The organism is Bremerella cremea (genome assembly GCF_003335505.1).
In the GTDB taxonomy this organism is placed as follows: domain Bacteria; phylum Planctomycetota; class Planctomycetia; order Pirellulales; family Pirellulaceae; genus Bremerella; species Bremerella cremea_A.
The window spans coordinates 1,038,088-1,153,430 of record NZ_QPEX01000010.1 but is presented as its reverse complement, the minus strand read 5'-3'; the positions used below and the strand labels follow the sequence as shown (position 1 = coordinate 1,153,430).

The window sequence follows — 115,343 nt, the reverse complement described above, 5'->3', positions numbered from 1 at the left end:
TACCATTTCATCTGGATATCGACAGGTATTTCGTTCACGCCGTTGAAGAACGCGACTTCGTTGGGGGTTCCTAAAGGACCTCCCTCGGCACTGGTACCGTTATCGCCGTTGATGTAGAAGATCAGCGTGTTCTCGATCTCGCCAATGTCTTCAACGGCCTGGATAACGCGGCCAATTTCATAATCATTGTAGGCGCCATAGGCGGCGAAAATTTCGACTTGGCGAATGAACAGCTTCTTTTCTTCCGCAGTACAATCGTCCCAGTTCTTGATGACATCGGTTGGCCAAGGTTCTAACTGGGTATCGGCTGGAATGACTCCCAGGCGTTTCTGGTTTTCAAAAATCTGTTCGCGCAGCTTGTTCCAGCCGTCGTCGAACAAGTGCATGTCGTGGATCTTCTTAACCCATTCTTTGGTCGGATGATGCGGGGCATGCGTTGCACCGGGGGCATATTTGATGAAGAACGGTTTGTCAGGGCTGATCTGATGGATTCGGTTAACGTAATCGATGGCATCGTCTGCCATGCCAGTAATCAAGTTCCAATCCGTTTTGCCTTCAAAAGGATAGATTTGCGTGGTGTTGCGAAACAAGTTCGGCTGCCATTGGTTGGCATCGCCGCCGACGAATCCGTAGAAATATTCGAAGCCCATCCCGGTTGGCCATTGGTCAAACGGCCCAATCTGGCTGGCATCGAAAGCGGGTGTGTTGTGGTCTTTGCCAAACCATGCTGTGCTGTAGCCGTTGTCTTTTAAGATCCGACCGATGGTCGCTTTGTCTTCGGCGATGATACTGTTATAGCCCGGAAAACCGGTGGACTGTTCGGCAATAACACCAAAACCAACCGAATGGTGATTGCGACCTGTTATCAGCGCTGCCCTCGTCGGCGAACAAAGAGCCGTGGAGTGGATGTTGTTGTAGCGTAAGCCTTTCTTGGCAAGCCGATCCATCGTCGGTGTCGGGATCACGCCACCAAAGGTGCTGGGCACGCCAAAACCGGCGTCGTCGGTGATAATCAGCAGCACGTTGGGAGCCTTCTTCGGCGGTACGATCCGCGGTGCCCACCACGGCTTCGACTCCAAAGCATCATTCTTGATGACGCCCCCAAAGGCCGGATTTGGGGCTGGCAACTGGTTTCCGGGAATCGGTGCGGAGGCAGCGGGAGAGCCGATTGGAGGCGCCGATGTGTCAGCAGCCAACGCTAGACTACCCATCGTTAGGGCGAGAAGTATCGCAGGAATTTGGCGACCGAGAGACCGAATCATCCGGCACATAAGCTAATCCTTCGTGTTGCTAAAACAGAACATGCCTAAGGGGTGATCTTGCGAGATATCAAGGCAGGCAAAAAAAAAACGATATCAGATAGGAAAGTGGGAACGCAGGTCCGCAAGATTCCCCTGATTCTGGTGAAGTTTGATTGAAATAGCAAGTTAATTACATGAATCTTTTTTTAAGATTGTCGTCCGGGTCGTGAGCCGTTTAGCCATTTCCAAAATCGAACTTAGCCTATCGATGAATTATAGGGCTTTCGTATCATGCCAGCGTCAGATCGACGAGGCCATCCCCTACGCGGAATTGAAGTTCTTGGTAGGGGGCTAATCAGCCAGCGCGGGATAGTCGATGTAGCCATGGCTGCCAGGCGAATAGTAGGTGGCCACTTCCGGCGTATTAAGGGGAGCGTTTAGGTGAAAACGTTTCGGTAGGTCTGGATTGGCAATGAACGATTGGCCAAAAGCAATTGCGTCCGCTGCCCCTGATTCAATGGCCTCAGTGGCGGTTTGCTTGTCGTAACCACCATTGGTAATCAAAACGCCATCGTAGTGTTGGCGAATCGTGGGAGTAATGCGTTCGGCATCGGGGTTGTAGATTCGGCCAGGTCGAATCGATTCGGCCGTATGCAGATAGGCCAAGCCAAGTGGGGACAAAGCTTCCGCCACTTGGCGGTACAGGCCGACGGGGTTTTCATCTTCCATGCCGTAGCCGTTCATCGTGGGGCTCAACCGCAGACCGGTTCTTTGGGGAGACCAGTCATCGGTAACCGCCGCGACGACTTCCAGCAGAAACCGCATCCGGTTAGGAATCGAACCTCCATAGGCGTCCGTGCGTTGGTTCGATGCGGTTCGTAGAAATTGGTCGATCAAGTAACCGTTTGCTCCATGAATCTCGACTCCATCGAAGCCAGCATCACGTGCCCGCCGGGTGGCCTCGGCATAATCGCCGACGATTTGGGCAATTTCGGGAATGGTGAGTTCATGCGGGATGGTGAAGGGCTTCTTGCCGGTTGGCACATGCGCTTCGCCCGGGGCGGCAATTGGACTTGGGGCAACTGGTGGACGACCGCCGTGATAATCGGGATGCGAAATTCGTCCCATGTGCCACAATTGCAGGAATATACGACCTCCTGCCTCATGAACACGATCCGTAGTCTTTTGCCAGCCGGCAACATGCTCGTCGGTATAAATGCCAGGGGCATCGTGCCAGCCGTAGCCTTGTGCGCTAATTGCGGTGGCTTCAGAAATGATCAGCCCGGCGGAAGCACGCTGAGCGTAGTACTCGGCCATCATCTCGTTAGGAACGCGACCTGGTGCCCGCGCACGGGTGAGCGGAGCCATCACAATACGATTTCGCAAGGTCAGATCACCGACCTGCAGTGGGCGGAAGAGGACATCGTCGTCAGCAGTGGTCATCGGAATTTCTCCAGGGAGCGGACTGGTCGTTTCACGTTGGCAAGCCTAACACGGACTTGCTATAAGGACGGGACGAGCCCACGTTAGCTCCGATGCCTAGAGTGATGCCGACGTTACGCAGCTTGGTCGCCGCCGGACAGAAGAATCGTCCTCGGCGGCGAACGTGCGACACCTGTCCCTTGAAGCAAGCTTTCCGGTAATCGGTTTACCCACGGATGGGTGCGATTGGCAAAGCAACCAATCGCTAGTCCCATCAAAAACGCCAGCTACGGCAGTTCTTTCACCCGAATTCGGCGATATTCCATCTGCCCGCGATCCCCTTCCAGGCCGATCGAACCGGTCTCGGGAAGCTGAAACGCTTCTTCCAACACTTCGCCGTTACAGGTGCAATGGGCGACGTTGTCTTTCACGGTGACGACCATCTCGTTCCAGTCTTGCGGCTTGTAGTTCTTCAGATCCTTGTAGGGACCGGCCAACGAATAGTCGCGACATTGAAGCTGCGGTTGGCGAATGAAGACACCGCTGTCGGCGTTCGGGGTTGCGCGGAATTCTAGCTTCAAGACGAAGTCGTTCGGAAACTCGCGCGTCGTCCACAACTGCTGAATGCGGCGACCTTCGGTGGGCGTGGTGACGACCAGTCGTCCGTTGATTGCCTGGTAACGACCATCGCTGCTCTCGGTCTCGCCATCGAACGCGATATCTTCTTTGAAGACTGGCCAAGCGATCGAGGTCTTTTTGCCTTCTCGCTCGGGGTTGGCCTTGAACATCCAGCCGGTCAGGTCTTTGCCGTTGAACAGACTTTCGTAGCCTGGTTCCACCTCGAAGTCGTCTGCTTCTGTTTCCAAATAACCGAGCGTCGCAAAAATGGGCCGTAAAGCAGCCGCCCACTTGGCGTAGCCTACTTGGTTCGGGTGCAGCAAATCAGGGAATTCTTCCTTCTTGGCATCTCCTTGGGCGTCAGCGAAAAGCGTCCAGGTATCAAGCAAGGTGACCTGCGGATCACCCTTCACCGCTTGGGAGTACAACTGGTTGATCTGCTTGATCTTATCGGCAGGCCGTTTTTTCGAGGCGGAACTAGGGAAGACTTCACACAGCACAATCGGCATGTCAGGGTTGTGTTTCTTCAGTTCGGCCACGATCAATTCCAAATTGCTGGCGATCGTTTCCGGGGAAGCACCTTCCTCTAGGTCGTTGGTCCCCAGCAGCATGACCACCGCTTTGGGGTTCAGCGACAAGACGTCCTCTTTCAAACGAATCAGCATGCCGCGGGTTGTATCGCCGCTGATTCCCCGATTGGCGACCTTCATGTCACCGAAGCTACCACCAAGGTTGTCTCCCCATCCTTGCGTGATCGAATCGCCCAGGAAAACGACCGCGTTCTGGTCCTGCTCGACCTGCTTGGCCCAGCCTGAACGTTTGCTTTGCCACAAGTTTTTAAACCAATCGTAGCGGCGAATCGGCCCTGTGCCGGGCAGCCCTTCGTCGGTTGCCGGAATGGCAAAGTGATCGGCCGAGGTCGCTGGCTCTTGAGCCAAAAAGGAATTGTTAGTCAGGCAAACCAACGACAACGCCAGCAGCGTGAATAGGCGGAAGCGGACCAGCATGGTGGTGACTTTCTGATAGGAAGGACGAGGGCAAAAGAGGCTGCGCGACACTATTATAGTCAGGCAACAAAGGGGGCACACCTTGAGGATTTTCATCGTGAAAATCATCATGCTCTGCAGGCCCCGATCTTCAGAACAAGATTGGCCTGAGCATCTGAAAAGTGATCTTAAACCCGGCTTTGGTCCATGTAGCGACTTCTCAATAACGAATGCTTGGATGCGGAGTAAGTTAGTTATTTTGACATCTGGCTGAAGGCCTCCAAGATAAGTTGCACGTTAATGTCCTTACTAGGATTGGAAACACCCTTGGTCCAGAAAATCCACCCCTCTTGTCTTTGTTCGTAAACCGTGCGACCAAATAAAAATTGCGAATCGTGGCGAACACCGTAGCGAAAACGTTCGTCATGGCGAATATTTGCTTCTTCTTCAATCAATTCAATGGCTAGGCGGGTGACTTCGTTATGGTCGCCTGCACGGTCTGCAAGGATTAACGCTGCCAGTGTTAGAAAGGGATACTCAACTTCGTCCTGCGAGTTATTGAGGTAGTCTCGCAGGGATGGCAAAAGATCTCGCACAAGAGAGAAGTATTGGTGATTTGTCGGCAAGCAATCGGTAACCAGATCGTAGGCAAGATAATTCATGGGCCGAATGTATTCGGCTGTTTGGCCGTGAGAGATTAGGCCCCATGCCACACAAGTGGTGAATCGGCGGTAGGCTCGAAATGCCTCCGGATCATCGTAGTCTACTGGATTACCCCAGCCAGTTAAGTTGATAACTTCGGTCAGTTCAAAATCTGTTTGCTGAGGAATTTGGCCAGACTGCAATAGCTTGGTCCAGACTCGAACGTAGTCATGGTACCCGGGATCTGATGGTGAATAGTCCTGGATGTGTTGTTCGGTGATCTGGTTACGTACGTATTCAAAAAGTGCTTTGATTTGAAGTTTCATAGGGAAAATCGATTGCAGTGAGTCATTCCTGTTGAGCAAAGACGATAGGTAGAGCTTTCTTTTTATCAATATTACCGATGAGTCTCCTATCTGTGCTTGTCCCGACGGGAAAGAAGCGGCACCGAAACAGGGATTAGTGCGGTCGATAGTTGCCTTGAGCCTGTTTGCGGCGTAAGATAACGGTTTTCTTCTCTTTTTCTCGGGATTTCCCCTCGCATTGCACCCCCCTCGAAGGATCGTTCCCTTGAATCGTTTTTCCCGCATAGCATTGTTGTTATTGGTGGCTACGTGCCTGGTAAGTTGTCGTGCGAAAACCGAGAACACGGCGGCTGGTAGTGGCGGCTACGAATTTCCGATTGAAGCAGGCAAGTACCGCATTCTCGGCATTCGGACGGACAATACGGACCATGCCCGCGCCAAGCAAAACGCTGAGTCGGCGATTGCCAACAATCCGAACTTGAAAGCCATGGTCGGCTTGTGGGCTTACAATCCACCGATGATTTTGAGCGCGGTGGAAGGGGCCGACAAGGTTGGTGAGATTCAGGTCATTGGCTTCGACGAAGACGAGGTCACGTTGAAGGGAATTGAAGACGGCAAGGTCTACGGCACCGTCGTGCAGCAGCCGTTCGTGTTTGGTTACAAAGCGGTCGAGTTGCTTTCGGCGATGGTACGAGGGCAGGAGCTTGACATTCCTGAAAGCAATCTGGTCTTCGTCCCTTACAAAACGATCCGGAAAGACAACGTCGGCGAATTTCAAGCAGAACTCGAGCGAATCAACGCAGGCAAGGGAACCGCTCCTCCTAAGAATCAGCCGGAGTACGATACCAGCGAGAAGGTCAAGATCGCCTTCCTGACCAACACCGTCGACCCTTTCTGGAACTATGCAGCCGAAGGGGTGCATGTGGCTGAAAAGGAATTTAACGCCGAGTGCAAAGTATACGATCCGCCGAACGGTACCCAGGAAGAACAGAAACGTTTCGTCGAACGCAAAATGGGTGACGGCTGCCAAGGGCTGGCTATGAGCCCCAGTTCACCAGAAAGCCAGACGGATCTAATCAACAAGGCGGTCGAAGCGTTCAACGGCAACATGATTTGTCACGATTCCGACGCCCCCAACAGCAAGCGAAAGATGTACATCGGCACGCATAATTACCTGGCCGGTCGCGAGGTTGGCAAGTTAGTGAAGGAAGCGGTTCCAGAAGGAGGCGACGTGATGATCTTCGTTGGCCTCATGGAACAGCTTAATGCCCAGGAGCGAAGTGCCGGGGTGATCGATGAGCTGATGGACAAGCCGATTCCACCTGAAATTGCCCAGTACTTGCCCAAAGACCAGCGGCCGACGGAAACGAAACCTGCGGAAGAAAAGTAACCCCGGCTTCTCATGGGCGAAAGCGATTCGCCTGGCAAGGCTGGAAAGTGATAGGCACCATGACAAACGACTCTCCGCCGTTTCTTGAGGTCGAGCGGATCTCGAAACGTTTCCCAGGCGTGAAAGCCTTGTCGGAAGTTTCCCTGCGCATCGGGGCAGGGGAATCGGTGGCGGTGATTGGTGAAAACGGCGCCGGCAAAAGCACGCTGATGAAGATTCTGGCCGGAATTCAACCGCCGGACGAAGGAACCATTCGCGTCAACGGTCAGGCGGTGGAAATTCGTGGTGTGACCGATGCCCTAGAAGCTGGCATTGCTCTGATCCACCAAGAACTGAATCTTTGCGACAACCTTTCCATTGGCGAGAATATCTACCTTGGCCGCGAGCCACGCACGTTTGGCTGGATCGATCAGGCCCAGATAAACTCCCTCTCACGCACGTATCTGCAACAAGTCGGGCTCAACGTCGATCCCCGCAAACCCCTGGTCGAACTTTCAATCGGTCAGCAGCAACTGGTTGAAATCGCTAAGGCCCTTTCCTGTAATGCGAAGCTACTGATCATGGACGAGCCGACCTCGAGCCTTTCGGCACGTGAGGTGGACTGCCTTTTCGAGGTGATCCGATCGCTACGTGCTGCCGGCGTGAGCATCGTTTATATTTCGCACCGCCTCAGCGAGGTGCATCAGGTTTGCGATCGGGTCGTGGCTCTGCGTGACGGTAAGAACAGCGGCGAGCTTTCGCGGGAAGAGATCTCGCACGAAAATATGGTGCGTCTGATGGTCGGACGCGATCTCGATCAGTTCTACTCTCACCAACCACAAACGCCTGGCGACGTGGTGTTAGAAGCCAAAGCGATCAAAACGTCGACCCATCCGGCGCACTCGATTAGCTTTCAACTTCGAGCAGGAGAAATCGTGGGCCTGGCCGGTTTGGTGGGGGCAGGGCGAACCGAATTGTTCGAGACGTTGTTCGGCGTTACCCCGCCGCTGGAAGGCACCCTAGAGATTGCTGGGCAGCAGGTCACTGTTCGTTCCCCTCGCGATGCGATTGCGCACGAAGTGTTCTTGGTGCCAGAAGATCGCAAACAGCAAGGGTTGGTCTTACCGATGGATGTCGGACAGAATACGACCCTGCCAGGACTCCACCGACTGTCGTACTTTTCGTGGATCGATGCGTCGCGCGAACAGCAGGTGGCCGACGAAATGGTCAAGCGAATGCGAGTCAAGACTCCCAGTACGCGGCAGATCATTCAATATCTTTCGGGTGGCAACCAACAGAAAGTGGTAATTGCCAAGTGGTTGGCGATGCAGCCCAAGGTACTGTTGCTGGACGAACCGACCCGCGGCATCGACGTGGGGGCGAAGCACGAGATTTACGAACTGATGGAAGAGCTGGCCCGCAAAGGGGTGGCGATCTTGTTCGTTTCGAGCGAGATGGAAGAAATCCTCGGCATGTCGGACCGCGTATTGGTCATGCACGAAGGAACCCTCGCAGGTGAACTTGCCCGCGACCAGCTAAGCGAGGAGGCCATCATGACCTTGGCAACCGGCCAAAGCTTGGCTGGTGCCCTTGGTGGTTAACAAGCTTCCCCGAATGATTTGCACTTATGCGAGAAGAGAGAAGCACTGAATGCTTAAGAATGCCGTCCTGTTTTTGTTGATCTTCGCGATCTTCGGGATTACCGCCGTCAACGTTCCCACGTTTGCCAACGCCCAGAACCTGGGGATCATGGCCCGCTGGACGGGGCTGTATGGGATCATGGCGATTGGGGCCGCGTTTGTCATCATCGCTGGCGGGATCGATCTATCGATGGGATCGATGGTGGCATTGGTCGGCGTGCAATTTGGCATTCTCATTAACGACCAGCAGATGAACCCTTACCTGGCGATGATCGTGGTGCTGATTGGCGCCATGCTGATCGGGCTGGGATACGGTCTGCTGATTACCAAGCTGAAGTTACAGCCGTTTGTCGTCACGCTGTGTGGACTGTTGGTACTGCGCAGTATTGCGAGGTTTCTGACGCACGACAACAAGATCTCGAACTTCGTGCATCCGGACGGGGGAACGAATATTGGGTACCTGACCAGTGCTGAGTTTTTGCACATACCCTATCCGTTGTGGATGTTAGCTTGCATCGCGATTATCTCTGCGTTGGTGCTCAACAAAACGACTTTCGGGCGTTACTTGAAGGCGCTTGGCAACAACGAGCAAGCGGCCCGTTATAGCGGTATCAATACCGATTGGATCACGATCAGCGCGTACATGATTTGTTCGTTGCTGTCTGGTGTCGCGGCGATCTTGTTTGCCATCGATTTGAACAGCGTCGGCCCGAACGAAGCAGGCACGTTCTACGAGCTGTACGCGATCGCAGCGGCGGTGCTTGGCGGTTGTAGCCTGCGAGGTGGAACGGGCTCGATCGTCGGCGTGGTACTGGGAACGGCCATCTTGCGAGAACTCTACCAAGCGATCGAGACGCTGCAATTCTCGGAACTGGAAGGAACCGTGATTGGAGTCGTGATTCTGGTGGGCGTAATCGCCGACGAGATCATCCGCCGCGTTGTCGATGCAAGAAGACGTCAGCAAGAAGTATCTGCAGCCAAAGAGCGGTCTGGTAGCGGCTAATGAGTGCTTCTCATTGTTGGCGCCTGCGTGCTGATTAATTAATCAGACGCCTGCCGCTGAGGTGGAGCAATTTCTTTTTCCTCTCTGCGGCAAGCGAGATTCATCTTACGCGAAGAACTCGACCGCGTTCTCGAACAGTTTCAAACCGTCGCCGGGGCTGTTGCCTTCGCCGCGTGTCCAGCGGGGGTGATGGGTAGGGTCGATGTAGCGTTCCGGGTGTGGCATCAGGCCGAAGATCCGGCCGGTGGTGTCGCATACGCCAGCGACGTGACGCTGGGCACCGTTGGGGTTGTCGGGGAAGCTAACACAATCTTCCCCTTCGCGATTGGCCGAATACGTAAGGCACAACTGGCCAGCCGCTTCCAGGCGATCAAGCGTGGCTTCGTCGCGGGCTACGAAGCGACCTTCTGCGTGAGCGACCGGTAGGTACATCTGGTCGATGTCTTTTAGGAAGACACACTTTTCGCCGGTCGTTTTTAGGTTCACCCAGCGATCTTGAAACATTTGGCAATCGTTCCAAGCCAGCGTACTGGATGGCAAGCCACGCTCGTCATCGTCGAGCAAGAGACCCGTTTTGATCAGAATCTGAAAACCATTACAGATCCCCAAGATCAACTTGCCGTCTTCGTGAAAACGTTTTACCGCGTCCATCAAGTGATGACGCATCAAGCTACCCACAATGCGGCCGGCGGAAATGTCGTCACCGTAGCTGAACCCGCCAGAGAGGGCCAAGATTTGGTAGTCGTGCAGCAGCTCTGGCTTTTCGAGGACGCGATTCAAGTGAACGCGATCGGCCATGGCGCCCGATTGCTCGAACGCGTAGGCTGTTTCCAGGTCGCAGTTGGTTCCAGGGGAACGAAGTAACAAGGCTTTAGGCTGAGCCATGGCGAGAAATCTTTCCGTATACCTACCAGTTGAGGGGAGCTTGCCAAGCCTGTTTCAGCAGTTCGATTGGCTCGTCGAGTAACGCTTGGCCCTCTGTTTTGACGACCAGTTCTTTGTGCTGAGCAACATAACCGATTGCTGCGAAGGGGGCATCTGCCAGGGCTGCTTCAAACTTCTCGGCGTGTTCTTCCGGCACTTCGCAAACGAAACGTGTATTCGATTCGCTGAAAAGAAGGGCAACGGCAGATGGTGAGGTTAGCTCGTGCGGAATTTTATCGAGCTGAACGTCGACACCCAAGCCACCGGCAAAAGCCATTTCTGCTAAGGCCACTGCCAAACCACCTTCCGACAAGTCGTGACAGGCCGTCACGCTGCCAGCTTGAATGGCAGCATGAATACCAGCGAACACCTTTTGGGAAAGTGCGGTATCGACTTGAGGCACCTGACCGCCGAGCTTTTCGTGGATGAGCGACCAGTGCGAACCACCCATTTCCTCTTTGGTGAGGCCAACCAAATACAGCAAATTTCCGGCGGACTTAAGGTCCATCGTGACGCAAGTCGAAACATCTTCGACTTGCCCCATTGCACTAATGAGCAAGGTTGGCGGAATCGCAATGGTTTGCTTTTCACCATGCTCGTCAAAGTAGCTGAACTCGTTGTTTAAGCTGTCCTTACCGCTGATGAACGGTGTACCGAGGGCCAAGGCCATGTCGCGGCAAGCCAACGCGGCACGAACCAGCGTTCCGAGCGTTTCTGGCCGGTCGGTATAACCCCAGCAGAAGTTGTCGAGGATCGCGATCTTGGTCGGATCGGCACCAACGGCTACACAGTTGCGGATCGCTTCGTCGATGGCACTAGCCGCCATGTCGTAAGGATCGAAGTCGCCAAAACGCGGGTTCATGCCACAGGAAAGAACAATCCCTTTGCGGCTGTTAAGTACCGGCCGAACGACGGCGGCATCGCTGGGGCCGTCGTTCTTAACACCGACCAACGGCTTGATCACGCTGCCTCCTTGGACCTCGTGATCGTATTGGCGAATGATCCACTCTTTGCTGGCCACGTTCAACGAGCTGAGAATCTTGCGGAGATCGTTCCCCAGTTCGCCAGCATCTTCGCTGCTAACTTCCAGCGGCTGTGTCTGGGGCGGGGTGAAGACGGCGTCGCGGACGATGGGAGGACGCCCGTCGTGTAGGAACCGCATATCAAGTTCGCCCACCGTTTCGCCGTTGTAGGTTAGCTTTAAGTTGCCGGTCGGGACGAACTTACCCAGCACGACCGCTTCGCTGCCTTCTGAAGCAAACAAGGCTTCTAGTTCGGGCCATTTCTCTTCCGGAACCGCCAGGACCATGCGTTCTTGCGCTTCGCTGATCCAGATTTCGGTGTAGGAAAGGCCTTCGTATTTGAGTGGCGCTTTGTCGAGCCAAACTTCGGCGCCTAGTTCTTCGCCCATTTCGCCAACAGCACTCGAAAAACCACCAGCTCCGCAGTCGGTAACTGCGTTGTAGAGGTTTCGATCTCTGGCTTCCAGCAAGACGTCGAGCACCATTTTCTCGGTAATCGCGTTGCCGATTTGAACCGCACCACCAGAAAGCGATTCGCTTTCGCTGGTCAATTCTGCCGAGCTGAAGGTTGCCCCGTGAATACCGTCGCGTCCGGTCCGGCCACCAACAGCTACGATCAGGTCGTTTGGCTTGACTTCTTTGAAGGACATCTCCACAGGAATCAAACCGACGTTACCGCAGTAAACCAGGGGATTACCGAGGTAACGTTCGTCGAAATAAACGGCGCCATTGACCGTGGGAATCCCCATGCGGTTGCCGTAATCGCGAACACCACTAACGACTCCCTTCATCACGCGACGCGGATGGAGCACTCCTGGCGGGAGGCTGGCCGGGTCGGTTTCTGGCGGCGCGAAACAGAAGACATCGGTATTGCAGATCGGCTTGGCACCCATGCCGGTACCCATCGGATCGCGAATGACACCACCGATACCGGTGTTGGCACCACCGTAAGGTTCTAAGGCACTCGGATGATTGTGCGTTTCAACCTTGAAACAGACATTGTATTCGTCGTTGAAAGTGACGATGCCGGCGTTGTCTTTAAACACGCTCACGCACCAATCGTTTTCACCCAGGGTTTTCCGGATCTGCTGGGTGGCAGCGAAGATGGTTTCCTTCAACATATTGTCGAAGCGAAGCTCTTGCTGGTCGTCTTTGTAAGCGATTTTGCCGGCCAAGGTTTTGTGGCTGCAATGCTCGCTCCAAGTTTGGGCGACGGTTTCCAGCTCGATGTCGGTTGGATCGCGGCCCAGCTCTTGGAAGTAGTTTTGAATCGTTTGCATTTCAACGAGCGTGAGGTACAACTGCCCCTCTTTGCTCAGTTTCTGCAGCCCTTCGTCGTCTAGGGCGCGAATGCCTACCGTTTTCAGCTCGAACGGTTGCGATTTGCCGAACGAAAGCCGTTCGAGATCGATCGGGCCGTGGATGACTTGTTCGACCGAATCGTTGGCCAGCAGCTTGGTGGTCAGCCGCTCGGTTTGTTGATCGTCGAGACCGCCTATCCAGTATTTGCGGAAGGTGCGGACCGCTTCGGCTGGTTTGCCGAAATCGGCGATCGCTCCCTGGGTGCTTTGAGCAACCGGATCCATCACGCCCGGTTTGGGCATCACGTGGATCAAACGGTCGTAAAGATTTGACGGGGCTTCTGCTAGGATTGCTTCCCCTGCCTGAGCGACGATGGCCTTTTCGACCACGTTGTCGACCAGCAACTGATCGGCCAGCAATTGGATATGTTCGGCTCCAAAGTCTGCTTGGACCAGAAATCCGTGTGCCGTGGCGATTTCGAGGTGGGTGGCAATTTGCAGGTCTTCGGCGTCGGCAACGATGGCAGCGGCCAAGCGATCGACGTGTCCCGAAGCGGGATAGATATCAACTTCCCACAATGTCACGGTGGTGCTTTCCCTGTTCTAAGAGCTTAATCCAGTGCTCGTCCTGACCCGCTTCCAGCGACGCCCGGAAGGCAGTTAGCAATTTCTCAAAGTTCGCTAGCGTCTGCAAGACGTGGCCCCGGTTGGTAGAGAGGATCTGACGCCACAATTCGACGTCTCCACTGGCTACCCTGGTTGTATCGGCCCAACCCGTACTGGTCAGCTCTAACAGCGTTTCCGGGGTGGATGCCGCCAAAAGACTAGCAATAACGTGGGGTAAGTGGCTGGTAAGGGCTACGCCAGCGTCGTGCTGAGCGGGGCTCATTTCCAGAACCTGGCTTCCCAAAGATTCCCAGAATTTGCGCACACTTGCCTGGGCAGTTCGATCCGTTTCGGCGACCGGGGTAACGATTGTGACCCGTTTATCGAATAGATCGGCCTGGGCATAGTCGGAACCGCTCTTGTCGCTGCCGGCCATGGGGTGGCTGCCAACGAAATAGACATCCTTGCGACCACGGACCGACTCGCTCGAATGGAGGGTGTCGACAATGCTCTGTTTGGTGCTGCCGGCGTCGGTAATGATCGTGCCAGGCTGGCAAAAGGGGACTAGCTGTTCGACAAGCGGCGCAATCGATTCGACAGGCGAGCAAACCACAATCAAATCGGCCCCGCGAATCCCGGCCTGCCAGTCGGTGGTTCCCTCGGTGATGCACCCTTGGCGTTGGGCTCTGGCCAGACGCTCTTCGTTGCGACCAATTCCGACAACCTTGTCGGTGACGTGACGCTTCTGCGCAGCAAGCCCAATCGAGCCTCCAATTAGGCCTACGCCAAGGATTGCGATTTGCTGGAAATCAGGCATAAGGACGTTACGCGTTGGTCTAATAGTCGTTTAAGGTGCGAAAACGAAGATTATAACAAGATCAACACCAATGAGACGACCATGCGAAGGGATTTCTGGGATACCTTCCGTAAACACGTTGATTGCCCCAGAAACCAAGAAAGGAAGAAGCCTGGTTGCACATGGCAGCCAGGCTTCTCCGCGACCAAGTTTCTGAGGAGTGATTGAGAGTTACGAATTATCGGGCAGGCGGACTAACGTCATTTGATGTGCGGTGCCGTCATCGTAGCGAACGACGACAGGCGTTTCCTGTTGGGTCAGACTGTTCAAATCGGTTTGGAAAACCGCTTTTTGGTTCCCGGCAACGGTCCAAGCTACTTGCTGGGTTTTCTTGTCGAGTGAACCGGAAAGAGGTTGGCTGTTATCAGACAGGACGTTGTAGTACGAGCCACTGATCTGGCCGCTTTTGCTGATCGAGATTTGCATAAGCATCTGCGATTGGGTTTCGTCCCCTTGAACCAACGCATAGACGCCGACCGGAAGCCACTGCTCGTCGGAATTGGCAGGCGTTGCCGTTTGCGACAACTGCTGAGCTTCTTGGGCTTGTTGCTCTGAAGTGGCTGCTGACGTTTCGTCTCCGGCAACATAGACGTTCGACTCGTTGTACGAATAGCTAACCGGGGTCGAGGCGACGCCAGCGACCCAACCGGTTAACGCCCCGAAGCTGGCGGCTGCCCACGCATCGGCATGTGGGTGCGAGTATCGCCAGGCGTTGGGATGCTGCGAATACCACGACGTGGTGAACGGTTCTGGTTTGTTAGCCCACTGCTGAGAAACGTTGTGGTAGATGTCGCTGGATCGCTGCGAAACGTTTTGCTTCGTTTGGTCGAATTCGGAACGCCGGTCGTTCTGGCGATCGTCTCGATTTTGTTGCTTGTTGTCGAATTGCTGCTGACGGTTCTCGCCTGGTTGCCGATCTTTGAGCTGGGTACGATCTTTGTCACCGCCTGAGAGGCCCAGGAAATCGTTCAGTTTATCTTGCGAAAGGGAAGAACGGCTGCCTAGTTCGCCGCGATTGAACGTTTTGCCTTCCAAGGTATTCGAGAGTTTATCGTGGCCGGAAAGGTTGCGGTCGCCGAGGTTGCGATTGCTGAGGTCACGACTTCCTAAATCACGGCCACTGAGATCTCGGTTGCCTGCGCGGGAAGAGGGTTCACGCGAGCCAGGGGTGAGGTTGGAGCTATGGGGCCGACTCACATGGCTGGGCGAGGTACGGTTTACGCCACCACCTGTAGAACGCGTTGGTTGCTGACGTCCACCACCACGAGGACCAGCGTCGCACTCGGAGATGATGAAAGCGAAGGTCGAAAACGCGATAATACCCAACCAAAGTGGACTTTTCATCATTCTTCCCTATTTCCCAGTGTCGGCAAGTTCATGCGATCAACCGCAGGCCGATCGTGCTGCTGAAAGAAACCATAGAGCCAACTCCTTCTTCTGGCAGAGAGTTTCCGGCTGCTTTAGCCAAACTTCTTTAATTAGTTGATTGGCAATAGCGCACAATCGTGTAACTCGCATGGTCAGGACGGTTGGTACATTCGCTGCAACTGGAACCAGGCAAACGCCGTAGTTGCGTTCGATGGGCCCCTTTCGCATGATGGAAAGAGTCATTTCCACTTTTGGGACACCCAAATGTTATTCTCCCCGCGTATTAGTAAGTCGAACCTGATCCAACTTTGCCGCCGCGTAGGCAATCAATTGCATGCCGGAGTCGATATTCGTCGTGTCTGGCAGCGCGAAGCCGAACGTGCCTCGGGCTCGATGAAGCATGTGATGGAGTCGATTTGCGAGAGTATTGACGAAGGGCACCAGATGCACGAGGCGATCAACTTCACCGGGGATTACTTCCCGAAGCTGTTTCGCCAGATGATCAAGCTGGGGGAGGATACCGGCCACTTGGATAGGATCTTTCTAGAACTGGCCGATCAGTACGAGCATCAACTGAAATTACGCAACTCTTTTCTGGCTTCTATCACGTGGCCTTTGATTCAGCTTGGATTGGCGATTTTGATAATTGGCATCCTGATTTTCGTAATGGGGTTCATCTCGGAAATGAACGAGAGGACCGTCGACCCGCTAGGGCTCGGGTTGTTAGGCGTGCAAGGGCTTATCGACTATTGCTTGATTATCGGAACGTTTTTCCTGGGCCTGTGGGTCGTTTATCTTTTGTGGTCACGCGGGAGACTGGGGTTTCTCCAGCTCGATCGATTGACCATGAGCATTCCTGGCATAGGTCCACCCATCCGCACGCTCTGTTTGGCTCGCATGGCCTGGGCTTTGGGGCTGACCATCGGCGGGGGGATGGATATTCGGAATTCAATGCGACTTTCGTTGGAAGCAACCCACACCTATTACTACATGCAATATGCCGATCAGATCGATCGTGAACTACTTTCCGGAGATGAAGTCAGCGAGATCTTGCGTCGGACAAACTGCTTTCCACACGATTTTTTAGACGTGGTCGAAACCGGCGAGATTTCCGGTACGTTGTCGGAGTCGATGTTGAAACTCTCGGAACTCTATTTCGAGAAAGCCCGGGCGGCCATGAATACGTTAGCGATCATCGGGGGCGTGGCGGTCTCGATGCTAGTCATGGGGGTAATCGCCATCGCTATTTTTAAGCTGGCCTTTTTTTACCTGGGTACCATCAACGACGCTTTGGATGGACTAAACATGTAACGACGCGTCGCTGGGCTTGCTGCAACGTGGTAAACCGAGGCAAAACGCGAGCAGGGCCGACAAGAAGCAATAACGGACCACGCAATCAAGCGTGGCCCGTTTTCTGTTTTTGACTGATACTGCCGCTTAGTTGGCGGAAGGTTCCGCTTCGGATGGCTTGTTTTTGCCGTTGGCCAGCGACTCGGGGTCTTCGGCGTAACGGATCAAGGCCTCTGGCAGTTCGACTCCGCCGATGTCTTTCATGACCTGCATCATTGGGGGCAAAGTCTTGGCCATCCCACTGAGCCAATCGGCTGTGTTCGAGCGTCCATTCTGGTTGCCTCCTTCCCAGACAACCACCTTGTCGAACTTGATGTTCGAGATTGCCTTGGCGGACGATTCCGCCAGGTTGTCGAGATGCTCTAAGAGCAACAGTTGGAAGGCTTCCTTGCTGCTACCACAGGCCTCGACAATCGCTTTCAAACCAGCACCCTTCTTGGCCAGCTTTTCATATTCACCGCGAGCTTCGGCTTCCAGTTTGGCGTAGATCGCGTCGGCTTCGGCTTGGGCAATGATACGACGTCGGGCAGCTTCAGCAGACGAATCGACTTCGATCTTGGCTTTTTCGGCTTTGGCAGGGGCTTCTAGTAATGCTCGCTTTTCTGCTTCCACACGTTCTGCTTCGGCAATAGCCGCTTTGGCGAGGGCGCGGTTTTCGGCTTCTTTCACCGCACCATCTGCTTCGCGTTTGCGAATTTCACCCAACTCGTACGCTTCGGCTCGCTTGACGGCGAGTTCGGCTTTTGACTTGGCGACTTTCGCTTCCGAGAGGTTTTCCCCTTCGATTGCAGCAGCATCGGCTTCGGCGATCTTGATACGCTTTTCTCGTTCGGCGTCTTTAACGGCAGCTTCCTGATCGAACTGGGCGCTGCGTTCACCCACGGTGGCGGCAGCGTCGGCGTCAGCAATGCGGATACGCTTTTCACGCTCGGCATCTTTCACCTTCGCTTCACGTTCGTACTCGGCAGCCCGTTCGCCGACCGTTTGTTCTTTGTCGAGTTCGGCAATGCGAATTGCTTGTTCGCGTTCGGCTTCACGCGTACCAATCATCCGAGCCTTGGTGGCGTTGGCGACTTCCACTTCCCGGTCGCGTTGGGCCGAGGTGACGCGGATTTCGCCCATCTTTTCGTTGTCGGCCACGTCGCCACGGGCTTGCTGAATCGCGAGCGAAGCCGCCTTTTGACCGATGGCATCGATGTAGCCAGACTCGTCGGTGATGTCGGTGATGTTCACGTTGATCAAGCAAAGCCCGATCTTATTGAGTTCCGGTTCCAAGCTGCGCTGGATGTGCTCTAGAAACGTATCGCGATCGCGGTTGATTTCTTCAATCCGCATCGAGGCAATCACCTGACGCAGTTGACCGAAGATAAGTTCTTCTGCCTGCTTACGGATTTCGTTGGTGGTCAAACCAAGCAAACGGACAGCAGCGTTGTCCATCACGCCGGGCGTGGTGCCGATGGCCACGGTGAAGCAGCTCGGCACGTTCACGCGGATGTTTTCCGAGGAAAGAGCACCACGCAGCGGAATTTCGATTTGGATTGGTTCCAGGCTAAGGTAGGCGTAGTCCTGAACCAAAGGAATCACAAACTTTGCCCCACCATGCACCGTTTGCGACGACTTACCGTTTCGCGACAAACCGTACACCACCAGCACGCGGTTGCTGGGACATCGCCGGTACTGTTTGACAATGGCAATAAAGACGGAGAACAGGAACATCAAAAACAGAACGACGCCACCGGCTAGCCATACGTAAGGATTGTCGGACCAATCCTCAAGGCCTTGTGCAAATAGAATAGGCATGGTTGTTGAGCTCGCTTTCTTGTGATGGGGGCTCGATGCTGGCGCAATCCGCGCGCAGGAATATCTAGGTTTATTTAGGTTACGCTGAGCGAAAACTGAGGGAATCGAAGACAGACGGACGAAGTCTGCTAGTGCGAATTTGCCGCTTCTTCCGGTTCTGCTGGGTAGGAAGCGGATGACCTAGTCGCGATTGGTTCTACCAGGACAATCGTGGGACTAATCACTTCAATGACTTCCACCGGAGTTCCGGTAGTCAGTTTTTCGTGAGAAGACGTTTGTGCGGCGTATTCGACGATCTGATCTTGAACGCGAAGTTGAATCTTGCCGACGCCTGACTTCATGGGAGGAATCGGAATGTAAACGTTTCCGGTGCAACCCACCGAGTTGTAAATTTGCACGGTGCCGTCACTGTTCAAGCGATACAGCAGTTGCATGATCCAGTGGACGGTATACATCGCAGCCAATCCAACTGCCACGGCGATCACAAACGAAAGCGGTTCGCCCAGATCAGCCGCGAGACTGCCCAAGCCTGCGATACCGAAAAAGGTAAACGCAGTTACCACCGTCTTAAAAGAGATGACTCCAAACAGCCATGTCGAGCCATGGGCATCGCTGGTGAAATCATGCGGGACATCGTCCGGAATATCATCGGGAATGTCATCTGGAAAATCGAACTCGTCGAGTCCTACGCCCAACAAGGCCAAGAGAAACTGGACCACGAACACCGATCCGGCCATTACGGCACAAACCAGAAATACCCAGTACATCGAAATGACCTTTCAGAACGACAAGCAAATGTGAAGTAGTATCTTCACTGAGGTATTCGCTGCGATTACGGCAATCTTGGGCCTAAAATCGGGAATCCGCTTCAGGGCAAAGCTACTGCCCGTATCTTGGGTTACGACGACGCAGGCGTCAAATAGAATTCCCCGGAAAGTGGGGGAAGCGGCGGCATTGGAGCAAGGGGGGCGTTGGTTAACCGCAGAGAATTCTCGATATGCTTCAGGGAGTTGTGTCTTTCGAGGGGGCAAGTTCTAGGGCAATAAACTTAGTCTTGCTGTCGGGAATAGGTAGGTTCTTCGGCAGATCGGGAAAGTGATACCTGACAATGTCTTTGGCATTGACCCAACCAGCGCTGAAATCGGCGTATTTCCAATGTTGGTCCTCACGCCCTCGCCTCGCCAGGATGAAGCCGACTTGCTCCGTTTTACTGTCTCGAAACACAAGAATTGATTTCGTTTGTAGTATCGCGAAGTCATCGTATTTCGAGCGAAAGAACTTAGGCTCGCTCGTTATCGAGATCTCCTCAAACGTAACGTTTTCTGGCTGAATATGATCGATATAGTCTTGGTAGCTAGGCTGGAATGTCTGCGGCACTTCTGCGGAAAGGAGCAGCTTAGGGTCCATCAATTCGAACGAGGACGTAAAGTCTTTCTCTCGGATTCCGTCGAGGATACGTTTCGCATCGGAGATGACTTGAGGACTTTCTTTCGCAATCCAATCCGTGTCTTTGATCTGCCATGAAGGATTGATCGTTCCCCAACTGGAAACAATCAAAACTGCAAGGACAACGAATAATCCGATGTAAACGTATTTTATGTTCATCAGTTGGTGATTGGTGCACGTTGGCAGCTCTTGTGAAGACTATTGATGTCTGCGCAAGTAATCTAACATAGCAACGGACCGATTTGCCACGAATCCGGGGCTTCCGTTGGTCGCCCCTATTGGATTGATGGCGCAGACCTCAATAATTACCGAAGTACACCGAAAATGCTGGGACGATGGGAGCCCAACTGGAAACCTCAAGGGGAGCTGGACTAGTTTCCTGAGTCAAAACTTGACGCCATGGCTCGCTCCATTCACTCTTCCAAACGAATAGATGGCTGTCCGAGCATGTCGGCAGCCATCCGAGTTGAATGGAAGGTGTGCGCTACGAGCCAAACGCGTTGACTACGAAACGGCCGAGAAGCCAGATGGCCGGTTGTACAGCTTCTCTTTCGTAGACCACAAACCTGCGGAAGGAGTGGCGATGAAGAAGATTTCTTCGCCATCGGGCATCGTGTTGAAACCTTCTTTCAACTGATCGACCGGGTAGCGTTTGATCGTCTCTTCGTAGTCGGCGTAAGCGAAGTGGACCTGTTCAACTTCTTCCTTGGTCAGGTGGCCCGGGGCATAGCGAATCGTGAAGCGACCTTCCGAGGTACCGTGCATCAAGTGCGCCGTACCGTGGGCCAGGTCTTGCATGTCTTCGTTTTGCTTGTACAGCTCTAAGATCTTTTCGGTTGGCTGATACCCATACTTACGAATCAACGCATCCACGTCAGGCTGCTCACCGAAACGCTTCAGGCCGGGGGCGATCACCAGCAGTTCGCCACCATCGGCCAAGGCCATGCGGGTGCGGTAAACGCTTTTGTTGGCGACCCAAGTGCTGAAGAACTCGTCTCCTTGCATCACGCAGACGATCTTCTTGATCGGCTTGTCGAACACGGTGATGTTCTCGTCTCGCGACTGCCGGGCGGCGGCCAGGTAGGTTTCCAGGTCGTCACCGATATGGACTCCGGTATGCACCAGTTCGCCAGCTTCGTTGCGAGCCAGCACCACTTGCACGTAGAAGTCGGGCAGGTTGCTCAGCATTTCGTCTTCCGCTTTGTTGAAGACGGCGCGAACTGGCGTGATCAAATTGCCAAGATTGTTCTCGATGCCACAACTGGCGGCCATCATGTGCGAAGTGCAGATCAGGTCTTTGCCTGCCAGGCCGATGAAGTAATTCTTATTGTGATTGGCAAAGCCTAGCACTTCGTGCGGAACGACGTGCCCGATGTTGATGATCAGGTCCCACTGTTCTTCCATCAGCATTTTGTTGAGCCAGATCGGAATGGCCCAATCGGCGGCGCCGTTGCTGATCTCTTTGACGAAGTCGGCGGAGATCTCACCCACCTTCACGCAGCCGTCGCGCCAGTCGTGTGGGTGAATGATCTCGTTGGGGATGTTGCCGAACATCTGCTTGTTCTGTTCAGGCGTGTGCGGCTCGTGCTGCCCCAAGGTTGGGATGACGTGGATCTCTGCTTCGTCCTTCAGCTTCTCCCAGAAGTATTCCGTAATCCAACCGGCGCCCGAGTGCATCCGCGTGATGTCTGGTGGCAACAACAAAACTCGCTTAGGCGTACCACAAATACGTTGTCGAGCTTCTTCAATAGCCCGATCAAGAATGGCAAGCAACTCTGGCTTTTTGATTTCTTTTGCGGTCTCGGAAATCCAAGGCATGGCTAGGGCAATCCAAACTAGGGTGAAACAAAGAAGAAGCGAGAAGCGAATGACCTCCTCTCAGGCTTGAACAGAGAGGAGGTAGGAAGGTTAAAGTCGTTGTCCTGGCCCTGGCTTTTCATTCAAAAGCGCTAAGCCCTGAGGACTATTTGGGTTATTGCTTAGGCGGTCTGGCGGCGAACCAGTTCCAATAGCGTTCGAACCGCAAAACCGGTGGCACCACCACTGCAATAAGGTTTCGGCTTTTCGGCAAAAGCGGGACCAGCGATATCGATATGGGTCCACGGAGTTCCATCGACGAATTCTTCCAGGAACTTGGCAGCGGTAATCGCACCACCCCAGCGTCCATCGCCGACATTTTTAATGTCCGCAATTTGGCTTTTAACCTGTTCGCCAAATTCGGGATACATGGGCAGTTCCCACATCTTTTCGCCGGTGGCGAGCGAGGCTTGTTGGACTTCGCTGCACCAATCAGGCTCGTTGGTCATCAGTCCGGCGGTGTCGGTCCCCAGGGCAACGACACAAGCGCCAGTTAGGGTGGCCAAGTCGACGATTGCACTTGGCTTTTCGTCTAAGGCCACATTCAATACGTCGGCCAAGACCAAGCGGCCCTCGGCATCGGTGTTGAGGACTTCAATGGTTTTGCCACTGCGGGAAGTGAGGATGTCCCCCAGCTTGTAGCTGTCGCCAGAGACCATGTTTTCGACCAGGCCGCACAAAGCAACCACGTTGACTGGTAGCTTCCAGGAAGCGATCGCCTTGATGGCGCCCAGCACCGTAGCAGCACCGGCCATGTCGCATTTCATGGTGATCATGCTGTCGGAAGGTTTCAGCGAAAGGCCGCCCGAGTCGAACGTCACCCCTTTGCCAACCAAAGCAATCGGTGGCTCCCCTTCTTTACCGCCGTTGTATCGCAGAATCACCAATCGTGGTTCGCGAACCGAGGCACGAGACACAGCCAAGAGACTGCCGCAATTTTCTTCGGTCAGCTTGGCTTTGTCCCAAACTTCGATATTCAAGTCGTGGTTTTCCGCGACCACGGCGGCTTCTTCGGCGAAGGTGGCCGGATAGATATCGTTCGGGCAGCGATTGACCAAGCTGCGGGTTAAGTTGATCGCGTTGGCCAGGGCACTTCCTTTTTCCAGGTTGGCCTCGGTGGCCGAACTCCAGACGATTTCGCCGGGAGGATTTTGTTTTTTCTCTTTGCGATAGATGTCTTGTCCATGGCAACCAACCACCGAGCCAGCGATCGCTTGCTCGATAACTTCAGAAGGCCAGAAGTCGTCGAGGAAGAAGCCTACCTTCTCGACCTTTTTGGCAGACACAGCCACCGAGGCTGAAGCGGCCGCTTCGTAGGCCCGGCGAATGCTGAGGTCTTCTTTTTTACCCAGACCAATCACATAGACCCGCAGCGTTGCGAAACCGCTGGGAGCAAGAATCGAGGTGATTTCATTCGGTTTGCCTGTGATATCACCTGCTTCGACCAGCCGCGTAATCGAGCCACCGATAAGGGTATCGAGTTGATCGGCAGGGGGCGAGAGCCCGTCTTCGTAGGCCCCGACAACAAGGACATCGCCTGAAAAGTCGGCGATCTTCAGTTCAGTACCCGTAACCTTCATCAGTCTTATCTCGTTTCTTTTCGCAAGGTTTGACTAGCGCGCTGCTTATCGCAAGCCGCTATTGTACTGCTGCGAGACGTTTCGATACAGTGCCGTTAGGGTGCGCCGTTGTATAGAGAAAATCGGCTGATTCGGGCCCTGTTTTGGCCGACAAGCATTGGATTGGGCTTTCTCGATCAGGAGAACGACCATGTGCAGAATGGCAATTGGGATTGCCGTCACGCTATTGCTGGTGGTATCTGCCCAAGCGGGATCCCCTCGGATGGTTATGGAGGTCGCTTGTATCTCTCAGGCTCGAAGCGAGCCTGGCGAAACTTCCTTAAAAGAAGAACTCTCGGCAGCGCTAAAGCAATCGAAGGTTGCTACCGAGGGGTTAACGCCCTTTTTCGAGCAGTGGTTCGCCGAGCAAGATCGGTCGCAATTTAATATCGACTTGCTCACGCTTAAGTTGCCGCTAGGAGAAGAGATCGAGGTGACGACACAGCGAGCACTCGGCTGGCAACCAGACGGAGAAGTTGCCGATGGCAGCGTCGAGTTTCCTCGTCCACTGGGAGTGACGATGATTCTGCGCGGGGAAGAAAACTAACAGGGGCAAGTCGATATACAAGGGCGATTTGAAAAACGAGGCCAAGACGATCGCTTAGACACCTCGAAAACTGACGCGGAAAGTGGCAAGCTCGTGCCAGTCGCGGGCATGAAGACCTTTTGGGTAGATACCCAGATTACTTTGGATTGGAAGGTCCCAGCCGTGCTCGGGGGACTGGTTCACCAGAAAAAACAGAACGGCAAGACCAAGATCGTAGAGACCGTTGTGGTGCTGCGAGCTTCCCGTGGTAACACGGTTTTAAGATCAGGCTCGTAGCGACACCCGCTTCAGGTAGCAATCTGCGGTTCCCAAATTTCTAGCGGAGGCATCACGATGAATTGGTTTACTAAGCTGGTAATTGCCCTTGCTCTGTTGCCGCTGCAGGTTGCGACCTCGGTGGCAGATACGCCCAAAATTACGGTGGAAGTTGCCGTGGTGGTACGTACGCCGGAGAAACCGTTTGGTGTGTCGCTAGAGGACGAATTGAAAGAGGCCGTGAAAAGCACTGCCGCTGCTCGCCTAGGAGTCGAGGCTCTCTTTAAGCATTGGCTCCCGGGCAAGAGCGAAAGCATCTGTTCATCAACCTGATGAACGCGACGACGCTGAGGTGACCTTTCAAGCTCGGCAGACGATCGGAAGCGATCAGGACGACGTAGCACCTGAAGGTACCTTCTCAAGCAATCCATTGGGCAATGGCATTGCTATTAAAGTGAAAGGGACAGAAAACAAAGATGGAAGGCTTCAGGTCGGTTTTACTTTTAAGAAGAGTACTTTGCGCAAAGAAGATCCCGAGACGAAAAAGATACACCGTGCTCCTATGACGGATTCGATTGGGATGTCGAGTGTTGTTACTCTGGAGCCGAACGTTGCCCTGGGGGGCGGCAGTTCATACATACAAGATGGCAACGTGAAAACTTTTGAGCGAGTTCTGGTGGTTCGAGCTTTCTTAACCGACACAGTCCGCGAGGATAAACTTGTCGAAGGGAATCAATAAAAGTGGTAAAGAAAGGAATTGCTTAGGCCGCTAACTGGGGGGTAAGATGAGCTTCGCGCGATGATCCATCCTTTGAGGAGAAGCCCCTGTGAATGCTCGATTCTATTCTTGGCTCGTGCTGAGCCTCCTGCTGGTAGGTATTGGGAGTAGTGGTCTCGTCTTGGCTGAAGATGCCAACGATAGTCCGGAACTTACGGAGGTCGTGGAAGTAACCGAAGCCCAAGAGGCAGTCCCCCAGCCTGAAAGTAGTCATGCTGAATATTTCCGGCACTTCGATGCCGACGGCAACGGGCTGCTGGAAGGGGATGAGCTTATCGTGCTTCCACGGATGCTAAGTCAAGATTTAGACTTAGACCGTGGTCATCCTGATAATCTACTTAAAGGTAAGGTCACGTCAGAGAAATTTGACGAAGCTTTAGAATCATTACGCAAGCAAATGCTTCAGGCCAAAAAGCTTGGAGAGGAAGAGCGGAGATTCAAAGCGTACCGAAGCCAGCTTGTTCGTGAAGCTACGCAAGAGACTTCTGAGCAAATTGCAATGAACGCGAATGAGCAGCCTGTTGCGGAAGCGGTGGAAGAAGTCACTGAAGAGAAACCTGCTGAAGTTGGATCTGGCAGAGTCGAGGTTCTGCTGTTGCGGCGAAAGTCGGAGAAGTTGCCACATCAGGCTTTCTCGGAAGAGGTCTTGCATGTCGCCGGCAAAGCGGGTCCCGCGCTCGCGACGCGTCTGCTCCCCTGGCTGGCAGACGAAAAAAATAGCAACGTGCAACTGATGGATTACTTTTTAATTACGACCTCGGACGATGCCCCGGTGATGGTACAGTTCAGCGGTCGCGAACCATCTGCCCAAGTGGGCTCGCGTGGAGGTAGCGAGTACATCAACGTGGGAACGATTGTTAAACTTTCGTCCAAGACCATGGAGGACGGTAGAACCACGGTGGCTATTCATTTTGAAAAGTCGATTGCCGAGCCTGTGACTGGGAACGAAGAGAAGGCAAAGGAGAGCAGCCAGGACACGGCAGCGACTGACAAACCCTCGGCTCGCCCGAATGCAGCAGCGAATACCGAGAACGATCGAGAGCGAGAAAGAGCAGCCATGCTGGAAGCAATACAGCGTGCAAGAGGTGGATTTGGTGGTCGATCCGATCCGCGAGCAGCGCAGGGGAGTCTACCAGAGATCTCTTCCATGACGATCTCAGGGACGTTGACCCTTCGGCCTGGCGAGCCAGCACTGCTGAGCGAATCTGGGCAGCTAGAGCGGGGAATCTACGAAGAGACCATCATCCTCGTAGAAGTTAAGCCGTAACAAGGCAAAGCGATTCCTGGTTGAGGTTCCTCAATGGGGTTGGCCTCAGCGAGTGGGCGAGAAAATTACTTTTGCCAAGCGGTGCTGTGTCCCTTACCTTTGGGGGGGGCAGGGTTGTTGCCCTCCTCATCCCCTTCATGCACCACCGTCCAGCGAAAGGAATCGTCGAATGATTCGTTTCTGTTCTTGCTTTCTCTTCTTATCGATTTTAAGCCTCAGCATTTCTCCAGCTAAGGCCCAGACAGCTAAGCCAGATAATCCCCAAAAGCTTAATTTAGAACTGCTGATCGTGACCTACCGCGCCGAAGGGACCACCAACAAAGACGACGCCAAGTTGGTGGCCGCCGTGGAAGAAGTGGTCAAGAAGCACGAGTCTGCGGCGCTAAGTACATTGCAAGATGCCGTAAACGAAACCTTACCGAAATCGAGCGAGAAAGCGGCTGCGGAGGTCGATGCCTTTTCGCTAAAGACCTATCACGATCTTGAGCAATGGGTCAAATTTGGCAGCGGCAACCCGCGTTTGCTCTCTCCCTATTATCGCGGCGATGCTGCCACGCGGTTGTTGCTGGGTGAAACCGAAGTGAAAGCGACACCCTGGGTTTTGGACGAAGAGCGGTTTGGAATTGGGGTGACGGTTCAGCGACATCAGCCAGGCAGTGTGCTGCCGCAACGAAATAGTTCGTCGGCTGAAATGGTCATGGAGACGGTCTCGTTTACCTCGAATACGTTGCTCGATGAGAATGAGGCGGGCGTGATCAACTCGTATCGGCACCAAGACAACAAGCTGACTTTGGTGATGATCGTAGTTGCGCGTGTTTCGCGCTAGGCTTGGCCGCTTGGGCCAAATATTTGTCTATTGCTGCTGTGACATATTGTCGCAAGGGCATCCATTCGCGTAGGCTGCTACACTGGTACGAAACCCCTTACGAGCGGCGCCGCAGATGAGGACCTTCAGCAGATGGAAGTATTTCCGGTCAACCAATACGATCCTTTAATGCCTGGGATCGTGATGGCAATGGTTGCCATCGTGCATGTCTTTATGGCGCAGTTTGCCGTCGGTGGTGGCATGCTGCTTTGTTATTTTCAGTGGCTGGCCATGACCGGGCGATGCGAAAATGCACGCTTGTTTGTGCATGGTTACTTCAAGTGGCTGGTGTTGATTAGCTTCGTCGCCGGGGCTGCTACTGGTGTGGGAATTTGGTTCACCGCCATTCAGGTCAGTGCCCCCACCATCGGGCAAATGATTCAGAACTTCCACTGGATTTGGGCCACCGAGTACCTTTTCTTTCTGTTGGAAATCATCGCTGGCTACCTGTTTTATCGCTATCACGAACGGATCAGCGATACGGCTTGTTTGCGTTTGCTGGGCATGTATGCGTTTGCGGCTTGGATGAGCTTGTTTCTGATTAACGGCATCATCAGTTGGCAACTGACGCCAGGGGGCTGGATCGAAGATCAATCACTCTTCGCCGGTTTCTTTAACCCAACCTTCTGGCCGAGTACGTTGTTTCGCACGATCGTTGCCCTGACCTTGGCCGGTCTGGTGGCATGCGTTGTGGTGAACACGATGAAGGAGCTTGATCAGGAAGCGAAACGGAAGCTGATAAACTACGCGGCGCACTTGCTGGTACCGATGGTGGCGATGCCGTTTCTGGGCGTTTGGTTTTACTTCATGATGCCCACCGACAGCCAAGGCTGGGTCGCCGGGGGCAGCCCAGCGATGACCCTGTTTCTGAACATCGCCGTAGGGGCATCGCTAGCGATTGGCGGTTACGCGTTTGTCGGCTTGTACTTGCAAAAGTTGTACATCAATGGCGCGACGGCCACGCTTTTGCTGTTATTGGCATTTGGGGCGACCGCCGGGGGAGAGTTTGTCCGAGAAGGTTCGCGAAAACCGTATTCGATTCGATATTGGATGTACTCTAACGGAATCTTCCCCCATGAAGTTGCCAAGATGCGCGAGGAAGGTTGCTTAGCAGACGATCCCTACCCGCTGCGAGATGGGACACCGGTCGCTGGCGAAATCACCACACGCGGGGCCAAGGTTTTTCGGCGGCAATGTGCCGTCTGCCATACGGTATCTGGCATCAATGGTGTTTCAGAGTTAACCGTAACCTGGGATGCCGATCAAATGCGGATGAATATCGCGAAACTACAACATACCAAACCGTTCATGCCTCCGTTTGCTGGCAACGCCGAAGATTTGGAATCGTTGGTTCGCTATCTCAAATGGTTTGATGAACGGAACGACGAAGAAGCGGAAAAACCGTTCGAGGAAGCCACATTGAAGACCAATCAAAAATGGCTGGACGAAGCGGGCACCATGCCGCTGTCGTTGCCGGGTGAGACTTCGCTGCAAGCAGAAGAAGGAGAAAAGTAATGGAGTTGCCTTTCCCTTTTTCGTTGCCGCTGACCTCTTTCACTTACGAATTTTTGTACTTGGTAACATTTGTCACGCATCATTTTGCGATGCACTACGTCGTTGCCGGTTGTTTGCTGATTGTGGGGGCCAGTTTGTGGTACCGCACAGATGAAGCAGGGCTGTTAGCCAACCCGGTGATTGGGGCCTTGCGCGATTGGATGCCCTTCGGGCTCAGCGCGGCTATCACGTTTGGTGTAGCCCCGCTCTTGTTTATTCAACTGCTGCTACCAGAGCATTTTTACACGGCAAACTTGCTGCTAGGTTTGCGCTGGATGGTAGTGATCCCTGCTCTGATTGCCGCGTTTTACTTGTTGTATGTACTGAAGAGCCACTGGTTCGAGCGGCTGCACTGGTGGCAACGGGCGTTGGTTGCTGGGGTGAACGCTGGCCTGTTTGTGTTCATTGGTTTCTGTTGGACTGCCAATTACTTGGTGGCCACTCAACCGGAAGCCTGGCCGGAAACGTTTGCCTCTGGCATTTTGCCGATTGCGACGCTCAAGGTGGTTTCACGCGGGGCCGTTTGGATGAGCATCGCCTTCGTGACGATGGCCTCGCTGGTGGTTGCTCAGTTGGCTTACTTGCGCGAAGGAACGGCGACCGACGCTGATCTGCCGACGGTTAGTTGGCTGCGTTGGCTCTCGTTGGCTGGGCTAGGTGTTTTTGCGGTGGCCTCGCTGGGGGCGGTCGGGCTTTCGGCTCCTGGCTTCACGGCAGTTGCCAACGGCTCAGGCGTTTTATGGCTGGGGCTGGGAATCGCGATGTGGGGCGGGCTAATTTATTCGTGGATCTCGGACGAGGCCACCATTAGTAAAGGTTGGACGTTGCCTCGCTTAGGATTGGTGATCGTGCTGTTGTTTTGTGCGACGGTGGTGCGCGAGTTGATTCGTGTGGCGACGATCGATTATCCAGCCCTATTCGCCAAGCACGAGGCCGTCGGCAAAGTACAAGGGTTTTACTTGTTTCTAGTGACGGCCGTGATTGTGATCGGCTTGATCGCGATCAGTGTACGCTGGGTGTACCAGTCGTTTCAGCCCGAGGAAGTAGAAGCGAAAGAGTAAGTGATCTGCGCAAAAAAATCCCGGTCGCATGATTCGACCGGGATTTTTTGTTTCTTGTCTGGCTGCCGGACGCTTAAACGTTGAAACCGTACTTGGCGTTGGCAGGGTCGAAGTCGGAATCGGTGAAACCGTTGTTCAGCTTCATGTTCATATAGGTGTACTCTTCCAGCATCGGCGGTTCCCCACCTTGCTTGGAAGGCCAGTCCCACGAAGCGTAACGAATCGGAATTTGCAATTCGTCGTCGATGAAGATGTGGGCTTTGTGGAAGCGGAAGTTCTTACGCGGTACTGGGTGCAGCACTTCGATGGCCGTACAAACGCGACCGTTGATCTTCGCCCCGTTGAAGAACTTGACTTCGCATTCGCCGTACTGCATGTCTTCCTTGGCGACTTCAATCAGGCGAACGATCAAGTTTTTGATGCCCACTTCCGTAATGGGATAACGATTGCCACGCATGGCAAGTGCCCCGTTCGGATCGAGCGAAACGGTCACGTGCTTCAGCAACGCGCCCCCTTCGTGGGCCATCAAGTTACCGTTGTTGTGCCCCTTCACGTACAACACCTCACGACCCTTCACGCTGGAAGGTTTGAGGAAGTACATGTACACGCCAAACGGGTTCAACTGATTGCCAGATTGGTCGTTTTGTTCGTGACGAACTTTGGTGTAGATGAACTCTTGATCGGTCAGCTTGCCGCTGATCTGTTCACGCTTGACCAAGGTGCATTCGTAGTCGCGAACGTTCTTGGTGATGTTTTCTAAACCGTTTTCTGCAATTCGCAATGCAGGCGCCAAGGGGTGCTCGGTCGCTACGTTCTGAGCTTGAGTGGCACCGTTGGTACGGTTGGAAACGCGAAAGACGGGCTCGCGTAGCCCCTGACGTTGATCCTCACCGTAAGTCGCCCGGGTCAGCCCGCAGGCTAGTGCCGTACCGCCCATAAGGAGCGCTCGGCGAGAAAGGAGGGACTTGGTCATGATCAATCTCCGTTAATGTTCCGGTCCAAAAGGTCTCGCCATCCCTGCGAGATCGAAATCGAAAAGTAAGCTGCGCCGGATTCGTCTTCTTTGAGTAAGACGGCGCGTGCTAGCGACTTGTTCGCCACCACAGCGAAAGGATGCCCATAGCGTCTTATCGCATTCCACGAGGCGACAAGATGAATACCTTCCTATCAAGCCGCAAAGTTTTACAGATTACCAAGATCTCGGTAAATCGTTTATCATGCGCAATCACTGTATCCAATTTTGTCCATCAAGTGGAGTGCGATCTTTCCGGAATGGCCGAGATCAACTTTCTACGTATTGTCAGTATGCCTTTCGATGAGAACACGTATGTCCTTTACAAAGAAGGGCTTACGTCTTGCGTGGTTGTCGATCCAGGATTAGAGCCAGAAAAAATTGTGGAAGTCCTGCAAGAGAAGAAACTTGAGGTGGCTGCCATCCTAAACACGCATGGCCATAGCGACCATATTGCGGGAAACGCGACCATAAAAGAGCTCGCCCCTTCCGCTCCACTGGTGATTGGCTGGGGAGATGCCGAGAAGCTGACCGACCCCGATAAAAATTTAAGTGCCCCATTTGGGTTGCCTTTTGTCAGCCCCCAGGAGGATATCACGGTCAAAGAGGCCGATGTCTATCATGCAGCGGAGATCGACTTCGAGGTCCGTGAGACGCCTGGGCATAGCAAAGGGCACGTCGTGTTCATTGTTCGCGACGGCGACCGGACGATTGTGCTGGGGGGAGATGTGTTGTTCAAAGGAAGCGTTGGTCGCTCCGATTTCCCCGATGGTAGTTTCGCTGATTTGAAACGGTCGATCGAAGAAAAGCTTTTCACTTTGCCGACGGACAGCGTTGTCTTACCGGGGCACGGCCCAGCGACCACGGTAGGGGAAGAAATCGAATCGAACCCGTTCGTCGGTCGCGCCGCAGGCTATCGCGGTTAACGGTCGCCTAATACTGCGTATCTTGCGTCGGGATACCAATCCAAGGTAAGTAAAGGGTGAACTTGGTCCCTCGGCCTAGTTCGCTCTCGACGATAACGTCTCCGCCGTGCTCTTGCAGCACCTTCTGCGAAACGGGCAATCCGAGGCCGGTCCCACGGTTGCCTTTGGTGGACTCGAACGCCGAAAAGATGCGTTCGATATTTTCGGGCGAAATTCCGGTGCCGTTGTCTTCGACGGTCGCGATCAGCATTTGGTCGGCCAGGCGGAATTCCGTGGAAACAATCACCCGGGGGCTTTCTGCTTCTTGAACCGCATCGATGGCGTTAGTTAAAACGTTCAAAGCCGCACGATGGATCCCTTCTTCGTCGAAGAGCCCCATCGGCAGATCGATATCAGGGCGGAACTCGAGGGTGACACCGTTTTCTTTAGCACGAGCACGCATTAAATTGACGACATCTTCGACCACGTCGTTTAGCGAAGCATTCGAGCGATCGGGCTCTCGTTCTTTGCTGAACGAAAGCATGTCCATCACCAGGTGGGCGATGCGATCTTGGTTGCGGGAAACGATGCCCCAGCCATGTTTGACGACATCGATTCGCTCGGACTTGATGCCTTCTTCAATGATGTAACTTCCGCCTTGGATGCCTTGCAGAATGTTCTTTACGTGATGCGAAATGGCAGCCACTGCTTGCCCCATCGCAGCCAGGCGTTCGCTGCGTACCACGGCGGAATAGTAGTGGGTGTCTTCGACTGCCAGGGCGGCCTGGTGGGCGATGGCGATCATCAGCTTAAGATGGTCTTCGGTAAAGCGAGATCGAGTTGCCGACGATGTCATGTCAGGCGGAATGTAGGTGTCGATGTAGATCGCCCCAACCACGCCGTAGCGACCTTGCATCGGAACGCAAATGGCTTCATTCACGCCGGCATTGATAATGCTCCCTTCTGGCGACCAACGTTGGTCGTCCTGGGCATCGGAAGTGAGCACGCCTTCCGAGTTGGTCAGGACATAATCGAGAATCGTACGGCTGATGGTGATCGATTCATCGACGCCAGGGCGACTTACACGCACCCGCTGCGCTTTGGCCTCAGGACGTTTGGTGTGTGTGTCGATCAGTACGATGCAAGCGCGGTCGGCATCAACCCAATCGAAGATAAGTCCTAGCAAATAGTCCAGCAGTTGATCGATGTCCAACGTCCGACTTACGGCCAGCGCGGTATCGTAAATCAATTGCAAGTTATCTTGCAGGTTTTGCGATTCCCCGGGCTCGCGTAGTTCCGTGGGGAAGAAAATCTGGCTACCTTCTTCGTGCCGGATCGAGTGGATGATCCGCGAACCTTCCCGGTGGCTTTCCTGGAGGCTAACGCTAATGGGGCGTGTCGCCGGGGCACTGGCCGTATGAGTGAAGATCATCAGCGTGTGCCCTAGCTGCAAACGATCGCCATGGTGTAGTTCGCAATCCGTTTGGCGAGTTTGGTTGACGAAGCAACCGTTTGAGCTTTGCAGGTCGAAGAGCATGAAGCCTTGCTCGGTTCGGCGAATCTCGGCATGACGACGTGAGATTTCGGTGTCGTGCAAGACAATCTCGTTGCCACGGTCTCGTCCAATCGAGGTCGTATCGCGGGCAAGTTCGAATCGGCGTCCTTGGTCGTCGCCTTGAATGACAAATAGTGAAGCCAAGGTGATAGATCTCGGGGAATGGCGATTGTGGCGGGCAAAAGCAGAAAAATCTAATTGGCTATGATTTTATGACGTTTGGCAGCCCTCTGGCAATGAGGAGGTCTGCTGGTTGACGTACGAGGTCGGACAGAAAAGAATCGAAGGTTGCCTAATTCTCCCTAACTTAAAAATTTCCCCCCGCAGCTGGAACTGTTGCCCATGCTTCCCTTCAATCGGTTTCTGCGAAACGTCTCGTTAATTCTAGCGATTGTTGGGGGGGGGATGTGCCTTCCGCCGGTCTTGGCGGAAGAGGGAACTGCCACCGAAGCTACGCTGAGCGAGCTTCAGCAGACGTTGGGATATCTTGCATCGGACGAACTTGAAGGACGTGGCCTGGGGACGGAAGGGCTGCAAAAAGCGTCTGAGTTTCTCGCGAAGCAATATCAAGAGATGGGGTTGAAGACCGATCTGGTAAATGGCACCCCGTTTCAGCCCTTTGAAGTGATTATCGCTTCGGAAATGGGCCCAGCGGAAAAGAACACCTTGCAGCTCGTTTCGGGCAAAACGGTGAAGAAGTTGACGCTTGGTACCGATTTCACACCGCTGGCTGTCGGTGGCAGCAGCAATTTTGATGCTCCGCTGGTTTTTGTTGGCTACGGGATCTCGGCTGAAAAGCTGGGCTACGACGAGTATGAAGGGCTCGACGTCGAAGGGAAGATCGTGGTAATCGTGCGGAAAGAGCCGCAGCAGAACAACCCCCACAGCGTGTTCGACGGCACCGGTGCGTCTCAGCATGCGTTGTTTAGCCGCAAGATCTCGAATGCCTATCAGGAAGGGGCGGCTGGGGTCATTCTCATCAACGATTCTTACGGTTTAGCGGAAGAACGCGAGCAGGTTCAAGCTGCGTTTGATACGGCCGTCAGCGACTTGATGAATCGGAATGCCGAATATGCCAAAAAAGAAATTCACACCAACGAAGAAATCATCAAATATGCCAAAGAGGTCGCCTCGTTAAGCAATAAGATTGCGGAATACGGGGAGCAACTGGAAGCCGAGACTGACAAGCTGATTCCGATGACTGGGGCTGGCAGCGAATCGAGCCGCCCTAACTTTCCGGTTATTTTCGCCAAGCGAAGCGATTTCGAGCCGTTGATTGAAAAGCAATTTGGCAAAACGCTCGCAGAAATCGAAACCGAAATTGATAAGACGCTCAAGCCGATTGGGGGAGAGTTGAAAGGTTGGAAGGCCGTTGGACAAACCGATATCGTCCGAACCAAAGCAACCGTGCGAAATGTGATTGGTTTGCTTGAAGCCCCCAATGCGGTTTCGGACGACGTGATTATCATCGGTGCCCATTACGATCATCTTGGTATGGGTGGTTCTGGCAGCTTAGCCCCGCTCACGCACGAAATTCACAACGGAGCCGACGACAATGCTTCTGGTACAACGGCTTTGTTGGCGGTGACTCAGCGGTTGGTCGACCTGAAAGATCAGTTGCGTCACCGCGTGCTGGTGATTGCCTTTACCGGAGAAGAGGAGGGCTTGCTAGGGAGTGCCCACTACGTGAAAGAGCCCGTCATTCCGTTAGATAAAACAATCATGATGTTCAACATGGACATGGTGGGACGTTTGAATGAAAAAAAGTTGATCTGCATGGGGAGCGGCACCGCCGAGATGTTTGAACCGTTGCTGGCCAAGATCAACGAAAAGTACGACTTTTCCCTTACGATGGATCCAGGCGGTTTTGGCCCCAGCGATCATGCCTCGTTTTATGCCAAACAGTTGCCGGTGCTGGCGTTGTTTACCGGAACTCACAACGATTATCACCGCCCCAGCGATGACGCAGACAAAATCAACTACGAAGGTATGGCCCGCATCATTGACTATGCGGTCGACTTCTTATTGGCTGTCGATCAAGCCGAGAATCGCCCGTTGTACGTCCAGGTGCAAGAGAAGCAGCCAGAGATGCGGAGTGGGGCCCGTCCCTATTTTGGCAGCATTCCCGACTTCACCCAGATTGGCAAGGGTTACGGTATTCAAGGTGTTAGTCCAGGCAGCCCAGCAGCGGATGCAGGGATGCAGGGGGGCGACATCCTGATTGATTTGGGAGGAAATCGCATAGGTGGTCTCGAAGACTTTGACGCAGCATTGCGAAAGTTCAAGGGAGGCGACAAAGTAGAAGTCACGGTTCTGCGCGACGGCAAAGAAGTAAAACTAACCGTCACGCTGGCACCACCTCGTTAAGACAGCTTTACCGGGTAGTTTGGGTAAGTGTCGATAGGCGCTCCTATCGTGAAATAAAGCATGAATCGCCTGAAAGGGTGTTTTTGCACGGGGCGAGAGAACACTATTTGCCGATAGGGCGTAGTACGCCATCGTGGGGATCTGTCGAATAAAAAGTGCCATCATAAAAATTTATGCAAATTGCACTTTACGAGAATACGACAACCCGGCAGAATGTCGCGACTTTCCCGAACACTCGGTGAAAATCGTATTCGGTATTTGTTCCGTGGCAGCCACCCGCCATGGGCTGTTCGCGTGAAGGTCAGGAAGACCCATATTTGTCCAGCAAGGAGTGCTGAAAGTGAAGCGATTTTTCTCTTGTTTCTGTGTCGCGGTCGCGTTGGCCGCTTTCTGTCAAGCCACGCCTGCCTGGGCCCAGAACGCAGGTAGTGGAAACATCGCCGTGATCGACATTCCGGTCATCTTCAAGAACCATGCGTTGTTCAAAAAGCAAATGGACGACTTGAAGGCTTCTGTGGACGCGGCTGAAGCGGCTTTGACCAAAGAACGCGATAGCATGAAGACCATGGTTGATGAGTTGCAAGGCTATAAAGCCGGGACTCCTGAATTCAAGGCCCTGGAAGAAAAGCTGGCCCAGCTTCAAGCTGGCCTGCAAGTGAAAGTGGGCATGCAGAAGAAGGACTTCATGGAAAAAGAAGCCCGCGTTTACTACAACACCTACAATCAGGTAACCCAGACCGTTGCGACCTTTGCTCAGCGTCACAACATCACGCTGGTCTTGCGTTACAACAGCAACGACATTGACCCGACCAACCGTCAATCGGTTTTGGAAGGCGTCAATCGTCCGGTTATCTATCAGAACCAGATCGATATCACCTACGATATCCTGCGAATCCTGAACAACGGCGTGCCGCAAAACGCAATGGGCCCTGCCAGCCATGTGCCTGTGGGCCGTTAATCGGAACTCGCAAGCGTCATTTCAGCTATGAAGCAAAGGCGAGGCCGTTCGGTTGGTCTCGCCTTTTGCCGTTCGAGAGAATCACTACGATCAATATTGGCTTAGATACTCCCTCTATGAATTCAGCATCCATCGCCCAGACCGGCGAACCGATCGCACGACTTCAACAAACTCTCAAATCTACCGCAACGGTTTCAGGTCGCGGTTATTGGAGCGGGAAAGAAGTGACCGTTCGCTTCTTGCCAGCGCCAGAAGATACCGGGGTAATCTTCGTTCGCGAAGATATGGACGGAGCTCCTCAGATCCCGGCTTTGGTTGACTATCGCATTGAAGTTCCGCGACGTACGAATCTCGTGCATCAAGGGGCAACTGTCGAGATGGTCGAGCATATACTTGCCGCTTTGGCTGGATTGCAGGTCGATAATTGCTATGTCCATGTCAACTCGGCAGAAATGCCCGGCTTGGACGGGTCGGCCAAGGATTACGTCGAACAAATTCTTGCTGCCGGAATCGAGCCGCAATCGATCACGCGGCCAGTGCTGACTATTTCCGAAGTCGTTCGCGTCGGAGATGACGAGTGCTGGGTTGAAGCACGTCCTAATGGATCGAAACGATTGAAGTTTAAGTATCGCCTCGACTTCGGTACCGAGGGGATGATCGGACGCGAGACTCTGGAAGCTAAGTTGAATCCAGAATACTTCACCGCCGAATTGGCCCCTGCTCGTACTTTCTTGTTGCTGCAAGAGGCCGAGTGGTTGCGTTCGCAAGGCTTAGGAACGCATGTCGACTATAGCGAGCTTCTGGTCTTCGGGCCGGAAGGTCCGATCGACAACGAGCTGCGATTCGAGGACGAATGCGTGCGGCATAAGGTGCTCGATTTAGTAGGAGATCTGGCGTTGGCCGGATGTGATATACAAGGTACCGTGATCGCCAACCGCAGCGGTCATCGTTTGAACGCTGAGTTGGTTAAACAGCTTCTTAAAGAGAATCAGGTAGCCTATTTGTCACGGCGGACCGCTTGATTCTCCCAATCCATACGCTTCGTTGCGCCGTGCGACCCATTTCAGAGGAAGTAGGCAATGCGTCAGGTACGACTCGCGGTCATCGGGACGGGCCATCTAGGAAAGATTCATGCCCGCCTGGCCAAGGCAATTTCGGCCTTCAAGCTTGTGGGGGTCGTTGATCCCGCGAAGCAGGCCCGTGATGCGTTCTGTAAAGAGCATAAAATCAAGGGGTACGACGACGTCGGTCAGATCGCTTCCAAGATCGATGCGGCGATCATTGCCACCCCAACCCTTTATCACAAAGATGTCGCTGCCCCTCTGTTAGGGCAGGGCAAGCATGTTCTAATCGAGAAGCCGATCACGCTGACGACCGAGGACGCGGACGAGTTGATCGATTTGGCTGAGCACCATCGCTGTGTGCTTCAGGTTGGCCATGTCGAACGCTTTAATCCTGCGTTCCGCGAAGCGACGAAGAAGATTGTCGCCCCGCGATTCATTCAAGCTGCTCGTACGAGTGGCTACACATTTCGCTCGATCGACGTGGGTGTAACGCTCGACTTGATGATTCACGATATCGACCTGGTGCTGAGTATGGTTCGCAGCCCGGTGGTGGATGTGAAAGCGACCGGGCTAACGGTTTTCGGGCCGCATGAAGATATTGTTGAAACGCGTTTGACGTTCGCCAACGGATGTGTCGCGAACTTGACTGCTTCCCGAGCCAGCTTCAGTCCCTCGCGGCACATGGAAGTCTTTAGCGACGCCGGTTTCGTGGGAGTTGACTTTACTACGCGGATGGTCAAGTCGATCGTTGCTGACGAGATCGTTAAGGCTGGGGTTTCCGAGGTGCATGGACTTTCGGCAGAAGGAAAGTCGCACGTACGGGATCACTTGTTTTCGACGGTGTTGCCATGTCAGGAAACAGAAGTTGCCCCAGGTAACGCCATTGAAGCCGAACTGTGCGAGTTTGCAGATTGCATCCAGCGTGGGCTAACTCCTACGGTGACCGGGCAAGCTGCCCGCGAGGCATTGGCGGTTGCTTTAAAGGTGAGTGACGCTGTGCATGCCCACTGCTGGGATGGTGGCAAGTTCAACTTGGTTGGTCCGACCATGCGACCCGAAATCAAGAAGCCTGAACCGAAGCGTTCGGCTCGACCGAAGAAAGCCGCTTAGCAAATCTTGGCTGGCGATTCAGACAATAAAAAAGGCTACCAACGTTTCGTCGGTAGCCTTTTTTCATGCGCGATGGTTCGCAGGATTGCTAAATAAAGCAACTTACCCGGATTAGGTTAAGTCGCGATCCTCGAACAGGATCAGTGCCAGGAACATCGTGAGGGCTCCGTACAGCACCGTGTAAAGTGCCGTCACCCCTAAGTAGACCAAAGGGATCTCACGACCGGCAGAAATCGCTCCGTAGATCTCGAAGTTTTTCAACACCGGTAAGATCGTCGCGACAAAACTCGCCACAAACTGGACCGGTTCGAAGCCCTCGACGGAGGCCTGCATAATCGAGGGCGTTAAGTGCCCTAATGCCCAAATTCCGAACGTGAGCATGAAGTTGGCTACCATCGGCAAGCGGGTCGAAATTGCGACAGAAACGCCCGCCAAGACCAAGGTTTCCATGTAAACCAACAGCAAACCAGGAGCAACGCTCATCGCTTCGTGATGCAAAACCTGCCAGGTGATCCCTTTTTCACCTTCATACTCGATAACCGCACCTTCACGTTTGTCAAAGATCGGCTTCTGGGCCACAGCCACAACAAAAACAGAGCTGATGATGACGAACAGCACGCTTACCAGCCAGGCGATTCCGGCAAACTTACCAAGCACAAATTGACGACGGCTAACCGGCTTCGACAAAAGCGTAAGGGCCGTACGTCCTTCGATTTCTTCCGCGATACTGCGCGAGGCGGCCCAAATGGCGACCACAATCCCGAGTACCATCATGGCCTGCAAACAGGTGTGCTTGAGGACTTTGATGTCTTCACCAAAGGTTTGGTAAGGAATGTAAATCGAGGCGATCATGAACAAGCAGCCCGTGACCGCACAAAGTAAAAACAAAATCTGGTACAGCTCGCTTCGTACCGTCGCTTCGGCAATGGCCGACATCTTTGGCAGGGCACACGCCATCAGGAAGTAGAGGCTGTAGAGGCCAATCACCAGGCCAGCGACCAGGAAGATCGATTCGGCTTCGATATGTTCAGGTTCGGTGGTCAATGCCACGGTGACTTGAATATCGGAATTGGTGATGTTGCGGGCCAGGAACTCGACGGTTTCCCCGCTAGGGATTTTTCGCAAGAGGGTGCCACGGTCACCGCGTCGCCACTCGAAGGGTTCACCACCTGCGATGTCGAAGCTGACGACGTCTTCGTCCGTTCCTTCGATCCGGGCAATCAGGTCAATCTTGCCAGAGCTGGTGACCTCCATGTGTCGCATCTGGTCGGTCGCGACGACAATATCAAGCGGAAAAGCAGGCACTTGGCCGGTTTGGTCGACTTCGCCCGCAGCAATAGGAACGACCAATTCGTACTCGTTTGTCCCGGTAGAAGGTATTTGTTTGAGCGAGTTAAGGATCTGCATCGAATCGGGCACCATCGGCCAGAGAGCCAAGGCCATGATGGTCCAGATGCCAAGCACAATCGAAATCGGCATCAAAACCGGCCCTTGCAGAGCTGCCGTACAGCGCCCGCCCATAGTGCGGGATGCGGCTAGCATGATCGCCCAAATCAGGCCCACGACCAAAAGGCCTAAAACCACCCCCACTGCAAACAGCCACACGGCTGTCGCCAAGTGCTGGCGGTTGATTTCATCGATGTAGAAAAAGAAGCCAAGAAGGGAGAAGGTGTTCGGGATCATAGAGCAATAAAAAGATTTGCCGGTAACGGAGACAGGGGAACTGCCTTCGTCGGGGGGGAAGATTAGTAATGGATCTCGAAATGCTCGAACTCGTTCGAAGCGGTCTGCCAGCTGCAATCGATATCGTTGACGTACTCAAACATCCGTTCTCGAATTGCGGCTAAAAAATCACTACACGCTGTCTTTGTTCCTTCTGCAATCAACTCGACATTGCCGCTGGGTAAGTTCTTCACCCACCCCGTCACAGGATAGGATCTGGCAATCTGGACCGTCGTTTGTCGAAACCCGACACCTTGCACCTGGCCGCTGAAAACGACGTGCAATTGGGTGGACTCATCCGTCATGTCACCATCCCAGGGGGGAAATGCGAGGGCAAAAGCAAGCACTCATCATAGTTCACCAGCCAAGCGTCAGCTAGATGTTGAAACTCTATACGTAGCAAGATGTTGGATGGATCGGAAGATGGAGCTTTCTTTATGCAAGTTGTGCTAAATCTGTCGACTGATAGCACTTCGGGCGAGAAAAAGTTTCTGAGATTGACGCCATACGCCCCACCTTGGTAGCGTTCGGCCACTATGAAACGCATTATCCAGCTACTTTTTGTCGTGACCGTTTTGCTCTTTGTTGGTAAGCCAGCGTGGGGACAAGTGCCTCTCGCGGCACCCTACGAGGGGGTTCTCGTTTTAAAGAACGGGAACGCGATGAAGGGAAAGATTACCCACGAGGGAGAGTTTTACGTCCTGGCGATCAACGAAAACTCGGTCATCCGGATGCCGGCTGAGCGGGTCTCGTTTGCTAGTAAGACCATGGAAGAAGCCTACTTACGGCAAAAAGCGACCATCGGCACAACCACTTTGCGAGATCATGTCGAGCTGGCCAATTGGTGCTTGAGCCTCGATATGTGGGATGAAGCGACCTATCACCATGTAATTGCCATGCGATCGGGCCCTAACGACCCGGATGTCATTCGCCTAGATCGTCGATACCAGGCGAAGCTGGAAGAGCGGAATCATCCTGCCGGAGTCAAGCCAGTCCAGTTCACACAGCCGCTCCCTTTGCCCGAGCATAGGGACACCGACATGCCACTAGTCGGCGAAGAGGAGCACGATCTGGCCCTCTCGCCCAGAGTGGTGCAATATTACGCAAGTACCGTTCAGCCTATCATGCTCAATAGCTGTAGCGCCAGCGCTTGCCATAGTGTCAAAGCTGACAACGGATTCCAGATCGTCGAGTTTGAGAACATCCGGGCGATGCCACGACGATTGACGATGAAGAACATGAAAGCGGCAATCGACTACGTTGATTATGCCAATCCAAACCAAAGTAAACTGCTGACCAAAAGTGTCGAAAGACATGGCGAGGGGGGACGCCCCAATCTTTCGCCTGAGCAGATCTCGGCCATTCAGGCCTGGGTGGTGGGCGTTTCTCGCAGTGTCCAGCCTTCGCGAAAGGTCGCCGATTCTGGCGTAATGCCAGTCTCGTTCAATGCTCCTATCGAGCCTGCGGCAAGCAAAGAAATGCCAGCCGCGTTACAGGGAATCTCGGCAACCACGCCTCCCGCAGCGAATTCCTTTTTTGAGGCCAATGCCAACGATGGGGCATCGGCCATTCCACGTCCATTTCGCTCGCGACCCCAAAAGGGGGTGGAGTTACCGGAAATGCCGAAAGTACGGGACGAGTTCGACCCACAGTTGTTTAATCGGCAATATCATCCCAAGTATCAGCCACCGCTATTCCCGGAATAGTAAACTTCGATTTTCCCCAAGATTCCAAGAAGTCTCGATTGCTGGAGAGTAAATCGGGATGCCGCAATAAAGTGCTAGGGGACATCCAGAACCACTGGGCGACTTCTTCTTCATTGATTTGGATCTGGGCATCTTCTTCAAGGTGGGTTAGCCACCACGCGACCGAGGTGCCCCAGCCAGTTACATTCTGGTATAGCCGGCTGCTCACGGTCGCCGAAACGCCGAGTTCCTCCTGGATTTCTCGGGCCAAGGCGATTTCTTCCGATTCGCCAGTTTGGATCCCTCCGCCAGGAAAACAAATTTTCCCTGGGGCGGCGACCGTTTGACTACGACGTATCGTTAAAAACTGATCTTGTCGCAGAATGACTCCGACAACGGCTCGTTTGCCAATGGTAGGCTGTGGGGAACTGGCCATGGTTGGTAGTAACACTATTTTTTCTTAAGTTGTTTACTGACAATAATTACTGCCGGTATCATGCGTGGCGAACGATTATTCGCCCTGCCGACGCCAAGGCACCCTATTAACTGCTACAATGTAGCGGCGTATAAATCGTTAAAGAACCGTGAACTTGTCCGACTGCTGAGGATGATTGCATGGCGGAAAATCCGCGTAACGAAGAGCAACCAAACGAACGTCCCCCCAATGGAAGCGGCATGCGGTCCAATTTTACCGTAATTGCCCTCGGTATCTTCGTGGTGGCCGTGTTGTTCATGCTGATCTCGACCGCCGATCCACCCTATACCGAGCTAAAGACCTCTGAGTTTTATACTCAGCTGCAAGATGGCAACGTCAGCAAGGTCACGCTCGACGATCGTGAGGCCCGGGGGGAACTGAAGGTCCCGATAAACCGCACGGAAACAAACAAAGAAGGGAAAGAAGTCGACGAACGCGATAGCAAAGGAACGCCAATCAAGCTTCCTAAAGCGTTCCGCGTACGGATTGCTTCGCAAGACTCGCCTGAGTTTGCCCAACTGACCGAGATGCTGCAAAAGCAAAAAGAAAAGCAGCCTGACCTGGAATGGGATATGGACAACACGTCCCAGGCCATGCAGTCGATCATGTGGATCGTGTTCATGCTGCTTCCCTTGGTGATTTTGTTTGTCATCTGGAACAGTGTTCGCCGTAGCCGCGACCAGATCATGGGAGGTGGTTTCCTCTCTGGCTTTTCCAAGAGTCCCGCAAAACGGTACGAAGCCAGCCGCAAAGCGATCACGTTTAACGATGTCGCTGGCCTGGAAGGAGTGAAGAGCGATCTGATGGAGATCGTAGATTTCCTCCGGACGCCAGAAAAATTCGAACGCCTTGGCGGACAAATCCCCAAGGGGGTTTTGCTGGTGGGCCCTCCTGGCACAGGCAAGACATTGCTGGCCCGTGCGATTGCCGGGGAAGCTGGTGTGCCGTTTTATGCCATCAACGGTTCCGAGTTCATACAGATGTTCGTCGGTGTTGGTGCCAGTCGTGTTCGCGACTTATTTAAGACCGCAAAAGATAACAGCCCAGCGATTATCTTCATCGACGAAATCGATGCCGTCGGACGCCAGCGCGGGGCAGGGCTCGGTGGTGGTCACGACGAACGAGAGCAAACGCTCAACCAAATCCTCAGCGAAATGGATGGTTTCGTCCAAGGCGAAACGGTAATTGTGGTTGCCGCAACCAACCGTCCCGACGTCCTTGATCCCGCTTTGCTGCGACCAGGCCGTTTCGATCGCCACATTACCGTCGATCGCCCAACGTTTAAGGGGCGTGTCGAGATCTTCAAGGTCCACGTCCGCGATGTTCCCCTGGCCGACGACGTGAAAATCGAACGTCTTGCTGCAGGGGCCGTGGGGCTGACCGGGGCGGATATTCGTAACCTGATCAACGAAGCAGCCTTGTGGGCCACCCGGCAAGACCGGGACGCGGTGACGATGGAAGACTTCGAGTATGCCCGCGATAAGATCTTGATGGGGGCTCGCCGTGAAGAAGCGTTGGTCGCTCGCGAAAAAGAAAAGACTGCCTACCACGAAGCTGGCCACGCGTTGCTTTCGTGGTTGCTGCCTGGGGTCGATCGCCTGCACAAGGTTACGGTGATTCCTCGTGGTCGTGCTTTAGGAGTAACGCAAACGTTGCCTGAAGAAGACCGGATGAACATCAGCGAAAGCGAACTGTACGATCAGTTGGCATTCATCCTGGGGGGAAGGGCCGCAGAGAAAATTGCTTACAACGAGCTAAGTGCCGGTGCTGAGAACGACCTAGAGCGGGCCACGAAAATGGCTCGCCGAATGGTGACCCAGTGGGGTATGAGCGAGCGCCTGGGGCCGGTGAATTATAAGATCACCGACGAAGATCCCTTCCTCGGTCGCGAGATTCACGAGAACCGACACTTCAGCGAGCACACCATGCAGATTATCGACGACGAAGTCGCCCGGATTTTGCATGAAGCAAACGACAAGGCAATCGAAGTGTTGACCACCAATCGGGATAAGTTGGTCAAGTTGACCAATTCCCTGTGCGAGCATGAAGAGCTTTCTGACCACGAAGTCGAGCAGTTGATTGGCCCTTCGGTGCATCGCTCGAAAGCAAGCAAACTGAACTCCGAAATGGAGATTGCCTCCAACGGACAAACCTCCCCTCCGCCTAACTTTAAGACGGAAGAGGCGAACTAGTCAGCATTCGGTTGACGAAACGATCGCATGGCGAAAAAAGGTAAAGGACAACAAAAACGCCGAGTCGAATTCCGCAAAAACCGCACGCAAAAAGTGCGGCAAGGGGATATCACCAAGCGGTTTAATCGCGATGAATTTGATGCGGATAAAGCGGTCGCGAGGGAACGGATTTCCGGCAAGGGAGAGTTGACCCGCAAGCGGACCATCATCAGCCATGAGGATGCGCTGCAAGACGACTCAGAGAATCATTCGATTCATGTCGACAAAGACACTTGCTTTCCCGGCCGAGTGCTGCAAGTGCAAGGTCTGGTAAGCGAGGTCGAGGCCCGCGATAAGAAAATTTACCAGTGCGCAACACGGCGGCTTCTAAAGACAATGTCGTCCGATGTGCGGCATGTGGTTGCAGCGGGGGATCATGTTTGGTTTCGCCCTAGTGGCGAGAACGAAGGAATTATCGAAAGCGTTGATCCACGCTACGGTGTCCTCAGCCGCACCAGCAAAGGGCGGCAGCATATTATTGTGGCGAACGTCGATCAGTTGATCATCGTGAGCAGTGCTGGCGAACCAGGATTGAAGCCGAATCTGATCGATCGATACCTGATCACGGCAGAATATGCCCGCATCCGCCCAATTTTGTGTATTAACAAGATCGATTTGCTCGATCCGGCTCAACTGCAGGCCATTGTTGGCGTCTATGGCGGCCTTGGTTACGAGGTCCACTTGATTTCGGTCAAAGAGGGAATCGGCATCGACCGGCTCCGCGAAGCTTTGCAGGGAAAAGATACTGTTTTGTCTGGTCAAAGCGGTGTGGGGAAGTCTTCTCTTTTGAATGCCATTGAGCCTGGCCTGAATCTACGGGTGAGTGCTGTTAGCCGCGACAATGATAAAGGGAAGCACACCACCACAACCGCTACGTTAATTCCTTTGGCCACCGAAGGGCATGTGATCGATACCCCTGGGATTCGCCAGTTTCAATTATGGGACATCATTCCGGAAGAGATTGCCGGGCTTTTCCGCGATATCCGTCCCTTCATCAATCACTGTCGTTTCCCCAATTGTACACACACGCACGAGACCGATTGTGCCGTCAAAAACGCGGTGGCAGACGGGCTGCTCGATACTCGACGTTATGAGAGTTATTGCCAAATTCACGCTGGCGATGCGGACTCGCTACCTAAGTGACCGCTTGTACGGTGGTTTCTGCCAGTAAACAATTAGGAGGGTTGGGGCGATAATACAAGCCGTTTTCAGCCGGGGTGTCGTTGGAATTAGGGGTTCTGGCAAACTTGTGCTGATGATTGCGGGCGGCTTGGTTACAATTGTTAAGGAACGCATGGCCAATCGAACAAGGGGTACCGAGGGAAGCCCCGGAATCGGTTAAGAGAACGCCGGATTCCTTTAGATTGCCTGCGTAGAGATCCATTACCATAGATTACTCGCGATTTCTCATCACCCTGGTCGCCGACGCCTCAGTCCTTTTCCGAGGAGGCGTAAAGACCGAACCTTTTCGCAATTCGTATTGATGGCTGATTCATTCAAAGACTCCGACAGCCTGCCGCCTGTCCGCGACGACCGTGTCGCGCCGACTGCGGACCGTCTGCCGGAACGTCTGGGCAGTGAATCAGAAACACACCTTCCTCAACCATCAGATCGAAACTTTCTCGAAGAGCCTCCCACCGTTATTTCTTCCCGCAAGGGAAGTGCCCACGATTCGCATGGACGGCCCTATTCCGCAGTAGAGCTAACTCTGGGGCGAGAACTCGTCGGCCAAACGCTAGGACACTTTCAGCTCGATGCTTTCGTCGGGGCTGGCGGGATGGGGGCCGTTTTTCGAGGGCACGATACACAACTCAACCGCCGCGTTGCGATCAAAGTTCTATCAGGCGAGCACAACGCCAAAGAAGAAACGGTCCGGCGGTTTAAGAACGAGGCCCAAAGCGCTGCGAGATTAGATCACCCCAACATTGCCCGCGTTTATGCGGTCGGCGAGGACAAGGGGTGGAACTACATTGTTTTTGAATACATCGACGGCACCAATATCCGTGACGAAGTCGAACGTAACGGTCCGTTAGAGCTTGAGCTGGCGATTAGTTACCTGGTGCAGATTGCCGAAGCCCTAGACCATGCGATCATGCGCGATGTGGTTCATCGCGACATCAAGCCGTCGAATATCTTAATCGACGCCAAGCATCACGCTAAGCTTGTTGATATGGGGCTGGCTCGCTTGCATCAAGTGAACTCGCAAGATAGCGACCTGACTGCGTCTGGCATGACGCTGGGAACGTTCGACTACATCTCGCCAGAGCAAGCACGTGATCCCCGTAGTGCCGACGTGCGGAGCGACTTGTATTCGCTGGGCTGTACACTCTTTTTCATGTTAACTGGTCGTCCGCCGTTTCCTGAGGGAACGGTATTGCAAAAGCTGTTGAGTCATAGTGGCGAAGAGCCGCCAGATCCACGCGAGTTCCGGCCAGAGTTGCCGGAAGAAGTGGTTCATATTCTCAGCCGGTTGATGGCCAAGAATCCTAATGATCGTTATCAAATGCCGGGCGAGCTAATCGCAGCCGCGTTGGTGGTGATCGACGACCTGGGGTTGGCCGCTCCGCATGTTACCTCTGCTGTGTATCTGCCGACCAGCGAACAGCGGAACACCTTGCTAGAACGTCATTTGCCTTGGGCGATGCCGGTTGTCATTTTGCTGGCGATCTGTTTGGTCTCTGACGCGATTTGGTCTGCCCAAGACGATAGTTTTATTTGGCCTCCTTCCTACGTCAACGTTGCTGATTTACAGTCGATTGACGGTGAAGAGCAAGAACAAGGGAAGGGCAGATCATCCAAGCCGAATAGGGAAAGTGGGCCTGGAAATGTGATCCCAGTTGAATTGGAAGACGTCAAGCCGAAGCCAGAAAAAACGGCTTCTGTCGTCGATAGTACCTCGGTTAACAGCGCCGCCGGAAGTTCGAAGGCTTCCCTGCCGGCTCGCTCTCCGGAAGTAGTGTCGCCAGAAAAAACGAAGACGGCAACGATACCTTCTCCTGAGGCCAAGCCAGAAGAAACCAGGCCACCGCAGGCAGCTGTGGCAGCGAATGTGGTGGTCGTGCCGACCAACGTCGAGAGCTTATACGAAGCGATTACGATGGTTCAAGCCGATCCTTTGCTCGACACCATCGAACTTCGTTACAACGGCGAACGGCCAGCGCGACCGCTGCTTGTCGAAGATACCTCACTGACCATCCGAGCCGGAGTAGGCTACTCGCCGACGATCGTTTTCACGCCGCAAGACTACGAGCCAGAACTTTTAAACTGGATGATGCTGATCACCCGCGGCAGCGTCACGCTACAAAATATCAGCATCAAAATGTCGGTGCCGCCAGCTTCGACCCGTTCCTGGACTTTGTTCGAGATGGAGAATGCCAAGCAAGTGGTCTTGGCTGGCTGTCAGGTTACGATCGAACGTAATGATGAAAAGATGTTTCGAGAGGAAATGCGACGCGGGATCGCGGTGGTCTCGATCCGTTCTATGGCAATCGAGCCAGGCGTTTCTTCCACATTGGCAACCTCGCGATACAGCACGATTTCTATCCAAGATTCCCTGATCCGCGGCGAAGCGAGCATGATTCGTTCGAACGGTCAGCAGCCGCTGAATATCTTCTGCGACAATTGTTTGTTGGCCCTTTCAGGCAACCTACTCAATTCGACATCCACCACCATCGATAACGCGATGAGCGGGATGGTCAAGCTGACCTTCGACGGCTGCACGATCGACACCGGTGGAAGCATTATTCGGCGTGACGGGGCGAGTTGCATTCCGCTACGAATGACGATGAAGGATTCGATTGTCGCTTGGGGGCAAGCGAGTCCTTTGCTGAGTCAGCGTAGCAGCACCCAGACGACCGAAAAGATATTGAATTCGCTTGATTTTGGCGATGGTAATCTGAAATACAATGTTTACGAGATGAGCATGCCGACTCGCACGATGATGCAATTGACGTCGACGGCTCAAATGGGGGAATCGCAGACAATTGACTACGGGGAATGGAAATTGTTGTGGGACGACAACTTTTCCGAGCCGAGTAACTCGATATGGGCAACCCCAATATCGCCGCTGAAGCTCTATTCGTCGCGAACGCCACAAGACTATGTCTTGTTGAATGACTTGGCTAGGAATATTGCTTTGCGTCCTAGCCGGAGAAACGCGGGGACCAATTTCGAGGAACTCCCTTTCTGGCCGTTGCCCCTCCCTGGGGTCGGTCAAGCAAAGTCAGCGACCACAAATTGATCGAACATCGCTGATTATGCAGGTTGCCGCGTCGCACGAACGAACGTTAGAATCTTAACTTTCCTCGCCTACGCCGCTGACAGCGTGATTTGCCGCATGGAATTTCCGAACGCTTTTCGCATTTGCCTTCTTCTCAGTGCAGTTATGCCTTTGCTGGGTTGTAGTGGAGGCGCCTCGCTGCCTACCGACACATTGATCTACAGCCGTGGCGGGGATGCTAACGCGCTGGATCCGATCCACACCGATATTGGTGAAGCGGTCAAGGTGATGGTCAACATCTACGATACCTTGGTCGAATACGATGAGGATACACTCGATCTTGTTCCGTGCTTAGCAACCGAGTGGGAAGTGAGCGATGACGGCCGCGAGTGGACGTTCAAGCTACGGCCCGATGTGAAATTTCATGACGGTACGCCCCTGAACGCTGACGCGGTGGTGTACTCGTTCCAGCGGATCATCGATCCTGATCACCCGGATGTTCATAGCAACATCATCCCGTACTACTCGAACTACAAGCAAATTGAAAGTATTGAAGCAATCGATGACTTGACCGTGCGTTTCAAATTGAAAGAACCTCAGGCGACCTTTCTGGCCAACATGGCTTTGTTTGCTTCGGGGATTGTGAGCCCCACGGCCGTCAAGAAATATGGTGAAGATTTTACCCGGCATCCGGTCGGCACAGGCCCGTTCAAGTTTGTCCATTGGAAACCGGAACAAGAGATTTTGCTCGAACGCTTCGGCGATTACTGGGGCGAGCCTGCTGGGGTGGCAAGGGTTGTCTTTCTGCCGACCAAAGAAAGTTCGATTCGCGTGACCCAACTCGCCCGCAGCGAGATCCACATTGCCGACAACTTGCCCCCTGCAGAAATGGATAGTCTGCAAGATACCCCGGGAATCGTGGTTCAATCGACTTCGGGGATTAATGTCGGCTACTTGACTATGCAGACGAAGAAGCCCCCCTTAGATCAAGTGAAAGTGCGGCAAGCGATTACTCATGCAATCGATCGAGATCGTTTGATTGACGTTGCCTATTCGGGCAAGGCCGAGAAAGCTAAAACAATGGTCCCACCGACGCTTTGGGGGCATGGGGCTGGGGTGCCTGATATTACTTACGATCCCGAGTTAGCGAAGAAATTGCTTAAAGAAGCTGCCAAGGAAAACGGCTTTGAGTTGCCGGTCAAATTGCAGCTTTTCGTCATGGACCAACCACGTCCTTACATGCAACAGCCTCGACAAACGGCGATCTTTATCAAAGACTCGCTCGAGAAAGTTGGTTTCAAGATCGAGATTATCACCAACGATATCGGACAGCATTTTCCCCGCATGACCAGGGGAGAACACCAACTAGGACTAAGCGGCTGGAGCGCCGACATTGCCGACCCTCACAATTTTCTGCACACGTTACTACATTCGGACAACATCAACGAAATCGGCGGCAACAACCTGAGCCAATACCAAAACCCAGAGGTCGACAAGCTACTGGCCAAAGCGGAACTGGAACTCGATCAGGAAAAACGAATCGAATTGTACGAGCAGGCTCAGCTTTTGATTTATGAAGATGCCCCGGTGCTGCCGCTGGTGCATGTGCCGGTGCGAATTGCCCAACGCGATAGCGTAAAGGGGTACAAGTTGCATCCTTCTTCGCGAGTGCGGCTGAAGACCGCTCGGATCGAAGGAGCACCATAGCCGTGTGGAGCATGATTCTTTCGCGGCTGCTGCAAGCCGTCGTAACCATGTTGATCGCTGTTTTGGCCGTATTTGTTGCTGTGCGTGTCTTGCCAGCCAACCCGGTGATCGCTCAGTTTGGTCAGCACGCAGTGCCAGAGAAAATTGAGCTAGAGATGGCCGAACGGGGATGGAACGATCCTATCTGGAAACAGGCGATTCGTTTTGTTGGCCAATTAGCCCAGGGGAATTTAGGCGAATCGTTTGCACGGCATGGCGAGAAGATCAGTACGCGGCTGAGTCACGCGGTTCCAGCCACCATTGAACTGGCTGTCGCGGCCATGATGATCGCCGTTCCGTTGGGAATTAGTATCGGAATTGTTGCGGCCTTATGGCGAAATCGCTGGCCAGATTGGATCTCGATGGGGCTGGCACTGATTGGTGTGAGCGTGCCGGTCTTTTTTCTCGCGATCTGCTTGATCGTGCTGTTCCCAAACATGCCAAGCGGTTTTCGCTTGCCTCCTGGAACACAGCACAGCATGTCGACCGACTTCTATTTTTTGGAGTCATTGTTTACCGGACAGTGGTCGATCACGGCCAAGTGTATCCGTCATTTAATTCTGCCCGCGACGGCCCTGGCAACAATTCCATTGGCGGTCATTTCGCGGATTACTCGGAACAGTATGCTCGAAGTCTTAGACTCCGATTATCTACGCACCGCCCGCGCGAAAGGGGCCAGCTTGTTCCGGATGGTGTTGCGGCATGCGTTTCCAAACGCCTCGCTCTCGGTGATGAATATTGTCGGCTTTCAGCTTGGTATGTTACTGACCGGGGCGATCCTTACCGAAACCGTTTTCAACTGGCCAGGCCTTGGGCGATACGTGGTCGATGCGATTCGCGATTACGATTATGCCGTGGTCCAAGCGTGTGCGCTGGTTATTTCAGCGATCTTTGTGACGTTGAACTTGGTGCTTGACGTGTTATTCCTAGTTCTCGATCCACGTTTGCGCGAGGGGAATCGAAGTTGAGTACCGCATCCATCACGGAAGTGGGCGCTCCTCCGGCAGCTCCTTCTTTTTGCACTCGTCTATTTCGTGTCCCTGGCATTTGGATTGGGGGCGTGCTGATTTTTCTGTTCGTCTTTTCGGCCCTATTCGCCGATGTCATTTCGCCTTATAGTCCCGACGCGCGGGACGGACAGAATCAACCTCCTAGTTATGCCCATTGGTTGGGAACCGATTCCAACGAAAAAGATGTGCTGACGCGTGTGCTGCATGGTTCCCGTTTGTCGTTGCTTGCCAGTATCACTTCGATTACGTGTGCGGTGGTAATTGGCGTGGGCCTGGGCATGTTGGCCGGTTACAACGGAGGGCGTATCGATATGTTGGTCATGCGACTGATCGATATTTGGCTTTCCTTCCCCAGCTTGTTGATCGCCTTTTTAGTGATTGCGGCCCTGCACCCCGGCTGGCCGGCGGTGATTATCGCGGTGGCGTTGATTAATGTGCCTGTTTTCGCGCGGCAGGTTCGCGCCGAGATGCTTTCGCTGAAGCATGCCGCCTACGCAGAGGCAGCGATTGCCGCAGGGGCAACGCCGTTTTACATGGTTCTATTTGTGTTTTTGCCAGCAGTTACCGGGACAATTTGGGTTTTAGCAACGTTGGGGCTGGGGCATGCTATCCTCGAAGTGGCTGGGCTTTCCTTTCTGGGAATTGCAGGTGATCCTTCCCACGCAGAATGGGGGGCAATGCTTGTCGAGGCGAAAGAGTATTTGCACGTCACGATTTGGCCAGCACTAGCTCCTGGCATCGCAATTTCGTTGACAATCCTCGGTTTCAACCTTTTTGGAGACGGCCTGCGAGAGGTCTTAAACCGGCGTTCGCAAAGCAGTTAGTAGGCTTCGGTGGTAAGAGGGAACCGGAGAAAAGAGAGTCTGGCGTGAACTCCTGCCCCTCGGAAGCGTACTAAAAAAGCCGGAATATGAGCCGTAATTTGATGATATCGAGAATGGAGGTGCTAGTTTCGTCCAATCCTCCATGGGATTGCTTGACATGCTAATATAAGCAAGTTTAACTATTAAGGTAGCTTAGGGGCTACTGAATCACGATCTTCCCGCTGTCGATTATCCCACCTGCGACGGCATAGACACCATCGGAATCTACTGCGGGAGTATTTTGCTTGGAGAAGACTTTCATGAAGAGAATTGTGCTGTGCCTAGTGGCGGTTGTTGCTGCCTCGTCGATTTCTGTCCAATCTGCCTTCGCCGTCAAGGCTTTTGGCGAAGCGTTTGCTGAACGATACAATCTGATCGAACCAAAAACCGATGCAGAAAAATCGTTGGCCGCCGCCGTCAAGGAAGCCAAATGCACGCTTTGCCACGGCGAGAAGAGCAAGAAGGTCCGCAACGAATACGGACAAGCCCTCGCTGAGCTGCTAGATAAGTCAGATTACGGCGCTAAGCGACGTAAGGACGAGCCAGAAGCAGTTCAAAAAGAACTGTTTGAAGCATTCGACAAAGTGGCCAAAGAAAAGTCGGAGTCGGGCCAAACGTTTGGCGAAAAGATCGCCGAAGGCAAGCTGCCGGCTGCCGAAGGTACCGACTCGAAAGAAGACGAAGACTAGGTCGACTTCGATCGTGTTGAATGATAAATCAAAAAGCCCCGCCATTTGGCGGGGCTTTTTTAATTGAGCGTTTTCAGTTTTGGTCGGGCTTTACTTCACACGAATGCGAATGGACGTTTCAAACGTGTCGCCGCTGGCTAACACCCGTAAGCCACCATCGTAGCCCTGACGCCGCAGTTGAAAGGCATCGGGGATGCAAGTGTAGGGTTCGATGCAAAACGCCTCGCGATGGCCTGGGTTGTACAGCACGACCGAGTCAAACTGATCGTCAAATTGCTGCTCAATCGTGCGGCCTGATGCCGGATCGTGGATGGAAGTCGTGCAGAGACCATCTTCGCATTCGAGCCCGCCAAAGCCGTTATCGAACTGGGTTTCTTTGAAGAGCATGGGTTGGAAAGGATCGGTGTCGCGGTTGAATTGGTTGCCGCTGGCCAATTGATCCTTGAATTCCCACTCAAACGTATACGGCACCACAATTTCACACGCATCGGCTGAGGCACCCCCGATCGGCACCCGGAAATAAGGATGCGTCCCAAAGCCAAACGGCAGCGGCTTAGCCGAGGGGTTCTCGATGCAATAGCTGCCGGTCAGGGTGGCGTTGGAGATTTCGTAAGTCGCGGTGACTTTGAAATCGGTAGGCCATTGCTCAAGCAGGGTGGCATCGTCTTGCGCGGCTTGGAATTCGGCAGTGACCTTCGACTCGGTTTGCTCGGTCACTCGCCAAGCACGGTTCATAACAAAACCGTGGATGGCATTGCCGCGTCCATCCCCTTCCGGGATTTCAAACTGGCGGTCTTCCCAACTGAGACGTGTTCCTTTGATTCGTCCAGGAAACGGAAAAAGCAAAGGGATGCCGCTGCTGGAAGGGCGGGCTGTCCCGTCGGCAAAGTCTGGGGCCGACCACAGCACGTCAATTGCTTGGTCTTCGATCTTCGCGAGGAACTCGAAGCAATTGAAACCGAACGTTGGGGCTATCTTGGCGGACGAGCCAGATTCTTCGTCGCGAATTTCGATGACTTCCAAAGCCATGTTGTGAATCTTCCAGATTGAGGGATCAGGAGAACACCAATTAAACCCCGCCACGGCTTAACAGCATGGCGGCAGTCATCAGTAGAATGGTTCCCCCCAGGACCATCGCGGCCTGATGGGCTTTTTTGGCTTCGCGCTCGAAGAATGCCAGGCTGGCCAATAAGTTCATCAACCAGAGTGCCATTCCCACGCCAATCGCAAAAAAGGCCGTACAAAGGGGATCACCGCCCATCAAACGCGATTGTTGGCCTGAATTCAAGGAGGTAGTGAGCATAAAACCGACGGGAATTTGCAAAACAGTAGCGACCAGCGCGATTGTAAAGGCCGCTCCGGCAGTCGACTCCCGCTGCTCGGCCGGTAATCGCTTCAAGCAAAACATCCCGGTTAGCAACCCGCTGACGGCGAACGAGGCGAACCAAAAATGGAGCGTAAACCAAATCACTTCACTTTGAGCAAGCAACGAACGGAACTCGCGAGAGTCAACCGGCGGTTCGACCGTTACCTCGCCGCGGGCCATCATCCCCACAATGGTGAAAAGCGTCGGAAAGTGATACAGCAGGTTCGTCGCCGCCAAGATCGCTAACAGACGAGAGACAATCCGCTGCCAGCGAGCTGTGCGTTTGCCGTACTGCCACCAAGCGACGTAGATTATCAGGCAAACTGCCGAAAAAATGATTTCCAACAAGCCGTAAAGGACTTTGGAATCCCACACATACGACAGCGCGGTAAAGTAGGCTTGGTCTCCTTCTAGCCAAATGAGCCCCCCCTGGGCCACCCCGAGCAAAATTCCCAGACCAAAGGCAACCAGAGAACTCCAACCGATCAAGCGGCCAATCCTGGCGACCTCAGGCTGATCGCGGCGGAGCGAACGTATGTCGAGCCAGATCGCCAACAAGGGACCAACGGCTGCCAGATTCATCAGAAACAAATGCAGCGAGAGTAAAAGAATCCGCAGCCAGATCAAAAGGGGACTCCAAGCGATAGATAAGAGGTGGATGGTCCTTTGGTTATAGTCGCTCTTCGCGAACATCGATGATCAAATCGTGCGCCAAGATAACGGTTTTCTCAAGCCAGCTGCTCGAAAATCGTTCCTTCCGGCAAGATTAAGCCAGTCGATCTTGTCCCCACCACGCCTCCCCAACCCCCAATCAGGTAGGAATTCAGCGACGTAAATCCTTTTCTGCCCATAAGAAGCGACCATATTTCAAAGCCCCCATGTTGACGATTGGAAGCGCCGATTGGTAAATTGTGCGATTCCCGGGCGATTAGCTCAGTTGGTTAGAGCGCTTGCCTTACAAGCAAGATGTCGGGGGTTCGAGTCCCTCATCGCCCACTCTTCTTAACCCGTAACTTTTTTAAGTTACGGGTATTTCTATGCGCTGGTTGTTTTCTGAAGGAATGCCTGACATGGACGAACGCGAAGAACTGTTGAACGAAGCGTTGGAAGAAAACGCAGTCGAATCGATGGACGAGCTTGTCGAGCGGTTTGGGCCAGAGAGCTACGGAAATCACGAGGCGGTCGACCGTATCTATCTGGCCGAATCGAACTGGAGCCAGCATGTCTCGAGCCATCCTTCGATCTTGCTAGACGCGGCAGCGTTCGAGAAAGCATTGAAAATCAGCGAATTGATGGCCGAGCTTTACCAGCACATGAGTGAAAAAGAGTAAGACTGGCGAGGGCGTGGTTTTCTAGAGCCGGGCTTAATGGCAACATTTCCGGTTCTTAATCCGCGCCCTGACTGGTTGACTGGCCTCGCTGCGCAATTCTAGCGATTGTTCTCTTTATCGCGGTCAGCTTGGTGATCGACGTGCGTTAGATCAACCACTGCGAAGTCGGCAGCCGCTACACTGCGCGCTGCTTGACCTAGGTTTGAAGGTTGTTCTCTTTCCGTCTACAAGCGTGTAGGCGTTGCCCATTTTGCCAGTTTTGCTCTGCCTAGGGTCTTGCTCATGAACCTTCTTGTCCGTCGCTTGTTTTGGATTTCCTTCGCTGTGTGCGGAACAGTTAGCTTGGTTTGGGGGCACGATGTCGGCGAGGGGGATCTCAAGGTTACCGTTCTCGCCAAATCAAGTGATGCGTGGGACGACAAGCCGCTGCCTCATTACCCTACCGGGCAGCCGGAAATTACCGTGCTGAAGATCATCATTCCGGAAGGGAAGAAAACGCCGCTGCATTTCCATAGCGTGATCAACGCCGCCGTTCTGCTGAAGGGAGAGGTCGACGTTCACATGCCCGCTGGGGAGACGAAGAAACTCAAAGCAGGCGAGTCCTTGATCGAAGTGGTCGATAAAGCTCATTGGGGCGAAAACGTCGGCCAAGGGGACGCTGAGTTCCTCGTGTTTTATGCCGGTGAAAAGGGAGAGAAAATCACCCATGTCTTGCACGGCGACGAAACGCCAGAAGCTGTCCTGCAAGAAGCGAATCGCTAAGCCGACAGCTCGCAAATCGATTGGCGCTATTTAGCGAAAGATTACCAGTTCTTCCAGGACGTGCCGATCGTACTGAATCGCCTACCCTCCTGCAGTCCAAGCGGGATGCCTGTTATGTTAGAACCGTTCTTGATTTCGCGGGAGCCACGCACTGTTGCGTAGGCTGGCCTGCAAGTCACAAACGGCTCGAAAGCCCACCAAAAGTTGGGCAGGCAAAGCGATAGGGTGCGAGTATGGCGATGACCCCAATGATGCAGCAGTACCACGAAGCAAAGAATGCTTGTGGCGATGCGATCCTGCTGTTTCGCATGGGCGACTTCTACGAACTGTTCAATGACGATGCGGTCACGGCTTCCAAGATTTTGGGCATGACCCTCACCAGCCGCGACAAAGGAGAGAACGCCACCCCAATGGCGGGTTTTCCCCATCATCAGTTGGATTCCTACCTAGCGAAGCTAATCCAGCAAGGGTATCGGGTTGGCATCTGTGACCAAGTAGAAGATCCGAAGCAGGCCAAGGGGATCGTTAAACGCGAGATAACTCGCATCCTTTCTCCCGGCACGCTGACGGATGATTCACTGCTTAGCCCGAAGGAAAGCAACTATTTGGCCGCCGTTCTCTGCGAAGGTGATCAGGCCGGAATTAGTTGGATTGAGCTTTCCACAGGTCGGTTTTTGGCGGGCGTTTTTAGTGCTGCTCGTTTGTCCGACGAACTAGCTCGTATCGCGCCTTCGGAATGCTTGCTGTCGGAAGGAACCAATGCCCTCCCCAAGCACACCAACGGACAGTTTCTGCACACGCAGCGGCCAGCTTGGGCCTTTGGTGGCAAAGCGGCGGACGAGAAGCTGACCAAGCACTTCGAGGTGAAAAGCCTGGATGGCTTCGGCTTCGAGGATACCGATCGGCTAGCGATTCGCGCCGCTGGGGCCATTCTCGACTACTTACAGGAAACTCAGCGTGGCTCGCTAGATCACGTGCAAACGTTGATCCCATATCGCCAAACCAACGCCGTCGAGATCGACGAATCGACGCGACGGTCACTAGAACTCACCCGCACGATTCGAGATCAACGCCGCGAGGGAACTCTTATCTCGGTGCTCGACCGTTGCCGTACGCCGATGGGGAGCCGGCTGATGGCCGAGTGGCTGGCGAGTCCCTTGGCGGATGTCGCCCAAATTCAGCAGCGACACGATGCCGTCGAAGAATTGAAGAACGACTTACCCCTTTCCGAGTCGTTGGGTGAGGCTTTGGCTGGTGTATATGATCTGCAGCGGCTGCTAACGCGCGTGACGACAGGCCGTGCGAGCCCGCGTGATTTGAGTTTTGTGGGGCGCACGCTCTCGAAGTTACCACGCATCAAAGCGAAAGTGACTTCGCGGAAGAGCAAGCTTTTGTGCGAGATTGAAAGCCAGATCGATCTATGCCCAGAGGTTCATGACAAACTGGCGGCAGCGTTGATTGAAGATTGCCCGCTAACGACTGCAGACGGTGGTTACATCCAAGATGGCTACAACGCCAAGCTGGACGAACTGCGTGGCTTGGCCGCTGGCGGAAAGCAGTGGATCGCTAACTACCAGGCCGAAGAAAGCAAGAAGTCGGGCATTGCCAACATGAAAGTTGGCTTCAACAAAGTGTTCGGCTATTACATCGAAATTACGAACACCCACCGCGATAAGGTTCCCACTTATTTCCATCGCAAGCAAACGTTGAAGAATGCCGAGCGGTACATTACGCCTGAGTTAAAAGAGTACGAAGAGAAGGTTCTCAGCGCCGACGAGAAGGCGAAGTCGCTAGAGTATGACTTGTTCGCGGAACTCCGCGACCTGGTGCAATCCGCCGCCGATCGGCTCCGGCAAACGGCGACCGCTTTGGCACAGCTCGATGCGCTGGTATCTCTAGGCAACCTGGCCCGCGATCGCAATTACTGTCGTCCGAAGATGGATGACGGGGCGGAACTCGCGATTGTGGATGGGCGTCACCCGGTGCTCGACGTGACGGAAGAAGCGGGCACGTTTATTCCCAACGATACGATGCTGGGGGGCGAGGCGGAAGACTTCGTGGCGATTATCACCGGGCCGAACATGGCGGGTAAAAGTACCTACATTCGCCAAGTCGGGCTGATCGCGATCATGGCGCAAATCGGCAGCTTCGTACCCGCACGGGAAGCGACCATTGGCGTGGTCGACCGCGTGTTTGCCCGAGTGGGGGCAAGCGACGAACTTTCACGCGGGCAAAGTACGTTCATGGTCGAAATGACCGAGACCGCCCGAATTTTGAACACAGCGACCGCCAAGAGCCTGGTAATTCTGGACGAAATTGGCCGAGGCACCAGTACCTACGACGGCGTCTCGTTAGCCTGGTCGATTGTTGAATACATTCACGATCGGATCGGTTGCCGCACGTTGTTTGCCACGCACTATCATGAACTGGCCGACCTGTCGCAGTCGCTCGATCACGTGATGAATTTAAACGTGGCAGTGAAGGAATGGGACGACAAGATTATCTTCCTGCACAAGATTGTCGCTGGGGCGGCTGACAAGAGCTACGGGATTTACGTGGCTCGCCTGGCAGGCATTCCGCACGATGTCAACGAACGAGCCAAGCAGATCTTGGCTCAGCTTGAACAAGAGCATCTCGACCTCGAAGGCCAGTCGAAGATTCGACCCAAGCGAGATCGTCATCCCAAATCCGACTTACAGTTGACGCTGTTCGGACCGAGCGAGCACCCAGTGGTCGAAGAGATCCGCCAGGCCGATTTAAGTGGCATGACGCCACTGGACGCTTTTCAAAAGCTGATCCAGTGGCAGAGTGACCTGAGGAAGAAAGCCGAGTAACTACTTGGATGCCGTTACTCGGTGGGTTGGCAGCTTGGCACCCGTTTCTTTGCGCCAGGCTTCCAGCTTCGCATGCAGCTTCTTCACAAGTTCGGGATGCTGATCGGCCACATTGTGCTGTTCGCCGATGTCATCACTCAGGTTGTAAAGTTCTAGGTGACCATCTTCGTAAAACTCGGCCAGCTTCCATTCTCCTTCGCGCACGGCAGCCGAGGGAGAACCCCCTTGATTGCCATAGTGGGGATAGTGCCAGAAGATTGGGCCACGGTCGATCGATTTGCCTTGCAGCACCGGGGCGAAGCTCATGCCGTCGATCGTTAAACCTGGAGGGACTTCGATACCCGCAATTTCCAGCATCGTAGGGAAGAAGTCGACACTGCTCACATATTGCTCGCTGACGCTGTCGGCGTGAGTGACGCCTGGCCAACGGACGATCATCGGTTCGCGAATGCCCCCTTCGTAGATCCAGCCTTTGCCGGCACGTAAGGGAAGGTTACTCGTCGGGTGTCCTTCTGAGGTGGAGAGCCCGCCGTTATCGGACATGAAGATGACAACGGTGTTGTCTCGCAGACCCAGGTCGTCGACTGCCGTTAAAACTTTACCGACCGCTTGATCCATCGCTTCGACCATGCCGGCATACACCGCGTGTTCCTGCACGAGGCGAACTTTACGTTCCCCTTCGTCACCCCAAATCTCACCATGCTTTAAGGTCTTCTTCTTTTCAAGATACTTCTGCTTCAGGTCTTCTCGCGACATGAGCGGCGTGTGGACAGAGTAGAAGGAAAGGTAAGCCAAAAAAGGCTCGTCCTTATGCTCGGTCATAAACTTGACCGTTTCCGATGCCAGGCGATCTGGCAAGTGTTCGCCAGCGGGGCCATTTTCCAGCCGAGGGTTGCCGTAAGGGGAAAAATACTTCTTGCCTCCATACGGGCCGCCGCGGTCGATGCCCCCTTGGTTGACGTCGAAGCCTTGGTGCTCTGGGAAGAACTTCTCGCTGCCAAGGTGCCACTTGCCGGCAAAGAAGGTGGCGTAGCCGTTTTGTTTTAGGACTTCGGCAATCGTGACTTCATCTAGGGCAAGCTGCATTTCGTAATTGGCCGGCAGCATAGTCGTCTTGCGTTTCCAGCCTTCCGGCTGTGGGGCGCCGATGTAATCGGTGATACCGGTCCGGGTCGGGTAGCGGCCGGTCATGATGCTCGCTCGCGTGGGAGAGCACACCTGGCAAGCTGCGTAGGCGTTGGTGAAACGCAAACCAGTCGCTGCTAAGCGATCGACGTTTGGGGTTTCGTAAAAAGAACTGCCGTAAACACCAATATCGGTCCAGCCGAGGTCATCCACCAGAAAGAACACAAAGTTCGGTTTACGCTCGGCCGCCTGGGTAGCGGTTGAGAATAAAGGGGAAGTTAGCAAAGCAAGCAAGAGAAGAAGCGTACGCATAAGGATGGGCCGTCCTCAGGGGTGGGTGTGAAAGAGGAAGCCCCATTTTGGCTGACATGACGTACGGCGTCAAACTTTCGTGGCCTCTGCCGAGTAGGAAGAGGCCACCCGCCGGCATGACTGCCTAACGCAAGCGATATGGTTTCGGATCGACATGCGGTTCAAGTTTGTCAAGTAACTCCCAGGCCAGCTTGCCGGTGGCAGCTCCCATCGAAAGTCCTAACATGCCGTGTCCAGCCGTCATGATCACGTTACCGTACTTCGGGGCGAAATCGATGTAAGGTAGATCGTCTGGGGTCATCGGACGCCAGCCATGCCACTCTTCGTAGGTTTCGTCGGTGAAAGGCTCTTTCAGATACAGCTTGGCGCCCTTCTTGAGTAGCCCTAGACGCTTTTGATTGATGCTGGCATCATAGCCGCCAAATTCCATCGTCGAGCCGAGGCGATACCCGTCGTTGAAAGGGGTGACTCCGACGCGGCTTTCTTCCAAGAGCATCGGAATCTTGGGACAGATTTCCGGTCGGGCCATCGTGATCGAGTAACCCTTGCCTGGCTGAATGCGAAGCGTGCAACCCAGTTCGCGGTTGAAGAAAGGGCTCCAAGAACCGGTTGCCAAAACATAGCGATCCGCCGCAATCTCGCCTTGATCGGTTTGAATGGCGCGGAGCTTGTTTCCTTCGCCATGCATGGCGGTGACTTTGTGCTGTTCCAGAATCTTGACGCCTAGCCGTTCTAATACCGTTCGCCATGAGCTAAGCAGGCGATCGGGACGAAGGTGCGCGTCGTTTTCGTAATGCCATGCTCCATGAACATCGTCTTTTAAGGCGGGCTCTAGTTTTTGCAGGCCACCATCGGTGTATGGAACCGCCGGCAGATCGAATTCTTTCGCCAGCCAATCGTTGATTGGAGCAAACTCGTCAAAGTGGTGCTTCTCGCGAAAAACAAACAACAAGCCCCGTTTTTCCCAGTTGCAATCGAGTTGCTCGGTTTCGATAAGTGTTTCATACAACCGCCGCGACGAATGCAGCAACGCGTGCTTGCCGCGGGCGGCATGCTTCATTTGAGTTTCGTTGCAGTTCCACCAAAAGCGAAGCAGGAAGCTCCACAACGCTGGCGAGAAGCGGGGACGGATATAAAACGGCGAATCGCTGCTAAGCATCGACTTCATTGTGGGACCGATCAGACCTGGCATGGGGATCGGTGGGACGTGGCTAGGCGAAATGTAGCCGCAATTCGCATGCGAGCAGGCTCCGCCGTGGCGTCCTTGATCGACAATCGTTACTTCGTGCCCGGCTTTGGCCAAATAATAGGCCGCCGCTGTTCCGACGACTCCGCCGCCGATCACAAGGGTGTGGGTACTCAAGATGAACTTCTTTCCGAGTCAGTAGTCAGAGCCGCATAGGTGCGAAAAGGGAATTCTAGCTTTCCCCCAAGTTGTGTCGAAAGCCGAAAGTGAGGGGGTCGATCGGATCGATCACCACTTTCGTCTCGGCCGTCACAAACGCTTCCCCCATGATGCGAGGGATAATCTTGTCGCCGCTTGTCTGGTAGGTGCCTTCGAAGACGCTGCCGGTGACCGATTCCTGGCGCCAAGTATCGCCGGGGGCCAGCTTGCCGTCAGCGGCTAGGCAAGCCAGCTTGGCACTGGTGCCGGTGCCACACGGCGAGCGATCGTACTCGCCACCCGGGCAATAAACATAATTCACCGCATCGGCGTCTTCACGGTTAGGGGGACCGATGAGCTCGATATGGTCGATGATGCCACCATCGGCTCCAAAGACCCTCTCCTGGTCAAGCGCCTGGCGAATTTCTCGACTGCATTGTTGCAACTGGTCGAGGTTGAGCATCGAGATATCTAAACCGTGATCGTTGCACAGGTAAAACCAATTGCCGCCAAAGGCGATGTCTCCGGTTACTTCGCCGAAGCTAGGCGTTTGGATGGCGACCGACTGGCGATAGCGATGACTGGGGACATTGGAAAAAGAAACGCGATTGTCCTCGTGCAGTGTGAAGACAACATCCCCGGCGATGGTTTCCAGCAAATGATCCCCCGGCGAAATGTTTCCGAGGTAAGCCAAGGTTGCTGCGACGCCAATGGTTCCGTGGCCACACATGCCTAAGTAGCCGACATTGTTGAAAAAGACGACGCGGGCCACCGCTTCCGAATTGTGGGGCTGCAGCAGCAAAGCCCCAACCATCGCCTCGTAGCCTCGTGGCTCATGGGTAAGAGCGGTTCGAATCCAATCGTGCTCCGATTGCAGTTCGGCTATCTGCTGGTCAATTGTCTCACCAGCGAGAGGTGGAGTACCACCAAGTACCGTTCGGGTAGGTTCCCCCCCAGTGTGGGAGTCGATTACGCTCAGCTCAATTCGATCAGTTGGCAAAGGCATGCTGCAGTTCCCAGATAGCAGAAGCAAAGCAGTCGAGGACGAGTCCAGCTATATATCATAAGGCGCAGAGGGGGCAAATCGAAACAGGGGAACGGTTACAAGAGGGATGGAAAATAACCACCGGGAATCAAGAAGCACAACATTTTGAGCCAGGCATGCCCTACGGATGCAGACCTGATTTTGGTTCTGTTTGAGCGAAAGCTATTACTGGCTAATGGGACCCACCAGGGATGGTGGTGGTTGTCCTAGGGCAGCTTCCTAGGCTGTGCGTTGGCGACTGGTTCTCTTTTTCCCATAAAATTCGGATTAATCCGCCTTTCAGAAGCTTGGGATTCGGCATAGAGTGACGTCAGGATAGTCTTTTCAACGACCACAATTGACCCTCCATAAATCTTTTCCCGCGTAAATCGTAGAAGGTTAACAAGTTCTACGAAGACAGGTATTCGTCATGGGTAAGTGGATTCAGGCCCTTATTTATTTTGTCCTCCGTCGTCTGCTGCATCGTCGCTACGATGTCGAGGTGCTTGGGCTCGAAAAGTTGGAATCGCTCGAAGGCCCCGTGCTGGTCTTGCCGAACCATCCGGCTTACGTCGATCCACCGATAGTCTTGAGCCATTTGCGCTGCGGTAAATCGCTGCGACCTTTGGTCTTTACCGACACATACCGCAGCCCGCTGTTCTATCCGCTGATGAACGTAATCGACGCCTACGAGGTGCCGAATTTGAAATCGCATAGTCGCGATGCACATGCCAAGACAACACAATTGATCGAGCAAGTCTCGGGGGAATTGAATCAAGGGGAAAGCTTTCTGATTTACCCCAGCGGTCGTTTGCAGCGACAAGGATACGAGATTGTGGGCGGGGCCCGCATTGCTTACGAGTTGTTGGAACGCGCCGACGACAAGGTCAACGTCGTGCTTATCCGAACACGCGGCTTGTGGGGAAGCCGCTTTGGTTGTGCGCAGGAAGGGGATGTGCCTGACCTGGGGCGTAACGCTTTGGCTTCTTTGCTGTGGATACTCGCTGGGCTTATTTTCTTTTTGCCCAAGCGTAAAGTCATTCTAGAAGTTCATCCGGTCGACCGTTCCGATTTGCCGATGGAAAGCAAGACGGCGCTGAATCATTACTTGGAAAGCTTCTACAATGCCGACGGTGGCGAAGCGGCCAAGTATGTTCCTTATAGCTACCTGTTTGGGCCCCGCGATTTCGATTACGAATCGGTCAAACGCAAGGGATCGGTCGATCTGGGAGAGGTCCCTGAGTCGACCATTCAGGGAGTCCACGAGATCTTAGAGCAGCGGCTCGACCGTAAGCTGGAAGATCGGGAAAAAGAGCCAGGCACAACGCTCGATCTCTTGGGGCTCGATAGCCTGGAGCGAATGGACTTGGCCCTGGAACTGGAACGCCAGTTTGGCTTTCGGAGTGATCATGTACCGGCAACCGTAGGGGAACTTTGCTTGCTGGCAGCCGGCAAAGCCACAACTGACGAGGAACCGTTAAAGGTGCCCGATGGCTGGGATGACGAAAAGAAGCCAAGCACCAATCACCCTGAAGTCTTGGCCGAAACGATCGCCGAGGCCTTCGTGCGGCGAGCCTTACAAAGTGCCAATCATACTGCCGTGGCCGATACGCTTTCCGGTGCACTTAGCTATCGCAAGCTGTTAGTCGGAGCAACGCTGCTTTCTAAGCGGATTGCCAAGTTAGAAGGAAACTCGGTTGGCATTATGTTGCCAGCTTCGGTGGCGGCCGATTCGGTGGTGCTCGCCGCTTTGATGGCTGGCAAGTTGCCGGTGATGCTCAACTGGACAACCGGTCCGGCTGGCCTGCGACACGCGACCGAGAAGCTCGAAGTTTCGCACGTGGTTACCTCGAAGCGTTTCATGGACCGCTTGGGGATCGATCTCGACGGCGTCGAGATGTTTTACCTAGAGGACGTTCGAGAAGGAATTTCGACCTGGGAAAAACTGCAAACGCTAATCGCGACCTACGTCGCGCCAAACTCGTTCCTGCAAAGCATTCCACAGCCCAATCCAGATGATCCGGCGGTTATCTTGTTTACCTCGGGCTCTGAAAGTCAGCCGAAAGCGGTTCCTCTTTCGCATCGGAATTTGATTGCCGATATGCGAGGGGGAATCGACCACATGGATTTCCATCGCAGCGATACGCTGCTAGGTTTCCTGCCGCCGTTTCATAGCTTTGGTCTGACAGCCGCCGCCCTGATGCCTCTATTGTCTGGTATTCGGGTGGTGCATCACGCCGACCCGACCGACTCGCGTATGTTGGCTCGGATTATCGCGGCCTACAAGCCAACGTTTACCTTCACGACGCCCACTTTCCTGCAGTACATTGTCAGCAGTAGCGAGCCTGGCGAACTCAATTCGCTGCGTTTGGTGATGGTCGGGGCGGAAAAGTGTCCAGCTTCGTTGTTCGAGCAAACCATGAAAATCTTGCCCGAACTCGATTTGTTGGAAGGATACGGAATTACCGAATGCAGCCCGGTGGTTTCTGGCAACAAGCCGGGGCATAACAAGCCAGGCACCATTGGTTTGCCGATCCATTGTGTCGAGACAATGGTCGTTCATCCCGAGACACACCAACCGTTGTCACAAGGCGAAACCGGCTTGCTGCTGATTCGTGGGGCGTCGGTGTTTAACGGCTATTACAAGTACGACGCACCGCAGCCGTTTCTCGAAGTAGCCGGGCATCGCTGGTACAACTCGGGCGATTTGGTGTCGAAGGATGAAGATGGATTCATTCAGTTTCGTGGGCGCTTGAAGCGTTTCCTGAAGATCGGTGGCGAGATGGTTAGCTTACCGGCACTCGAAGCCCCTTTCAGTGAAAAATATCCTGCCGACGAAGAGGGGCCCCAGGTCGCCGTGGAAGGGGTCGAACAGGATGGAGGACGCTGCATCGTCTTGTTCACCACCCAAGAGATCACGCTCCGCGAAGCAAACGACCTGCTGAAAAAGGCCGGTTTTCAAGGGATTATGCGTTTGGACGAAGTTCGCCAAGTGGAGGCGATTCCGGTACTGGGAACCGGTAAAACCAACTATCGAGAGCTAAGAAGCTGGATTGAATCCGAGAGCGAAATGGTTGCCGAGTCTTAACCGGCTGGGGGCAACTAATCCACAAGCTGAATGAACTCCTGCTTGCCGCTCAGCGAGCCGACTAACAGACGTTGCAGCTCGCCACTGGTTTCCATGGTGCCTGCCACCCGCACTTTATCCCCAGGCTGGAAGCCCATTTCGTAGCCGACATGGTAGGTTACGAGGGGGACGGCTTCGCTGGTTTCGTATGCGATCGGAAAAAAGAGGCTTTCACTCCGCCCGGTGATTTCCATTTCCCATTCTAACTTCATCGATTCGGTCGCTTGAAAGGGAGATGTTCTTTCGGTGGCGAATAAGATTTCTTCGTCGGTGAGCACGCCTCGAATCGTGAAGCGGGTTCCCCGATAGGTTCCTTGGTTTCCCTTTCGGTTGGCAATGGTTTGGAACGTGCGATCATTGATGAAAGGAGGACGCTGGATATGAGCAGGATCGATTTCCAGGATGTCCTCAAACTGAAAAAGGGCTTCCTTTTTCGCTAAAAACTGATTGATGACCGTTTGTCCGTAGATGACCAAATCGATATCGGAGTTGTCGTTCCCTTCTCCCCATAGCAGTGAATCGGTCAGACCGATCTCGGAAGACGGAACCTCGCAATGTTCCGCTAAGATCTCGATTAAGTCGATTGCTTGGGCGAGCCGGGGGGGCTGACTGTCACGTTGGGCGAGCAGTTGACGTGTGCGTTTAAGTGGCTTGAGATGTTGTTGGATTTTATCAACCGGGACAACAATCCGATCGGTGACGAACTGCGGGAAGGATTTTTGCAAATAGGCCATCGCAGCAACATAAGTGTCTTGCCACTTTTTTCCTTGGGTATATTTGAGCCCGGCCGTTACCAGGCCAGCAGTGTGTTGGTCGCCAAGGACATTAAAAATCAAGCCTTCGTCGGTTAGCAGATAGTCTTTATCGCGAAACATGATAACGTTTCCTTGTTCTCCCCTGCATTAGGTAACGGTCTGCCGGATTGCTGGGGGAGCAATGATGGGAAGGTAGCGCGAGGCCCATTGTAAATGATTCCTGGTTCGTCCAGATTAGGGTATATCAGGAGTTAGGCAACAGGACAAAAAAGGAAGTCAAATGACGCGATTGACGTTTCACGGGGCGGCGGAAACGGTCACGGGATCCAAATATTTGTTGGAGGCCGATGACGCGAAAGTCCTGATCGATTGCGGAATGTTTCAAGGATTGAAAGAACTACGGCTACGAAACTGGGATCCGCTGCCGTTTCACGCCGATTCGTTAGATCGCATCGTGCTGACGCATGCTCATATCGACCACACCGGCTACTTGCCACGAGTCGTGAAAGAAGGCTATCACGGTCCGATATTGTGTACGCCAGGAACGAAACGTTTGACGGAGTTGTTGCTGCTCGATTCGGCTGAGAACCAGGAACGAGATGCCGAGTATTTTAATCGAAAAGGGCTCTCGAAGCATAAGCCTGCTTTGCCGTTATACGACCCGAAGGACGCTCGTAAGACGATCAAGCAACTCACCGCGCTGCCGCGCGAAGAGTGGCACGAGGCTGCCGATCCAATCTGGATTCGCTTCCACGATGCCGGGCATTTGTTGGGCTCGAACATGATAGAAGTCGAGATCCGCAACCAAGATCCGCCACTCCGGTTGCTCTTCTCAGGAGATGTCGGTCGTTACAATGCGCCGTTGTATCACGATCCGCATGAGCCTCCACGCTGTGACTTTTTCATCTGCGAAAGCACCTACGGCGATCGCGATCACCCGCAAGGTGACGTACTTGACTCGCTGGAAACGACCATGAACGAGGCGATCGAACGGGGCGGAGTCATCTTGATGGCCTCGTTTGCTGTCGGTCGTGCTCAGCAATTGATTTACTTGTTGCAGGTCTTAATTCACGCCGGCAAGATTCCCAAAATTCCTATTTACCTCGACAGCCCCATGGCGGTCGATGCGACGGAGATCTTTCGCGACTTCGCCGAAGATCTCGACTTGTCGGAAGGCCGTCTAAATGGCCCCAGCAGCGTGCTAAACGAATCGAACGTTCATATGGTTCGCAGCAGCGCCGATTCGCGCAAACTGAACAAAGTGAAAGGCCCCGCTGTGATTATTGCTTCTTCCGGCATGATGACCGGAGGCAGGATCTTGTTTCATTTACGGCAGCGTTTGCCCTGGTCACAAAACACGTTGTTAGCTGGTGGCTACATGGCAGCTGGCACGCTAGGGCGACAGATTCAAGAAGGGCATCGCACGGTTCGGATTCATAAGCGAGATGTCCCGGTAAACGCCCATTTGGCTTCGGTTTCAGGCTTAAGTGGGCATGCCGGGCAAAGTGAATTATTGCAATGGGTTTCCGGCCTGCCGAAGCCGAAACTTGTTTTTCTAACGCATGGCGAGCCTGAGAGCGCCACGGTACTTTCTGGCCTCATGCGACAACGTTTCGGCTTTCGCACCATCATTCCGCGGATGGGAGAATCGTTTGATCTTGAGGAGCTTACATGACGCCCAAACATGAAGAAGAAAACCTAGAGCAGATTATCAATTCACCCAGCTATGTCTTGCCCCAAAACGATACCGACTTTCTCGCCGGCGAATCGATGCGTGGTGTCCGGCTACAGTTGGAGTACACCAAGCCACAAGAATTTCTGACCCGGCAGAAAATCAACTCGACAATTATTTTGTTTGGCGGAACCCAAATCGTCGAACGCTCTCAGGCGGAGGCTAAGCTTAATAAGCTTAAGGAGCAGCAACAGAAAGAAGGAACTCGTCCTGAACTACAACGGTCTATCCACAGGGCCGAACGTCAACTGGCCAAATCGAAATATTACGACGAAGCCAGAGCGTTTGCCAGTTTGGTTTCGCAGCATTCCTACCATAACGACCGTTACGACTATGTGGTGGTAACTGGGGGTGGGCCTGGCATCATGGAAGCAGGCAATCGTGGGGCATACGACGTGGGAGCACCTTCGATCGGCCTCAATATTACGCTGCCCGAAGAGCAACACCCCAATCCGTACATTACGCCGGGGTTATGCTTTATGTTCCACTACTTTGCCATGCGGAAGATGCACTTTCTCATGCGGGCCAAGGCGTTGGTCGTTTTTCCGGGTGGGTTCGGCACGTTCGACGAACTATTCGATGCCCTGACCCTGCGGCAAACCGACCGCATGCAGGCAATCCCCATTATTTTGTACGGAACAGAATACTGGAAGAATGCCATCAATTTTGAGTTTCTCGCCGATGAAGCGGTCATTCGAGATGAACATCTGAAGCTGCTGAACTTTGCCGATTCCCCCAGCGAAGCATGGAATATCATTACCAAGTTCCACGAAGCTGACCCAGAAGCGAAGGTGATTGCGCCATGAGTCGCGGTAAGCAACGAACTTTTGGTGACATTAGTCCGGTGGCCATTGTCACCGGTAGTGCAAAACGCGTAGGGCGTACAATCGCCCAGCACCTGGCTTCTGGCGGCTACCGGATTGCGGTGCATGCCAACCATTCTGTCGACGAAGCGAAAGACTTTGCGGAAGAGCTGAAAGGGCAGGGGACCGAAGCCAATGCATTTCAGGCCGACCTCTCCAAGGAAGCCGAAGTTAAGGAACTTATCGAACGAGTTCACTGGTACTTTGGTCGCATCGATGTGTTGGTCAACTCCGCTTCGATCTTCTTTCCCACCCCACTTAGTGAACTGAATACTGAAGATGTGCAATCGCTATTCAATATCAACACGTTTTCGGTTCTCAACTGTTGTCGCTGGGCAGGGGCGCGGATGGTCGAGCAAGAAACAGGGGGTGCGATCATCAACATCGCCGATTGGTCGATCGTGCGCCCCTGCAAGGATTACTCGGCTTACATCGCCAGCAAAGGGGCTCTGCCAACGCTGACACGCAGCTTGGCGATTGACTTGGCCGCCCTCAATCCGGCCATTCGGGTGAATGCCGTTCTGCCTGGCCAGGTCCTACTTCCGCCTGATGCCAGTGAAACCAAACGCCAAGCGGCAATCGACGCCACATTGGTCAAACGTCTCGGAGACCCCGAAGATGTCGCTCAAGCCGTGCAGTTCTTAATTGAAAGCCCATTTGTAACCGGGGTTTGCCTGCCTGTGGACGGTGGCCGCACAATCTTCAGCGGCCAGTTTTTTGATGCTAGCGTGCATGAGAGAAGCGATTAAAGAAGCTCTTGAAATGGACGCAGTCGATAGACCGATTGGATTAATCCTTGAGCAGCCAAGGTGTCGAGCAGTTCCTTAGCTGTGAACGGAGGATTGCGAAGAGCTTCGCGTTGCCTCTTGAGTGCAGCGCAAACGGGGCCCGGTTGGGTGACGATTAATTCTGTAAGAAAGTTGTCGGGATGAACTGGCGAGATACCAAATGACGCCAGATATTCCGTGGGGAAATCCTTGAGATTGAACGTGACGATTGCTTCTGCCTGGCAATGAATTGCTGCCGCCAACACATGCCGGTCGTTCGGATCAGGCAAGGTGAGCGAAGGAATTAATTCTTCGTAACCGGTGACAAGGCAATCGCGCACTGCTTGGTTCATTAACGTTTTGGTTCTCGTAAGACGTGCCAGCGACGTAGCTTGATTGTCTCTAAGAACGCTTCGAATCCACTCGTCATGGATCATTTCTGTCCACCGAGCACGAACTAGTCCTGCATGAGCAAGTCTCATAAACAGGTCGCGAAGCGGAGCCGGATAAAGGATGTTCGCGTCATAGACAACGGTGACAGGGGGAGTGATCAATAGCCCATTCCCTGGTCTTGGGCGTCGGCAGAGAGTTGATCAAGAACATCATTGCGCGCCTTGTCATCTCGGCTCTTATAGACCATCAGGTCATCCAAGCGAACGCGACGATACTGGCCTACCAATCGTGAAGGGATCTTTCCTTCGTCTAATAGTTTAACCAGATACGGCCGCGAGACATTTAAGATATCTGCGGCTTGTTGTGTGGTGAGTTCCGCCTGGGTTGGGACCAAAGTAACGGCATTGCCCTGGGACATTTCCGTTAGCAAGTTCTGGAAAAGCCGGAAAGCCGAAGCCGGAACAACAATCGATTCCCCGTCGTCGTCGTCTCCCAAACGTAGGCGAATCCCCGTGCCTGGGGGCAATTTGCAAGCAGCAAGCGAACGACTTGATTCACGGGCAAGTTCGGCATCTGCCTGGTTGGGGGTCACCATTTCAAAGTGAGAAGGGATTTGTGATGCCATTCGATTTGCCTCGCTTTTTTGTGAGTATTCAAGAGAATTATAGCCTTGCTCGAAACGGAAGAAATGCTCGAAATACTCGAAATTGGATTAAGCGACGGAAGAATTCGACTTAGGGGACGATTAGGTTCCGTTAACACTGTTCTAGGTAACTGAGTGGAAGGAATGCGGTTGATAGCAAACGAGTGGAAAATCGGCGCTGTATCGATTTCCGGAATACTCTAGAATTCCGCCGCGACTTTCCGCGTGCATCGGGAAGGATCCGAAAATTTCATCAGGAAGTGTTCCATGCGAGTTCGATTGTTGGTCAACCACGGTTACTGGTCGGCTGCTGTGCTGGCAGCCGCTGGATTGTCATTTACAGGATGCGGTGGTGGTGAGGCAACTCCGCCGACCGTTAGTATCGAGCAAAAAAACACCGGCGAATCGGCCACACCAGCCGCTTCTAGCCCCGCTTCGGTTGAGGTTGCTGCTGCCCCGCGAATGAGTGCGGCGGATGTCAACCCAGCACAACCATCGACGCAGCCTCCGATGGGCACGACCTCGCCAGTGTCGGCCTATTCCCAAACAGAAGCCGCCCAGCCTCAAACTCAGGTGGCGCAAGCTCCGGCAGGTAGTGCCGATATGCAGGTCAACGCAGCTGCGGGTCAACCAGAATTGCCGCCTCCGATGACTCCGGCGGAACTTGCCGCCCAGATGGACCTGGATAACGTTCCCAACGGAACGCCAGAACAACTGCTGAGTTACATGAACGACCTAACAGCGGTTCCGTTCCCCAACAATGCTTCGCCGCAAGAGTTGCGTCGGTTTGCGACTCGCGTTTACTCGAACGTGTTGAATGCCGGCGACAAGTTGTTGGCGGCCCCAGGGGCAACCTCGGAACAACGCCGCGCTGCGGTGCAGTTCAAGTTCAACGCCTACGAAATGCTCATTCAAATTTTGCCAGATCAGGCCAATCAAATCGCCCAAGAGCGAATTCAATTTGCTCAAGGCATTGCGGCGACCAAAGATCCGAATGTCGCTCGTTTCGCGCGTTTGTTCCTCTTCGAGCAAATGCTCGCCCAGTTCGCCTCGGGGGAAGAATCGCTTTTCCAGCCGGTGATGGAAGACTCGAAGTACATCATCGAAGATCCCAATGCCGACATCATGCACTTTGGGGTGGCTGAGAATGCTGCGGTTGTTTTTGCCCGCATGGGACACACCGAAAACGCCGTGGCAATCCTAGAGATGATGAAGAAGTCGTTCACCGGTGCGAAAGATCAGGCGCTCGCCGAGCGGGCCACAGACTTGGACGACATGATTCTGCAGTACCGAATTGTGGGCACCATGATGGCTGCCGCCAATGGCGACGAGTCACAAGAAGACGTCCTGGTGACCAACATCCGCAATTGGGTTGCGACCAAACCGAAAGATAACCTCGAACCGCTACAAATGATGTCGACCATCGAAATGCAGATGGAAGACTACGGCAAGATGAACCTAGCTCGGCGGATTGCTGGACTCATGCAAGAGTTCTACGGCAATCACCCAGATCCTCAAGTCGTGCAGTCGGTGGCAACCTCGGTGAGCAATGCCCAAAAGCGTACCGGTTTAATTGCTAAGCCGTTTGTGGTCGAGGGGAACACGATCAACGGTGTCCCGTTCGATTGGAGTCAGTACAAAGGAAAGTGGGTTCTAGTCGATTTCTGGGCGACTTGGTGCCCGATCTGTCTTGAAGAGATGGAAGGGATCAAGCGGGTTTACCAGAAGTACCGTTCCAAGAACTTTGAAGTAGTTAGCGTGAACCTGGATGATGATCCTCGGGCCCGCGCCGCGTTTTTCCAAGCGAACAGCTTGCCTTGGCCTACGGTGGTGAGTGCTGATCCGGACAATACCGGATTCAAAGACCCCAATGCGGTTCGCTGCGGTGTCGAAGCGTTGCCATTTCTGGTCTTCGTTGGTCCGGATGGAACCGTCGTTGAGATCAACCCACGTGGTCCTCGTTTGGAAGAACTGCTGCAAAGTGTCCTGAATCAAGGGTCAGGCGGTGTCCAAACTTTATCGAACCCGCTTCCTGGCATGACGCAAACGCCTGCTGCCCCTGCGCCGGCGGCCAATATGACGCCTCCTGCTGGGCAAACGCCCCCTGCGACTGCCGACTCAGATGTGAGTTTGAAGGTAGTTCGTTAATAACCTAAGAAACGCAAGTTGCGAAAAGGCCGGATGTTAACATCCGGCCTTTTTTTTGCCTTAGTGAAGCAGGCTACGGTTCGAGGGTAGGGGACATGGGATTCTATAATTGTCTGCCAGACGTTTATTGAGGTTTGCGCCATGAATCCAACAGGGGCGACCAACGGAAGCCCCGGATTCGTGGCAAATCGGACCGTCCCAATGTTGAGTTGCACGCGCAGACATCAATAGTTTCCCAGTCCAAGGAGTTCATGATGCTATTTAAGTGGTTGATCGGATCAAGTCTTTGTTTCCTGCTGTTGGCTGGCACGCAAGTAAATGCGGCTGAGTTGAAGGTGGGGGATGAAGCCCCTGCGTTTACCTTAGATGGCGAATCTGCCGAGCCTGTTAAGCTATCTGACTTCAAGGGAAAGAAGCTTGTCATCACCTTCAACCGAGCCAACTGGTGCCCGTTTTGCATGAAGCAAGTGGTTGATCTGCAGAAGCACTACGGTGATATCAAAGCGGAAGGGGCTGAACTGCTGATTATCTTCCGAGAGGAAGCGACCGGGGCGGAGGGGCTGAAGAAGATTCGTGAAAAAACGAAAGCCACTATGCCGCTCGCACTCGATCTGGAAGCGGAGAAGACCGGGGCCTATAGCCCAGAAGGATTCGATACCTACATTTTGGACGAAGAGGGAAAGATCGTTACCATTCTGCATGGTACCAAGCCCGATCGTCCGATGGGGGACGAAATCTTGAAGCAACTACGCAAGTAGTATTAGACCAAGAGGAAACGAATTCGCTGGAGGCAACGAAGCGATTCCAGCGAGTTTGCTATTGGGCCGGAGGGGGTTCTTTGCCAGGAGGAGGCAGCCAGGTGATTACCGGAGCGGTTGTCCCTTTGTAGTCGCGAATCACGAGTTCCTGCTTGACGTAGTGCTGCGACTTGCGATTGCCCGGCAGGCGAAAGTTATCCCCTTTTTGCAAGATGGGGCGTTTCTCTGGCGATTGTCCGAACGGAAAGTCGTTGGTCATTTCGACGGCGACCCAGCGATCGGCTCCGTCTGCCGTTTTGACGAGAAACTCTGGATAGCAATGGCCAGGCACCCAAACAGTGCGAGCCGGTACATTGCCGGCACGACATAAGGCCACGAACAGGGTTGTCATTTCCTCGCAGTCGCCCCGGCCATCGTTCAATGCCGCCACGGCTCCTTTCATGGGGCCGTTTTCATAGGTGACATTTTGGTGGACGAAGTCATAGTACGCTTTGACTTGGTCCCAACTTGTTCCCCCATCCATTGCCAGGGACTTAGCCGTTTCGACGATCTGCTGATCGCGGCTTTCAATCAAGGGGCTTGGTAACAGGAACTTACGCTGTAGGCGATCAAGACTGCGTGAATCGGGAATTGTGAGATCGTTAGGCATGGTCGGAGCAACGATCGGATCACGCTGAACCTCGTATCGCAACAAAACCTGAGCCGTGTCGCCAGCGGCCAAGCGAGGGATGTCGACCCGGGCCTGACGTGTTCCGTCGATGTCGACAAAGCGAACCGTGGCGCTACTCGGCGAAACTTCCTGCTCGACGAACTTCACCTTCTGGTCTTCCCACTCGGCTGGCACCGGGAAGGTCGCCGCGACGCCCACCGTGGGACCGAACACTTCGAGCTTGAAGCCCGTTTCAAAGGTCTCGGCATCGGCTTGGCTTTCCACTGCCCCGAACTGAGCCAGGGCCGAGGTGCAAACCAAGAACGTGCCAACGACTGCCAGACAAAGCTGCTTAACCACCGAGCACCTCACGCACGAATTCCACGCGCGGCTTGCCTCCGCCACGTACGGCTTTTCCGCTCAACTTCTCATTCACAAAGCGAACCGGATCTTTGCGGTCTGGTAGGCGGAAGTTGTCCCCTTTCTGGATAATGGGAGGATGATCGGGCATCTCGCCAAAGGCTCGGGCTCCAGCCAAGCGGCAGGGGTACCAATGGCCGACGCCTTCCGCGTCTTCCAAGTAGAACTCGGCATAGGCGGAATTGGGAATCCAGACCATGCGTGCCGGGACATCAATCGCACGACACATTCCTACAAACAACCCGGTCACGTCTTCAAAATCACCCGTCTTCGTGCGAAGTGCTGTGATGGCGTTGGTGGGTTTGGTTGAAGTGAACGTGACGTTTTCGCGGACCCAGTCGTAAATCGTTTCCACTTTTTTCCAGTCATCCTCGACATCACGCGTCAATTTTTTGGCTTCAGAGCGGATTTCGCCGTGGCGCGATTCGATGTAAGGGCTTGCGCCGAGATAGCGCCGTAACGCCAGTGGCATGCGTTTAGGGATCTTCAAACCAGAGGTATCTGTCGGAGGAGAAGCCGAGCGGCGTTCTACTTCCACCGTAATTAAGGCCACGGCGGTTTCACCTGGATTAAGCCGCGGAACTGAGATCATCATCTCTTTGACGGTTCCTTCGACCATTCGGTAGGCAACCCGCTGGACTTCGGGCGAGATCTCTTCACTGGCCAGCCGCACGGTTTGCTCGGGCCAGTCTGCCGGAACGGGAATGGTTGCCACTAAACCGGCACAAGGACCGCCAACGGCTTGGATTTTGACGCCGACTTGGTACTTGGTTGTTTTCGAGGTTCCCAGCACGGCCTCTGATTTGGCTTCTTCTGGCTGGACATTGTCGAACTGGGCCCACAAACTGCCAGGGCAGAGCAGGGCCAACAGGACAAAGAGTTTACGGATACGAAGAGCGAAGATTGAGCGCGGCATAAGTCTCGGGCAAGGTTGGAAGAACATTGGGCCATCGTCTTCCTTGAGCGTTGACGGGTAAGCGTTCCTTCACCCACCGCTCTTACTTTATCTTAGTCACTTGCTACCGATTTGGGTAATCTGGGGTAGCTATCTAAAAGAGTTTGCCAAAACGAGGATGGCTATGGCAACCGCGATGGTTGGGGAGATTATATCGATAGAACGGGCCCGGCAGAAAACCAGTCAAACGAGGTGTAAGCCTAAGCCAACTGAGCGGCAAGAAACAAAAAAAGCCGCCTGGGATGCCTAATGCATCAAAATCCAGGCGGCTCGGTTCTTAGATGGCTTAGTTATTTCGCGCCGGTGGAAGTGCTTCCACTGGAACGGCCATGGAAGGCCCACTGTACGATTCATCGTACGTAATAGCCGGATCATAAGACGTTACTGCAGGGCTGATCGATTCAACAGGTCCGCAGCAACCTTCGTTGCTCGATCGCCAGTTGAAAATGCTACCCCCGCAGCGGCAACCGGCGGTCGCGGCGAAAATCGCCACGCACGTCAGCAAAAGCGTAAAGCGCTTCATGGGATTCGACCTCATGGGAACGTTGCGACTGGGGAAATGAAAATGGGAAATGTCTTGGCTACCGAACACTACCCCACAATTAACGATGTGCAAATTCAACCTGAGAATTTCTGGCAACATCGATGTTGAAAAAAATCACCACAGCGCTCTAATTGCGTGATAGAGTTACCTTGCTGGATTGCCTAACCGTCCAACTCCCCCCTAAGCCAACGACTTTGATGAACACTACTAGTTTTCCTCGCTTGCCGTTTCGGACGTGCCTGTTCGCTCTGTTGTTATTGGTTGTTACCACTGCCAACGTCTTAGCCGATTCATCAGGCTATCGCGAAAGCGTGGATGGCTATCCGTGTGGATACCACTGTCACACGCCACGTCCTGGCGACGAAGTCTATATGATTTCCACACGCTGCTTACCTGGCGGTTGCGGCTGGGAACTACCTTTCGAAAAAGTTCAGATCTGGCATTTCGTTGTCGGAGAAGGATGGGTTTCTATCGATTGGAAGGAACTCACCGAGGCAGAATCCCCGGGGGGGCTGACTAGTGTTTACGTGCATGGCAATTGGATGAATTCCTACTGGGCCCAGCGGCGCGGGTGGGAGATGTACCACGAGCTAACACGCGATCTTCCGATGGACCAGAAAGTCCGCCACGTGATTTGGTCGTGGCCAACTCAGGAAGAGAAGCCTGCGTTGCGTTCGGTGCGGCAAAATACGGTTCGGGCTGACGACGACGCCTACTACCTGGCTTCGTACTTACGGACCTTGCCGACCACCGAAAAGGTTTCGCTCTCAGCATTTAGCTTAGGTGCTCGGGTGGTAACCGGGGCTTGTCATTTGCTGGGAGGGGGGGCACTGCATGGCCGAGTTCTCGATAAATCGGAACCGAACCAGCACGGCTATCGCGTAGCTCTGTTTTCCGCCGGCGTCTCGTCTTGTGCGATCTGGCCAGGCGGGCACCATGGCCAAGCGCTGAACGTGGTCGATCGTCTCTACAACGCGTTCAATAGTTGTGATCGAGTTCTAAAACACTACAAATTGGCCTCTCGGCGCAGAGGAGACCAGGCCGCCGGTTACATCGGTTTTGCATTAACCAGTGAGCAGCGCAAGAAGGTAGAGCAAGTCAACGCAGCGAATGTCCTCGGCAAAGAGCACAGTTGGGATAACGTCGTCTGTGCCTACTGCGTGATGGAACGTGCCCGCGACTATTTACAGTGGAAAGAACTATAAGAGCAAGCTTTTTCCGGCGCATGGAAACACCGCGCTGCGAGATCCTTGCGGCACGGTGTTCGATTGATCGATTTCGGCTCGGGACCGACTATTTGCCTTCGCGGGCCGCTTCTTCGGCACGGCTGGCTTCTAGGGCATCTGCTTCGCGTTGAAGCACAAATTCCGGGCCTTCCGCGTAGTACTGTACGTCGTCGGAAATGTAGTACGGGCTCGGTAGTGTCTGGCCACCGACGTCCACTTGGCAACCGGTGCCGGCCAACAACGCGAGACATCCGAGACCGGAGTACAACGTGGTTTGAATCCAGGTGCGTTTCGTTTCCATCCTTGGAAGTCTCCACCAAGTCGGCGACCGGTTCGTCATGAACCTTAGGGTTGGGGTTCGCCGCGTAGCTGTTAAAGTCGCGTGAATGAACAACGCATATGATGCGTAAAGTCGTTACATTCGGTATCGACCCATCTAGAACGAAACTTTGCATCAAAAACTGGAAAAAACGGCACAAACAATCGAATCGGTAAATTCCCACCAATTTGAAACGGAAATCAGCCTAGAGAAATCCAATATTTGACCGGTTTTGCCGGGAGGTGGCCTGGTGAAGCTCAGGCTGTTTTGCCTTTTTCGATGAAAATATTGCACTCGGGGGGTAAAATGGCATGAACACCTCCCGCAGCAGCAAACCCCGAAGGAGCTTGCCGATGCCATTGGCTAGCAGCCGCTATCTATTCATTCTTATCCTCGCAGTTTTGACTAGCTTGGCTACCTTTACGGATGTGCGCGCACAAGGTCGTGGAAGAACTGTCCCGCCCGATATCTATTATGCGGGATTTCCTGCGTTCTACGAAGGAGATTACGTCGGAGCCGCTGAAGCGTTCACGGCGGCAAATGGCAATGCGATCCGCTCGACAGAGGGGTTGTGGGTCGATTCGATTTGCTATTCCACCATGCTGGGGGAATGCTACTACCAAATGGGCAACAACGCCAAAGCGATGGAAAGCTATAACAAGGCGCTGCTGATCTTCGTTGAGAACTCGAATTGGATGCTGCGGATCTCGACCGAGAGCCTTGGTGCGGTGAACGCGACGACCAGTGATCTACGGACCGGGGTTACTTGGGGAGCTTCGAGTCGAAATACCTTCATTGGTTCCTTTCCTGATGTCTATCCGATGCTCCAGGGGAACACGCCTGCTCAGAATCAACAGGTTGCCCGTAATGGTGGTGTTTTGATGTCGCAGCAGATTTTCCCCGTGCGAGGTGGCGAGGTCGCTCGTTGTATTGCACTGGCCATTTTTCGGCGACAAGAGATCTTGGGCTCGGTCAGTGAACATGATGCGTTAACCCGAAGCGTCGCAGGTATCTTGCAGCGTCGCGCCGCTCCCCCGAATCATTGGCTGGGCGTGTTGGTCGATGTGCAAAACGGACTTGCCCTGGCTGCGATTGGCAAAACAGACGAGGCGGTACAGACCCTTCAACGCAGCCTGGCTGTTGCTGGCCAGTTTGATCATCCGTTGACTTCCTTGGCGCTGTTGCAGTTAGGGCGTATCGCTTTGGAACAGCAAAACTTGAATGCCGCCCAAACCTATTTCTTGGAAGCCAGTTACGCTGCGGCTGGGTTTCAGCAGTACGCCCAGGTCGAAGATGCTTTAGATGGACTAACGCATTGCAGCATGATTACCAGCCCTGGGCAAATGCCGAAGGGGCTGATCGAATTAAGTAAGTGGGGACAACTTCGCAATCTCGATGCGATTAAAGCAAAGCTGGCGTTGGCATTAGCAGAGGCCAACATTTACATGGATAACATCCCGGCCGCGTCCGCATCGTTGGAAACGGCTCGCAGAACGATGGCCCGACGTTCGATGAGCCAAGGACGCATTGGGGTGCGCTATGGTTATTTGTCGGCGTTGATTTCCTTTCAATCAGGAAATGCGTCGGCTGGCTCTAGTAGCTTGGCTGCGGCGATCAACGCCAACCGTGCCATTTCGACGCGTCTCTTTCAGACGCAACTGACGAATCAGTTGTTTGTTGCCAATACCATCACGGAGCGCGCGGCGCAGACTCTTTTCGACGAGCTATTACGAGAGCCAACCGATGCGGATTGGATTTCCGATCCGTTTGAAACGTTGACCGTTTTACTGACGCCCAACGCCGCCGCAATGGAAAATTGGTTCAACACGTCGGTCATTCGGAAGCAACCAGAGCTGTCCTTAGAACTCTCTGATCGCATTCGGCGGATGCGTTTCTTTTCGACGCTGCCGTTAGGTGGCCGTCTGCTGGCGCTGCGGTGGGTGTTGGAATCGCCTGACACGGCGCTCGATACCAAGGCCAAATTGCAGCGGCAGGAACTGCTGACCAAGTTTCCTAATTTGAAAGTGTTGCAAGAGGAAGCGGCGAAGTTAAAGGGAGAACTCGCACAAATTGCGGTTCAACCCGAGGATAAGGAAGCGTATGCCAAGCAGCGTGGATTGCTGGAAAAAATGGTTGCCGTTTCCGATCAATACGAATTGCAACTTAGCGCGATTGCTTTGCGAAGAACCCCAAGCGAGTTTCTGTTTCCGCCACTGAAAACCACCGCACAGATTCGCGATCAGCTTGATGATACCCAATTGGTACTCTCTTTCTTCTCGACCTCACGCGGGGTCCATGCTTTCTTATTCACGAAGAAAGATTACCTAACCTGGACGCTTGATAACCCTCGTGAAACCAAGTCGAAAGTGACTAGCCTGCTCAAGCAGATCGGCTTAGTGAAGCGAGACGCACCGGTCCAAGGCAAAGTCTTGACCGACCCCGAGTGGAAGACCACATCGGAAGAATTGCTCAAGCTGCTGATTCCGAGCCTCAAGCCTGGCTTCTGGGCAAATTATACGGAGCTGGTCGTCATCCCCGACGACGCGCTGTGGTATGTGCCGTTCGAGGCTTTGCATACCGACGATGGCCTTGGGGCAGGACACATGGTGCCTCTTACCGACCTGATTCCAATTCGTTATGCCCCGACGACCAGCCTAGCGGTACCGCAAAAGTCGGCCAGACCCCGTCCCCAAAACACGGCCATTGTCGTCGGGCGACTGTTTTCAGGCGAGGACGCTGCCGTGACTCAGAATCACTTCGATCGTGTCGAAGGCGCGTTTGTGAATCCTGGCCGGATCGACCGTCCCACTGCAGGGCCTTCCAGTATGCTCGCTAAATCGTGGGATCAAATGGTCGTGATCGATGACAGCGAGGACGCCAATCGAGGCGAGTTCTGGAATTGGTCCCCCGCCCAAGCCGATCGGGGAAAAACTGGTAGCGATTTGGCAGCGTGGCTACGATCTCCGCTAGGAGGTCCCGAAGTCATCTATCTACCAGGCTTCCATTCCGGTGCCGAAGATGCTCTCAAGGGAAGTCTGAGCGGGAATGATCTCTTTATCACATCGTTGGGAATGATGGCCACCGGTTCCGAGACGGTTGTACTCAGTCGTTGGCACTCGGCAGGTTCCGCCAGCATGGCCATTGTGGAAGGGATCGGTAAGCGTTTAGCAAGCATGTCCGCCAGCACAGCTTGGCAAGAGGCGATGGCCAACGTTCGTCAAATGCCGCTAGATCTCAAGCTGGAACCACGCCTCAAGGGAGTCGATCCCTCAACCGTGCCAACGCTCGATTATCCCTATTTTTGGGCAGACATGATGTTGATCGATACGGGCATTCGCCCTCGTACCGAATAAGGACGAGCGAAAGCTTCTGTTAGACGGCCGCATGGGCTCGGCGATACTTTAGCCAATGTCCCCACCGCAGGACATTGGCTAAAACCGAGAAGCCGGAGTAATGACAGATCCGTTGCGACTCCAGGGTACGGTTGATCCAGGGGGCTTTGATCTCGGGATAATCGCTACCTAAATCGAACAGTTGGTCTCCCCGTTCGATCGAATCACGTATTTGCATGCCCATCAACGCGACGCCAGGGCTATGATGTTTGCAATCTGGTTCGTATCCCATCCGAATGCCAAGCACGCGACCCTGGTGGTGAAAGTTATAGCTAAACGCGACGAGGCGGTCTTGATAGCGCAGCGTCATTAAATCGATCATCCGAAGCCGCGCGGCTTGGATAAAGCATTCATGAAAATAGGCAGCGGTCTGCTCGTGCGAGATGGTTGTGCCGGTAGACGAACTTCCTTGCCATGTCCGTTTCGCAAGCTGCACGCATTCTTCGTACAGAGTTTCATTCGGTGGAATGGGGCTCTGGCGGTCGCTTACAGGGCGATAACGTTCTGCCACAACTCCGTCTTGTTCCGCTTTCCGAACTGCTCGACGAATCGCCGCACGAAATTTGGGAGTTCGGCTGGCTAAGTAATTCTCGAAATCGGTAGGAAGCTCAATCGCGTAACTTGGTTTCCCCGGTAGGATCACGGGGGTGAACGCCTGGCATCGCATGGCCGAAAAAGTCCGGCCACGATCGATTTCCGTTTCGACCCAACGAAAATCGAGCATGTCCCAAGTCCGAGAAGTGCCAGCAAGATATTGCAGGCACGTATAAAGCGTGGCCGTGGGCTGGCCGCCAATCGGTCCAAAAAATGGCCCCCAAGCAGCCAATGGATACGTCAGAACACGGACCGAGCCTGCATGGGTTGATTCGGTTTGTTCTACCAAGGGTAGAATGCCAATTACCTGCCCACCGACTTGCGCGATCAGCACCCGCAGCTTTTTATTATCGCCATAGAATTGCCAGTAGGTTTCTAGCCAATTCAGGGTTTGGAAAAAAGTGGCATGCGAGGTTTGCGCGAAGAGTTGATTCCAGGAATAACGGTATGCACCTAATGCGTGGATATCGTTGATCTCTATGACTTTTGCCATGACGTGCGGTAATTCCCTGAGCGAAAGCAGTGCCGAGCGACTGTCAGGGTTAGGAATTGCAATCGAGGTGCCACAGCCGAAAGAGCTCAACAATGTGGTAATCAATTTGATGTAACCAATGACAGTTAAATTGGTTAGGGCAAGAGTCCCCTTTCACGCTCTTTGGTTGGCTGAGGCAGAAACGAAACAGTGTCGCGGAAATGCCACAGAGACGGCACATGACCGCGGCGATCCAGCGGCAATTGCTAAATGGAACCGTAACTTCTTTTATGGAAAGGTGTTACATTGATAGTATGCAGGAATACGCAGATCATTTTCGGGAAGTCCGCCGGCGAAGGGTTTCGCGAACACTATTTTTTCGCCTCAGTTCGCTATAATGAAGTTGTTCTCGCGAATGGGATTTCAAGGTGCGTTACTGAACAAATCAAAGGTGACAACGGTATTCCTTAGAGAACGTCTGCCCCACCAGATATATCCATCTGCACCATTGGCAATTTTAAAGCACGATCAGCACGCGCAAGGGATCCTGAATGCCAGCCGAGCTCCTTAGTCTTGTTTCCGAGTTAGAATCGAATATCAATCAGGTGGTAGTGGGAAAGGCGGATGTGGTGCGTAAGTGCCTCGTTGCGCTTCTCGCTGGCGAGCATATCTTGCTGGAAGACGTTCCTGGTGTCGGTAAGACACTTGTCGGTAAGGCCTTGGCTCGTAGTTTGTCGGGGCACTTCTGTCGCCTGCAATTTACGCCAGACCTTCTGCCAAGCGACATCGTCGGATCGAACATCTTCAACGCGAAGACCAATGAGTTCGTTTACCATTCAGGGCCGATTTTCTCGAATGTTGTGATCGCCGACGAAATCAATCGTTCGTCACCCCGAACGCAAAGTGCCTTGTTGGAAGCGATGAGCGATCAACAAGTTTCGGTCGATGGCGAAACGCATAACTTGCCAAGCCCTTTCATGGTGATCGCCACGCAGAACCCGTTCGAGTTCGAAGGAACCTATCCTCTTCCGGAAAGCCAACTGGACCGTTTCTTAATGCGGATTTCGATGGGCTACCCTGATCGCTCTGCCGAACGGGTTATTCTCGAATCACACCGTAACGGCGAGCCGGTGAATGAATTGTCGCCGGTGGTCACATGCGAGCAGATTGTGCAGCTGCAAGATAGTGTCCGCAAGATTGAAGTCAGCGAAGCGATCAGCGAATATTTGCTTGATATTATCGATGGCACCCGAACCAGCGACGACTTGGAAGTCGGAGCCAGTACGCGGGCAGGACTTAGCCTGTTTCGTGCTGCCCAAAGCGTGGCCTTGTTAGAAGGTCGCGATTTTGTGGTGCCTGATGATGTCAAGCAATTGGCGGTTCCTGTGTTAGCGCACCGCGTGATTCCTAAGGGCTTTCTGCACGCAGGTCAGCGTGAAGCGGTGGAATCGATGGTGGGACGGATCGTAGACGAGATCTCGATTCCCGTGTAACGTGCATTGGAACGGACGATTGTCCTACGCGTTTTTACGACTCCGAAAGGGGGCAGCGTCACGCCATGTCGGAGAGCAATATAAGGAAACCTTCCTGGTTTCGGTTTCGCGGTGTGTCGATTACCCGCGAAGGAACCTATTATTTCCTGGTCTTTCTGTTCATTCTCGCCGGAGCAATTGTTCGTAGCCGAATTCAATTGCTGATGTTACTGGCTTGCATGTTGTTGGGGCCTTTGCTTTACAACGCCTGGGTGGTCTATCGCAGTTTGCGGTACTTGAAGTTCTCGCGCAAGGTTCCTCACTTGCTTTCGTGCGGCGAAGCTTTCTTTGTGGAACTGACGGTCAAGAACAGCGGGCGGAACTCGACCTATGCCGTTGTGATTGAAGATCAACTTGTGCAAACAGCTGGGGTCGATCCTGAGCCTGCTCAGAAGGTCGAAATCTTTTTCGCCAAGGTCGCCAAACAAAGCGAGGCCATGCTCTCGTACAAGGCGATCATCCGAAAGCGGGGAAAGTATGAAATTGGTCCCCTGACAGCATCCACGGCCTTTCCTTTAGGGCTGATGCGAAACGCCCGTCCTGATACGGTTGTCTCGACGGTAGTGGTCATGCCTCGTTTGGGATCGATGATGCCAGCTTGGCGGCGGTTGATTCAACAAGAGCAAACCGGCTTCTCTTCTTCGAAGCGACAACATGGTTTGCTCGAAGGCGATTTCTATGGCCTCAGAGAATGGCGTTCCGGCGATCCGAAACAATGGATTCACTGGCGATCGAGTGCCAAGCAAGGGGAGCTTGTCGTTCGTCAATTTGAAAAACAAAACCAGCAAGACTTCGTGCTCTTGGTAGATGCTTGGGTGCCGGAAGAGCCAACCCAGGAACAAAAAGATCGAGCCGAACGCATCATTAGCATGGCAGCAACGGCTGTCCGTGATTTAGCTGGCGTCGGTGGTTGCCACCTGCAGCTCATTTGTTGTGGAGCGAAGCTGGAAACCATTATCGGAACGGTATCCCAGGCTTATGTCGTCCAAGCGATGCACGACTTAGCCATTCAAGTTCCGACCAGCAAGCATCCCATTAGCGAGACCTTACGCGAGACACTCAAGACGTCGAAATCTGGTTCTCGTATTGTCATGTTGACGACCAGAGACATCGACCTGACAGACACCGAACTTTTCTCACGAATTTGGAACGACCCGAAGTTGCGTACCGACCTAGGTCGTGTACGAACCATTTCGGCCGGGCGAGATGAAGACGCCCAGTTCTTTCATCTGCCCAAGGCTAAGCAAACAGAAGTGTTGGAGGAAGAACGGTGAGAGTCGAACGGCTTTTGCAGATTAGTGTCGCACTTCTCGCCGCATTGGGATCGTTGTTGCTGGCGATCGGCCAAGGAGGCTTTGCCACGTTGCCGTTAATGGCAACCATGGCGGCGTTTTTATCGGTCTATGTGACCGATATCCGAGGCTGGATCACGCTGAATCGTAATCTGGCCAATTTTGCTGCTCTGATTGCCGTTCTATTTTCGTTCTTCGATTTTTGGGACGCCAACGACGCCAAGCTAGTCGCGATTGCCAAGTTGCTGATCTATCTTCAAATCGTCTTGTTGTTCCAACCCAAGACAATCCGCGTGTACTGGCACTTGGCCGTTTTGAGTTTGTTGCAAGTGGTGGTCGCAGCTGCGCTGAATATGGGGGTGAGCTTTGGGCTTATGCTCATTCCCTATTCGCTGACCGCTTTGACAACGCTCTGTCTGTTCTTCATCTTTCGCGAAACGCTGCGAGTCGACCCTGAACTTCGGGCCGCGCACGATGCCGTTGAGAACCGTCCTTTGTTTACTCTATTCGGAGGCAAGGGCACGGATTCGAGCGGTATGGCTGGCAACCCAACGGCAGACGTGACACTTGTTGGGCAATTGCCAGCGAATTTGTCGACGGTTTTCTCCAGTGGCAAGATGTTCGCTCAGGTGTTGAAGATGTCTTTCTTCACCCTCTGCGCTACCGTGATTCTGTTCTATAGCTTTCCTCGCTTTGACGAGGGTGGGGCCCTGGGGCAATCACTTGGTGGTGGTCTCGGAACACAAACCGGTTTCAAAGATCAGATCTCGCTCAACGAAATGGGGCAGATTCTGCAAAGCGATAAATTCGTGATGCGGGTTCGGCTGACCGAAGTCGATTCAGGCAAGCTGAAAGATACCGAATATGAACCCTATTTTCGCGGTACGTCGCTAAGCACGTATATCCCCAATAACAAGACTTGGATTGTGGGAAACCTACGCGAATACCGCGTTTCCGAAATTAAGCCGCCTCCGCCTGGGCAAGAGTATGTCCGGCAGACGATTGCCACGAATCAGAACATGCGATTCGATCGTACGAATGATGGCGTCTTGTTGTTTAGCATGTACCCGGCATACGCTTCCAAGAATACTTCGCCTGATATCGTTGATAACCAGACGCTGGGAATTCTCTCGATGTCCAGCGATACCCGTACGAACGAACGGCAACCGGAAGAATACGAATTAATTGTGCCGTGGTATCCGTTCGGTACGAAAAGCAATCTGAGGCCATGTCGGCATCCGCTTTCCGATCGCGAATTTCGTTCGTACCTAACTCGTGATTTAACTCAGGTCCCTCTCGATAAAGATTTTGCCAACACACTTTTTCCCGGACTCTGGAAACTGGCTAACGATCTGGCAACGAATGTCACGACCGGAGAGAACGGAGAACGATCGCAGGCAGCCATCGCCCAGCGTATGGAGCGATATTTTGTCAACGATGGCAACTATACCTACTCGCTGCATGTCTTGCCGCATTTAAAGAACACGCGGCTTGATCCAATCGAGGACTTTGTGGTGAACCATAAGACTGGGCATTGCGAGTTCTTCGCGAGTGCGTTGGCGATTATGTTGCGCACGCAAGATATTCCTGCGCGGGTGGTGGTTGGTTACAAAGGGGGCGAGTTCAACTCGTTTGGCAAGTATTACGCCGTCAAGCAGAAGCATGCCCACGCCTGGGTTGAATGTTATCTGCGGTCCGATCAACTGCCAGCCGGCGTAAAACCGGAAGAGTTTCCCAATGGAGCTTGGCTACGACTTGATCCGACCCCGGCTTCTCGTTTATCACCCAATCGTCAATCGACGGGAACCATTTTCGATACGTTTCTCGATTGGTTCGACTATGTCGAACTGGCGTGGCGTGATTACGTGGTGGATATGAACTATGATCGCCAAACCAAGGATATCTACAAACCGTTGACGGATAACTTGGTGAAGCCATTCGAGGGTTGGATCAGCCGCGAGCAGTGGATGAAATTCTTCCGCAATACGTTAGAGTCGATGGGCATTCATCTGAGCGATGAATGGTTCAGCGGAATTGCCTCGATATTTACGATGTTGATCTTGTTGGTGCTGGTGGTCTTCTTCGAGATTTGCCGCACCATATTGCGACATGCTTGGCCACGTTTGCGGAGGCTATTTGCGAAGTGGTTTCCGGCCAGCACGCATCGTGCAGGCTTCTATTTCAAGCTTGAAAGAATGTTGGCCAAAGCAGGCTGGCAGCGAGATAAGTCAGACACCCCCCGCGAGTTCATCGATCGCGTGATTTCTGATTGTCGCAGCCGCAATATCGGTGGTGAAATGGTTTCGCCGATGAGCGAATTGCTCGATTGGTATTATCAAATTCGGTTCGGCGGTCGAACCCTGGCTCCTCAGCAGCAAGAAGCGATTGGCGAATATCTCTCGGTGGTTGAACAGCAAACGACGGTGATTCGCCAAAAGAAAGCGTTTGCCAAGTAAGCTGTTGGTTGGCTACCAATCCTCGCCCGCGACCTTGCCTTTGCGTTCTACGCTGCCAATCGAATAGGGGCCAACCAACGGAAGCCCCGGAATTGGTAGATGATCCACATGGAATCAAGTTTCGATTAGGTGCGCAGAGCCGCAAGCTTAGCTCGGTCGCGGCTGCAGGATTGAAAGGGGCTTACACGTTGAACAGGAAGTGGCAGATGTCGCCGTCGTGCATGACGTAGCTCTTCCCTTCCACGCGTAGCTTGCCTGCTTCGCGAATCGCCTTTTCGCTTTTGTAGGTTTCCAGGTCGGCGAGTGAATAAACTTCGGCACGAATAAATCCGCGTTCAAAGTCCGAGTGAATCACGCCGGCTCCCTGAGGAGCGGTTGCTCCGACCGGAATCGTCCACGCGCGGACTTCTTTCTCTCCGGCGGTAAAATAGCTTTGCAGCCCCAGCAACTTGTAGGCAGCGCGAGCCACGACCGCCAGGGCAGGCTCTTCCAGGCCGACGCTTTCGAGCATTTCGCGGCGATCTTCATCGTCGAGTTCAATCAGTTCCGACTCGATTTTCGCACAAACAGGGACCACCTCGCCCCCTTCTTCAGCGGCGCGGGCACGAACTCTTTCGACAATTTCCCCATCACCGGTCAGGTTGTCTTCGTCTACGTTGGCCAAATATAAAACGCTCTTGGCGGTCAAAAGGCCGAAGTTGCGAACGATCTTGAACATCTCAGGGTCATTCCACTCGGCACTTCGAAGCGGCTTGCCGTCGGCCAAAAGGGCATGGCATTGGTTCAAGATTTCGACTTTGGCCTTGGCGTCTTTGTCGCCAGAACGAGCCGTGCGGGCGGCTTTGTCGCGAGCCGATTCCACCGATTGCAGGTCGGCCAGCATGAGCTCGGTATCAATCGTTTCGATATCGCGAATCGGATCGACGCTGCCGTCAACGTGAACCACATTGGGTTCCTGAAAGCAGCGGACAACGTGGATGATGGCGTCGACTTCTCGGATGTGCGAGAGGAATTTGTTCCCCAGGCCTTCCCCTTCGGAGGCCCCCCGCACAATCCCAGCGATATCTACCAAGCGTAAAATTGCGGGGATTACCTTTTGGGTTTTGACATAGCTTTGGATCGTTTCCAGCCGCGGATCCGGCACCGGCACGATCCCTACGTTGGGTTCGATGGTGCAGAACGGATAGTTTTCGCTGGCGATGCCTGCGGCGGTCAATGCGTTGAACAGGGTAGATTTACCGACATTCGGCAGCCCGACAATTCCGGCTTCCATGAACTCTCGCTTGGTTTGGCAAAAGAGGCGATAGCGGGCACCACATACCAAAAGGTGCCCAAGGCGAACTGCTGATTTTACCGGAAATGAAAAAAGCGACCAGTCGTCGTGACGGGTCGCTTTTTATGGTTATTTCTGATTCCGCAATTTGCCCCTGAAGGATACCAAGGGCGTAAACGGCCCAGGCGTTCATCGACGAACGCCAGGCAATCCAGCGGCTATTACTCGATAAAGCGGCGAAGCATGATCGTGTCTTCCACGTTCAAGTCCTCGCCGGGCAGGTACCCGACCGGAATCGAGCGGTCGATGATGTAGAACGCCCGGTGACGTTCGATCTCGCCGGTATCGATCCCCAGTTCCTGACCCAGTTGCCACCCATCAGGATGCTGAGCATCCACCGCCGTCGGTTCCACCTCGAAGTAACCCACGGTAATCCAAACCGCAAACACATTCGACTGCGTCCCAGCGATGTTACCTAACCGCTGGTAAGCCTGGTACCGCAGCATGGGGTTATCGTCGGTTCGGTAGTGATTGACCTGAGATCCCAGGGACGTATTCACCCGAGCATCAAACAGCGGCTTCTGCTCGTCACCGGCGATGCCCGAAATCTGTTGCAGCGGGTCGCGAGAGCGAAGAATGGTGGCATCCACTGGCGCTACCTTAAGCAGATCGGCATTACCAGGCAAGTTGGGCACCATCTCTGCCGAGGCAGCCGACCGGAAAGGATTCGAGAACCGCGATGGGAACTGGCCACTATTGGCCGTGTCGTAACCCTGACGATTCAGCTTAAACGTATTCCAGTCGGGGAAGTTCAACAGCGGACCATTCTGCCAGAAAGTAGGGTCAAAGATCGCCTCGTAAACTTTCTGAGCTGGAATCGTGTTCAAGTTGATCTTACCCGGTTCTCGGAACATCGAACGATTGTTGAATGGGAACAGGTAACCTGTTCGGGCATCGTTGTCGTTCGTATTTGTCTGCTGAGGGTTGAAATCGTTTGTCGAAAACCACTTTTTCGTTCCGTTGTAACGGGAGGGAACCGTGACGTAATCGAAGATTCGGGCGAGTTGAGGTGACAGCTCTGCATCAGTTGAACTCGATGTTACGAGCTTTGCACCGTGGAAAAAGTTCAGCAAGTAAGTATATGGTGCAAATAGCGTGTCCGCTTTATCACCATCCGCTCTACTGGAGTTATACGGATCGGTTTCAGTCCCACCGTTTTGCCGGATGAGCGAATACTCAAACAGCAAACGTTGTGGCGAACTGCTTGGCACCATCATCAAGTCGTACTTGCTGACAAAGGGACCATTGGCCCAATGTAGCCAGCTGAATGGGTTGTTATTGATGTTGGCGGTATTGCCCGAGCTGGGATCGTGCGGGTCGGTTAAACGTTGCTCGATCGGCAGCGGGGCACCGATGTATGGCATGTTGGCGGCGGAACCACCAATGCTGACGGTACTGCCCAGGGGTGATCCATAGCTACGATTCACGTAACCGAGCGTATGTAGCAGCGGCCGGCCAAAATGTTCTTCAGGATAACGGGCAGTATCGCGAGGAGCGTTACGGATGGGGGGCGATTGCTGAAGAACCTGGGGAATCAAATTGGGATTGCCCGAGATTGCCGCAGAGATTTGCGATACCAAGCCCATCAAATTTCCGTTACCGGGCGAAGTATAAAGCTCTCCGGCGTTGGGATCATTCTGCGTCCCATCGTCCCGCTTGCCTCGCTCGCGGCTGCCAAAGTAAACGTTGACACCATTGGTGCCGCTGCCACTGACTTGGGCATTGATACCATCTTCGACAGGATCCCAATCCTTAGCATCCACCATGGCGGCACTGCCAGTACGACCTTCGGCGCCGTCTTCTCCATTGAAGACGGTCAGGTCGATCGGCATCGTGTCGACGGTAAGGTATGGGTTGAGTGTGGGATTGAACTCTTCAATCGGATTCGCCAAACGCTGCAGCACAGCGTCTTTATAGCCACTGGCAAAGTCGATCGTATTGGGGGCGCTTTTGCTGGGGTAGGTACCCGTTTTATAGTCCGTGTAGTTGGAATCGTTCAAAGGGAACGTCGAATGAGACGAGCCAGGACCTTCAAACGGAATATCTGGGGCTTCATTCACAGAACCATCGGTATAGAACTGAATGATGCCGTCAGTCACGTTTGTATTGGGGTTCTTATATTTAGGAACCGGGTAGTAGGCGTCCCGCAATGGTTCGGAAACACTTAGCCCAATCCCCAGAGGCAATCCGTCGGGGTCAACCTGTGGAGTGGCCGAGGCGTAGTCGGTAGGTAGATCAGCCGTTACGGCAATCGCTACGTTGGAGCGGATCATCGAGCCGAAAGCAGGATAAGGACGAATCACATTCGCTGCCGGGCCTGTTTGAATCTCTCGGAAATTACCCACGCCTGCGGTGCCGGCCCCAACCACTTCCAGCGACCTTACCCCAGGCACATTAAGTTCAGGATCGTTCGAATCTCGTTTGGAACCAATGACCGTCTTATAACGTGGGGCCACCACGAAGTATTGATTGGGAGCAAGAGGGACTTCTGTCGCTGTTCCTCCGAAACGGAATTCACGGTCTCGCCCTGGAGCGAGCGGGTTAGCCGCAATATCGCTTTGGTAATTGGCGAAGTAGATCACCCGATCAATTTGGTAATCTTCCGTTACCGGTCCCGTCGCGGTTGTCAGCATTGGCAGGCCAGCATCCAGGGACTGGGTAAAGTCCCCAGCGGGAGTGCCTGTGCTAGAAGTTGGCTGGAAATTAATTGTGTCAACATTGTTGGCCATCGCACGAGGAATAGACGAGGGGCTGGAACCGCCCGATCCTTCGCGCTGGGTGATCAACACGCGCCAAACCGGAGCGCCGTTTCCGCTATTCGATCGCCTGTTCAAGACAAGCTGGCCATTGGTGTTGTAAAGCTCTTGCGGTAGCGAGCTGGCAGGATTGTTCGAAGGAATATTGCGAGGATTGTAAAACTCGAGGAACAACGATCCTTGTGGGACTTTGTATTGATCCAACGTTTGGTCGTCGGAGGTGGTATTGGTGCCCCGCTTCTTGTTGCTGTTGCTGGGGTTGTCGTCCCACGGGGTATCCTTGGCGCCCCGATCATGGAAGGCCAACGTTTCCGTCATCACCAGATCAGGCGCTTCGGCTCCCCAGACAACGCGGCGATTGGCAGTATCTTCAGGAGGTGTCGCGCCTGTAACGGGAAGTAAGTTTCCGTCGACATTCCAGGTAATGGAACTACCAGCAGTAAGGGGGGTGAACGGTTTCAAATCAAACTCAAACGGCGTCATCACGGCGTCTTTGTCGCGGAAATCAACCACATTGATCGCCCACTGGGCAATTCGTCGCTTGGTCAGTTCTTCTCGGTCGGTACCGGTGAGTGTTGTATCGAATGCGGGGAATTGGTACCCGTCTTCCATCAAAAGCAGCATGATGACATACAGATGCCGCGCCATTAGTTGACGCGATGCACTATAGCTAGTGGCACCTGACGGGGTCGGAATCCGCATGGCATTGTTAGTACCGTTGTAACGGCCGTATCCGCCAGTGTTTTTGGTGATAGATGTGAGGGTATCGGCTGCCGTTTGGAAATCGGAAATCTGTTGGGCTTGCAGGTTTTGTGGACTGGTATTGAACGCCCACGAGGGAGACTCCAGTAACCGATTTAGATCAAGCGGTTCACCGCGCAGGATTTCTGGCGGAAGCAACTGCTGCACGGCGGTGTCTAGTAGATTTACCGGCACCCCGTTATCGTACAGGCGTTTTTGGCACAAGCCTACCAAGGTTGGGGCAAAACGAACTTCAGGTTCGTTGGTGCCGTTTTGGCTTTTGTGCATGTAGTACTGGTTAGAGGCCGCAACTGCGCCAGAGGTTGTATTTCTCGCATTCCGCGGGACGTCCACGCGATTAGGAGCCGGAACTTGGTGGCTGGCCACGGTCAGCAGGCGTCGATTACGCACACCATTCGCACCGGCTGAACTACCTAGCGAGTCTTGGGCCGCTTGCAGCAGACGGTCTTTGTTCTTGGTGACCGAAGCAGAGTCGTATTCCTCGAAACGAGCAATGCGTTCGTATTCCTGGTAGGTGAACGGTGTGTCGTAGGGGTTGGAATTCAGCAAGTCGGCTTCGTAAGGATCGTCGGTCACCGGCCCAAAGTTGGCAGGCAGGCCTTGGGCGGTAATTTCGGTGTGGCTGCCCATGTTGCCGTAGTTATACGCAGGCTGAAAACGTGGGCGTCCGGCGATGTCGAAATAAGTGCGGCCAATCCCGTAACGGTCGATTGGTGTGCCCAGTAGGTTATTGTCAGCGCTTGTATAGCCATTGTTCGCCAGCCCTAATTCGGCCATCCGGCTGCGTGGGTCGTTGGTGTTGGCCAAGCCAGGGTGAGCTGGGTTTTGGCTGTAAGAGCCAGAGACTAAACCCTGGTAGCGTTCGTGCAGCAAGCGGTAACCACTTTCTGCCGAGAAGATGGTCAGCAAGCTCACATCGGCTGGCCCGTACCCGCTGCCCAGTGGAAGTGTCATCGCGGCTGCGGTTGCCGAGTTCGGCGCGGTGTAGGACATCCATGCTGGCGAAAACTGGTTGTGCGTTAAGCTTAAAGGTGTTTTTTGAATACCGCTGACGTTGCTGCTTTGCGGCAGCGAGTTCGTCATGAAGTTTTGGTATTGGGTGTAGAAGCCGTGGGCGTTCACATTGACCAAGCCGTCCAGGTCTTTCACCAAGATCGCCGCCAGCGGCTTGTAACGCCGCCCCTGGCTGTCGGTTTTCAGCGGTAGGCCAACGTCAATCCAGATACTATCGGTCACACCGTCCAGGTCGTTGTCGATGTCCCAGCGTGCATTGGCACCCGATCCAAAGATATTGAAAGCCTCGTTGCTTCCAGTAAAGTTTGGGTGATCCATCGCTAGGGGACGCAGGATTATTTTGCGATGAACTTCCTTTACCGCGTCTTTCAGAGTTTGGCTAGGTGGCTGCATGCTGCTGGGAAGCATATTGATGGTGGGATCGCTGAAGATAGCCAAGCGATCGGTTGAATCCAACATGCTGAATTCAGCATTGGTCGCAGCTAATTGGTTGCCCCAAAACCTTATTAAATCAGGCCGATGAAACGACGGTAGGATATCGGCGACCGTGGGAACGCCATCCTGAGGAATGTACGACTGGTACATATTGTGGTAGTCGGCCGCGTCATACGATTCGTCCGCCCCGCCTGCTTCAATGGAAACACGGTTGCCGTTCGAGTCGGTTACCCAGCCTTTGGGATAGGCATAGGCAATGTTAGGGACAAAGGCGACCGGATGACCATCACTGTCAAGTAGATCTAAGTTACGCTTGTCATCTGTGGAAGCCTGAAATGGGTTGTAACCGCGACCAGTTCCGTTGAACGCTGGGTCGTTGATGACGAACGTGTCGTTATTCGCAGGCTGAACGGTACCACGCATCGATTCGCGGACCGTTTCTGGGTCTTGATCGATAACCAGGGTTACCGAGGTTATGTTGCCACTGCCATCCAAGGTTGGCTTGTAATGCATAATGCGATGGCTTTGCCCTTTGGCGTCCCCTGAAGTGAACGTGACGACTGAGCCGGTATAAAACTCGGTAATCGGGCTTAAACGTGAAGGAGGGTTGGTGATATTGATTTGCCAGAGCTGATTGGTGCCGTTAGGTCTGGCAATCGTCGTATTACCAGAAACCACGACCGATTGGTTCCCCCACATGTCGCGGAGGATGTCGAGCATGAAGAGTTGGCTTTTGGATCCGCCTCGGGGGCCGCGGAGGAGGTCGAGCAGGATGGTGTCGAGCTCTTCCGGCGGGGTGGTGCGGTTGACGTCTCGGCGGAGGTTGGACTGGGCGCCGGTGTTGTAGACATTGGCGGCCACCACAAAGGTGAGACCAACCAGGGCGAAGAGAACCAAAATGCTGAGAACCACCAGCAGCAAAGCGCCTTGGCGCGACTGCTGCGGTTTCAGATAGCTCTTGGTGCGTTTCATAGCTCTACTGTCCTTGATCGCTTCCACAACAACCAGCCCCCGCAAAGTTGGTGTGTTGGCTTTATAGTGCCTGCGGTGCGTTGATTCACGCGGCAGGTTTGGCTTCTGTTCTAAAGGAAAAGTCGCTGATAAGGCTGAAGCTTAAGGGCTCCAGAGTGATTTCGATTCGAGACGGACACGTTTGCTGTACACCCCCACAACCCCTTCCACGATGATGGCGTGGGTGGGCTGCGTGGCAGTAATGGATGCATTCGAGGTCGTGTCAACGGGCCAGTCTGGCCCGTTAATCGTGATGCGCCGAGTAAATGGCCCCGTCCCACTACCAGAGGTGTCTACAATGTCATCCACCATCACCACCCGGTACCACTGATAAACGTCGCCACGAGGGAAGCTGGTGGTGCTGTTCGTAGGTGTATTCGTCATGCGACGAGCCAAGCAAATCCAATCGCCGTTGGATAGCTTCAAGACACGTTTCTCGGCATCTTCCAGGGTGCCCCCTTTTTGGCTTAATTCGACCTCTCCGGTTGAGTAGCCACCTGAAGCGAGAAAGTCACTGACTCTGACCATGCGCTCGTTCGATTGGTACTCTGGATCACTGGTCGCCGTAATCGTGGAAACGTCTCCTGTCGGAATCGTACCCTGACGATTTTTCATGATGATGACGTGCGCGGTGTATTCGTCGGTCGCGGCGTTTTTGAGCGTGGGAAACAACTCGTTGTCGAAACGTGGGCTGTTGGTTCCGTTCAAGTTGACGGTATTTCCGGAGGCATCTACGGCAATGTTGATCGGTGGCTGCATCCAGCGGGCTTCATTCGCCGTTAATGCGGAAGAAGTCAATGCCGAAACGTTGCTCAGGTCGAACGGTTCCGGGGTTAACATGATCATCCACGAATATTCTCCGGCGGCCTGGCGTTTGACATCGCCGTAATAGTTCGGCCCGTTGGTATCCGCAGCGGCTGTGCGATTGAAGAACGTTTGGAAGCCTGGCTGTTCGCCATCGCTGGGGCGTTCGTAAGCGAGGTCGTCGTCCGATTGAAAGGCGACCTTCGCTTGAGGAAGCGACAGCGAAGAGGTGCTGCCAGGCGTGGTGTTCACGCTCAGACGCAGCATTTGAACCGCTTTCTGGTTGTTGTTGCTTACGTTGGTTTCCGCTTGTTGCATTGTATCGCCAAACGAAAACTCTTCGTTGTAGGGAAACAAACGTCGCGAAGCATGCGTGCCGTTCGCGCCGAAGAACATGGGATCGATCAGGTAAGGCTGGCGGAGTGGCAACGGCGAGTTGCCTCCGGTCGTAGCGGCCACGGAGGAAGGTGTGCCCCCTGTGGTGCCGTTGATCCAGCGCGAAGGATCGAAGTAGCGTCGGGCTTTGGCTTCATGAAAAGCGCGTTCGCCTAGGATCGCGACGCGATCGGCCAGGGTGCCTCGGTTGGTTAAATGCGTGCCGAGCGGAATCAGCGAGGCCAGGCCGAGGATGCCCAGGCTGACGACCATCGTCGACATCATCACTTCAATCAGTGTGATACCACGACGGCGGCGCGAGCTGGACAGCGGTTGGTAGTGCTTGGTTACGAGCATAGACTATTCGTCTCCCTGTCCCTTGATGATCAAGCCGCTACGAGCAAAGTCGCGAGTTTCGGCTAGAAGGGCGGCGTTTTTATCGCTGGCCGACGTAAAAACAGACCCTGTCAGGAAAGTGTTGGTGATCAGCTTGTTGCGAGTCGTGGTGATTTGCCCGGTCAGGTGATTAACCGAAACCCACATCGAAGTCCCATCGGCCAAGTTGGTTTCAAGCTTGGGGTCAGCTGGGTTGATGTAATCGAGGTAGTTCAACCCAGGAAATGTCATGGAGTTGGTTTCGTCGATGTTTTCAGTTTGCATGACGGCAATCGTGTCGACGGCATGGTCGTATTTGCCGACCAGCAAATGAATGTTGCCGCCAGGGCGTCCCCAAGTGCCGTTAACGGTCGAAACCTTATCGACATTCCCCTTGGGGCTAAATGTGAAACGAACGGAGTTATGGACACCGCTGTTCCAATTGGCAAACTGGTTGCCGGTGTTGCCCACTCCGGAACAAGTCAAATCGATACACATATCCGAAGGCAATTGCAGCGGTGTGGCGCTGCTGCGTTGGGGCGGTAAAAAGATCTGACAGGCAACCTTGCCGTGCGATGGAAAAATCGTTTGATCGTTGGCCGGTAGGGTGAATTGAAGTTGCAAAGGAGAAACCTGGCTTACCGTGGCTGTGTAGCGAGGCCCGCGATAGTCTAGGCGTATTTCCACCATTTGGTTGGCGGTAAGAAGCCCTGTGGCCGAAGCGTACCGTGCGTTCGGGTCAGACAAAGTAACCGTGCCGCTTGAATTGGAAACATCAAGCCGCGAGTTCAATTCGTCGCCTGCGTAAGGAGGAGGTGTCTCTAAGGTATACATCAGCAACGACGAGTTGCTAACGCCGGTATCGTCCGCGAAGGTGATGATACCGTCGCCGCTGCTATCGCTAACGTTCCGCACAATTTCGATACCAGCCGGACGCCCTAACTGCATCGCGCGGGCTTGGGCACTGGCGATGTACGAGTTGACCTGACGGGCCGCTTCGCGTTGCTTTTTGCCGCGCGTACCGGTCTTTACAGCCGTGGCCGCGATGCCCATCAGTACCACTAAAATGCCCATCACGACCAGCAATTCCACAATGGTCATGCCGTGACGTGTCTCGCGGTGATTTCGCTTATGAGTACTCAATTTGCGTTCCCCGAGATTACGAGTGCATGGTTGGAAATGTTGTCGTAGTATTCGTCAACACCGTTGCCGTTTGCATCGCCTTCTGTTCCGAATTGCAGTCCTGCAAGTTGTGACCCTGTGGCATCCGCACTGGCAAGGCTAACGTATGGATTGTTCGGAACCGGGTAGTTTGTGCTAGGAACAACAGTACCCTTCATGGCGCTAGAGCCCGTAAATCGGAGAACGATGTCTAACGCCTGATCTGGGCCCGCGCTGACTACCAATGGATACAGTGGAAAATGAAGGTAATTACCTGAACTATCGGTTAGCTTGCCATCTCGGACATTCAGCGGATCGAACGGATCGGGTTGATCGTTGCGGTGAAGATTAGAACGAACGCCAGCATATCCTGGTGCCCAGCGTAGGAAGCGAATTGGAGTTCCCCAAGCATCTAGGATCTCAGACATGCCATCGCCATCGGTATCGCCAATTTCGGATGCCTTAAAGTAATCGAGGCCATTGGTCTCCCCATCCTGAATGGATTCAAGGATCATATAGAGACATTCGGAGTCATCAAAACTTGTCGTCCAGCTTCCAATGCCACCTGCCCGCGTGTTCACCGCACGCTGATAACGATTCCAAAGCGCTGGCTCATTCCCGCTAACGGCTCCATTAGTGCCACTTCCATATTGGATGTCCTCAAGTCGGCAAGGCATTTCCATTCGCATTAGTTCGCGAATCTTATCGACGCGTGCTCTTTGCCGATCACGTACATTCCCCGTTTTGCTCGGTTCAACGCGGCGGTAACGGTAGTCATCCCACCGGGTCATAAGCAGTTCGTGGATCTTTTGGATTTGGCCGCGTGTTCGGGCGACGCGGGCCTGTTCCGCAGCGGAGGCCAGGCCGACCAGTACCATGCTGGACATCAGCGCCAGCACGCCCATCACGACCAGCAGTTCTACCAGGGTAAATGCTGGCCGGAGCGGGGAGCATCCGTATTGTCGTGCCTTGCTATACATGAAAAATCCTTCCCTTTAGAGGTCGGTATCCGATTCGAGGGTGCTGGCCTGACCGAAGCTGACAATGTTGTCCATGTCTTGCAGCGAGTAATTAATGCTCGTCGGAGCGTTGGTTGTGTCTTGCACGCCGCTTGGATAAATCTTCATTTGGTCGGTTTTGGAAAAACCGTCGCCGAAGCTGTCGTCTAAACCGGCAAGCATCAGTTGGAATGTTTTGGGGGAAGCCCAAACCGGGTTGTTGTTGAGGATCATGCCGTACGGACGGGCCGTGCCGGAAGCGATGTTCGGGGTGAAACTGGCCACCACCGAGGAACCATCGGTGTAGGTGTTGGCATTGAAGTAAACATATTCCGACTCACAATACCGAGCCTTGTACGACCACCAGCCATCGCCATCGGGATCGACCAGACGGGTTTGATCGAACTGAAACAAGGGGGTCCGCTCGCCGGTGCCGGTGAGAGGCTGTTCCACGTTCGGGCTGAAGCCCATCAAGCACAGGACAAACCCTTCGGAAGGATCGATATCTGATAGTTGATAAGGGGTCGCTGAAGTTGGGCTGGGGTTTACCAGGTTATAGCTGTTGGCCAGGTTTGACATGTTTGTCGTGGTGGGGGTATCTAAACTCGGGTTCCGCTGCGGAAACATCTTATTCAGATGTCGACTAAAAGCCGTCGCACGTTTCGTCGCATCGGTAGTGACGGCCGTGTTCCCATCGGGCGGTAAGGCCCCGTGCTTTTCTTTATATAATTCGAGAGCTTGGGAAATTTGGCCAGTCTCGAACTTCATCGAAGAATTAAGGACGCTGGTGCGGGCCCGGGAAATGCCCACCAGAGCCAGGCCGGACAGGATGCCGATGATGGCGATTACGACCAGCAATTCAACCAGTGTAAAGCCACGATGGGATGCGCGGATTCGGGATGTCATGGTAGACCTTTCCTGGTGCGAAGCGTTGCTTCGCCAATATGTTGGTGAAAGGACAGGCGCATTTGCACCGGCCTGGCTGAAGGAGTTCAAGATTTCGATTTCCTCAACGAGGCGTTCCCCAAAGCCCCTGAATAGGGAACGCCGAGTCTTATCGCGTGGCAACCGTTAACTCAGGTTCTGAATCAGGTCGACCAGCGGGAGGAACAACGCGATGACGATGAACCCGACAGAAAAGCCGAGGAACACGATCAAAAGCGGCTCCATAATCTTGGTGAGCGAGTCGGTGAGCACCTTGACGTCTTCGTCGTAGGTGTCGGCCACCTTGTACAGCATGGTGTCGAGTTCACCCGTCTCTTCCCCCACGTCGATCATGTTGGTCACAAACAATTCCACCATGCGTCGTCGTAGCGTCAGGAAGTACCAACCGGCACCCAAGGCACCAATCACGGCAACCGCCTGAACGGCAAACGGCTGCATCGCGGGAATGAAGAAGAATGAGACAAACGGCGCCGCTGGAAATAGGATCCAGAGGAAAAGGGAAATCGGATGGAAGGGAGCCCGACAGTTTTCTTCCATCGGTTTGAAGATCGATTCACCTTCTTTCACCGATTCCGCCACGTTGTGGTACATCCGCTCGAACATGGCGTTACCGCTGGTATCGCGGGCGATGTTCAAGCATTCCAAAATGGGCACGCCAGACGAGATCAACGTGCCGAGGGTACGTGTCGTACGAGCCAAAACGTTCTTTTCCGTTAGCCCACCGAAAATGGGCAGGTTCAAAAAGAACAAGTCCCAGCCCATGCGTCCATGCTTGAATTTTCTTAAGAGCTTGACGAACAGGAAGACCGCCACCGGAATCAGCGGGATACAGTACCAGTAGTTGACCACGCCGTTGCTGATGGTGATTAGCAGTTCGGTAACCGGCGGCAGATCGAGCCCGAAGTCCTCGAAAATCTGGCGGAACGTTGGCACGATTTTGATCATGATGAAGGTCAAAATACCGACGGCCACCGTGATCACGACGCACGGATAGATCATCGCCCCTTGCACCTTGCGGCGAAGGTCGGCATCGCGTTCCATGAAGTCGGCCAGACGCATCAGAATGACTTCCAACGCACCGCCCGCCTCACCGGCCCGGATCATGTTGACGTAGAGGCGGTTGAAGCACTTAGGGCACTTGGCCATTGCTTCGGAAAGGCCAGCCCCTGATTCGATGTCTTCGCAGACATCCATCAGCGAGTTCTTCAGCCGCCCCGGCTTGGATTGTTGTTCGAGAATTTTCAGGCTACGAAGAATCGGCAGACCAGCATTCTGCAAGATGGCCAACTGACGGGTAAACGTGGTTAACTGCCGGTGGCTGACACCACCGATGGTGAACCCACGTTTCTTACCGGCCTTCTTGTCCCCCTTCTTCTCCCGCGACTTTTGCTCGTTGATGCGGGTGACGAAGTAGCCCATCTGCCGGATGGTAGCTTGTGCTTCGTCTTCGGTGGGGGCCTCGATGACGTCGCGGATCTCCTGACCTTGAGCGTCCATCGCTTCAAATTGATAGGTTGGCATGGCTACGTCCGGCTCTTGTAAGTAGGGTCAATAAATGGATTGGTTGGGCTGCTGGCCAGCAGGGAATTGAATTGGTTTTATTCGACCGTCTCGCGAAGCACTTCGTCGAGCGTGGTTAGGCCTTCGTAGGCCAAAGCCATGCCAGAGTCGCGCAGCGGAACCATGCCAAATTCTTTGGCTTTCTCCCGCAGTTCGTCGGTCGAGGTGTTTTGCATGATCATCTGACGCAAGTCGTCGTTCATGATCATCAGTTCAAACAGGCCAATACGGCCTTTGTATCCGGTACCGTTACAGTGGTCGCAGCCAGCCCCTTTAAAGAACTTGCGACCGCCCAGGTCTTCCTGCTTCATGTCTAAGAGGAAGAGGGTATCTTTGGATGGTTCGTGTTCCTGGCGGCATTGGCTGCAAACGCGGCGGACCAATCGTTGGGCCAAAATGGCTTCGACGGTCGCGGTAATCATAAACGTGGGGATGCCCATGTCTTTGAGACGTGTGATGGTCGCCGGAGCATCGTTCGTGTGAAGCGTGCTGAACACCAAGTGCCCGGTAAGGGACGCTTGAATGGCGATTTCACCGGTCTCTAAATCTCGAATCTCACCGACAAGGATGATGTCGGGATCTTGCCGCAGAATGGCCCGCAAGCAGTTGGCAAACGTGTTGCCAATATCGGTATCGATGGGGATTTGAATCAGCCCTTCGATGTCGTACTCGACGGGGTCTTCGGTGGTAATCACTTTTTCGGTGACGGAGTTGAGTTCGCTGAGGGCGGAGTACAGAGTCGTTGTCTTGCCCGACCCTGTCGGCCCGGTCACCAGCACAATTCCATTGGGCTTGTGCATGACACTGCGGAACTGTTTCAGGATGTTGTCGTCCATGCCGACTTTTTCGATATCAAGCGACACGACGCTACGGTCTAACAACCGCATAACGACGCTTTCGCCAAACATGGTTGGCAGCACGCTCACACGAAGATCGACCGGGTGACCACCGACGGTCAATTCGATACGTCCGTCTTGCGGCATGCGCCGTTCGGCGATATCGAGATTGGCCATCACTTTGATACGTGTGGTAATTGCAAACGCCAAGTGACGCGGCGGGGGAACCATTTCAAAGAGAACGCCGTCCGCTTTAATGCGGATACGGAACTCTTCTTCAAACGGCTCGAAGTGGATGTCGCTGGCATGGTCCTTAATGGCCATCAGCAACACCATGTTCAACAGTTTGCGAACCGGAGCACTATCGGCGAGCGCTTCGGCATCGGTAATGTCGATCGGCCCGTCCCCTGCCAGGGCTGCTGCGGCTTGGGCCAGGTCGTTGTCCCCTTCCAGGTCACGCACGAGCCCTTCGAAGCTCTCGGAATCTTCCGAGTAGTAGCGTTCGAGGGTTTTCATGATGTCGCGTTCAGTGGCGACCACCAAGCGAATATCGTATCCCAGGAACTGTCGCAATTCGTCTTGCGTGGACAGGTTTTGCGGTTCGCACGTGGCCAACGTCAGGCGGTTGTTGTCTTCCTCGTACGAGACGGGAATGACCTTGTACAACTGGGCCATCGGCTCGGTAATGCGTACCAACAAGTCCGGGGCAATCGAGACATCGTCGAGGCTAATCACCTGCATGTTCAACTGCTCGGCCAAGGCCGTAGCAAGCTGATCATCAGTGACCAGGTTCATGTCTTCCGCAATCTTGCCAAGCGGCTGGTGTTCGGCCTGGGCTTCTTGCTCTTCCAGCAACAAAATCAATTGTTCATCGCTGATGAAACCAAGGTCGACCAGAATCTGTCCAAGTCGGCGAACTGCCATGAAGCTGTCTCGTTGTCGGTCAGGTAGTGGAGATAAGGAAACGTGAAGAGAAGAAACGAGGCGTTTTAGGCCACATCGGTTCTATCTTCGACAATACCACGTCGCGCGTCGGCGATGCGTTTTGCCAAGTCGTTCGGGTTTTGGGCTTTGGCCAGGGCATCTTCCATGGTGATGCGTTCGGCCCGCCAATGGTTGAATAGGGAGTCGTCCATCAAAATCATCCCGTGCTTCGAGCCGGTTTGAATCATCGATGGAATACGGAATGTCTTGTTTTCGCGAATCAGGTTCGCGATACCTGAGGTAACGTTTAGCAGTTCGTAGGCTGCCACACGTCCGCCCCCGATTTTGGGGACCAGCGTTTGAGCTAAAACGCCCAGCAACGCCGCACCCAACTGGGTCCGAATCTGATCTTGCTGGCCACTGGGGAACACGTCGATGATACGGTCGACGGTGCCAGAGGCGCTGTTGGTATGCAGGGTGCCGAACACCACGTGCCCGGTTTCTGCCGCAGAAATAGCGGCTTCGATCGTTTCCAAGTCACGCATTTCACCCACCAGGATCACGTCCGGGTCTTGACGCAACGCACGACGAATCGCTTCGGAGAACGAGGGAACATCAACCCCAATTTCACGCTGGTTAACCGTCGACTTCTTGTGATAATGGAAGAATTCGATGGGGTCTTCAATGGTGATAATATGGTGGTCGATCGTCTCGTTCAGGTGATTGATCACACTGGCGAGCGTGGTACTTTTTCCGGAACCGGTCGGCCCAGTCACCAGGAACAAGCCACGTGGGCGGTGGCAAAGTTCCAGCACTTTGGCTGGTAGGCCCAACTGCTCTGGCGTGAGCATGTCGTTAGGAATCTGCCGCAGCACCATCGAAATGTTCCCACGTTGCCGAAAAACGGACACACGGAAACGGGCTAAGTCAGAAAAAGCAAAACCAAAGTCAGACCCACCGGTTTCTTGAAGTTCCCGCTGGCAACGTTCCGGCGTGATGCTTTTCATCAGCGAAACGGTGTCATCTGGTTCAAGTTGTTTGGTGTCTAATTGACGCATCCGACCGTGCAAGCGAAACACCGGGGGCTGACCCACAGTAATGTGGATATCGCTCGCGCCTTGCTTCACGGCGGCTTGCAACAATTTGTCGATCAGAATCGTGGCCATTGGTTTCCTTTACGACGATTTGAACTTACCGCTTCCAGGGGGCATCCTTGCGTGTTTGCCCAACCTTGCAGGAAAGTCCAGCCTCTTTATTCCGGCCAGTCTGCTTGAGCTGTCTAACTTCTATTGCGGCTGCCTAGGCCCAGCAGAAGTTCTCGTGTGTGCAGACTAGTTGGTGAATTGCTGATGAATTAGTTTTGAAAAGCGTTGGATAAGCTGTCCCGATAGCAGAATTGTTGGCATCTGCGACCGTAGACTCAAGTTTTGAGGGAGTTTTGTTGCGTTTACGGTGTCATAACGCGTAAACGCTTGTTTTATCTTAATTTGGGTGCAGAGGAGTTGAAGTCGATTTGAAGCCAGTCGCTGGCCTGTCGAATTACTTCTCCACAACCTTGGCGACGCGGAAGACTTCTTCCAGGGTTGTCTTACCCATCATGGCCTTCTTGAGCCCGTCGTCGAACAAGGTATCCATCCCCGTGGCGACCGCCCCTTTGCGGATTTCCTGAGTCGCTGCCCCCTGGAACGCTAACTCTCTAAGTTTCGAGTTCATAGGCATTAACTCAAAAATACCCATACGACCACGGTAACCACTACGCTGGCAGTTACCACAGCCACGCCCTTTCATGAACGTGGCCTGTTCGGCCATTTCTGGCGTGATGCCGGCGGACTCTAAAATCTCTTTGCTGGGCTTGGTGGGGGCTTTGCACTTCTCGCAAATCACCCGGACCAAACGCTGGGCTAGCACACCAATAATTGTACTAGAAACCAGGTAAGAGGGAACACCCATGTCGATCAAACGTGTAATGGCACCGGGCGCATCGTTCGTATGTAGTGTACTGAAAACCAAGTGTCCAGTAAGTGAGGCCTGAATCCCCATCGATGCTGTTTCAGTATCGCGCATTTCACCCACGAGGATGATATTGGGGGCTTGGCGTAACATGGCCTTAATGATTTTGGCAAAATCGAGCCCAATGCTGTGCCGGACTTGGGTCTGGTTGATCCCCGGAAGGTAGTACTCGACCGGGTCTTCCGCCGTGATAATCTTGGTGTCGGGGCGGTTCAGTTCGTTCAGGGCGGCGTAGAGAGTGGTTGTTTTGCCGGAACCGGTTGGCCCGGTCACCAGGATAATACCGTTGGGACGACGCAGCAGATTGTTGAACTTGACGAAGTTGTTATCCGACAGCCCCAGTTGGCGAATTCCCACCTTGATACTGTCTTTATCCAGAATACGCATGACGATCGACTGACCATGGTTGGTCGGGATCACACTCACACGTAGGTCGATCGTCTTGGTGCCGACGTCGGCCTTGATACGACCGTCCTGGCAACGACGCCGTTCCGAGATGTCGATACCCCCCAAAATCTTGAGGCGGGAGAGGATCGCACCTAGCATACGTCTGGGGGGGCTGTCTCGTTCGATCAGTCGGCCGTCGATACGGTAGCGAATCCGCACGCGATCTTCAAAGGGCTCGATATGGATATCTGACGCACGCAGTTGGACTGCTTCGCTGATCATCATCTGCACCAGCCGCACCACCGGCGCGCTGGTTTCGTCGATACTCTCGTCACCGGCCATCGTCATGGTGTCTTGTTCCATGGTGTCGGTGAAATCGATCGCCGTATCGGTGAATTCTTGCAGCATCGTATCCGCAGATTCACCTTCCTGCTGACCATAATAATGGTTAATCGCTTCGGTGATGTTTTCTCGCGGGGCCAGGGCGATTTCGATCTTGCGGTTCAAAATGAATCGCAATTTGTCGATGGTTTCCAGATCTAAGGGATTAGAAATAATCACCTTAAGGGCACCTTCGTCTTCTGCCATCGGCATCACGACGTTTTCACGGGCGACCGATTCCGGCACGAGTTCTACCGCTGAAAGGGGGATTCGCACCTCTGTCAGGTCGACGAACTCGAGGCTATGCTCCTCGGCAACAGCCCGCATCACGTCGTTGGAAGCCACGTAGCCTGATTGAATCAACGCTTCTGGGACCGGAATCCCTTTGGCATCGGCTAAGGTTTCCGCCTCGCGCAATTGATCCGGCCCAACGAGCCCACGACGAATTAAAATGTCCGCAAAATTTCCCAGGGTTCCAGCCAAAGCGCCATCCTCCGAGCGGAATATATATGGAAGGGAGAAGTATCGAGCAAAAGATAAGCATTCCACTAGCCTACCACGAGGCGTGGAACGTCGTTAAGCCTTTTGCACACGAATTTTAGGTCCATGCGCGCAAGGGTATCCAAGTCTATCATCATTACAGCTAGGGGCCTCTGTCAACCAATACACCCGCTGGGGGGCTAGTCGGTCGTTGGGGGAGAGACTGGAGTGTAATTCGGGGAAAGGGAAGTTGGGCCGAAAAAGGGGAATAAGATTCCCGGCCCGGGGCCTTGGATGCCGGGGCCTGGTGATTGAGGAAAAGAGGACATCTGTGGCTGCATGCAACTGCCTAAATCATTGCTAAGACACGAGTTGCAGGTGTTCTCGGTATGGTTGACAGGATTACGAATCATTCTGGCTGCCTGCCACTGCTGCTGGGCAATTGTTCGCAGGCGATCGGCAAGCGGATAGTCCATCCGGGTTTCTGCGTCGGCTGCCAATTGTTCTAGCTGGCGAGCTTGTGCTTGAGTTTTCTGGCAAATCGTTAGCAACAGGGCATCGATTTCGGTGGAATCAACCGTCGTTAGGGGGCCATCTGCTGAAGAAAGGCTATTTTGCTGACTGACCGCTGGCTCCTTCTCGTCTCGGACGAAAGTGATACCGAGTTCTTTTGACTCGAGTGAGAACTCGGCCCCTAGTTCTTGGCGGAGCTTTTCAACTTCTTGCTGAATCTTTTGAGTTGCGGCATCGCCATCGAGCATCGAGTTATTCATCCAGGCACTGCCCAAGGAAGAGCCTTCTTGTTTCGAGTCTGGGTCAGCCAGGGCGAAGGTGGGGGCTGCTAGCAAGATAGCCCAGGCGGTTAGGCGAGTCAGATTGGGCATCGTTTCAATCCTTTTAAGGGGGTGGCGAAGGCATCGTGCGCCCTTAAAGTAGCAAAATCTGCAAAATCAACCAACTTTGTCTCAAGAAACTCGGTGCGATTCGCATTGACGTCCAACGGAGACGTCTCGATAATCCGCTGCCCAAATTCGATAGCTATCATGGATGCCACACGAGGTTGGTGAATGAACCTTCCCAAATGGAATTGGATTGCCATGGTCCAGGCTGCTTGCCTGGTCGCGCTATCCGTATGCTTAGTCGAGGCGCAGCAGCCAGACCAGGTTGATGGCCAGCCCTATATCGAAGACATCGAGCCGCTACCCAAGACGATGTTGCAGGCCCCTACGGTTGAGGTTCAGGCAGAGCGATCTTTTGAAACGCCCGGTTCAACGGAGCATTGGTTTGGTGGCTTTGGGCGGGGGCAGTACGCGCATCGCTTCGATATGATGCACAAGAATCCAGACGACCCTGCTCGCTATATTGGGTTCGGTCAGCCCTTGATCGGAACGAGTTGGCGCAACCGACCGATCCATGCAGACGTGTTTGGCGGTACGATCATGTTGCAAAACTTAATCCCTGGCGAGATCGACCAGGCTGCTGCCTTTTTTGATGGGGTTCGCCTCGGATACGACTTTGATCACTATTGGGGAATGGAAGCTCGCTTCGGCTTCGCGGAAGGGCGACTCATATATCCCAGCAACACGGCGATCTCCGGCAAGAGTCAGCTGATCCTGGTTGACTACAGCATGCAGTTTTATCCTTGGGGAGACTCGACCTGGCGACCTTATGCGACCTTTGGTTTAGGGGCGGCTATCTTTCAATACGATGACGAATTCGGACGGACGCGAGATCAGACGCAAGTTTCGATGCCATTCGGTTTGGGCATGAAGTATTTCATTCATCAGCGAATCGCACTTCGCTTTGAGCTGCTCGACAACGTGACCTTCGGTGGGACCGATGCTCAGTCGGCCAGCAATTTCTCGGTTACTGCGGGCTTCGAGTATCGCTTTGGTGGAAAGAATCCCAGCTATTTCCGCTGATGCCGAGCGGTCTAAGCTTGCAAGAACAAAAAAAGAGGCACGTCCGATTGAACGGACGCACCTCTTTGTAAGCCCCCCTGGCTTGTTTTGTTGTTTACATCGATCCGCGACCGAGCTTGGCAGGGTGGCGACCCCCGTGAGCCGAAGTTGGGTAGCTTGGTTGAGGGATGCTTTGTGTCTCGTAGTACACTTCGTCGGAAGGTGAGGCAGGTGTGGGCACCATCGATTTCATAGGGCCTGTCGAGTGGGGAATCTCGGAATCGTAGATGATGGTTCCTTCCGCTGGGATTGTTTCGACGTAACCGCTGTTTCTGAACTTGGCTTGGGCGGCACAACTGGTGCATTCCGCTTCGGTATCGCAGAGCCCGTTGCACGAGTCATTGCCACGGCGAATACCCAGCAGGCCCGGCCGGCAAGGGCCAGCTTGTGGGCCGGCATAGTTTCCAAAGCAGTCGCACGGATCACACTTCGGCGGATCCGAGATCCATTCGCCCCAGTAGATTTCGTCGGAGCAGCCACCACCACAAGTCAGGTTATCGCGAATTCGCTGACGCATTTCGGCAAAGGGAATTCGGGGTAGGCAGATGTCGTAGTTGGGGCCGCAGTCTTTTTTGCATGTCGAACCGCCAGAGCAAGTCTCGCCGCACGTGCTTCCACAGTCGCTGCATCCGCAGCCAGACTCAGCGGTCACATCGGCGAACTGGCAAGAGTTGCAGCTGGGGACGGTTCGGCAACCGACCGCAGCGATCATTGCAACCGTGAACAAACCAAGGATTAAATGACGGGACATCATTTCGAGATCTTTCCTGCAGACATCATGCGAACTGCCAATCGAAAACGATTCGCAGGGCGGATGGGTATCGTGACGCAGAAATGGATATCGGTTCGGAAAGTCGTTGCAATCGAGAAAATTGCCGTAATCGGCAAAGTTTGCCAGAAGAATAAATTTATGACGGCAATGCTGTCACTGCCGTCGGCGCATAAAAAAAACCGTTGTGATCCGCCCCCAGATGCACAACGGCTTTTGGCTTCGACTTGCGTCTCGGCACTTTTGATATTGGTAACATCGACCATGATTCCCACCTTCGCAAACGATCCTGCTTCGTAATTCGGTTAACCACATGAGGTCAGGGGGGTGACGACAGGGACTTTGCTGGCAGCGCAATAAAAAGGCCGTCAAGTGGGGCAGGTACTTGACGGCCTTGACAAGATGGCATCGCCATCCGTCTTTGTTGATGGGTGTTCTTTGGTATTGAATTTAGTAATCGGCATTACGTTGGTAATGGTGCAGTGGAAATTTGTCGGCCATTAAGATCGGGCAAAAAATCCAATTAGTTGTCGAAAATCTATACGGAAAGCCTTGAGTCTCGAAGGATCAAAAAAGTGGCAACATTATCCTTGATCTGCAAGGCAGTCATCCTGCCGTGAGGACGCTGAAAAGGAGTTTTCTGCCGCAGGGGGCGTCTTACTGAATCTTCCGAAAGTAAATCGCCAGAGAGTACTCCAAAACGAATAAGCGAAGGTGCTCCAACGAAAGTCGTGGACTTCGCATGTGCCAAAACATTGGGCCAAGTCCTCTTCTTCTCCGCGATAAGACGCTGGGAAACGTACAATCAATTGCATGCCGCTGCCGGCTTGTTGCATTAAACCAGGAAAGAGAGATCCCCGCGCGATCGAGTAGGGGCCATCTGGGATTTCGCAACAGCGTGTCGGTCCGATCAAAAAGCGACGATAGCGAAACTCCCAACCAGCGGTGGTCTGCACAAGTTTGCCAAGCGTCATCCACGGTAGGTAGCCGGTAAATGAAGAGAAAACGGTAAATTCGGTCTGGCGAGGTTCGATCGGTTCGCGACGGAACAACGCAATATCGTAGGCCAAGCGAAACCCCAGCAGCGTCGTGCGGAGCGATCGCTCGAAGGTTAGTAGCGACACGAGCAGAATCGGTAACGCGATCACAAAGCCAAGCACCGGGTGAACCCAACACGCGGCGTACATCACCACCAAAACGAAGACCCTTCCCACACGCAGAACCGTGTCGACCAACGGAAACGGATTGATCAGAATCAACACTTCAAACACGTTGCTAAGCACCCAGATGCTTGTATAAAAAGCGAACATCAAGGTCAGCAGCGCGATCGCTAGGGTGCCTGAGAGTGGGCCGCTAGAACTAGAGACGTGAATATCGAGCAGTTGATAGATGAGTCGAAAGCCGACTAAGAACCCGATTAAATGGAACAGGATGCCTAATAGGTCCAAAGGCATTTTCAGGTAACTGGCAAATGTAAGAACGGTATCTTTCAACGCCACAAGCAGCGTCATCAAGATAATCGGAATGAAAAACCAAGGTTGGTACAGGAAAATCAGGGCTTCACGCCGATCAGGCTCGGTTAAGAAATAGACCGTCGGGGAAGTTACTGAAAGGACAAGCAGTGGCGACATGCCGGTGGCCGTGATTCCGACAATATCTCCTAAACCGTTAACCACCATCCCGGCACGTCGCCTTCCGAAAAAATCGGACAAGATACTTTGAGGCGACGTATATAACTTGGCATCCGAGGTTTCCTCAGATTGAGCCGCTGGCGGGACAGCGTTCGTCGTAGTTGCTTGGGCAAATGCCGAGTCCAGCGGCCAGAGCAGTCCAAGCCCAAGAACGATCAGCCAGAAACCAGGTTTCCAGAAAACAGAGATAAGCCGAGGGCAACACATCGTGGTAGCTTGCTCGTCTGGGGGAGGGCTGATTGAATTCACACGGCTCTATCATAACGTTATTACCCTTCCCGTCGCGAATATTGAACCGCTGCGCAGAAAACCGAGAAATTGCCCCTCGATCTGGCCGAACTCCCCGCACAAACGTTGCCAGTGGGCTCTGTCCCGTTGACATAAATCTCGTCGCTAGTTAGCGTAAACCAAAGTTCGAGACACTTCGCCTAACGGTCTAGGTGACTCAAACCAGGGAGGCGAGCCGAATTGGTTAGGGAGCGGATTTGAAATCCGTCGCCGGTTACGCCGGTTGCAGGTTCGAGTCCTGTCGCCTCCGCTAAAAAAAGCCACTTGCTAATCCGCAGGTGGCTTTTTTCGTATTGGTCAAGAGGTTTGCCATTCTAGGGCAACTGTAACACCAGTGGTGATTCACTAGCGACTTTGGGGGTGATGCGAATAGCGGAGCCTCCCGTAGTAACGCTGTACTCTTCTATCTTGAAGCCGGGAGGAAGTTGCAAGGTGAATTTGCCTTCGGCGTCGGTCTTCGCCTGGAAAGCAATTCGGCCTTGTTGGATGGCGATTACCTCGGCGTTGGGGATTGGCCGGTCGTAGGCATCCATCAGTTTGCCTTCGGTCGGATACGTCGGCCTGAGTTCGATTGGGGGCAGCTCGAATTCTTGCGCGTCGAGTGGGATATCGCTTGTGTGCGGCGTGCTGTTGTCTTCCAGCCAGTGCATGTATTTCGTCGGCTTGGAAATCAGTTGGACCGAGACGCTTTGGCCGGGCAGCACGCGGGCTGTGTAGCTGCCATCTTCGTCGGAAAAGGCATGCTGTATGTTGAGGAAACCTCCTTGGCTAACAATCAGCCATGCCCCTGGGACCGGCTGCTTTTTATCTTGGGTGAGAACTTTTCCGCGAACTTCAATGGTGGGCTCGAAAGGAATCGTTACTTGGGAAGTTTTCTTTGCGTCGACGTTTAGCGGCCCAGGTGGGCGTGCCTGAAAACGTTTGTCTTCACCTGGCAGTCGAGCATGGATGACATATTCTCCTTCCGCCAGTTCGGCGATGACAAACTTTCCTTGAGCATCAGCAGTCGTCGTGGCATTCCCACTGCTGCCAGACGAACCGAAATTGGTGGGAGAGACAGATATTTTCGTTCCGGTGAAGTCGAGATCGCTAGTAGCCGTTAACTGGCCTTCCACATGTCCGGCGGGCTTGAGTTCGATAGTATTGATCGACGGTGCATTATCTCCCGTCTCAAGGTGAATATGCTGCTCTCCATAGCTGTCGGCTGTGACAATTACCGAGCGGAGACGTTTTGGACTGCAGGCAGGCAATTGAATCTGCCCCTGCGTATTTGTAACGCCGCTAAGTAGTTCTTGCACAGTCACTGGTACTAATTCAAAACCTTTCTCCGTCTTATAATTCAGCGGCCCAACGCGCGCACCTACGACAGGTTGCCCACTAGTTGACTCAATATAAATAGCCGCATCGGTCGCTTCTGCTAGAATCAAACCTATCGGCTCGGTTGAGTCTTGCTTGAGTTGTGGAGCGACCGATATCGAACCAATCTGATGGCCAGCAGCGTAGCCCCACAGTGTACCGATGCTGTAGGTGCGATCTTCGGCGACTGCTTGGCGGGGAACTAGCAGCGAAAAGCGGCCTTCGTCGTCTGCGACCGTTTCGACCAATATCTCACGGTAGGTCTTAGGCAACCAAAGTTTAGCCTGAGGAATGCCTTGACCGGCGGGGGTTAGCACTTGCCCAGCTAGGCGAATGTGGTCCGCAGGAACTTCACCATCAAACGGAGGTGGTGTCGGTTGAGGCTGGGCCGACATCGATTCGGTTTCTGGTTGGTTCGGAGATGTTTCTTCCATGCCCAGGTCGACCGTTTTTTGTGTCCCCGGTTCGATAACAACCGGCACACGATAGATGACATCGGCATTTCGCGAGGGTCTGCCGTAGCGCATCGACTCTTGAACGGGACCATAGACTTGAATTTGATATTTGCCCGGAGAAATGTCGTTCAGTTCGTAGCTGGTGCCATTGTTGGAGAGGGTAGCTCCGTAAGACTTCTCTTGTCCACCTAAGCGAATATCGCTGATCTCTTTAAATCGGTCTCGATTGATAAGTCCTTTCAGCGAGCCGGTTGCTTGCGTTGAGATAACGATGTTGGTTCTCTCTTGCTCGTCGAGACGCTCAACGCCTGTTTTGCGCCCCTGCGAAACGCCACCACCCCAATAAGCGATTTCAATATCGGGGCTGGGCAAGACTTCTTCAAAGCGGAAGCGTCCTTCGTTATCGGTCGTCGCGGTTAAAAATTGAGAAACCTGGGCCATCGATTCCAACTGGCCTAATTGCACCATGTTCCAGTTGAAAGGGAATGCATTGCGAAATCCGCTCCGGCGTTTGTTGGCAGCGATCAAGCGAAGCTGAACCCCAGGCACCGCCTTGCCAGCAGCATCGACAACCTGACCAGCGAACGTCTTGAGCATCGAGCGGTCGATGGCTTTCAAACGAAATTCTTCCGGCTCGGCGTTGGCTTCGGTGGCGGCGACAACACGAGTATGAATCTCTTTTTGGTAGCCATCGGCTTGAATGGTGACCTGCAGGGGCATCTTGGCAACTAGTTGCCGTATTTCAAAGGCTCCTTTCGCATCGACGACGCGTTCTCCATTGCTCGCGATTTCACCACTTAATGATCCGCTGGCATCGTCCGGTTTTTTATCGGGGGAGAAGTTGATTTTAATCGTGTAATTCGTAACCGGTTGGCCTGTTTGGTCGTCAACCACCGTTCCTCGAATCATCCCTGCCGGTAGCATCCGGACGATAATAGGCTCGGTACTATCAATAGGAAAATCTTGCTGAAGAATGGTGGAATAGTTCGGCTTCCGGAACGTGAGTGGTGCAAGTGGGGTTAAGGAGGTGAGTGTGAATGTTCCTTCCCCATTGGTTTCGGTTGCCCTGCGTAGTTCGATTTCATCACCGATAGGACCACGATAAATAACTGAGACACCAGCGAGCGGCTGGTCGTTGTCGTCGAGCACAGTGCCGGTTATCGTGCGGCCTGGTTCCAAGGTAATATCGTAGACCGCTGGTTTGTCTTGCGGACCTGGCGTGACGGTCAGCTTCTGCGGAGCGAATCCTTCGGCTTGAACGAAGACGATACGTTGGCCAAACAGTTCGTATAAACTTTCAAGGAGGTATTTCCCGTTGGCATCAGTTTCTGTCTCCCGAACCAAGTTCGACGAACGACCATAGTTGCTCAGCTTGGCACCAGGAATAGGCTTCCCTTTCGGGGCCAGAACGCGTCCTGTAATCGATCCACCGAAAGGGCTACGCGGCAGCGTGATATCAAAGAGTTGTTCTCCCATTGGGGTGCCGTTTGGCTGCAGAACCGGCGAGATTGCTTCGTAACCATCCTTGGTGACAAATAATTTGATTGCCCTGAAAGGAAGGTAATCGAAACGAAACTTGCCTGCGGCATCGGTCGTGGTGTATTCCAGTTGACCACCGCGAAGGCCTTCTTCGAAAGCACTCAAGCCAACATCAGAAACAGGGTTCCCTTGATCGTCACGAACGGTGCCATAAGCGGCAAAACCAGGTTTCAGCTTAACAGTAATAGGGAAGCTGTCGTTGCTGGAAAGTTTTATGGTCTGGCTTTCCTCACCGTAGCCCTTGGCTTG

86 protein-coding genes and 2 tRNA genes (2 of these 88 only partly in view) are annotated in these 115,343 nt (G+C 53.7%); 41 read left to right on the top strand and 47 right to left on the bottom strand.

All coding sequences use genetic code 11. From position 1 onward, the window contains the following. From DTL42_RS05665 to DTL42_RS05650, 4 genes are all read right to left on the bottom strand, one after another. Positions 1–1,271 carry the 5' portion of an arylsulfatase gene (locus DTL42_RS05665; RefSeq protein WP_199590027.1) on the bottom strand. It extends 1,249 nt beyond the left edge of the window, so only the first 1,271 of its 2,520 coding nucleotides appear in the window; it begins with the start codon at positions 1,269–1,271; its stop codon lies beyond the left edge, outside the window. Positions 1,272–1,592: 321 nt separating this feature from the next. Continuing rightward, entirely contained in the window at positions 1,593–2,684 is a 1,092-nt protein-coding gene (locus DTL42_RS05660; RefSeq protein ID WP_114367685.1) for an alkene reductase, read from the bottom strand. Positions 2,685–2,950: 266 nt separating this feature from the next. Continuing rightward, positions 2,951–4,288 (bottom strand): GDSL-type esterase/lipase family protein, encoded by a 1,338-nt coding sequence (locus tag DTL42_RS05655; protein WP_114367684.1) that lies wholly within the window; start codon positions 4,286–4,288, stop codon positions 2,951–2,953. Between the two features lie 233 nt (positions 4,289–4,521). Then, a complete protein-coding gene (locus tag DTL42_RS05650) occupies positions 4,522–5,235 on the bottom strand; it encodes a hypothetical protein (RefSeq protein WP_114367683.1) in 714 nt (237 codons plus the stop codon). A 244-nt stretch (positions 5,236–5,479) separates the two neighbouring features. Between DTL42_RS05650 and DTL42_RS05645 the strand changes: the two genes are divergently transcribed. From DTL42_RS05645 to DTL42_RS05635, 3 genes are read left to right on the top strand one after another with little or no spacing between them, the layout of a single operon-like run. Beyond that, positions 5,480–6,604, top strand: a complete 1,125-nt coding sequence (locus DTL42_RS05645; RefSeq protein ID WP_158545245.1) for a substrate-binding domain-containing protein — start codon at positions 5,480–5,482, stop codon at positions 6,602–6,604. A 59-nt stretch (positions 6,605–6,663) separates the two neighbouring features. Continuing rightward, complete coding sequence (locus tag DTL42_RS05640) at positions 6,664–8,184, top strand: sugar ABC transporter ATP-binding protein (protein WP_114367681.1); 1,521 nt, start codon at positions 6,664–6,666, stop codon at positions 8,182–8,184. Positions 8,185–8,233: 49 nt separating this feature from the next. Next, positions 8,234–9,226: an ABC transporter permease gene (locus DTL42_RS05635; RefSeq protein ID WP_114367680.1), complete on the top strand. Its 993-nt coding sequence runs from the start codon at positions 8,234–8,236 to the stop codon at positions 9,224–9,226. Between the two features lie 105 nt (positions 9,227–9,331). Here DTL42_RS05635 and purQ read toward each other — a convergent pair whose 3' ends face one another. The 4 genes from purQ to DTL42_RS05615 all read right to left on the bottom strand — a co-directional run bounded on the left by purQ (position 9,332) and on the right by DTL42_RS05615 (position 15,282). Continuing rightward, entirely contained in the window at positions 9,332–10,111 is a 780-nt protein-coding gene (gene purQ / locus DTL42_RS05630; RefSeq protein ID WP_114367679.1) for a phosphoribosylformylglycinamidine synthase I, read from the bottom strand. A gap of 22 nt (positions 10,112–10,133) precedes the next feature. Beyond that, entirely contained in the window at positions 10,134–13,058 is a 2,925-nt protein-coding gene (gene purL, locus DTL42_RS05625) for a phosphoribosylformylglycinamidine synthase subunit PurL (RefSeq protein ID WP_114367678.1), read from the bottom strand. Further along, positions 13,039–13,896, bottom strand: a complete 858-nt coding sequence (locus tag DTL42_RS05620; protein ID WP_114367677.1) for a prephenate dehydrogenase — start codon at positions 13,894–13,896, stop codon at positions 13,039–13,041. Before DTL42_RS05620 ends, purL begins: the two co-directional genes overlap by 20 nt. Before the next feature lie 210 nt (positions 13,897–14,106). Beyond that, on the bottom strand, positions 14,107–15,282 hold the full coding sequence (locus DTL42_RS05615) for a hypothetical protein (RefSeq protein ID WP_114367676.1): 1,176 nt from the start codon (positions 15,280–15,282) through the stop codon (positions 14,107–14,109). Between the two features lie 285 nt (positions 15,283–15,567). Between DTL42_RS05615 and DTL42_RS05610 the strand changes: the two genes are divergently transcribed. Continuing rightward, positions 15,568–16,614 (top strand): type II secretion system F family protein, encoded by a 1,047-nt coding sequence (locus tag DTL42_RS05610; protein ID WP_114367675.1) that lies wholly within the window; start codon positions 15,568–15,570, stop codon positions 16,612–16,614. A gap of 126 nt (positions 16,615–16,740) precedes the next feature. On the opposite strand, the gene DTL42_RS05605 is transcribed toward DTL42_RS05610, so the two are convergent. The 5 genes from DTL42_RS05605 to DTL42_RS05585 form a co-directional block, all read right to left on the bottom strand. Next, entirely contained in the window at positions 16,741–18,453 is a 1,713-nt protein-coding gene (locus DTL42_RS05605) for a flotillin family protein (RefSeq protein ID WP_114367674.1), read from the bottom strand. Between the two features lie 128 nt (positions 18,454–18,581). After that, a complete protein-coding gene (locus DTL42_RS05600) occupies positions 18,582–19,220 on the bottom strand; it encodes a hypothetical protein (RefSeq protein WP_114367673.1) in 639 nt (212 codons plus the stop codon). 235 nt (positions 19,221–19,455) lie between these two features. After that, positions 19,456–20,058, bottom strand: coding sequence for a hypothetical protein (locus DTL42_RS05595; RefSeq protein ID WP_114367672.1), 603 nt, complete (start codon positions 20,056–20,058; stop codon positions 19,456–19,458). Between the two features lie 345 nt (positions 20,059–20,403). After that, a complete protein-coding gene (locus DTL42_RS05590; protein ID WP_114367671.1) occupies positions 20,404–21,717 on the bottom strand; it encodes a lactate racemase domain-containing protein in 1,314 nt (437 codons plus the stop codon). Positions 21,718–21,878: 161 nt separating this feature from the next. Then, entirely contained in the window at positions 21,879–23,336 is a 1,458-nt protein-coding gene (locus tag DTL42_RS05585) for a leucyl aminopeptidase (RefSeq protein ID WP_114367670.1), read from the bottom strand. A gap of 199 nt (positions 23,337–23,535) precedes the next feature. Here DTL42_RS05585 and DTL42_RS05580 point away from each other — a divergent pair, with 199 nt between their 5' ends. From DTL42_RS05580 to DTL42_RS05550, 7 genes are all read left to right on the top strand, one after another. Beyond that, positions 23,536–23,922: a hypothetical protein gene (locus tag DTL42_RS05580; RefSeq protein WP_114367669.1), complete on the top strand. Its 387-nt coding sequence runs from the start codon at positions 23,536–23,538 to the stop codon at positions 23,920–23,922. Positions 23,923–24,255: 333 nt separating this feature from the next. Next, positions 24,256–24,510 (top strand): hypothetical protein, encoded by a 255-nt coding sequence (locus DTL42_RS05575; RefSeq protein WP_114367668.1) that lies wholly within the window; start codon positions 24,256–24,258, stop codon positions 24,508–24,510. Between the two features lie 19 nt (positions 24,511–24,529). Then, on the top strand, positions 24,530–24,916 hold the full coding sequence (locus tag DTL42_RS05570) for a hypothetical protein (protein WP_114367667.1): 387 nt from the start codon (positions 24,530–24,532) through the stop codon (positions 24,914–24,916). Between the two features lie 88 nt (positions 24,917–25,004). Then, a complete protein-coding gene (locus DTL42_RS05565; RefSeq protein ID WP_114367666.1) occupies positions 25,005–26,222 on the top strand; it encodes a hypothetical protein in 1,218 nt (405 codons plus the stop codon). A gap of 169 nt (positions 26,223–26,391) precedes the next feature. Further along, the gene (locus DTL42_RS05560; protein ID WP_114367665.1) at positions 26,392–27,048 is read left to right on the top strand and encodes a hypothetical protein; all 657 of its coding nucleotides are present in this window, start codon (positions 26,392–26,394) and stop codon (positions 27,046–27,048) included. A 132-nt stretch (positions 27,049–27,180) separates the two neighbouring features. After that, positions 27,181–28,602, top strand: a complete 1,422-nt coding sequence (locus DTL42_RS05555) for a c-type cytochrome (RefSeq protein WP_114367664.1) — start codon at positions 27,181–27,183, stop codon at positions 28,600–28,602. Beyond that, positions 28,602–29,702 carry a hypothetical protein gene (locus tag DTL42_RS05550; protein ID WP_114367663.1) on the top strand — a complete coding sequence of 367 codons (1,101 nt, stop codon included), beginning with the start codon at positions 28,602–28,604 and terminating at the stop codon, positions 29,700–29,702. The genes DTL42_RS05555 and DTL42_RS05550 overlap by 1 nt, the downstream gene beginning before the upstream one ends. A 73-nt stretch (positions 29,703–29,775) precedes the next feature. On the opposite strand, the gene DTL42_RS05545 is transcribed toward DTL42_RS05550, so the two are convergent. Then, positions 29,776–30,675 carry a DUF1571 domain-containing protein gene (locus DTL42_RS05545; RefSeq protein WP_114367662.1) on the bottom strand — a complete coding sequence of 300 codons (900 nt, stop codon included), beginning with the start codon at positions 30,673–30,675 and terminating at the stop codon, positions 29,776–29,778. A 299-nt stretch (positions 30,676–30,974) separates the two neighbouring features. On the opposite strand from DTL42_RS05545, the gene DTL42_RS05540 reads away from it, so the two are divergent. Beyond that, complete coding sequence (locus DTL42_RS05540; protein WP_114367661.1) at positions 30,975–31,640, top strand: MBL fold metallo-hydrolase; 666 nt, start codon at positions 30,975–30,977, stop codon at positions 31,638–31,640. A gap of 7 nt (positions 31,641–31,647) precedes the next feature. Here the strand turns inward: DTL42_RS05540 and DTL42_RS05535 are convergent, their stop codons facing one another. Then, a complete protein-coding gene (locus DTL42_RS05535; RefSeq protein ID WP_114367660.1) occupies positions 31,648–33,318 on the bottom strand; it encodes an ATP-binding protein in 1,671 nt (556 codons plus the stop codon). A 198-nt stretch (positions 33,319–33,516) separates the two neighbouring features. Here DTL42_RS05535 and DTL42_RS05530 point away from each other — a divergent pair, with 198 nt between their 5' ends. The 4 genes from DTL42_RS05530 (at position 33,517) to DTL42_RS05515 (ending at position 38,673) form a co-directional block, all read left to right on the top strand. Then, entirely contained in the window at positions 33,517–35,541 is a 2,025-nt protein-coding gene (locus DTL42_RS05530; protein WP_114367659.1) for a M28 family peptidase, read from the top strand. Positions 35,542–35,881: 340 nt separating this feature from the next. After that, entirely contained in the window at positions 35,882–36,499 is a 618-nt protein-coding gene (locus DTL42_RS05525) for an OmpH family outer membrane protein (protein WP_158545244.1), read from the top strand. Positions 36,500–36,615: 116 nt separating this feature from the next. Then, positions 36,616–37,521, top strand: coding sequence for a UDP-3-O-acyl-N-acetylglucosamine deacetylase (gene lpxC, locus DTL42_RS05520; protein WP_114367657.1), 906 nt, complete (start codon positions 36,616–36,618; stop codon positions 37,519–37,521). Between the two features lie 57 nt (positions 37,522–37,578). Then, a complete protein-coding gene (locus DTL42_RS05515; RefSeq protein WP_114367656.1) occupies positions 37,579–38,673 on the top strand; it encodes a Gfo/Idh/MocA family oxidoreductase in 1,095 nt (364 codons plus the stop codon). 111 nt (positions 38,674–38,784) lie between these two features. Here DTL42_RS05515 and DTL42_RS05510 read toward each other — a convergent pair whose 3' ends face one another. Then, positions 38,785–40,356, bottom strand: a complete 1,572-nt coding sequence (locus tag DTL42_RS05510) for an ABC transporter permease (RefSeq protein ID WP_114367655.1) — start codon at positions 40,354–40,356, stop codon at positions 38,785–38,787. A 62-nt stretch (positions 40,357–40,418) separates the two neighbouring features. Continuing rightward, a complete protein-coding gene (locus DTL42_RS05505) occupies positions 40,419–40,700 on the bottom strand; it encodes an acylphosphatase (RefSeq protein WP_114367654.1) in 282 nt (93 codons plus the stop codon). Positions 40,701–40,931: 231 nt separating this feature from the next. Between DTL42_RS05505 and DTL42_RS05500 the strand changes: the two genes are divergently transcribed. Beyond that, entirely contained in the window at positions 40,932–42,101 is a 1,170-nt protein-coding gene (locus tag DTL42_RS05500; RefSeq protein ID WP_114367653.1) for a hypothetical protein, read from the top strand. On the opposite strand, the gene DTL42_RS05495 is transcribed toward DTL42_RS05500, so the two are convergent. Continuing rightward, the gene (locus DTL42_RS05495; protein ID WP_147274173.1) at positions 42,052–42,531 is read right to left on the bottom strand and encodes an NUDIX hydrolase; all 480 of its coding nucleotides are present in this window, start codon (positions 42,529–42,531) and stop codon (positions 42,052–42,054) included. The genes DTL42_RS05500 and DTL42_RS05495 overlap by 50 nt on opposite strands. A 224-nt stretch (positions 42,532–42,755) precedes the next feature. Here DTL42_RS05495 and ftsH point away from each other — a divergent pair, with 224 nt between their 5' ends. Both ftsH and rsgA read left to right on the top strand, forming a co-directional pair. Beyond that, a complete protein-coding gene (ftsH, locus tag DTL42_RS05490; protein WP_114368017.1) occupies positions 42,756–44,747 on the top strand; it encodes an ATP-dependent zinc metalloprotease FtsH in 1,992 nt (663 codons plus the stop codon). Positions 44,748–44,774: 27 nt separating this feature from the next. After that, a complete protein-coding gene (gene rsgA / locus DTL42_RS05485) occupies positions 44,775–45,929 on the top strand; it encodes a ribosome small subunit-dependent GTPase A (RefSeq protein ID WP_114367651.1) in 1,155 nt (384 codons plus the stop codon). On the opposite strand, the gene DTL42_RS05480 is transcribed toward rsgA, so the two are convergent. Then, a complete protein-coding gene (locus DTL42_RS05480; RefSeq protein WP_147274172.1) occupies positions 45,922–46,176 on the bottom strand; it encodes a hypothetical protein in 255 nt (84 codons plus the stop codon). The genes rsgA and DTL42_RS05480 overlap by 8 nt on opposite strands. Before the next feature lie 93 nt (positions 46,177–46,269). Here DTL42_RS05480 and DTL42_RS05475 point away from each other — a divergent pair, with 93 nt between their 5' ends. From DTL42_RS05475 to DTL42_RS05455, 5 genes are all read left to right on the top strand, one after another. Beyond that, positions 46,270–49,026 carry a serine/threonine-protein kinase gene (locus DTL42_RS05475; protein WP_114367649.1) on the top strand — a complete coding sequence of 919 codons (2,757 nt, stop codon included), beginning with the start codon at positions 46,270–46,272 and terminating at the stop codon, positions 49,024–49,026. A gap of 144 nt (positions 49,027–49,170) precedes the next feature. Then, positions 49,171–50,712, top strand: a complete 1,542-nt coding sequence (locus DTL42_RS05470; RefSeq protein WP_234824081.1) for an ABC transporter substrate-binding protein — start codon at positions 49,171–49,173, stop codon at positions 50,710–50,712. Between the two features lie 11 nt (positions 50,713–50,723). Beyond that, positions 50,724–51,719 carry an ABC transporter permease gene (locus DTL42_RS05465; protein WP_234824106.1) on the top strand — a complete coding sequence of 332 codons (996 nt, stop codon included), beginning with the start codon at positions 50,724–50,726 and terminating at the stop codon, positions 51,717–51,719. After that, complete coding sequence (locus tag DTL42_RS05460; RefSeq protein ID WP_234824080.1) at positions 51,716–52,585, top strand: ABC transporter permease; 870 nt, start codon at positions 51,716–51,718, stop codon at positions 52,583–52,585. Before DTL42_RS05465 ends, DTL42_RS05460 begins: the two co-directional genes overlap by 4 nt. A gap of 299 nt (positions 52,586–52,884) precedes the next feature. Then, the gene (locus tag DTL42_RS05455) at positions 52,885–53,313 is read left to right on the top strand and encodes a hypothetical protein (RefSeq protein WP_114367648.1); all 429 of its coding nucleotides are present in this window, start codon (positions 52,885–52,887) and stop codon (positions 53,311–53,313) included. A gap of 90 nt (positions 53,314–53,403) precedes the next feature. On the opposite strand, the gene DTL42_RS05450 is transcribed toward DTL42_RS05455, so the two are convergent. Together DTL42_RS05450 and DTL42_RS05445 are read right to left on the bottom strand one after the other, a co-directional pair. Next, complete coding sequence (locus DTL42_RS05450; RefSeq protein ID WP_114367647.1) at positions 53,404–54,342, bottom strand: aldose 1-epimerase; 939 nt, start codon at positions 54,340–54,342, stop codon at positions 53,404–53,406. Between the two features lie 40 nt (positions 54,343–54,382). Further along, entirely contained in the window at positions 54,383–55,372 is a 990-nt protein-coding gene (locus DTL42_RS05445; RefSeq protein WP_158545243.1) for a hypothetical protein, read from the bottom strand. 229 nt (positions 55,373–55,601) lie between these two features. On the opposite strand from DTL42_RS05445, the gene DTL42_RS05440 reads away from it, so the two are divergent. The 4 genes from DTL42_RS05440 (at position 55,602) to mutS (ending at position 59,606) form a co-directional block, all read left to right on the top strand. Continuing rightward, positions 55,602–55,675 (top strand) — tRNA-Val (locus tag DTL42_RS05440). A gap of 74 nt (positions 55,676–55,749) precedes the next feature. After that, complete coding sequence (locus DTL42_RS05435) at positions 55,750–56,010, top strand: hypothetical protein (protein WP_114367645.1); 261 nt, start codon at positions 55,750–55,752, stop codon at positions 56,008–56,010. 282 nt (positions 56,011–56,292) lie between these two features. Beyond that, entirely contained in the window at positions 56,293–56,772 is a 480-nt protein-coding gene (locus tag DTL42_RS05430; protein ID WP_114367644.1) for a cupin domain-containing protein, read from the top strand. Between the two features lie 239 nt (positions 56,773–57,011). Beyond that, the gene (gene mutS, locus DTL42_RS05425; protein ID WP_114368013.1) at positions 57,012–59,606 is read left to right on the top strand and encodes a DNA mismatch repair protein MutS; all 2,595 of its coding nucleotides are present in this window, start codon (positions 57,012–57,014) and stop codon (positions 59,604–59,606) included. On the opposite strand, the gene DTL42_RS05420 is transcribed toward mutS, so the two are convergent. From DTL42_RS05420 to DTL42_RS05410, 3 genes are all read right to left on the bottom strand, one after another. Then, positions 59,607–61,043 (bottom strand): sulfatase, encoded by a 1,437-nt coding sequence (locus DTL42_RS05420; protein WP_114367643.1) that lies wholly within the window; start codon positions 61,041–61,043, stop codon positions 59,607–59,609. It abuts the gene before it with no gap. Positions 61,044–61,167: 124 nt separating this feature from the next. After that, the gene (locus DTL42_RS05415) at positions 61,168–62,406 is read right to left on the bottom strand and encodes an NAD(P)/FAD-dependent oxidoreductase (RefSeq protein ID WP_114367642.1); all 1,239 of its coding nucleotides are present in this window, start codon (positions 62,404–62,406) and stop codon (positions 61,168–61,170) included. 55 nt (positions 62,407–62,461) lie between these two features. Further along, complete coding sequence (locus tag DTL42_RS05410) at positions 62,462–63,433, bottom strand: proline racemase family protein (RefSeq protein WP_114367641.1); 972 nt, start codon at positions 63,431–63,433, stop codon at positions 62,462–62,464. Between the two features lie 448 nt (positions 63,434–63,881). On the opposite strand from DTL42_RS05410, the gene DTL42_RS05405 reads away from it, so the two are divergent. Next, positions 63,882–66,539 (top strand): AMP-binding protein, encoded by a 2,658-nt coding sequence (locus tag DTL42_RS05405; protein WP_114367640.1) that lies wholly within the window; start codon positions 63,882–63,884, stop codon positions 66,537–66,539. Between the two features lie 14 nt (positions 66,540–66,553). On the opposite strand, the gene DTL42_RS05400 is transcribed toward DTL42_RS05405, so the two are convergent. After that, on the bottom strand, positions 66,554–67,453 hold the full coding sequence (locus DTL42_RS05400; RefSeq protein ID WP_114367639.1) for a hypothetical protein: 900 nt from the start codon (positions 67,451–67,453) through the stop codon (positions 66,554–66,556). Positions 67,454–67,613: 160 nt separating this feature from the next. On the opposite strand from DTL42_RS05400, the gene DTL42_RS05395 reads away from it, so the two are divergent. From DTL42_RS05395 to DTL42_RS05385, 3 genes are read left to right on the top strand one after another with little or no spacing between them, the layout of a single operon-like run. Continuing rightward, entirely contained in the window at positions 67,614–69,008 is a 1,395-nt protein-coding gene (locus DTL42_RS05395; RefSeq protein ID WP_114367638.1) for an MBL fold metallo-hydrolase RNA specificity domain-containing protein, read from the top strand. Next, positions 69,005–69,871 carry an LOG family protein gene (locus DTL42_RS05390; RefSeq protein WP_114367637.1) on the top strand — a complete coding sequence of 289 codons (867 nt, stop codon included), beginning with the start codon at positions 69,005–69,007 and terminating at the stop codon, positions 69,869–69,871. Before DTL42_RS05395 ends, DTL42_RS05390 begins: the two co-directional genes overlap by 4 nt. Then, entirely contained in the window at positions 69,868–70,677 is an 810-nt protein-coding gene (locus DTL42_RS05385) for an SDR family oxidoreductase (RefSeq protein ID WP_114367636.1), read from the top strand. Before DTL42_RS05390 ends, DTL42_RS05385 begins: the two co-directional genes overlap by 4 nt. On the opposite strand, the gene DTL42_RS05380 is transcribed toward DTL42_RS05385, so the two are convergent. Together DTL42_RS05380 and DTL42_RS05375 are read right to left on the bottom strand one after the other, a co-directional pair. After that, complete coding sequence (locus DTL42_RS05380; RefSeq protein WP_234824079.1) at positions 70,674–71,249, bottom strand: PIN domain-containing protein; 576 nt, start codon at positions 71,247–71,249, stop codon at positions 70,674–70,676. The two genes, DTL42_RS05385 and DTL42_RS05380, sit on opposite strands and share 4 nt — an antisense overlap. Further along, on the bottom strand, positions 71,246–71,713 hold the full coding sequence (locus tag DTL42_RS05375; RefSeq protein WP_114367635.1) for an excisionase family DNA-binding protein: 468 nt from the start codon (positions 71,711–71,713) through the stop codon (positions 71,246–71,248). Before DTL42_RS05375 ends, DTL42_RS05380 begins: the two co-directional genes overlap by 4 nt. Positions 71,714–71,998: 285 nt before the next feature. Between DTL42_RS05375 and DTL42_RS05370 the strand changes: the two genes are divergently transcribed. Together DTL42_RS05370 and DTL42_RS05365 are read left to right on the top strand one after the other, a co-directional pair. Beyond that, positions 71,999–73,879, top strand: coding sequence for a TlpA family protein disulfide reductase (locus DTL42_RS05370; RefSeq protein ID WP_114367634.1), 1,881 nt, complete (start codon positions 71,999–72,001; stop codon positions 73,877–73,879). Positions 73,880–74,130: 251 nt separating this feature from the next. After that, positions 74,131–74,637 (top strand): peroxiredoxin family protein, encoded by a 507-nt coding sequence (locus DTL42_RS05365; RefSeq protein WP_114367633.1) that lies wholly within the window; start codon positions 74,131–74,133, stop codon positions 74,635–74,637. 58 nt (positions 74,638–74,695) lie between these two features. On the opposite strand, the gene DTL42_RS05360 is transcribed toward DTL42_RS05365, so the two are convergent. The 3 genes from DTL42_RS05360 to DTL42_RS05350 form a co-directional block, all read right to left on the bottom strand. Continuing rightward, positions 74,696–75,646, bottom strand: a complete 951-nt coding sequence (locus DTL42_RS05360) for a transglutaminase-like domain-containing protein (protein ID WP_114367632.1) — start codon at positions 75,644–75,646, stop codon at positions 74,696–74,698. Next, entirely contained in the window at positions 75,639–76,622 is a 984-nt protein-coding gene (locus DTL42_RS05355; protein ID WP_158545242.1) for a transglutaminase-like domain-containing protein, read from the bottom strand. The genes DTL42_RS05360 and DTL42_RS05355 overlap by 8 nt, the downstream gene beginning before the upstream one ends. A 325-nt stretch (positions 76,623–76,947) precedes the next feature. Next, on the bottom strand, positions 76,948–77,184 hold the full coding sequence (locus DTL42_RS05350; protein ID WP_114367630.1) for a hypothetical protein: 237 nt from the start codon (positions 77,182–77,184) through the stop codon (positions 76,948–76,950). Positions 77,185–77,402: 218 nt separating this feature from the next. On the opposite strand from DTL42_RS05350, the gene DTL42_RS05345 reads away from it, so the two are divergent. After that, positions 77,403–78,410, top strand: a complete 1,008-nt coding sequence (locus DTL42_RS05345) for a hypothetical protein (RefSeq protein WP_114367629.1) — start codon at positions 77,403–77,405, stop codon at positions 78,408–78,410. An 88-nt stretch (positions 78,411–78,498) separates the two neighbouring features. On the opposite strand, the gene DTL42_RS05340 is transcribed toward DTL42_RS05345, so the two are convergent. After that, a complete protein-coding gene (locus tag DTL42_RS05340; RefSeq protein WP_114367628.1) occupies positions 78,499–78,732 on the bottom strand; it encodes a hypothetical protein in 234 nt (77 codons plus the stop codon). A gap of 371 nt (positions 78,733–79,103) precedes the next feature. Here DTL42_RS05340 and DTL42_RS05335 point away from each other — a divergent pair, with 371 nt between their 5' ends. Further along, entirely contained in the window at positions 79,104–82,103 is a 3,000-nt protein-coding gene (locus tag DTL42_RS05335; protein ID WP_158545241.1) for a CHAT domain-containing protein, read from the top strand. A 19-nt stretch (positions 82,104–82,122) separates the two neighbouring features. Here the strand turns inward: DTL42_RS05335 and DTL42_RS05330 are convergent, their stop codons facing one another. Further along, entirely contained in the window at positions 82,123–83,229 is a 1,107-nt protein-coding gene (locus DTL42_RS05330; RefSeq protein ID WP_114367626.1) for a GNAT family N-acetyltransferase, read from the bottom strand. Between the two features lie 530 nt (positions 83,230–83,759). Between DTL42_RS05330 and DTL42_RS05325 the strand changes: the two genes are divergently transcribed. The 3 genes from DTL42_RS05325 (at position 83,760) to DTL42_RS05315 (ending at position 88,488) form a co-directional block, all read left to right on the top strand. Further along, positions 83,760–84,701: an AAA family ATPase gene (locus DTL42_RS05325; protein WP_114367625.1), complete on the top strand. Its 942-nt coding sequence runs from the start codon at positions 83,760–83,762 to the stop codon at positions 84,699–84,701. 113 nt (positions 84,702–84,814) lie between these two features. After that, on the top strand, positions 84,815–86,014 hold the full coding sequence (locus tag DTL42_RS05320) for a DUF58 domain-containing protein (protein WP_158545240.1): 1,200 nt from the start codon (positions 84,815–84,817) through the stop codon (positions 86,012–86,014). Then, the gene (locus DTL42_RS05315) at positions 86,011–88,488 is read left to right on the top strand and encodes a transglutaminase TgpA family protein (protein ID WP_114367623.1); all 2,478 of its coding nucleotides are present in this window, start codon (positions 86,011–86,013) and stop codon (positions 88,486–88,488) included. Before DTL42_RS05320 ends, DTL42_RS05315 begins: the two co-directional genes overlap by 4 nt. 181 nt (positions 88,489–88,669) lie before the next feature. On the opposite strand, the gene ychF is transcribed toward DTL42_RS05315, so the two are convergent. The 11 genes from ychF to DTL42_RS05260 form a co-directional block, all read right to left on the bottom strand. Beyond that, the gene (ychF, locus tag DTL42_RS05310) at positions 88,670–89,761 is read right to left on the bottom strand and encodes a redox-regulated ATPase YchF (RefSeq protein WP_114367622.1); all 1,092 of its coding nucleotides are present in this window, start codon (positions 89,759–89,761) and stop codon (positions 88,670–88,672) included. Positions 89,762–89,982: 221 nt separating this feature from the next. Further along, a complete protein-coding gene (locus DTL42_RS05305) occupies positions 89,983–95,760 on the bottom strand; it encodes a hypothetical protein (protein ID WP_114367621.1) in 5,778 nt (1,925 codons plus the stop codon). 141 nt (positions 95,761–95,901) lie between these two features. Next, positions 95,902–97,335, bottom strand: coding sequence for a type IV pilus modification PilV family protein (locus tag DTL42_RS05300; RefSeq protein ID WP_114367620.1), 1,434 nt, complete (start codon positions 97,333–97,335; stop codon positions 95,902–95,904). 3 nt (positions 97,336–97,338) lie between these two features. Then, a complete protein-coding gene (locus DTL42_RS05295) occupies positions 97,339–98,496 on the bottom strand; it encodes a prepilin-type N-terminal cleavage/methylation domain-containing protein (protein ID WP_147274171.1) in 1,158 nt (385 codons plus the stop codon). Continuing rightward, positions 98,493–99,494 carry a type II secretion system protein gene (locus DTL42_RS05290; RefSeq protein WP_114367618.1) on the bottom strand — a complete coding sequence of 334 codons (1,002 nt, stop codon included), beginning with the start codon at positions 99,492–99,494 and terminating at the stop codon, positions 98,493–98,495. The genes DTL42_RS05295 and DTL42_RS05290 overlap by 4 nt, the downstream gene beginning before the upstream one ends. Positions 99,495–99,509: 15 nt before the next feature. Next, positions 99,510–100,418 carry a type II secretion system protein gene (locus DTL42_RS26690; protein WP_114367617.1) on the bottom strand — a complete coding sequence of 303 codons (909 nt, stop codon included), beginning with the start codon at positions 100,416–100,418 and terminating at the stop codon, positions 99,510–99,512. 165 nt (positions 100,419–100,583) lie between these two features. Next, positions 100,584–101,978, bottom strand: coding sequence for a type II secretion system F family protein (locus DTL42_RS05280; protein ID WP_114367616.1), 1,395 nt, complete (start codon positions 101,976–101,978; stop codon positions 100,584–100,586). Positions 101,979–102,055: 77 nt separating this feature from the next. Continuing rightward, positions 102,056–103,777 carry a GspE/PulE family protein gene (locus DTL42_RS05275; protein WP_114367615.1) on the bottom strand — a complete coding sequence of 574 codons (1,722 nt, stop codon included), beginning with the start codon at positions 103,775–103,777 and terminating at the stop codon, positions 102,056–102,058. Between the two features lie 65 nt (positions 103,778–103,842). Further along, positions 103,843–104,943, bottom strand: a complete 1,101-nt coding sequence (locus tag DTL42_RS05270; protein ID WP_114367614.1) for a type IV pilus twitching motility protein PilT — start codon at positions 104,941–104,943, stop codon at positions 103,843–103,845. A 373-nt stretch (positions 104,944–105,316) separates the two neighbouring features. Beyond that, the gene (locus DTL42_RS05265) at positions 105,317–107,038 is read right to left on the bottom strand and encodes a GspE/PulE family protein (RefSeq protein WP_114367613.1); all 1,722 of its coding nucleotides are present in this window, start codon (positions 107,036–107,038) and stop codon (positions 105,317–105,319) included. 197 nt (positions 107,039–107,235) lie between these two features. After that, positions 107,236–107,919: a hypothetical protein gene (locus DTL42_RS05260; protein WP_114367612.1), complete on the bottom strand. Its 684-nt coding sequence runs from the start codon at positions 107,917–107,919 to the stop codon at positions 107,236–107,238. A gap of 183 nt (positions 107,920–108,102) precedes the next feature. Between DTL42_RS05260 and DTL42_RS05255 the strand changes: the two genes are divergently transcribed. Further along, positions 108,103–108,957, top strand: coding sequence for a porin family protein (locus DTL42_RS05255; RefSeq protein WP_114367611.1), 855 nt, complete (start codon positions 108,103–108,105; stop codon positions 108,955–108,957). Positions 108,958–109,051: 94 nt separating this feature from the next. Here the strand turns inward: DTL42_RS05255 and DTL42_RS05250 are convergent, their stop codons facing one another. The 3 genes from DTL42_RS05250 to DTL42_RS05240 all read right to left on the bottom strand — a co-directional run bounded on the left by DTL42_RS05250 (position 109,052) and on the right by DTL42_RS05240 (position 111,705). Beyond that, positions 109,052–109,750 (bottom strand): hypothetical protein, encoded by a 699-nt coding sequence (locus DTL42_RS05250; RefSeq protein WP_114367610.1) that lies wholly within the window; start codon positions 109,748–109,750, stop codon positions 109,052–109,054. Then, positions 109,747–110,031: a hypothetical protein gene (locus tag DTL42_RS05245; protein WP_114367609.1), complete on the bottom strand. Its 285-nt coding sequence runs from the start codon at positions 110,029–110,031 to the stop codon at positions 109,747–109,749. Before DTL42_RS05245 ends, DTL42_RS05250 begins: the two co-directional genes overlap by 4 nt. A 318-nt stretch (positions 110,032–110,349) precedes the next feature. Then, a complete protein-coding gene (locus DTL42_RS05240; RefSeq protein WP_147274170.1) occupies positions 110,350–111,705 on the bottom strand; it encodes a hypothetical protein in 1,356 nt (451 codons plus the stop codon). A 205-nt stretch (positions 111,706–111,910) separates the two neighbouring features. Between DTL42_RS05240 and DTL42_RS05235 the strand changes: the two genes are divergently transcribed. Further along, positions 111,911–111,994, top strand: a tRNA-Ser gene (locus DTL42_RS05235). A 64-nt stretch (positions 111,995–112,058) separates the two neighbouring features. On the opposite strand, the gene DTL42_RS05230 is transcribed toward DTL42_RS05235, so the two are convergent. After that, positions 112,059–115,343 carry the 3' portion of a M56 family metallopeptidase gene (locus tag DTL42_RS05230; protein ID WP_114367607.1) on the bottom strand. It continues 1,650 nt past the right edge of the window, so the window shows 3,285 of its 4,935 coding nt (coding positions 1,651–4,935); the start codon falls outside the window, past its right edge; it ends in the stop codon at positions 112,059–112,061.

Bases quoted from the DNA above. Each gene is read 5' to 3' on its own strand.
- DTL42_RS05660 (WP_114367685.1), bottom strand. From the start codon at position 2,684: ATGACCACTGCTGACGACGATGTCCTCTTCCGCCCACTGCAGGTCGGT.
- DTL42_RS05655 (WP_114367684.1), bottom strand. From the start codon at position 4,288: ATGCTGGTCCGCTTCCGCCTATTCACGCTGCTGGCGTTGTCGTTGGTT.
- DTL42_RS05650 (WP_114367683.1), bottom strand. From the start codon at position 5,235: ATGAAACTTCAAATCAAAGCACTTTTTGAATACGTACGTAACCAGATC.
- DTL42_RS05640 (WP_114367681.1), top strand. From the start codon at position 6,664: ATGACAAACGACTCTCCGCCGTTTCTTGAGGTCGAGCGGATCTCGAAA.
- DTL42_RS05635 (WP_114367680.1), top strand. From the start codon at position 8,234: ATGCTTAAGAATGCCGTCCTGTTTTTGTTGATCTTCGCGATCTTCGGG.
- purQ (WP_114367679.1), bottom strand. From the start codon at position 10,111: ATGGCTCAGCCTAAAGCCTTGTTACTTCGTTCCCCTGGAACCAACTGC.
- DTL42_RS05620 (WP_114367677.1), bottom strand. From the start codon at position 13,896: ATGCCTGATTTCCAGCAAATCGCAATCCTTGGCGTAGGCCTAATTGGA.
- DTL42_RS05615 (WP_114367676.1), bottom strand. From the start codon at position 15,282: ATGATGAAAAGTCCACTTTGGTTGGGTATTATCGCGTTTTCGACCTTC.
- DTL42_RS05610 (WP_114367675.1), top strand. From the start codon at position 15,568: ATGTTATTCTCCCCGCGTATTAGTAAGTCGAACCTGATCCAACTTTGC.
- DTL42_RS05605 (WP_114367674.1), bottom strand. From the start codon at position 18,453: ATGCCTATTCTATTTGCACAAGGCCTTGAGGATTGGTCCGACAATCCT.
- DTL42_RS05600 (WP_114367673.1), bottom strand. From the start codon at position 19,220: ATGTACTGGGTATTTCTGGTTTGTGCCGTAATGGCCGGATCGGTGTTC.
- DTL42_RS05595 (WP_114367672.1), bottom strand. From the start codon at position 20,058: ATGAACATAAAATACGTTTACATCGGATTATTCGTTGTCCTTGCAGTT.
- DTL42_RS05590 (WP_114367671.1), bottom strand. From the start codon at position 21,717: ATGCCTTGGATTTCCGAGACCGCAAAAGAAATCAAAAAGCCAGAGTTG.
- DTL42_RS05585 (WP_114367670.1), bottom strand. From the start codon at position 23,336: ATGAAGGTTACGGGTACTGAACTGAAGATCGCCGACTTTTCAGGCGAT.
- DTL42_RS05580 (WP_114367669.1), top strand. From the start codon at position 23,536: ATGGCAATTGGGATTGCCGTCACGCTATTGCTGGTGGTATCTGCCCAA.
- DTL42_RS05575 (WP_114367668.1), top strand. From the start codon at position 24,256: ATGAATTGGTTTACTAAGCTGGTAATTGCCCTTGCTCTGTTGCCGCTG.
- DTL42_RS05560 (WP_114367665.1), top strand. From the start codon at position 26,392: ATGATTCGTTTCTGTTCTTGCTTTCTCTTCTTATCGATTTTAAGCCTC.
- DTL42_RS05555 (WP_114367664.1), top strand. From the start codon at position 27,181: ATGGAAGTATTTCCGGTCAACCAATACGATCCTTTAATGCCTGGGATC.
- DTL42_RS05550 (WP_114367663.1), top strand. From the start codon at position 28,602: ATGGAGTTGCCTTTCCCTTTTTCGTTGCCGCTGACCTCTTTCACTTAC.
- DTL42_RS05545 (WP_114367662.1), bottom strand. From the start codon at position 30,675: ATGACCAAGTCCCTCCTTTCTCGCCGAGCGCTCCTTATGGGCGGTACG.
- DTL42_RS05540 (WP_114367661.1), top strand. From the start codon at position 30,975: ATGGCCGAGATCAACTTTCTACGTATTGTCAGTATGCCTTTCGATGAG.
- DTL42_RS05530 (WP_114367659.1), top strand. From the start codon at position 33,517: ATGCTTCCCTTCAATCGGTTTCTGCGAAACGTCTCGTTAATTCTAGCG.
- lpxC (WP_114367657.1), top strand. From the start codon at position 36,616: ATGAATTCAGCATCCATCGCCCAGACCGGCGAACCGATCGCACGACTT.
- DTL42_RS05515 (WP_114367656.1), top strand. From the start codon at position 37,579: ATGCGTCAGGTACGACTCGCGGTCATCGGGACGGGCCATCTAGGAAAG.
- DTL42_RS05510 (WP_114367655.1), bottom strand. From the start codon at position 40,356: ATGATCCCGAACACCTTCTCCCTTCTTGGCTTCTTTTTCTACATCGAT.
- DTL42_RS05505 (WP_114367654.1), bottom strand. From the start codon at position 40,700: ATGACGGATGAGTCCACCCAATTGCACGTCGTTTTCAGCGGCCAGGTG.
- DTL42_RS05500 (WP_114367653.1), top strand. From the start codon at position 40,932: ATGAAACGCATTATCCAGCTACTTTTTGTCGTGACCGTTTTGCTCTTT.
- ftsH (WP_114368017.1), top strand. From the start codon at position 42,756: ATGCGGTCCAATTTTACCGTAATTGCCCTCGGTATCTTCGTGGTGGCC.
- rsgA (WP_114367651.1), top strand. From the start codon at position 44,775: ATGGCGAAAAAAGGTAAAGGACAACAAAAACGCCGAGTCGAATTCCGC.
- DTL42_RS05480 (WP_147274172.1), bottom strand. From the start codon at position 46,176: ATGGTAATGGATCTCTACGCAGGCAATCTAAAGGAATCCGGCGTTCTC.
- DTL42_RS05475 (WP_114367649.1), top strand. From the start codon at position 46,270: ATGGCTGATTCATTCAAAGACTCCGACAGCCTGCCGCCTGTCCGCGAC.
- DTL42_RS05470 (WP_234824081.1), top strand. From the start codon at position 49,171: ATGCCTTTGCTGGGTTGTAGTGGAGGCGCCTCGCTGCCTACCGACACA.
- DTL42_RS05465 (WP_234824106.1), top strand. From the start codon at position 50,724: ATGATTCTTTCGCGGCTGCTGCAAGCCGTCGTAACCATGTTGATCGCT.
- DTL42_RS05455 (WP_114367648.1), top strand. From the start codon at position 52,885: ATGAAGAGAATTGTGCTGTGCCTAGTGGCGGTTGTTGCTGCCTCGTCG.
- DTL42_RS05450 (WP_114367647.1), bottom strand. From the start codon at position 54,342: ATGGCTTTGGAAGTCATCGAAATTCGCGACGAAGAATCTGGCTCGTCC.
- DTL42_RS05445 (WP_158545243.1), bottom strand. From the start codon at position 55,372: ATGTTCGCGAAGAGCGACTATAACCAAAGGACCATCCACCTCTTATCT.
- DTL42_RS05435 (WP_114367645.1), top strand. From the start codon at position 55,750: ATGGACGAACGCGAAGAACTGTTGAACGAAGCGTTGGAAGAAAACGCA.
- DTL42_RS05430 (WP_114367644.1), top strand. From the start codon at position 56,293: ATGAACCTTCTTGTCCGTCGCTTGTTTTGGATTTCCTTCGCTGTGTGC.
- mutS (WP_114368013.1), top strand. From the start codon at position 57,012: ATGACCCCAATGATGCAGCAGTACCACGAAGCAAAGAATGCTTGTGGC.
- DTL42_RS05420 (WP_114367643.1), bottom strand. From the start codon at position 61,043: ATGCGTACGCTTCTTCTCTTGCTTGCTTTGCTAACTTCCCCTTTATTC.
- DTL42_RS05410 (WP_114367641.1), bottom strand. From the start codon at position 63,433: ATGCCTTTGCCAACTGATCGAATTGAGCTGAGCGTAATCGACTCCCAC.
- DTL42_RS05405 (WP_114367640.1), top strand. From the start codon at position 63,882: ATGGGTAAGTGGATTCAGGCCCTTATTTATTTTGTCCTCCGTCGTCTG.
- DTL42_RS05400 (WP_114367639.1), bottom strand. From the start codon at position 67,453: ATGTTTCGCGATAAAGACTATCTGCTAACCGACGAAGGCTTGATTTTT.
- DTL42_RS05395 (WP_114367638.1), top strand. From the start codon at position 67,614: ATGACGCGATTGACGTTTCACGGGGCGGCGGAAACGGTCACGGGATCC.
- DTL42_RS05390 (WP_114367637.1), top strand. From the start codon at position 69,005: ATGACGCCCAAACATGAAGAAGAAAACCTAGAGCAGATTATCAATTCA.
- DTL42_RS05385 (WP_114367636.1), top strand. From the start codon at position 69,868: ATGAGTCGCGGTAAGCAACGAACTTTTGGTGACATTAGTCCGGTGGCC.
- DTL42_RS05375 (WP_114367635.1), bottom strand. From the start codon at position 71,713: ATGGCATCACAAATCCCTTCTCACTTTGAAATGGTGACCCCCAACCAG.
- DTL42_RS05370 (WP_114367634.1), top strand. From the start codon at position 71,999: ATGCGAGTTCGATTGTTGGTCAACCACGGTTACTGGTCGGCTGCTGTG.
- DTL42_RS05365 (WP_114367633.1), top strand. From the start codon at position 74,131: ATGATGCTATTTAAGTGGTTGATCGGATCAAGTCTTTGTTTCCTGCTG.
- DTL42_RS05355 (WP_158545242.1), bottom strand. From the start codon at position 76,622: ATGCCGCGCTCAATCTTCGCTCTTCGTATCCGTAAACTCTTTGTCCTG.
- DTL42_RS05350 (WP_114367630.1), bottom strand. From the start codon at position 77,184: ATGAAGCGCTTTACGCTTTTGCTGACGTGCGTGGCGATTTTCGCCGCG.
- DTL42_RS05345 (WP_114367629.1), top strand. From the start codon at position 77,403: ATGAACACTACTAGTTTTCCTCGCTTGCCGTTTCGGACGTGCCTGTTC.
- DTL42_RS05340 (WP_114367628.1), bottom strand. From the start codon at position 78,732: ATGGAAACGAAACGCACCTGGATTCAAACCACGTTGTACTCCGGTCTC.
- DTL42_RS05335 (WP_158545241.1), top strand. From the start codon at position 79,104: ATGCCATTGGCTAGCAGCCGCTATCTATTCATTCTTATCCTCGCAGTT.
- DTL42_RS05330 (WP_114367626.1), bottom strand. From the start codon at position 83,229: ATGGCAAAAGTCATAGAGATCAACGATATCCACGCATTAGGTGCATAC.
- DTL42_RS05325 (WP_114367625.1), top strand. From the start codon at position 83,760: ATGCCAGCCGAGCTCCTTAGTCTTGTTTCCGAGTTAGAATCGAATATC.
- ychF (WP_114367622.1), bottom strand. From the start codon at position 89,761: ATGGAAGCCGGAATTGTCGGGCTGCCGAATGTCGGTAAATCTACCCTG.
- DTL42_RS05305 (WP_114367621.1), bottom strand. From the start codon at position 95,760: ATGAAACGCACCAAGAGCTATCTGAAACCGCAGCAGTCGCGCCAAGGC.
- DTL42_RS05300 (WP_114367620.1), bottom strand. From the start codon at position 97,335: ATGCTCGTAACCAAGCACTACCAACCGCTGTCCAGCTCGCGCCGCCGT.
- DTL42_RS05290 (WP_114367618.1), bottom strand. From the start codon at position 99,494: ATGTATAGCAAGGCACGACAATACGGATGCTCCCCGCTCCGGCCAGCA.
- DTL42_RS26690 (WP_114367617.1), bottom strand. From the start codon at position 100,418: ATGACATCCCGAATCCGCGCATCCCATCGTGGCTTTACACTGGTTGAA.
- DTL42_RS05280 (WP_114367616.1), bottom strand. From the start codon at position 101,978: ATGCCAACCTATCAATTTGAAGCGATGGACGCTCAAGGTCAGGAGATC.
- DTL42_RS05275 (WP_114367615.1), bottom strand. From the start codon at position 103,777: ATGGCAGTTCGCCGACTTGGACAGATTCTGGTCGACCTTGGTTTCATC.
- DTL42_RS05270 (WP_114367614.1), bottom strand. From the start codon at position 104,943: ATGGCCACGATTCTGATCGACAAATTGTTGCAAGCCGCCGTGAAGCAA.
- DTL42_RS05260 (WP_114367612.1), bottom strand. From the start codon at position 107,919: ATGCCCAATCTGACTCGCCTAACCGCCTGGGCTATCTTGCTAGCAGCC.
- DTL42_RS05255 (WP_114367611.1), top strand. From the start codon at position 108,103: ATGAACCTTCCCAAATGGAATTGGATTGCCATGGTCCAGGCTGCTTGC.
- DTL42_RS05250 (WP_114367610.1), bottom strand. From the start codon at position 109,750: ATGATGTCCCGTCATTTAATCCTTGGTTTGTTCACGGTTGCAATGATC.
- DTL42_RS05245 (WP_114367609.1), bottom strand. From the start codon at position 110,031: ATGGTCGATGTTACCAATATCAAAAGTGCCGAGACGCAAGTCGAAGCC.